This is a genomic window from Ensifer sp. ENS07, assembly GCF_014852185.1.
GTDB lineage: Bacteria > Pseudomonadota > Alphaproteobacteria > Rhizobiales > Rhizobiaceae > Ensifer > Ensifer adhaerens.
Window position 1 is genome coordinate 1,284,824 of sequence record NZ_JACVBE010000001.1, and the last position, 105,548, is coordinate 1,390,371.

At 61.7% G+C, this 105,548-nt stretch carries 115 protein-coding genes and 3 tRNA genes (1 of these 118 cut by a window edge); 76 read left to right on the top strand and 42 right to left on the bottom strand.

Annotated elements, in window-relative coordinates; all coding sequences use genetic code 11:
• The 6 genes in view from IB277_RS06465 to IB277_RS06490 are tightly spaced (at most 19 nt apart) and all read right to left on the bottom strand, a layout consistent with a single transcriptional unit that may run on beyond the window.
• Position 1 carries a 1-nt sliver of a hypothetical protein gene (locus tag IB277_RS06465; protein ID WP_192370813.1) on the bottom strand. It extends 212 nt beyond the left edge of the window, so a 1-nt sliver of its 213-nt coding sequence is all that appears in the window; only part of the start codon is in view: it crosses the left edge, with 1 base visible at position 1; its stop codon lies beyond the left edge, outside the window.
• Positions 2–20: 19 nt separating this feature from the next.
• Positions 21–272: a hypothetical protein gene (locus IB277_RS06470; RefSeq protein ID WP_192370814.1), complete on the bottom strand. Its 252-nt coding sequence runs from the start codon at positions 270–272 to the stop codon at positions 21–23.
• Positions 269–520, bottom strand: coding sequence for a hypothetical protein (locus IB277_RS06475; RefSeq protein WP_192370815.1), 252 nt, complete (start codon positions 518–520; stop codon positions 269–271). The genes IB277_RS06470 and IB277_RS06475 overlap by 4 nt, the downstream gene beginning before the upstream one ends.
• Positions 520–693, bottom strand: a complete 174-nt coding sequence (locus IB277_RS06480) for a hypothetical protein (protein WP_192370816.1) — start codon at positions 691–693, stop codon at positions 520–522. The genes IB277_RS06475 and IB277_RS06480 overlap by 1 nt, the downstream gene beginning before the upstream one ends.
• The gene (locus tag IB277_RS06485) at positions 690–830 is read right to left on the bottom strand and encodes a hypothetical protein (RefSeq protein ID WP_192370817.1); all 141 of its coding nucleotides are present in this window, start codon (positions 828–830) and stop codon (positions 690–692) included. The genes IB277_RS06480 and IB277_RS06485 overlap by 4 nt, the downstream gene beginning before the upstream one ends.
• A 6-nt stretch (positions 831–836) precedes the next feature.
• Positions 837–1,019 (bottom strand): hypothetical protein, encoded by a 183-nt coding sequence (locus IB277_RS06490; RefSeq protein ID WP_192370818.1) that lies wholly within the window; start codon positions 1,017–1,019, stop codon positions 837–839.
• Between the two features lie 197 nt (positions 1,020–1,216).
• On the opposite strand from IB277_RS06490, the gene IB277_RS06495 reads away from it, so the two are divergent.
• A complete protein-coding gene (locus tag IB277_RS06495; RefSeq protein ID WP_371813563.1) occupies positions 1,217–1,621 on the top strand; it encodes a thermonuclease family protein in 405 nt (134 codons plus the stop codon).
• A gap of 1 nt (position 1,622) precedes the next feature.
• On the opposite strand, the gene IB277_RS06500 is transcribed toward IB277_RS06495, so the two are convergent.
• The 3 genes from IB277_RS06500 to IB277_RS06510 are packed head-to-tail and all read right to left on the bottom strand — an operon-like array spanning position 1,623 to position 2,959.
• Positions 1,623–1,910 (bottom strand): DUF3862 domain-containing protein, encoded by a 288-nt coding sequence (locus tag IB277_RS06500; protein WP_192370819.1) that lies wholly within the window; start codon positions 1,908–1,910, stop codon positions 1,623–1,625.
• Positions 1,911–1,924: 14 nt separating this feature from the next.
• Positions 1,925–2,164 carry a hypothetical protein gene (locus tag IB277_RS06505; protein ID WP_192370820.1) on the bottom strand — a complete coding sequence of 80 codons (240 nt, stop codon included), beginning with the start codon at positions 2,162–2,164 and terminating at the stop codon, positions 1,925–1,927.
• Positions 2,165–2,167: 3 nt separating this feature from the next.
• Positions 2,168–2,959 carry a LexA family transcriptional regulator gene (locus tag IB277_RS06510; protein ID WP_192370821.1) on the bottom strand — a complete coding sequence of 264 codons (792 nt, stop codon included), beginning with the start codon at positions 2,957–2,959 and terminating at the stop codon, positions 2,168–2,170.
• Positions 2,960–3,537: 578 nt separating this feature from the next.
• Between IB277_RS06510 and IB277_RS06515 the strand changes: the two genes are divergently transcribed.
• The 30 genes from IB277_RS06515 (at position 3,538) to IB277_RS06660 (ending at position 26,086) form a co-directional block, all read left to right on the top strand.
• Entirely contained in the window at positions 3,538–4,032 is a 495-nt protein-coding gene (locus IB277_RS06515) for a phage regulatory CII family protein (protein WP_192370822.1), read from the top strand.
• Entirely contained in the window at positions 4,032–4,184 is a 153-nt protein-coding gene (locus IB277_RS06520) for a hypothetical protein (RefSeq protein ID WP_210339578.1), read from the top strand. Before IB277_RS06515 ends, IB277_RS06520 begins: the two co-directional genes overlap by 1 nt.
• Positions 4,181–4,996 (top strand): DUF6551 family protein, encoded by an 816-nt coding sequence (locus IB277_RS06525; protein ID WP_371813564.1) that lies wholly within the window; start codon positions 4,181–4,183, stop codon positions 4,994–4,996. The genes IB277_RS06520 and IB277_RS06525 overlap by 4 nt, the downstream gene beginning before the upstream one ends.
• Positions 4,989–5,345 (top strand): helix-turn-helix domain-containing protein, encoded by a 357-nt coding sequence (locus IB277_RS06530; RefSeq protein WP_192370823.1) that lies wholly within the window; start codon positions 4,989–4,991, stop codon positions 5,343–5,345. Before IB277_RS06525 ends, IB277_RS06530 begins: the two co-directional genes overlap by 8 nt.
• A complete protein-coding gene (locus IB277_RS06535; protein ID WP_192370824.1) occupies positions 5,345–7,009 on the top strand; it encodes a hypothetical protein in 1,665 nt (554 codons plus the stop codon). Before IB277_RS06530 ends, IB277_RS06535 begins: the two co-directional genes overlap by 1 nt.
• Positions 7,006–7,308: a hypothetical protein gene (locus IB277_RS06540; protein ID WP_192370825.1), complete on the top strand. Its 303-nt coding sequence runs from the start codon at positions 7,006–7,008 to the stop codon at positions 7,306–7,308. Before IB277_RS06535 ends, IB277_RS06540 begins: the two co-directional genes overlap by 4 nt.
• Complete coding sequence (locus IB277_RS06545) at positions 7,308–7,580, top strand: hypothetical protein (protein WP_192370826.1); 273 nt, start codon at positions 7,308–7,310, stop codon at positions 7,578–7,580. Before IB277_RS06540 ends, IB277_RS06545 begins: the two co-directional genes overlap by 1 nt.
• Positions 7,577–8,224 carry a hypothetical protein gene (locus IB277_RS06550; protein WP_192370827.1) on the top strand — a complete coding sequence of 216 codons (648 nt, stop codon included), beginning with the start codon at positions 7,577–7,579 and terminating at the stop codon, positions 8,222–8,224. The genes IB277_RS06545 and IB277_RS06550 overlap by 4 nt, the downstream gene beginning before the upstream one ends.
• Before the next feature lie 232 nt (positions 8,225–8,456).
• The gene (locus IB277_RS06555; protein WP_192370828.1) at positions 8,457–9,302 is read left to right on the top strand and encodes a DNA adenine methylase; all 846 of its coding nucleotides are present in this window, start codon (positions 8,457–8,459) and stop codon (positions 9,300–9,302) included.
• The gene (locus IB277_RS06560; RefSeq protein WP_371813565.1) at positions 9,299–10,600 is read left to right on the top strand and encodes a helix-turn-helix domain-containing protein; all 1,302 of its coding nucleotides are present in this window, start codon (positions 9,299–9,301) and stop codon (positions 10,598–10,600) included. The genes IB277_RS06555 and IB277_RS06560 overlap by 4 nt, the downstream gene beginning before the upstream one ends.
• Positions 10,584–11,243, top strand: coding sequence for a transcription termination/antitermination protein NusG (locus IB277_RS06565; protein ID WP_192370829.1), 660 nt, complete (start codon positions 10,584–10,586; stop codon positions 11,241–11,243). The genes IB277_RS06560 and IB277_RS06565 overlap by 17 nt, the downstream gene beginning before the upstream one ends.
• Before the next feature lie 770 nt (positions 11,244–12,013).
• Complete coding sequence (locus IB277_RS06570; protein ID WP_192370830.1) at positions 12,014–12,649, top strand: P27 family phage terminase small subunit; 636 nt, start codon at positions 12,014–12,016, stop codon at positions 12,647–12,649.
• A gap of 9 nt (positions 12,650–12,658) precedes the next feature.
• Positions 12,659–14,407: a terminase large subunit gene (locus tag IB277_RS06575; protein ID WP_192370831.1), complete on the top strand. Its 1,749-nt coding sequence runs from the start codon at positions 12,659–12,661 to the stop codon at positions 14,405–14,407.
• Between the two features lie 8 nt (positions 14,408–14,415).
• Positions 14,416–15,675, top strand: a complete 1,260-nt coding sequence (locus tag IB277_RS06580; protein ID WP_192370832.1) for a phage portal protein — start codon at positions 14,416–14,418, stop codon at positions 15,673–15,675.
• A complete protein-coding gene (locus IB277_RS06585; protein ID WP_192370833.1) occupies positions 15,653–16,495 on the top strand; it encodes a head maturation protease, ClpP-related in 843 nt (280 codons plus the stop codon). Before IB277_RS06580 ends, IB277_RS06585 begins: the two co-directional genes overlap by 23 nt.
• Positions 16,496–16,506: 11 nt before the next feature.
• Complete coding sequence (locus IB277_RS06590; protein ID WP_246812700.1) at positions 16,507–17,928, top strand: phage major capsid protein; 1,422 nt, start codon at positions 16,507–16,509, stop codon at positions 17,926–17,928.
• A gap of 85 nt (positions 17,929–18,013) precedes the next feature.
• Positions 18,014–18,475 carry a hypothetical protein gene (locus IB277_RS06595; RefSeq protein ID WP_192370834.1) on the top strand — a complete coding sequence of 154 codons (462 nt, stop codon included), beginning with the start codon at positions 18,014–18,016 and terminating at the stop codon, positions 18,473–18,475.
• A 42-nt stretch (positions 18,476–18,517) separates the two neighbouring features.
• Positions 18,518–18,808, top strand: coding sequence for a hypothetical protein (locus IB277_RS06600; protein WP_192370835.1), 291 nt, complete (start codon positions 18,518–18,520; stop codon positions 18,806–18,808).
• A gap of 47 nt (positions 18,809–18,855) precedes the next feature.
• On the top strand, positions 18,856–19,419 hold the full coding sequence (locus IB277_RS06605) for a head-tail connector protein (protein WP_192370836.1): 564 nt from the start codon (positions 18,856–18,858) through the stop codon (positions 19,417–19,419).
• The gene (locus IB277_RS06610; protein WP_371813566.1) at positions 19,370–19,762 is read left to right on the top strand and encodes a phage head closure protein; all 393 of its coding nucleotides are present in this window, start codon (positions 19,370–19,372) and stop codon (positions 19,760–19,762) included. The genes IB277_RS06605 and IB277_RS06610 overlap by 50 nt, the downstream gene beginning before the upstream one ends.
• The gene (locus IB277_RS06615) at positions 19,762–19,944 is read left to right on the top strand and encodes a hypothetical protein (RefSeq protein WP_192370837.1); all 183 of its coding nucleotides are present in this window, start codon (positions 19,762–19,764) and stop codon (positions 19,942–19,944) included. The genes IB277_RS06610 and IB277_RS06615 overlap by 1 nt, the downstream gene beginning before the upstream one ends.
• Positions 19,944–20,387 carry an HK97-gp10 family putative phage morphogenesis protein gene (locus IB277_RS06620; RefSeq protein WP_192370838.1) on the top strand — a complete coding sequence of 148 codons (444 nt, stop codon included), beginning with the start codon at positions 19,944–19,946 and terminating at the stop codon, positions 20,385–20,387. Before IB277_RS06615 ends, IB277_RS06620 begins: the two co-directional genes overlap by 1 nt.
• 18 nt (positions 20,388–20,405) lie before the next feature.
• A complete protein-coding gene (locus IB277_RS06625) occupies positions 20,406–20,777 on the top strand; it encodes a hypothetical protein (protein WP_246812712.1) in 372 nt (123 codons plus the stop codon).
• Positions 20,778–20,786: 9 nt separating this feature from the next.
• The gene (locus IB277_RS06630) at positions 20,787–21,482 is read left to right on the top strand and encodes a phage tail tube protein (protein WP_192370840.1); all 696 of its coding nucleotides are present in this window, start codon (positions 20,787–20,789) and stop codon (positions 21,480–21,482) included.
• A 9-nt stretch (positions 21,483–21,491) separates the two neighbouring features.
• A complete protein-coding gene (locus IB277_RS06635) occupies positions 21,492–21,842 on the top strand; it encodes a GTA-gp10 family protein (RefSeq protein WP_192370841.1) in 351 nt (116 codons plus the stop codon).
• A 14-nt stretch (positions 21,843–21,856) separates the two neighbouring features.
• Positions 21,857–22,138 carry a hypothetical protein gene (locus tag IB277_RS06640; RefSeq protein ID WP_192370842.1) on the top strand — a complete coding sequence of 94 codons (282 nt, stop codon included), beginning with the start codon at positions 21,857–21,859 and terminating at the stop codon, positions 22,136–22,138.
• A gap of 1 nt (position 22,139) precedes the next feature.
• Entirely contained in the window at positions 22,140–24,407 is a 2,268-nt protein-coding gene (locus tag IB277_RS06645; protein ID WP_192370843.1) for a phage tail tape measure protein, read from the top strand.
• Entirely contained in the window at positions 24,400–25,116 is a 717-nt protein-coding gene (locus IB277_RS06650) for a hypothetical protein (RefSeq protein ID WP_192370844.1), read from the top strand. The genes IB277_RS06645 and IB277_RS06650 overlap by 8 nt, the downstream gene beginning before the upstream one ends.
• Positions 25,113–25,679 carry a hypothetical protein gene (locus IB277_RS06655; protein WP_192370845.1) on the top strand — a complete coding sequence of 189 codons (567 nt, stop codon included), beginning with the start codon at positions 25,113–25,115 and terminating at the stop codon, positions 25,677–25,679. The genes IB277_RS06650 and IB277_RS06655 overlap by 4 nt, the downstream gene beginning before the upstream one ends.
• Positions 25,664–26,086 carry a hypothetical protein gene (locus tag IB277_RS06660; RefSeq protein ID WP_371813567.1) on the top strand — a complete coding sequence of 141 codons (423 nt, stop codon included), beginning with the start codon at positions 25,664–25,666 and terminating at the stop codon, positions 26,084–26,086. The genes IB277_RS06655 and IB277_RS06660 overlap by 16 nt, the downstream gene beginning before the upstream one ends.
• A 1-nt stretch (position 26,087) precedes the next feature.
• On the opposite strand, the gene IB277_RS06665 is transcribed toward IB277_RS06660, so the two are convergent.
• Positions 26,088–26,480, bottom strand: coding sequence for a hypothetical protein (locus IB277_RS06665; protein ID WP_210339579.1), 393 nt, complete (start codon positions 26,478–26,480; stop codon positions 26,088–26,090).
• Between the two features lie 57 nt (positions 26,481–26,537).
• Between IB277_RS06665 and IB277_RS06670 the strand changes: the two genes are divergently transcribed.
• The 8 genes from IB277_RS06670 to IB277_RS06700 all read left to right on the top strand — a co-directional run bounded on the left by IB277_RS06670 (position 26,538) and on the right by IB277_RS06700 (position 34,829).
• Positions 26,538–29,000: a hypothetical protein gene (locus IB277_RS06670; RefSeq protein WP_192370847.1), complete on the top strand. Its 2,463-nt coding sequence runs from the start codon at positions 26,538–26,540 to the stop codon at positions 28,998–29,000.
• A 67-nt stretch (positions 29,001–29,067) separates the two neighbouring features.
• Positions 29,068–31,281 carry a hypothetical protein gene (locus IB277_RS06675; protein ID WP_192370848.1) on the top strand — a complete coding sequence of 738 codons (2,214 nt, stop codon included), beginning with the start codon at positions 29,068–29,070 and terminating at the stop codon, positions 31,279–31,281.
• Positions 31,282–31,292: 11 nt separating this feature from the next.
• Positions 31,293–32,075 (top strand): hypothetical protein, encoded by a 783-nt coding sequence (locus tag IB277_RS06680; protein WP_192370849.1) that lies wholly within the window; start codon positions 31,293–31,295, stop codon positions 32,073–32,075.
• 101 nt (positions 32,076–32,176) lie between these two features.
• On the top strand, positions 32,177–33,151 hold the full coding sequence (locus IB277_RS06685; RefSeq protein WP_192370850.1) for a peptidoglycan-binding protein: 975 nt from the start codon (positions 32,177–32,179) through the stop codon (positions 33,149–33,151).
• A gap of 2 nt (positions 33,152–33,153) precedes the next feature.
• Entirely contained in the window at positions 33,154–33,390 is a 237-nt protein-coding gene (locus IB277_RS06690; RefSeq protein ID WP_192370851.1) for a hypothetical protein, read from the top strand.
• Positions 33,275–33,514 (top strand): hypothetical protein, encoded by a 240-nt coding sequence (locus IB277_RS37990; protein ID WP_246812701.1) that lies wholly within the window; start codon positions 33,275–33,277, stop codon positions 33,512–33,514. Before IB277_RS06690 ends, IB277_RS37990 begins: the two co-directional genes overlap by 116 nt.
• Positions 33,514–33,885 carry a DUF1515 family protein gene (locus tag IB277_RS06695; protein ID WP_112834152.1) on the top strand — a complete coding sequence of 124 codons (372 nt, stop codon included), beginning with the start codon at positions 33,514–33,516 and terminating at the stop codon, positions 33,883–33,885. The genes IB277_RS37990 and IB277_RS06695 overlap by 1 nt, the downstream gene beginning before the upstream one ends.
• Before the next feature lie 86 nt (positions 33,886–33,971).
• Complete coding sequence (locus IB277_RS06700; RefSeq protein WP_192370852.1) at positions 33,972–34,829, top strand: hypothetical protein; 858 nt, start codon at positions 33,972–33,974, stop codon at positions 34,827–34,829.
• Positions 34,830–34,970: 141 nt separating this feature from the next.
• On the opposite strand, the gene IB277_RS06705 is transcribed toward IB277_RS06700, so the two are convergent.
• Both IB277_RS06705 and IB277_RS06710 read right to left on the bottom strand, forming a co-directional pair.
• On the bottom strand, positions 34,971–36,329 hold the full coding sequence (locus tag IB277_RS06705) for a site-specific integrase (protein WP_192370853.1): 1,359 nt from the start codon (positions 36,327–36,329) through the stop codon (positions 34,971–34,973).
• Positions 36,330–36,498: 169 nt separating this feature from the next.
• A tRNA-Asn gene (locus IB277_RS06710) sits at positions 36,499–36,573 on the bottom strand.
• A gap of 159 nt (positions 36,574–36,732) precedes the next feature.
• Here IB277_RS06710 and IB277_RS06715 point away from each other — a divergent pair.
• The 4 genes from IB277_RS06715 (at position 36,733) to IB277_RS06730 (ending at position 38,748) form a co-directional block, all read left to right on the top strand.
• Positions 36,733–37,026, top strand: coding sequence for a hypothetical protein (locus IB277_RS06715; protein ID WP_090295787.1), 294 nt, complete (start codon positions 36,733–36,735; stop codon positions 37,024–37,026).
• A 222-nt stretch (positions 37,027–37,248) separates the two neighbouring features.
• A complete protein-coding gene (locus IB277_RS06720; protein ID WP_090295536.1) occupies positions 37,249–37,983 on the top strand; it encodes a thermonuclease family protein in 735 nt (244 codons plus the stop codon).
• A 152-nt stretch (positions 37,984–38,135) separates the two neighbouring features.
• A tRNA-Cys gene (locus tag IB277_RS06725) sits at positions 38,136–38,209 on the top strand.
• Positions 38,210–38,406: 197 nt separating this feature from the next.
• Positions 38,407–38,748, top strand: coding sequence for a hypothetical protein (locus tag IB277_RS06730; protein ID WP_034791197.1), 342 nt, complete (start codon positions 38,407–38,409; stop codon positions 38,746–38,748).
• Between the two features lie 88 nt (positions 38,749–38,836).
• Here the strand turns inward: IB277_RS06730 and lexA are convergent, their stop codons facing one another.
• Together lexA and IB277_RS06740 are read right to left on the bottom strand one after the other, a co-directional pair.
• Positions 38,837–39,559 (bottom strand): transcriptional repressor LexA, encoded by a 723-nt coding sequence (gene lexA, locus IB277_RS06735; RefSeq protein WP_034791199.1) that lies wholly within the window; start codon positions 39,557–39,559, stop codon positions 38,837–38,839.
• A gap of 235 nt (positions 39,560–39,794) precedes the next feature.
• Positions 39,795–40,091 (bottom strand): hypothetical protein, encoded by a 297-nt coding sequence (locus IB277_RS06740; protein ID WP_034791202.1) that lies wholly within the window; start codon positions 40,089–40,091, stop codon positions 39,795–39,797.
• A gap of 323 nt (positions 40,092–40,414) precedes the next feature.
• Between IB277_RS06740 and IB277_RS06745 the strand changes: the two genes are divergently transcribed.
• From IB277_RS06745 to IB277_RS06805, 13 genes are all read left to right on the top strand, one after another.
• On the top strand, positions 40,415–41,047 hold the full coding sequence (locus IB277_RS06745; protein WP_143556418.1) for a hypothetical protein: 633 nt from the start codon (positions 40,415–40,417) through the stop codon (positions 41,045–41,047).
• Between the two features lie 126 nt (positions 41,048–41,173).
• Entirely contained in the window at positions 41,174–41,767 is a 594-nt protein-coding gene (locus IB277_RS06750) for a hypothetical protein (protein ID WP_060582150.1), read from the top strand.
• Positions 41,768–42,071: 304 nt separating this feature from the next.
• Positions 42,072–43,325, top strand: coding sequence for a site-specific integrase (locus IB277_RS06755; protein WP_192370854.1), 1,254 nt, complete (start codon positions 42,072–42,074; stop codon positions 43,323–43,325).
• Positions 43,326–43,519: 194 nt separating this feature from the next.
• Positions 43,520–43,780, top strand: coding sequence for a hypothetical protein (locus IB277_RS06760; protein ID WP_192370855.1), 261 nt, complete (start codon positions 43,520–43,522; stop codon positions 43,778–43,780).
• A gap of 161 nt (positions 43,781–43,941) precedes the next feature.
• Positions 43,942–44,145: a hypothetical protein gene (locus IB277_RS06765; protein WP_192370856.1), complete on the top strand. Its 204-nt coding sequence runs from the start codon at positions 43,942–43,944 to the stop codon at positions 44,143–44,145.
• Positions 44,142–44,453: a hypothetical protein gene (locus tag IB277_RS06770; protein ID WP_192370857.1), complete on the top strand. Its 312-nt coding sequence runs from the start codon at positions 44,142–44,144 to the stop codon at positions 44,451–44,453. Before IB277_RS06765 ends, IB277_RS06770 begins: the two co-directional genes overlap by 4 nt.
• On the top strand, positions 44,450–45,331 hold the full coding sequence (locus IB277_RS06775) for a bifunctional DNA primase/polymerase (protein WP_192370858.1): 882 nt from the start codon (positions 44,450–44,452) through the stop codon (positions 45,329–45,331). Before IB277_RS06770 ends, IB277_RS06775 begins: the two co-directional genes overlap by 4 nt.
• A complete protein-coding gene (locus IB277_RS06780; protein ID WP_192370859.1) occupies positions 45,328–46,668 on the top strand; it encodes an AAA family ATPase in 1,341 nt (446 codons plus the stop codon). The genes IB277_RS06775 and IB277_RS06780 overlap by 4 nt, the downstream gene beginning before the upstream one ends.
• Before the next feature lie 311 nt (positions 46,669–46,979).
• Complete coding sequence (locus tag IB277_RS38590; RefSeq protein ID WP_192370860.1) at positions 46,980–47,453, top strand: P27 family phage terminase small subunit; 474 nt, start codon at positions 46,980–46,982, stop codon at positions 47,451–47,453.
• Positions 47,454–47,663: 210 nt separating this feature from the next.
• Positions 47,664–48,704 carry a phage major capsid protein gene (locus tag IB277_RS06790; RefSeq protein WP_192370861.1) on the top strand — a complete coding sequence of 347 codons (1,041 nt, stop codon included), beginning with the start codon at positions 47,664–47,666 and terminating at the stop codon, positions 48,702–48,704.
• A 9-nt stretch (positions 48,705–48,713) separates the two neighbouring features.
• Positions 48,714–49,169 carry a hypothetical protein gene (locus IB277_RS06795; protein ID WP_192370862.1) on the top strand — a complete coding sequence of 152 codons (456 nt, stop codon included), beginning with the start codon at positions 48,714–48,716 and terminating at the stop codon, positions 49,167–49,169.
• The gene (locus IB277_RS06800; RefSeq protein WP_192370863.1) at positions 49,166–49,411 is read left to right on the top strand and encodes a hypothetical protein; all 246 of its coding nucleotides are present in this window, start codon (positions 49,166–49,168) and stop codon (positions 49,409–49,411) included. Before IB277_RS06795 ends, IB277_RS06800 begins: the two co-directional genes overlap by 4 nt.
• 87 nt (positions 49,412–49,498) lie before the next feature.
• Positions 49,499–51,601, top strand: a complete 2,103-nt coding sequence (locus IB277_RS06805; protein WP_192370864.1) for a D-alanyl-D-alanine carboxypeptidase family protein — start codon at positions 49,499–49,501, stop codon at positions 51,599–51,601.
• Between the two features lie 134 nt (positions 51,602–51,735).
• Here the strand turns inward: IB277_RS06805 and IB277_RS06810 are convergent, their stop codons facing one another.
• The 3 genes from IB277_RS06810 to IB277_RS06820 all read right to left on the bottom strand — a co-directional run bounded on the left by IB277_RS06810 (position 51,736) and on the right by IB277_RS06820 (position 52,427).
• Positions 51,736–51,966, bottom strand: a complete 231-nt coding sequence (locus IB277_RS06810; protein ID WP_192370865.1) for a hypothetical protein — start codon at positions 51,964–51,966, stop codon at positions 51,736–51,738.
• Positions 51,963–52,169, bottom strand: a complete 207-nt coding sequence (locus IB277_RS06815) for a helix-turn-helix transcriptional regulator (RefSeq protein ID WP_192370866.1) — start codon at positions 52,167–52,169, stop codon at positions 51,963–51,965. The genes IB277_RS06810 and IB277_RS06815 overlap by 4 nt, the downstream gene beginning before the upstream one ends.
• A gap of 182 nt (positions 52,170–52,351) precedes the next feature.
• Positions 52,352–52,427, bottom strand: a tRNA-Ala gene (locus IB277_RS06820).
• Between the two features lie 377 nt (positions 52,428–52,804).
• Between IB277_RS06820 and adhP the strand changes: the two genes are divergently transcribed.
• A complete protein-coding gene (gene adhP, locus IB277_RS06825) occupies positions 52,805–53,830 on the top strand; it encodes an alcohol dehydrogenase AdhP (protein WP_034791206.1) in 1,026 nt (341 codons plus the stop codon).
• A 161-nt stretch (positions 53,831–53,991) separates the two neighbouring features.
• Positions 53,992–56,340, top strand: a complete 2,349-nt coding sequence (locus IB277_RS06830; RefSeq protein WP_110819789.1) for an ethanolamine ammonia-lyase — start codon at positions 53,992–53,994, stop codon at positions 56,338–56,340.
• A gap of 137 nt (positions 56,341–56,477) precedes the next feature.
• Here the strand turns inward: IB277_RS06830 and IB277_RS06835 are convergent, their stop codons facing one another.
• From IB277_RS06835 to uvrA, 5 genes are all read right to left on the bottom strand, one after another.
• Positions 56,478–56,906 (bottom strand): N-acetyltransferase, encoded by a 429-nt coding sequence (locus IB277_RS06835; RefSeq protein ID WP_060517123.1) that lies wholly within the window; start codon positions 56,904–56,906, stop codon positions 56,478–56,480.
• 130 nt (positions 56,907–57,036) lie between these two features.
• Positions 57,037–60,834 carry a vitamin B12-dependent ribonucleotide reductase gene (locus IB277_RS06840; RefSeq protein ID WP_089045908.1) on the bottom strand — a complete coding sequence of 1,266 codons (3,798 nt, stop codon included), beginning with the start codon at positions 60,832–60,834 and terminating at the stop codon, positions 57,037–57,039.
• A gap of 786 nt (positions 60,835–61,620) precedes the next feature.
• Positions 61,621–62,424 carry a DUF72 domain-containing protein gene (locus IB277_RS06845; RefSeq protein WP_034791394.1) on the bottom strand — a complete coding sequence of 268 codons (804 nt, stop codon included), beginning with the start codon at positions 62,422–62,424 and terminating at the stop codon, positions 61,621–61,623.
• 42 nt (positions 62,425–62,466) lie between these two features.
• Positions 62,467–62,919: an N-acetyltransferase gene (locus IB277_RS06850; RefSeq protein WP_060606523.1), complete on the bottom strand. Its 453-nt coding sequence runs from the start codon at positions 62,917–62,919 to the stop codon at positions 62,467–62,469.
• A 44-nt stretch (positions 62,920–62,963) separates the two neighbouring features.
• Positions 62,964–65,885: an excinuclease ABC subunit UvrA gene (gene uvrA / locus IB277_RS06855; RefSeq protein ID WP_034791261.1), complete on the bottom strand. Its 2,922-nt coding sequence runs from the start codon at positions 65,883–65,885 to the stop codon at positions 62,964–62,966.
• Between the two features lie 279 nt (positions 65,886–66,164).
• Here uvrA and IB277_RS06860 point away from each other — a divergent pair, with 279 nt between their 5' ends.
• Entirely contained in the window at positions 66,165–66,725 is a 561-nt protein-coding gene (locus tag IB277_RS06860; RefSeq protein WP_034791264.1) for a single-stranded DNA-binding protein, read from the top strand.
• A 112-nt stretch (positions 66,726–66,837) separates the two neighbouring features.
• Here IB277_RS06860 and IB277_RS06865 read toward each other — a convergent pair whose 3' ends face one another.
• On the bottom strand, positions 66,838–67,467 hold the full coding sequence (locus IB277_RS06865) for a MarC family protein (protein ID WP_090295526.1): 630 nt from the start codon (positions 67,465–67,467) through the stop codon (positions 66,838–66,840).
• A 422-nt stretch (positions 67,468–67,889) separates the two neighbouring features.
• Here IB277_RS06865 and gyrA point away from each other — a divergent pair, with 422 nt between their 5' ends.
• Positions 67,890–70,670 (top strand): DNA gyrase subunit A, encoded by a 2,781-nt coding sequence (gyrA, locus tag IB277_RS06870; protein WP_034791267.1) that lies wholly within the window; start codon positions 67,890–67,892, stop codon positions 70,668–70,670.
• 101 nt (positions 70,671–70,771) lie between these two features.
• Here the strand turns inward: gyrA and IB277_RS06875 are convergent, their stop codons facing one another.
• Complete coding sequence (locus IB277_RS06875) at positions 70,772–71,686, bottom strand: LysR family transcriptional regulator (RefSeq protein ID WP_371589848.1); 915 nt, start codon at positions 71,684–71,686, stop codon at positions 70,772–70,774.
• 101 nt (positions 71,687–71,787) lie between these two features.
• On the opposite strand from IB277_RS06875, the gene IB277_RS06880 reads away from it, so the two are divergent.
• The gene (locus IB277_RS06880; RefSeq protein ID WP_090295520.1) at positions 71,788–72,795 is read left to right on the top strand and encodes an NAD-dependent epimerase/dehydratase family protein; all 1,008 of its coding nucleotides are present in this window, start codon (positions 71,788–71,790) and stop codon (positions 72,793–72,795) included.
• Positions 72,796–72,835: 40 nt separating this feature from the next.
• Here IB277_RS06880 and IB277_RS06885 read toward each other — a convergent pair whose 3' ends face one another.
• The gene (locus IB277_RS06885) at positions 72,836–73,708 is read right to left on the bottom strand and encodes a lytic transglycosylase domain-containing protein (protein WP_090295517.1); all 873 of its coding nucleotides are present in this window, start codon (positions 73,706–73,708) and stop codon (positions 72,836–72,838) included.
• 178 nt (positions 73,709–73,886) lie between these two features.
• A complete protein-coding gene (locus tag IB277_RS06890) occupies positions 73,887–74,396 on the bottom strand; it encodes a GNAT family N-acetyltransferase (protein ID WP_090295516.1) in 510 nt (169 codons plus the stop codon).
• Between the two features lie 37 nt (positions 74,397–74,433).
• Between IB277_RS06890 and IB277_RS06895 the strand changes: the two genes are divergently transcribed.
• Positions 74,434–75,003: an XRE family transcriptional regulator gene (locus tag IB277_RS06895; protein WP_090295785.1), complete on the top strand. Its 570-nt coding sequence runs from the start codon at positions 74,434–74,436 to the stop codon at positions 75,001–75,003.
• 2 nt (positions 75,004–75,005) lie between these two features.
• On the opposite strand, the gene IB277_RS06900 is transcribed toward IB277_RS06895, so the two are convergent.
• From IB277_RS06900 to trxB, 5 genes are all read right to left on the bottom strand, one after another.
• Positions 75,006–75,809: an aminoglycoside phosphotransferase family protein gene (locus IB277_RS06900; protein WP_090295782.1), complete on the bottom strand. Its 804-nt coding sequence runs from the start codon at positions 75,807–75,809 to the stop codon at positions 75,006–75,008.
• A gap of 63 nt (positions 75,810–75,872) precedes the next feature.
• On the bottom strand, positions 75,873–76,994 hold the full coding sequence (locus IB277_RS06905) for an alkene reductase (protein ID WP_090295514.1): 1,122 nt from the start codon (positions 76,992–76,994) through the stop codon (positions 75,873–75,875).
• Between the two features lie 42 nt (positions 76,995–77,036).
• A complete protein-coding gene (locus IB277_RS06910; protein WP_090295510.1) occupies positions 77,037–77,327 on the bottom strand; it encodes a helix-turn-helix transcriptional regulator in 291 nt (96 codons plus the stop codon).
• A 614-nt stretch (positions 77,328–77,941) separates the two neighbouring features.
• Complete coding sequence (locus IB277_RS06915) at positions 77,942–78,838, bottom strand: LysR family transcriptional regulator VtlR (RefSeq protein WP_034791460.1); 897 nt, start codon at positions 78,836–78,838, stop codon at positions 77,942–77,944.
• 116 nt (positions 78,839–78,954) lie between these two features.
• Positions 78,955–79,929 carry a thioredoxin-disulfide reductase gene (trxB, locus tag IB277_RS06920; protein WP_034791290.1) on the bottom strand — a complete coding sequence of 325 codons (975 nt, stop codon included), beginning with the start codon at positions 79,927–79,929 and terminating at the stop codon, positions 78,955–78,957.
• A 624-nt stretch (positions 79,930–80,553) separates the two neighbouring features.
• Between trxB and IB277_RS06925 the strand changes: the two genes are divergently transcribed.
• From IB277_RS06925 to IB277_RS06935, 3 genes are read left to right on the top strand one after another with little or no spacing between them, the layout of a single operon-like run.
• Complete coding sequence (locus tag IB277_RS06925; RefSeq protein WP_034791292.1) at positions 80,554–81,024, top strand: Lrp/AsnC family transcriptional regulator; 471 nt, start codon at positions 80,554–80,556, stop codon at positions 81,022–81,024.
• Positions 81,025–81,033: 9 nt separating this feature from the next.
• Complete coding sequence (locus tag IB277_RS06930) at positions 81,034–81,855, top strand: glycosyltransferase family 2 protein (protein WP_034791294.1); 822 nt, start codon at positions 81,034–81,036, stop codon at positions 81,853–81,855.
• A 7-nt stretch (positions 81,856–81,862) separates the two neighbouring features.
• On the top strand, positions 81,863–82,885 hold the full coding sequence (locus IB277_RS06935) for a glycosyltransferase (RefSeq protein WP_060517419.1): 1,023 nt from the start codon (positions 81,863–81,865) through the stop codon (positions 82,883–82,885).
• A gap of 38 nt (positions 82,886–82,923) precedes the next feature.
• On the opposite strand, the gene IB277_RS06940 is transcribed toward IB277_RS06935, so the two are convergent.
• Both IB277_RS06940 and greA read right to left on the bottom strand, forming a co-directional pair.
• The gene (locus IB277_RS06940) at positions 82,924–83,982 is read right to left on the bottom strand and encodes a glycosyltransferase family 4 protein (protein ID WP_090295508.1); all 1,059 of its coding nucleotides are present in this window, start codon (positions 83,980–83,982) and stop codon (positions 82,924–82,926) included.
• Between the two features lie 87 nt (positions 83,983–84,069).
• Positions 84,070–84,546, bottom strand: coding sequence for a transcription elongation factor GreA (gene greA / locus IB277_RS06945; protein ID WP_034791305.1), 477 nt, complete (start codon positions 84,544–84,546; stop codon positions 84,070–84,072).
• A gap of 293 nt (positions 84,547–84,839) precedes the next feature.
• Here greA and IB277_RS06950 point away from each other — a divergent pair, with 293 nt between their 5' ends.
• Positions 84,840–86,333, top strand: coding sequence for an MFS transporter (locus IB277_RS06950; protein WP_090295505.1), 1,494 nt, complete (start codon positions 84,840–84,842; stop codon positions 86,331–86,333).
• A gap of 53 nt (positions 86,334–86,386) precedes the next feature.
• Here the strand turns inward: IB277_RS06950 and IB277_RS06955 are convergent, their stop codons facing one another.
• From IB277_RS06955 to IB277_RS06965, 3 genes are all read right to left on the bottom strand, one after another.
• Complete coding sequence (locus tag IB277_RS06955) at positions 86,387–86,722, bottom strand: hypothetical protein (RefSeq protein ID WP_060606488.1); 336 nt, start codon at positions 86,720–86,722, stop codon at positions 86,387–86,389.
• A gap of 134 nt (positions 86,723–86,856) precedes the next feature.
• The gene (gene carB, locus IB277_RS06960) at positions 86,857–90,348 is read right to left on the bottom strand and encodes a carbamoyl-phosphate synthase large subunit (RefSeq protein ID WP_034791307.1); all 3,492 of its coding nucleotides are present in this window, start codon (positions 90,346–90,348) and stop codon (positions 86,857–86,859) included.
• A 218-nt stretch (positions 90,349–90,566) separates the two neighbouring features.
• A complete protein-coding gene (locus IB277_RS06965) occupies positions 90,567–91,595 on the bottom strand; it encodes a zinc-dependent alcohol dehydrogenase family protein (RefSeq protein ID WP_090295503.1) in 1,029 nt (342 codons plus the stop codon).
• 263 nt (positions 91,596–91,858) lie between these two features.
• On the opposite strand from IB277_RS06965, the gene IB277_RS06970 reads away from it, so the two are divergent.
• Positions 91,859–92,797: a neutral zinc metallopeptidase gene (locus IB277_RS06970; RefSeq protein ID WP_034791344.1), complete on the top strand. Its 939-nt coding sequence runs from the start codon at positions 91,859–91,861 to the stop codon at positions 92,795–92,797.
• 61 nt (positions 92,798–92,858) lie between these two features.
• On the opposite strand, the gene IB277_RS06975 is transcribed toward IB277_RS06970, so the two are convergent.
• Positions 92,859–93,851, bottom strand: coding sequence for an aldo/keto reductase (locus IB277_RS06975; RefSeq protein WP_090295500.1), 993 nt, complete (start codon positions 93,849–93,851; stop codon positions 92,859–92,861).
• Between the two features lie 121 nt (positions 93,852–93,972).
• On the opposite strand from IB277_RS06975, the gene IB277_RS06980 reads away from it, so the two are divergent.
• The 3 genes from IB277_RS06980 (at position 93,973) to IB277_RS06990 (ending at position 97,913) form a co-directional block, all read left to right on the top strand.
• Entirely contained in the window at positions 93,973–94,881 is a 909-nt protein-coding gene (locus tag IB277_RS06980; protein ID WP_090295498.1) for a LysR family transcriptional regulator, read from the top strand.
• 166 nt (positions 94,882–95,047) lie between these two features.
• On the top strand, positions 95,048–96,361 hold the full coding sequence (locus IB277_RS06985; protein ID WP_090295496.1) for a TCR/Tet family MFS transporter: 1,314 nt from the start codon (positions 95,048–95,050) through the stop codon (positions 96,359–96,361).
• 142 nt (positions 96,362–96,503) lie between these two features.
• Positions 96,504–97,913, top strand: coding sequence for an MATE family efflux transporter (locus IB277_RS06990; protein ID WP_110819786.1), 1,410 nt, complete (start codon positions 96,504–96,506; stop codon positions 97,911–97,913).
• A 133-nt stretch (positions 97,914–98,046) separates the two neighbouring features.
• On the opposite strand, the gene IB277_RS38595 is transcribed toward IB277_RS06990, so the two are convergent.
• Both IB277_RS38595 and IB277_RS38600 read right to left on the bottom strand, forming a co-directional pair.
• A complete protein-coding gene (locus IB277_RS38595) occupies positions 98,047–98,175 on the bottom strand; it encodes a hypothetical protein (RefSeq protein WP_255380878.1) in 129 nt (42 codons plus the stop codon).
• 11 nt (positions 98,176–98,186) lie between these two features.
• On the bottom strand, positions 98,187–98,309 hold the full coding sequence (locus IB277_RS38600; protein WP_255380879.1) for a hypothetical protein: 123 nt from the start codon (positions 98,307–98,309) through the stop codon (positions 98,187–98,189).
• A gap of 226 nt (positions 98,310–98,535) precedes the next feature.
• Between IB277_RS38600 and coaD the strand changes: the two genes are divergently transcribed.
• The 5 genes from coaD to tgt all read left to right on the top strand — a co-directional run bounded on the left by coaD (position 98,536) and on the right by tgt (position 102,457).
• The gene (gene coaD, locus IB277_RS06995; RefSeq protein WP_060517145.1) at positions 98,536–99,030 is read left to right on the top strand and encodes a pantetheine-phosphate adenylyltransferase; all 495 of its coding nucleotides are present in this window, start codon (positions 98,536–98,538) and stop codon (positions 99,028–99,030) included.
• Between the two features lie 35 nt (positions 99,031–99,065).
• Entirely contained in the window at positions 99,066–99,638 is a 573-nt protein-coding gene (locus tag IB277_RS07000; RefSeq protein ID WP_034791360.1) for a peptidylprolyl isomerase, read from the top strand.
• A 22-nt stretch (positions 99,639–99,660) separates the two neighbouring features.
• A complete protein-coding gene (locus IB277_RS07005; RefSeq protein ID WP_034791362.1) occupies positions 99,661–100,170 on the top strand; it encodes a peptidylprolyl isomerase in 510 nt (169 codons plus the stop codon).
• Positions 100,171–100,243: 73 nt separating this feature from the next.
• A complete protein-coding gene (gene queA / locus IB277_RS07010) occupies positions 100,244–101,326 on the top strand; it encodes a tRNA preQ1(34) S-adenosylmethionine ribosyltransferase-isomerase QueA (RefSeq protein WP_090295490.1) in 1,083 nt (360 codons plus the stop codon).
• Positions 101,327–102,457 carry a tRNA guanosine(34) transglycosylase Tgt gene (tgt, locus tag IB277_RS07015; protein WP_034791366.1) on the top strand — a complete coding sequence of 377 codons (1,131 nt, stop codon included), beginning with the start codon at positions 101,327–101,329 and terminating at the stop codon, positions 102,455–102,457. It begins immediately after the preceding gene.
• A gap of 22 nt (positions 102,458–102,479) precedes the next feature.
• On the opposite strand, the gene IB277_RS07020 is transcribed toward tgt, so the two are convergent.
• The 3 genes from IB277_RS07020 to IB277_RS07030 all read right to left on the bottom strand — a co-directional run bounded on the left by IB277_RS07020 (position 102,480) and on the right by IB277_RS07030 (position 104,563).
• On the bottom strand, positions 102,480–102,902 hold the full coding sequence (locus IB277_RS07020; protein ID WP_090295488.1) for a DUF4864 domain-containing protein: 423 nt from the start codon (positions 102,900–102,902) through the stop codon (positions 102,480–102,482).
• A gap of 231 nt (positions 102,903–103,133) precedes the next feature.
• Complete coding sequence (locus IB277_RS07025; RefSeq protein ID WP_090295485.1) at positions 103,134–103,931, bottom strand: SRPBCC domain-containing protein; 798 nt, start codon at positions 103,929–103,931, stop codon at positions 103,134–103,136.
• An 11-nt stretch (positions 103,932–103,942) separates the two neighbouring features.
• Positions 103,943–104,563: a helix-turn-helix domain-containing protein gene (locus IB277_RS07030; RefSeq protein ID WP_090295482.1), complete on the bottom strand. Its 621-nt coding sequence runs from the start codon at positions 104,561–104,563 to the stop codon at positions 103,943–103,945.
• A gap of 285 nt (positions 104,564–104,848) precedes the next feature.
• On the opposite strand from IB277_RS07030, the gene IB277_RS07035 reads away from it, so the two are divergent.
• Positions 104,849–105,325 carry a hypothetical protein gene (locus tag IB277_RS07035; RefSeq protein ID WP_244546734.1) on the top strand — a complete coding sequence of 159 codons (477 nt, stop codon included), beginning with the start codon at positions 104,849–104,851 and terminating at the stop codon, positions 105,323–105,325.
• The last annotated feature ends 223 nt before the right edge of the window (positions 105,326–105,548 follow it).

Sequence of the window (105,548 nt, forward strand, 5' to 3'; positions counted from 1 at the left end):
TGGTTCCTCCTGTCGCCGCCTTAGTGGCGGGGGTTGATGAAGAGATCGAAGAAGAGGTCCTGCAGCTGCTCACGGGTGAGGCCGTTCGCCTCCGCCGTCTCGCGAAACTCGCGCGTCGGGTGGACAAGGCACTCGATCAGCGCCTTGCGCTGCGCGTCGGTGACGTCAGCTTCGGCGAGCTGGCTGAGGACGAAGTGGGCGCTGCGGCCGGGTGTGGCGCTCGGCGGGGCGGGCTCCACCTTCGGGACGAGGGTGAGGACGGGCGCGGTCATCGGCGCACCTTCGCTGCGCGCATGTGAAGATAGGCGCCGGCCTCCAGCAATTCGCGGTGCTCGACCCTGAAGCCGTAGGCGGCGGCCTCGGCGGCTTGATGGAAGCAACTGGCTGCCGCCGAGAGATAGGCGAGGCGGCGCTGAACGCGCACGCGCCTCGTCGGGAAGAGGCTCGCCGGATAAACCTCAGACAGCAAGTTGAGCAGGGCGTGGCGGCGCGTTTCGGGTGCGAGGAGATACTTGCGCATCAGATCCTAGCCTCCGACTTGAACTGCCATTCCTTGCGCAGCACCGTGTTGGTGGCGAGGCCGGCGGAAAGCAGCATGGACATCAGCAGCGCCAGGATGGCGCAGGCGACAAAGAAGCGCGTAGGGCAGGCTTCCAGCCGTGCCTTGTGATAGCCGGTAAAGCGATCGTTCATGACCAGAAGCTCCAGAGAATGACGAAGTGTAAGGGGAGGGTTGCGGCGATGCCGGCGAGCACGCCGCGCACGATCCAGACAGGCAAGTCGATTACAGGGGACAGCTGCGGATCGTGGCGGCGGGCTCTCCTCGCCATGGCGCTTTACGCCGCTTGGGCCATGGCGGTGGCAAGCTCGGTGGCGCGTGCGCCAAAGACCTCGATCTGCTCGGTGCGGAAGCCCTTGAGGCGCAGATCATCGGCCGTGCAGCCGTCGCCGACTTCGATCATGGCCTGCGCCATGCGGTTGATGGTGTTTCGGGTGTTCAGTCCGCCGTTCGGTTGCATGGCGATTTTCTCCGCTTGGGGTTGGTGAAACCTCCCGGGCGGCGCGGAGATGCTCAACCTGTTCCGCGCCGCCCTTTCAACGAGGAGGCATGCGGACAGTAATGCGGACAAATAACCGCTGTCAATCAGAAAATGAGGACAAACGACCGCGTTGCGGTTATCGTGCGGTCGACCGCAGTTTCGATCAGAGGTGAAAAGTGATTCGTTTAATCGGTGTTTGCACCGCCATTTTCCTTAGCGCGCAAAGCGTCGCGGCCGGCGCCATGGATCTGTGTGGATCTGGGAAGCGGATCAACTGCGTAGTGGATGGAGATACCTTCTGGCTGCGTGGGGAAAAGGTCCGCATTGCGGACGTCGATACGCCTGAGATTAGTCAACCTTCATGCGAATCAGAGTTGCAGCGTGGCGTGGCGGCCCGTGATCGGTTGCTGGCCCTTCTGAATGAAGGTCCGTTTCAGCTGGTGGTTTCCGGTCGTGCGGTCGACCGCAATGGTCGTCAGCTTCGGATCGTTGTTCGTAACGGACGCTCCCTCGGCGACCAACTCGTCGCGGAGGGCTTGGCGCGAACTTGGGATGGAAAACGTAGGCCCTGGTGCGACTAGGCTACTTGAGGCCGAACTGGGCTTTGGAGACGAGCTTATCGTCTTGGAACATGGCGTTCATGTTTCCGCCCATGCTGTTCCCGGTCCACATGAGCATCACCGTTTTGATCCCGCCAATGTCGGTGTTGCTCATCTCCTCGCCCTCGCAACCAAGCACGCTCACGGCCTGGTCGTAGGTCATCCCGGATGCGAGGGCTTCGTAGTGGGCCTTCGTCACCTTGCAATCTGATGCAAACACGGGCGCGGCCGCCACTGACATCAGGGCGGCCATAATGATACTCACTCTCATGAAACGTCGTGCTCCTACTCTAGATCCGGGATCTTGCCGTGCTTGAAAAGTTCCACGGGAGGGCCGTACTCACCAACGGCTGGATCGGCATCTCTGGCCCACGCGATCACGCCGGTGTGTCGCGCGGCAAGGGCGCGGGCTTCGCGCACGGCTCGATCTTCAGTCTCGACCTGCTTCGGCTCGATTGCGGGAATTAGCTCGCCGTCGTCATTTTCGTCGAACGCCATCAGTACGATCAATTTGCTCGCGCTCATTGGCTACCTCACCGTTCCGAACTTTCTAAGCACCCGCCCGACAATGAAGAGATCCTCGGAATTCCATTCCTTGGTTGCGTGACGCGGGTTATCGGACATCACCGATACAATCTGCTGTTCGGCGCCGGGTTTGCTTGAAACCTCCAGGCGCTTCACGACGACGCCTCCGATCTCGTCGAGCACGGCGTACAAACCCGGGGGTGAGGGCCATCGGTGGCGCGTATCAATGAACACGACATCGCCCTCGTCGAGGGTTGGCTGCATCGAATCGCCTTGAACGGGGATGATTGCCACGTCCTGCGCAGCAAGGCCGAGCGCGATCAATATAGCGGGTGGTAGGCGCCAGTAGTCGCGAACGTGTTCCGCCGCAAAGGTCATGCCATGACGACCCGGAACCCCTTCTGAAACGATACTCAACCCGCCGCCGCCCATGCCGCCCGTGACGTCTATCTGCGCGGAAGCGCCGGCAGGGACGCCCTGCAGTCCAGTTTCGGAGCCCATGGTCATCGGCGTTTCGTGGGGAACGTCGTGGTCGTGAGCATCGGGGTCGAAGCTTGATACAATCCGTGGCTTCGTTGCGTGTCGCGGCTTTTCAGCTGGCAGAAGCTCGGTAACCCCTACACCTAGGCCGGCAGCAATTTTCTGCAGGGTATCGCCGCGTGGTGAGTTTCCGCCGCGTTCGAATAGCTTGCGGAAATAGCTTCGCTCCAACCCGGCAGCCTTCGCCGCGGCCTCATAGGTGAGGCCCTTCTCATCGATGATTTCTTTGATGCGTTCTATCACTGGCGTGCTCATGCGCGGATTATCGTCCGCATTGGGGTTTTGTGAATGCGGTCTTTTGGCCCTTGACAAATGCGGTTAAATAGCCGCATTTCTGACCGCATGGTTTTGAGAGAGCAAATCGTTGCCGTTGCCGATGTCTTTGCCGATGCCCGTGGCATAGGGCGAAAGCGCGTTTCCACGCTCGTGTTGAACCGGGGCTCCAAACTCGATGATATCGCGTCGGGCGGAGATCTCGCGACCGGCACTTTTGAACGGGCGATGCTTTGGTTTTCCGAGAATTGGCCCGAGGGTGCCGAGTGGCCCGCCGGCGTGCCGCGTCCACGCGTAATGGCGGAGGCGGCCGAATGACGATGTTTCCCAGGCAAGGCGTGAAAAGCATGGAGCTCCTCCCTCCCGTGTGCCTTGCTGCCTGGCAGGGGCGCGACTCCTCCTCCCGTCGCGCTCCTGCCTCTTCTTTTCTGACTGCCTACGCATGCGGGCCTCCCTGATCTGATGGGTTGAATTTCTCACTACCGAACCATTCCCACCACGGGAAAACCCGGCCGGATTTCCCGGCGCGGGAAACGCTTTTTCTTTGTCTGGAGACGACCATGTCAGACGCATTTCTCTACCGGGTGAAAGCAGCGCAGCGCGATCTCATCGAGCGTTGCGCCGGCATTGAGCGCGCCGTTGCCATCACGGGCTTTTCCAAGAGCCAGGTGGGCCGGTGGAATAACCCGAACGACCCCGACCTGATGCCGATCGGCGCCGTTCGCGCGCTGGAGGCGGATTGCTGCCAGCCGCTGATTACCGCTGTCATGGCGGAAGCGGCCGGACGCAGGCTGACCGACCCGGAAGCCGAGCGGCAGAACGACGTCAACGTGCTCTCTGCGCATGCAGAGGTGATGCGGCTTTCCGGCGAGCTGGCGAACTCCGTCGCCGTCGCGATTGCCGACGGGCACTTCTCGCCCACCGAGGCAACCGCCGTCGACCGCGTCGCAGCCAACCTGGAAAGGGCGATGTCGGATCTGCGCGCCATGGCTGCGGTGGTTAAGGCACGCGGCGGCGCGAGCGCAAACCTTCGCGTCGTGACCGGAGCGGAATGATGCCGGCGCTGCCTCGCCAGATCCTGATCGAGCGCGTGCTGCAGCTCTGGCACGGCGGCCAACACGACACATTCGCTATCGCCGCCGAGTTGCGGATCGAGGAGCGCGAAGTCTGCCAGATCATCGAACAATCGGAAGGACGAATGCTGTGAGAGCAATCGAAGCACTGGAATTTCCTGATGTCTCTCCCGCCGACGTGCGCACCGCGCCGCCGGCGGTTCGCATGGTGCGGCCCGGCGAGCTGTGGGTGGATGAAGCCTATCAGCGCGGACTTTCCGAACGCTCGGTGCGCCTGATCCGCAAGATCGTCAGCGAATGGGACTGGACGGCATTCAAGCCACCCGTTGTCGTCGAAGTGGATGGTCGGCTTCAGGTGATCGACGGCCAGCACACCGCGATCGGCGCGGTCACCCATGGCGGCATCGAAGAATTTCCGGTTCTCGTCGTCCATGCCGAAAAGCAGGAGCTGCGCGCCAGCGCTTTCGTGCGCCACAACCGCGACCGGATCTCGGTGACCCCGACGCAATTGCATACCGCCATGGTCGCAGCGGGTGACGAGGACGCGCTTACGATCAAGCAAGTTTGCGAGCGTGCCGGCATCGTCATCCTGAAAAATCCGCCGCCGTTTGCCCGCTTCAAGGTCGGGGAGACGTTGGCGATCAGCACGATCGCCTCCCTCGTCAGCCGCCGCCATGCCGCTGGTGCCCGCAAGGTTCTTGAAGTTTGCGTCAAGGGGGGGGCGGCACCCGTTTCGGCAGGGCTGATAAAGGCCGTCGAGCATCTGCTGAACGCAAAGGAGTACGCCGGGGAGATCGAAGCGGAGCGGATCTCGGCGCTGATTTCGGTGCGCCTGCCCGACCTGGAGAAGGAAGCGAAGCGCTTTGCCGCCGAACGCAAGGTGCCTATGTGGCGCGCGCTCGCCTCGGTCATCTATATGAACCGGCGGAAGGTGCGTCATGGATGATTTGATCCTGGCGCAACAGGGCGAGATCGAGATGCTGCGCGAGCGCATTCGCCAGCTCGAAGAGGCTCTGGCGCCGTCCTCTGTTTCCATTCCGGTCGAGTATCGTCTCACCGGTCGCGAGGCGTGCGTGTTCGCGCACCTGGTCAGCAGGGATGTCGCGACGAAGGAGTCCATCATGCTGGCGCTCTACAGCGGCCGGCCGGACGAAGAGCCCGAAATCAAGATCGTCGATGTCTTCGTTTGCAAGATGCGCAAGAAGCTCTCCGCCTATGGCGTGAACATCCGGACGATCTGGGGACAGGGGTATAGCCTGGAGAACCGGGCGCAGTTTGCTGGAGGGCGCGCCTGATGCTCGAAGGCCTTCCCAAACTAGGCTCGCGCGCCAGCAAGATCATGCAGGAAGCTTTGCAGGCCGGTCGCTTCCGCTGCGAGATCACTTCCGAGATCATCTCTTGTCAGAACCTCAATGGCCGGCAGCTCCTGAGGCGCGACGACAAGGATGGGATGCTTTGGTATCCGACCGAGCGGGCACTCAAGTTTGCGGCCTCGGCTCCCGCTGTCATCGCCGACCCGCAGGCGCTGCCTGTGGCCGTTGGCGAGCCGGCGTCTGAACTGGTCGCCTCGATCGAGACGGCGCGTGCGCTGCTGAGTGCGGGCGACGTGCGGGCGGCGTTGCTGCTCTCGACCGGCGCCTACGAGCAGGCGAAGGCGGCGGTGAACTATGCCGAGAAGGTGAAGGCCTCACGCGAGCTGATCGACAAGGCGCGCCGCATGCAGGCGGAAGCGCTGAAAATCGAAAGCATGTGCTACGTCGCCATGGCTGACACGATCGATGAGGCGCAGTCGAGCGGCCGCATCGCCCGGAAGGGACGACCGAAAAATGTTTCCGACGAAAACATTTTTACGATGGAAGAAGTCGGCATCGACCGGGTGCAACTGCACCAGGCGCGGAAGCTCCGCAACGTCGTGCGAGAGCAGCCCGATTTCGTCGAGCGCGTCATCGAAGCGCGGCTAGAGGCGGGGTTAGATCCGAGCCGGCGCAGCATTTCGCACGCGATCGGCACCCGCTCGGCATCGTCGGAAGAGAAGGGCGACCAGCTTTACCAGACGCCGATCGAGGCCATGCGCACTCTGCTGGCGCTCGAAAGCTTCTCGGCGACGGTGAAAGAGCCGGCGGTTGGCAAGGGCGCGATCATGCGTCCGCTGGAGGATGCCGGTTACGAGGTGATGATCTCTGACCTCGTCGATCGCGGCGTCTCTACGCGTCACGGCGAATTGCAACAGGTCGGCGATTTCCTGCTTTCCCTCGCCGGTGCTTCAGTCGGCGTCGATATCGTCACCAATCCGCCCTATGCGGAATTGGCGAACTCTTTCCCGGCTCATGCGCTGCGCGAGCACAAGCCGCGCAAGATGGCGCTGCTGCTCAACTGGAATTTCGCTGCCGGGTTTGAGGATCCGAACCGGATCTTCGTCATGGACGAAAACCCGCCGTCTCGCGTCTACCTCTTCACCCGCCGCCTGCCGATGATGCACCGGGACGGCTGGGATGGGCCTGAGGCGAGCAGCCAGATGAACACGGCGTGGTTCGTCTGGGAGCGCAACGTCGACGGCAGCTATGGCGACGGCTTCCCGCGCATCATCCGCGTGGACTGGAAGGCGTATGAGAACGCCGCGCCGCTGCTGCCGGGTGCGGGCGGAAACGTCGCGCCGATGACCTTCAAGCCGCAGCCTGATGAATTCGCCCGCGAAACGCCGCGCAAGACACTCGACGAGCGCATCGACGAGGAGCGCGCGCGTGCGCTCGTCTGGATGCTGGAGCGCGACGTGTTCGATCTAGTGACGCTGCGGCAGGGTATTGCGGTTCGTTCGTCGGTTGCGGAAGCCCTGATTGCAGGGTTGGCAGCAGAAGGATTGATCGAGCCACGGGACGGGGAGTTCTGGGCACTTTCGGAGGCCGGTTCGCTGGCGCTCCAAGCGACGGCGGGTGCTTTGTTGTTGGGGGCGGCGGAATGACGGCGCTTCTCCCGATCATCGAAGAGCTTGCCGACGCGGCCGACCACCAGGCGCGAGCGCAATGGCTGCTCGCGGTGCCACTCGCGGTCATCGTCCGCGACCACCTGACAATTCGCCGGCTGCTTACTGCGGCCGGTTTTCACGAGGGGACTGCCTACCTCGAAGCCGAAATCGCGGCGCTTTCCGCCGTTCGTGGCCGCGATGGGCTGGCCGCCTTCACCGTTCGCAACACGCGGGAGTTTGCCCGCATCGGAATTCAGGTCATTGCGCGCGGCGGCGCGCTAGAGGGGAAAGATTGATGGGTGCTCCTATTCAGTTCGAAGGCGCGAACATGCTTTTGCGAGCGCCGGAAGGTTCGGAGAACGTCTCCGACATGCATACCTTCACCAACGGCATGTGCTCGGTCTCCTGTTGGGAGCTATCGGTCGACGAGCTCGCTGAGATCAACCGAACTGGCCGCATCTACCTTTCGGTGTTTTCGGGCCGGTCGCAGCCGCCCGTTTATGTGGGTGATGAAGAATCCACGCGCTCGGTTGTCGTCGATTTCGGCGGCGTCTGGAGGCGGGGATGAGAGTCCTGGTCGGCTGCGAGACCTCTGGCGTGGTTCGACGTGCATTCGATGCCCTCGGGCACGATGTCTGGTCGTGCGACCTGTTGCCGGCCGACGATGGCAGCAATAGGCACATTGTCGGCGATGTTCGCGACCTGCTCGGCGATGGCTGGGATTTGCTGGCGGTAATGCATCCGCCATGCACACGCCTCTGCAATTCTGGTGTCCGCTGGCTCAAGGTTCCTCCTCCGGGGCGCACGCTTGAAGATATGTGGGCCGAACTCGATACCGGCGCGGCGCTCTTTTCGGATTGCTGGAATGCGCCGATCGAGCGCGTCGCTGTCGAAAATCCGGTCATGCATCGCTACGCGAAAGAGCGAATCCGCAACTATCAGCAGCCGGCGCAGACGGTGCAGCCGTGGTGGTTCGGCGATCCTGCCTTCAAGGCGACATCCTTTTACCTACGCGGGCTTCCAAAGCTCGCGGCGACACACCGCCTGACGCCACCGTCGTCTGGCACGGAAGAGCACAAGCGGTGGTCAAGGGTACACCGCGCCCCGCCGCGTGCTGATCGCTGGAAAGTGAGATCCGTCACCTATCCGGGCATTGCTGCGGCGATGGCTTCGCAATGGGGCGGACACGCGATGCAGGAGGCCGCCGAGTGAACTGGTCTGACGAAGGTTACAGGGTCGTGTTGATGTGCGGTCGCGTGGATGTCGGAGCGGTCTATCCGCCGATGCGACGGGCCAAGGTTTGGCGGTGGCGCGTGTGGGTGACCGAGAGCGGTCATCCCGCTCACGGTTCGGCGCCGAACCGGGGCGGGGCGATCGCGCAAGTTGAGGGACGATTCAGACAATTCCTCAGGGCCGCCGAGCTGGTCTCCGAAGGTGGTGGCCTATGACTGCACCTGATCGCCCAATCCTGCGCTGGCACGGCAGCAAGTGGCGGATTGCCCCTTGGGTGATCGGCCATTTCCCGCCGCACCGCGTCTATGTCGAGCCGTTTGGGGGGGGCGCCGGCGTCATGCTTAGGAAGCCCCGCGCCACGTCGGAAATCTACAACGATCTCGATCGGGACCTGGTGCGCATGTTCCGCGTCATCCGCGAGCAGCCGGAGCAGCTTGCGTTTGCCCTGGAGCTGACGCCGTTCGCCCGCGACGAGTATCAGGCGCTCTATGAGCCCGCCGAATGCGATGTCGAGGCAACGCGACGTTTCATTGCCCGGTCGTTCATGGGCATGAATTCAAAGGGTGCGCTGGCTCGATCGGGCTTTGATGCTCGCGTCAATCCAGATGGGTTCGCGGGGCGTCTCCGCTCGCTCGTCGAGGTGCCGGAGCAGGTGATCGCGGTTGCAGAGCGCTTCCGCCACGTCATCATCGAGAACGCCGACGCGCTCCAGCTCGTGCGCCGTTTCAGCCGGAGCGATGCGCTGCTCTATGTCGATCCGCCCTATGTCGCGGAAGCGCGCAGCGGCCGGCTCTATGCACACGAAATGAACGACGCGCAGCACGCGGAGCTGCTGGAGGCGCTTCTGGCGTCTAAGGCGCTCGTCGTGCTCTCCGGCTATGCCTCGGCGCTCTATGACAACGCCCTGGCCGGCTGGCTGCGTGTCGAAGCCCCTTCCTACACCGACGGCGGCCATGCCCGCACTGAAGTTCTCTGGATCAATCCTCGTGCGGCGGCGCTGATCGGCGACCGTCGTGCCTATCAGCAAATCGTATTGGAATTGGAGGCGGCGGAGTGAGCATCGCCATCATGTCACAGCTATTCAAGGCGCATCTCGGCTCGACTGGACGCAAGATGCTTGCCGTTCGCCTGGCGGACTTCGCCGACGACGACGGCAAGGGCATCTGGCCGACAGTGGGCCGGCTCGCCCGCGAGACCGAGCTTTCCGAGCGCACGGTGCAGCGGACCCTTGCCGAGTTCGTCGACGAGGGCCTTTTGATCGTCGTGAAGAAGGGCGGCAGCCGTCCGGGCGAGGGCACTCGCTACGACTTCAACATGGCAGTTCTGGCGCGCCTTCCATCATCAAAATCGGTCGCCGACGGGTGTCATGGTGTCACCCATGACACAGTGTCACCCGTGACACAGACGACAGCTACGGGTGACACTGACGACGCCTACGGGTGTCACGGTGACACCCAAACCGTAATAGAACCACCAATAGAACCATCAGAGAGAGAGGGTGCGCGCGAAGCTGATTTGAAGGATGGAGATGATCCGTCGAAGTTCGGCAAGCGGGTGAAGGCCCTTGAGATGGGAACGGCGAACAATCCGTGGCCGGGTGCGATCGCCTCGTCGACTGCATGGGCTCTCCAGCAGTTCGAAAAGCTGACGGCGGAAGAGCGTCGCATGGCCGAGGATCGTCGGGACGCTTACCTTGCCGAGTGCAAGGCGCAGAAGGTCAAGAACGTCGCTCTAGGGGTCTACCTGCGGGACAAGAAGTTCATCGATGTTGCACCAGTGGCTGCGAAGGCTGCTGCGGCGAGCGCGAAGATCTCTGTTCCTGCCTTCGGCCCGGTCTGGGCTGGGATACGGGCTCTGGCGCTGCTGGCAGGACCTGAGCATGTGGACGTGCCGCTCGACGTGCGCGATCGCATCAAGCAGAGCTTCGAGGCGCTGAGGCGCGGCAGCGAAGCGCGTGCCATGGCCTATCTCGCTGGCAAGCGCATCGCTCTCGATCAGGGCGGAGAGCTGATCTTCCCCGAAGGCTTTGAGGTGGCAGAACGGGGCCGGCGCGAGTTCGAAAGCGGTTATCCCGCGGTCAATCGCCTTCATCAGATGGCAAGCAACTTCGAGCGCGGATCGGAAGAAGGTCGCTATCAGGCGCTCGCCGATCTCTGCGAGGCGGTGCCAGTGGGCTCGGAAGTGTTCGAGCTGTGGCGCGATCATCACGCTCGCATGAACTGGCCCTTCGTGCCGGATGCCGGCTCGATGCGTGTCGTCTACTTCCCCAAAGGCGGGCCGGCAGGCCTGGCGCAATTCGAAATCGCCGCTCGCGCAGCTATAGCAGAGGATCGGAGCCATGATGATGCAGCATAGGGAACTGGTGGGCAGCCCGATCGCCAACGATGGCAAGGATGGCTTTCGTGAACGCATGCGGAGAATCACCGATGGCATGCTCGACGAGGGCGCACTGGTGACGTTGAATTGCCGAATCAACGGCGGAAAGGCGCCGTGGTTCGCTCTGAGGGTATGGACTGGCCGTGAGAAGGCTGTGGAAAAGACACTCGAAGACATGGGCATCCGGTCGCTTGTACCCATGCGAAAGGGACCTGATTACCGTCGTCGCGGTCGTATCATCAAGGGTCAGATGGTGCCCGTCATTCATGGCTACGTGCTCGTGCAGCTGTTGCCGAGGCCCGAGTACCTTGCCGGATTGCAGGGCGTTGAGCATGCGATCGACGTGCTCGGAGGCTGTGAGCAACCGAGGCGCTTGAGTGATGCAGAAGTCAACAGATTCAATACGCTTGCGCGCGGTGGTGAATATGATTTCGAGCGCCCTGCGGAGATCGTTGTTGAGGCCGGAAATCGTGTTCTGATCACAGATGGACCATTCGCTAAGCTGACGGCTCAAGTCGTCACGCCGAACAGGAACAGACGCGGCGACGTGGTCGTCTCGGTCAGCATCATGGGTGGTGAGGTTCCGGTCACAGTCCCTCTTGCATTGCTCCAAATGTTGTGAGAGTCATTTCGTCATTGGACAAGCTGATGATCCCGTAGTGAGCCTCTGAGAACGCACGAGAGTGCGGGGCGGAAAGCCCGAGGTTGGTACACCGGTCAGCCCCAGCCCTGACGGTCTCCCAAGCGAGACGCTTCGATTCAGGGCCAGTGCGAAAGCTATGATCAGACGACAGGCGGCCGAGAGGTCGCCTTTTTCGTTTAAAGGATATGAAGCGCGCTAAGCAGTTTCGACCAGCCGGTGCGCCGACCAGGCAAGAGCAGAAGCGGCAGGCCGATCGGTGGCGAGGGAGCGCAAGCGAGCGCGGCTATAATCACCGATGGTCCAAAGCCAGCAAGACGCACCTTGCTCGAAGCCCGCTGTGCATCGGCTGTGAGGCCATGGGCCACGTAGAGCCAGCAACACTGGTCGACCACGTCGACCCGCACCATGGTGATCCCGATAAGTTCTGGGATACCTCGATGTGGCAGTCGGCATGCAAGTGGCACCACGACAGCGTGAAGCAGAGACTCGAGCAGCTCTATGCGCATGGTCGCATCGGTCTCGATGACCTTTGGCTCAATAGCGAGGTTGCAATCCGGATCGCGCACGGCTTGCGATGCGACGAGGTCGGCCCATAGCCAGCATGGGGAGGGGGGAGGGCAAAAGTCTCCGCCCCCTCCCTTCCTGACCGGCGGCCTAACACGCAAAAAAGCGGCGCGATATTTTTGGCGATAACTTTTTTTTCGGGACCGGGCGGGGCGGTTGGCCGACGAGCGGATGACTGATCGACCATGGGACGGCGCAAGGATGACCCGTTGTTGCAGGCTGCGAAGGGCTATCCCGGTCGCCGTCGTGGCAAGGTCGAAAAGGAAATCGAGGCGGCGGCCGAGGCGGCTGCCGCGCAACCGGCAACAGCCGCAGATCCGTTTCCGATTCCGGATGAGTTCCTGAAGGCGCCGGCCTATTGGGCGATGGCGATCAAGATCTGGAAGGAACAATCAGAGGTTCTGCGGACGGCAGGTCGCCGTCGACCAGGTTACCGTCGAGCGCTGGCCCGTTACTGCATGTGGTCGCAGTTCTTCATCGCCGCCGGCGAGCAGCTGCGCAAGGATCTGCCGAAGGGCGGCGCCTCGATCAAGGTCAAGAAGGGTGACGGCGAGTGGGTCATCCGCACGCACCCGAACATCGACTTCATGGCGAAGGCCGAAACGGCGCTGCGCCTGCTCGATGCGGAATTCGGCTTCACGCCGGTGCGCGACCAGGACCTGGTGCGCGTCGAATCCTTCAACGCCGGTCAAGGCAAGCTGCCGCTCGGCGGCTCCCATCCATCCCAGCCGGCGCGACCGGCGGCGACCGGTCCAATCTCCGACCCGATGGACCTGATGAACGGGAGCGACAGCCTGCCGCCTGGAATGCGCACCCAGTAAGGAGCCGACATGGCCGCGCCTTATCCGCTGACCATGCCCTATCCCGACTGGCTGGCCGAGGTCGCCGACGATCCCGCCTACAAATGGGCGATCTCGGGTTGGGACCGGGCCGCCGCGGTGCCCGGTGCGTGGTTCGATCATGCCAAGGCCGATAAGGTCGTCGAGCGCTGGCCTGAAATCTTCCGGCTGACGAATGACCGCTTCAAGGGCGTGCCGTTTCGCCTGGTGAAGTGGCAGGCGATCGGGGTTCGATTGCTGGTCGGCTGGAAAAAGCCGATCGAGGTCATCGATCCGGCGACGCATCTGCCGGCTGTCGAGCATGTCCGCGTGTTCAAGCGGCTGGATCTCTGGATCCCGCGCAAGAACGGCAAGTCGGAATTCCTGGCTGCGCTCGCCGTGCTCTTCTTCGTCCTGGAGAAGGTCAACGGCGCCGAGGCTTACGTCTTCGGGCGCAACGAAGATCAGGGCCGCGTCCCGTTCGGGAAAATGCAGGACATCATCCGCGAGGCTGATGGCCTGATGGAGGATGTTCACGGCAACGAGCGCATTTCGTTGCACGACAAGAGCATCTTCCTGCGCGAAACGACGTCGCTTTGCCAGTTGCTCACGGGCACGCCGGACGGAAAGCATGGCCGCTCGCCGACGGTCATCGTCGGTGACGAGATCCACGAATGGAAATCGCGCGATCTCGCCGACAACCTGCGGCAGGGCACCGGCGCCCGGCTCCAGCCGATCGAGCTCTATGCCTCGACGGCAGGGCGAAAGCAGAACCTGACGGGCTTTGAGTGGTTCGAAGAGTCGATGGCCATCATGCGTGGCGACATCGACGATCCGACAACGCTGGTCGTGTTCTTCGGCATCGACGAGGATGACGACTGGAACGACGAGGCGACCTGGCGGAAAGCAAACCCGAGCCTCGGTTTGACGCCGACGCTCGACTATTTGCGGACGGAATACAAAAAAGCCAAAGGCCGGCCGGCACTGGAGGCAATCTTCCAGTGCTACCACCTCAACCGGTGGGTCGATCAACTCTCTGGCTGGATCCCGCGCACCAAATGGGCGTCTTGCTGCGGCGACCCGACAAAGCGCTTGTGGCGCGATCTTTGGGATCAGCACAAGGGACGGAAGGCATACGTTGCCTGTGACGTCTCGTCGACGCAGGACTTGACCGCGCTTGTTGTCGTCATTCCGCCCGATGACGAGCACGAAAAGTGGGTGATCATCCCGCTGTTCTGGGTGCCCGAGGCGACGCTCGACGAGCGGGCGCAACAGGACAAGCGGGTAAACTGGAAGCAATGGCTCGCCGACGGCGCGCTCCGGACCACGCCCGGTGATTCCGTCGATCAGAACTTTGTAAAACGGGCGATCCATGAGGCTTTCCAGCATTTCGATGTCCTGGCGCTAGGCCTTGACCCTTGGAACGCTCAGAAGCTGAAGAGTGACCTGCAGCTCGACGGCCTGGACGCCGAGTTGCAGGTCGACATGCGCCAAGGTCATCAGACCTTGGGTGGCCCTACCAAGGAATTCGAGCGGCTGGTGTTCGCTGGCAAGGTCGAACATGGCGGCCATCCGGTTCTTGCCTGGATGGCCGGCCACTGCACGGTGCGGTTCGACGAGAACCTCAACTACGTGCCGAGCAAGAAAAAGTCGTTGGACAAGATCGACGGCATCGTCGCCACCGTCATGGGGGTCGGCCTGGCGATGGACGTCGAGGATACATCGTCAGTCTACGAGAAGCGCGGCGCGCTCGTCCTTTAGGAGACACCATGGCATTCTGGGATCGTTGGTTCCGAACTTCGGAAGCCGCCACACCGATGGCAGCCGCGCCCGATGGCGGCGTGACGGTCACAACGCTCGCCGAGCTTCAGGACATGCTCACAGGTAGCGCGAATTCTCTCAGCGGTGAGCGCGTGACTCCAAACTCGGCGATGAAGATCGCTGCGGTTTATGCCTGCGTTCGCATCATCAGTGGTGCGCTCGCCACCATGCCGCTCGATATCAAGCGGCGCGTGGGTGACAAGCGGTTGGATGCGTCCGATACGGAGCTGTGGAAGGTCCTTCGACGCCGCCCGAACAAATGGCAGAAGCCGCATCAGTTCAAGCGGATGATGCAGGCGCATGTCCTGTTGCGCGGGAATGCCTATGCCATGATCGTCCGCACGGCGGTCAGCAAGGAAGTCCAGGCGCTCATTCCTCTGCACCCGGATCGGGTTGAAGCGCGACAGCGCGACGACCACTCGATGGAGTATATCTACACGCGTCCGGACGGCGGTCGCGTGACGCTCAGGCAGGACCAGGTCTTTCACCTCTTCTGCCTGACGCTTGATGGTGTGACGGGCGTGACGCCGATCACCTATGCTCGCGAGACGCTAGGCAGCGCGCTTGCGATGGAACGATATGGAGCCAAGACCTTCAAAAACGGCGCCATCGTCGGCCAGGTCCTGAAGCATCCCGGGAAGCTCGGAGTCGAAGGGCAGAACAATCTCCGGTCCAGTCTTGAAGCTTATCGCTCCGGCGGTGAGAACGAGGGCAAAGACCTGATCCTCGAGGAGGGGATGGAGGTCTCGCGCATGGCGCTCACAGCGCAGGACGCGCAGTGGATTGAGAGCCGCAAGTTCACGCGAACCGACATCTTTATGTTTTTCGGCCTGCCGCCACACATGGCCGGCGATACGGAAAAGTCGACCAGCTGGGGTACCGGCCTGGAGGCGCAGAGACAAGGCTTCCTGGACTTCACGCAGGAAGACTACCTCGTGATGTGGGAGGAAGGTGTTACCACCGATCTCACTCCAGAGGGCGGCGACCTCTACGCCAAGTTCAACCGCTCCGCCTACGTGCGGGCCGACATGAAGACCCGGTGGGAATCTTACAGCAAGGGCCGGCAGATGAAGGTCCTCTCCGCCAACGACGTCAGGCGCTACGAAGATCTCGACCCGATCGAAGGCGGCGATGTCTACGAAAACCCACTGATCACGGTTGATAGCCCTCAAGAGGAGCCCGGCAATGAGCCTTCGAACGCTGCCTAAGGCGCGGACATTCGAGCGTCCGCAGAACTTCCAGTGGGACGCGCCTTCCGACGTCCTGGCGCGTTGGGCGGAAAACCCGCTTGCCGCAGCAGACGACAACGCCAACACAATCTCGATCTTTGACGTCATCGGCGAGGATTGGTGGACTGGCGGCGGTTTCACGGCGAAGCGGTGCGCGGCTGCGCTGCGGGTGATCGGCAACAACGACGTGACGGTGCAGATCAACTCGCCGGGTGGCGACATGTTTGAAGGCATCGCGATCTACAACATGCTGCGCGATCACCCGGCGAAGGTCACCGTACAGATCATGGGTTGGGCGGCTTCTGCTGCATCGATCATCGCGATGGCCGCCGATGAGATCGTGATGGGGCTTGGAACCTTTGTCATGGTTCACAATGCCTGGGGCGTCGTTGTCGGCAACCGCCACGACATGCGCGAGAGCGCGACGATCTTCGACGGCTTCGACAGCGCCATCGCTGATATTTACGAGGCCCGGACAGGCATGGAGCGCAAGGCCATCGAAAAGCTGATGGATGCTGAGACGTTCATGGGTCCGAGCGAAGCGGTCAAGAACGGTTTCGCCGATCGCGTCGACGACGGTCTCAAGGCGGAGCCATCGAACAGCTCGCATTCCGAAATCAACGCCAGGCGGCGTCTCGATGCCTGCCTGGCACGAACCGGCGTCCCGCGTTCCGAGCGGCGCCGGATGCTTCAGCAGGCTGCCGGCACGCACGACGCTGCCGGCGAAACTACAACGGTCACGCAGGACGCTGGCCTCATCGCTGCCGCAAAGCAGCTCATCGAATCCATTCGAACCTAAGGGAAACTCCCATGAAAATTGGACATCTTCTCGCGACATTCGCTGTCGCCGCGATCGTCTGCGCCGTTGTCGCTGCTTCCGCCTTCGGCCCCCTCGATCTTCACGCCATGGCCTCCAGCTCCGACCTCGTCGGGACTTCACTCGCTATGACCATGGTGCCTGGCTTCAATCTGCGCGCACGCGGCATCACCGGCGTCCGGGCCGATGGCAACAATGCCACGCAGATCCTCAATGAACTGAAGACGACCTTCGAGCAGTTCAAGGCCGCGCGTGAGGAGGAAATCAAGGGCATTAACGCCAAGTTTGCGGATGTCGTCACCACGGAAAAGGTCGACCGCATCAACAACGAAATCACCGCGCTCAACAAGGCGCTGAATGAGGCCAACCAGCTGATTGCGGCTGCGGCACTCGGAAACACCGGCGGCACGAAGCACGATCCCGACGTCGAGGAGCATTCGCAGGCGTTCAACAAGTTCTTCCGCAAGGGTGTCGACAATGGCCTGCGCGACCTCGAAGTCAAGGCGAAGCTGACGACCCAGTCCGATCCGGACGGCGGCTACCTCGTGCCGGAGGAAACCGAGAACACGATCGACCGCGTTCTCGGTGTCGTCTCGGCCATCCGCAGCCTGGCTCGCGTCATCCGTATCTCGGGCAGCGAGTACAAAAAGCTCGTCAACATCGGTGGTACGACCTCGGGCTGGGTCGGCGAAGAAGACGAGCGCCCCGCTACTGGCACGCCGACGCTTCGCGAAATCGTGCTGGCCTGCGGTGAGATCTATGCACAGCCGGGCGCGACCCAGACGACCTTGGACGATGCTCGTATCGACATCGCATCCTGGCTGGGGGACGAAGTCTCGATCGAGTTTTCCGAGCAGGAAGGTAAGGCCTTTGCGTCCGGAAATGGCAAAAAGAAGCCGCGTGGGTTCCTCACCTATGACAACGTGGCCGATGCCAATTGGGCTTGGGGCAAGATCGGCTATGTTGCATCCGGTGATGCCTCTGGCTTCGCTGGTGCCAGCGCTACCGTCAGCCCGGCCGATGCGCTCATCGACCTCTACTATGCCCTCAAGGCTGGATACCGGCAGGGCGCTTCCTTCTTGATGTCCGACAAGGTCATGGGCACCGTCCGCAAGTTCAAGGATGCGGATGGTAATTTCATCTGGAATGCGCCCTCCGCAGTTGGTGAAGTAGCGACGATTCTGCAGAAGCCGGTCTATACCGACGACAACATGCCGGCCGTCGGAGCCAATGCGTTCCCGATCGCATTCGGTGACTTCCGGCGCGCCTATACCATCGCAGATCGCACCGGCATTCGTGTACTGCGCGACCCCTTCACCTCGAAGCCGAACGTCCTGTTCTACACCACCAAGCGCGTCGGGGGCGGTGTAACGAACTTCGAAGCCCTGAAGCTGATGAAGATCGCGACGAGCTAAGGCGCATCGACGGTTGCGCCTGCGAGGTGGCCAAGGTTGCTGCCTCGCCTTCACCTCCATTTTCTCATCGAAAAGGATTGGTCCGATGAAAGACCTGCATTCCGATATTACTGTCACGACGATCGTCATGGCAGCGCTCGCCGCCGACAACACTCCGGCTGCACTCGACCTCAAGGGTTACAACGCAGCCGAGATCCTGCTTGGCGTCGGCATTGGCGGCATCACTTTTGATGCGACCAACAAGATCGAGTTCAGGCTCACGCACGCCGATGACAAGGCCGATGGTTCCGCCCCTGATCCGGGTGACTATACCGCCGTCGACATCGACGACGTGCTCGGCGTCTCCTCCGTCGGAACCGGCGGCATCATCAAGGCGCTAACCGCCGCTCATGCTGCCGCCGCTGCCTACCGTGTCGGCTACAAGGGCGGAAAGCGCTGGCTCAAGCTCCTGGCCGATTTCAGCGGCACGCACGGTGCAGGAACGCCGCTCGGTCTGTTCCTGATCAAGGGACACGGCGCGGACAACCCGCAGGCCAATCAGATCTGAAGCCGCTGGCGGAACACCGCCGGATAACCGGAGACTTGAACCATGCTTGCAAAAGTGAAAACGCCGTTTCGCGGCGTTCCGGATGGCCTCATTCATCCTCGGGATTTTGCGGCAGGCGACATCGTCGAGGGTGACCTCGCCGCGGTTGCTGTCGCTGAGGGCTGGGCCGCAACCGAAGAGAGTGACGGCGCCGGCGGCGTTGCTCTCGACAAGATGAAGGTCGAGGAGCTGAAGGCGCACGCAACGTCCTTGAGCATCGACCTCGGCGCCGCAAAGACGAAGGCGGAAATCATCGCCGTCATCGTCGCGGCCACCTCTGGCGCAACCGAGTAAGATTCATGCACCGTCCCGTTCTTGTTACGCCACCGGCGGATCTTGCCGTGTCGATCGAGGAAGCGATGCGGCAGTGCCGTATCAGTGCCGACGATTATGACCCGGCAGGATTGACGGAGATCCAGCAGCTGCTCGGCGCCTACATCCTTGCCGCGACCGAGCTTCTCGACGGCTGGACCGGCATTCTGGGGCGGTGCCTGAAAACTCAGGTCTGGCGGCAGGATTTCGACGGGTTCGCCCGTTGCCTGCCGCTCGGCCTCGGGCCGGTCAGCGCGGTCGGCTCTGTGACCTGGCGCGACAGTGCCGGGCAGGTATCAACGGTTGCCCCGAGCGATTACACGCTCAATACGGATGGCGGCGGCCGGAGTGCCGTCCGCTTCCGTAATGCCTGGTCGATGCCGGGCGACCTTGATGAAAGCGCCGCAGTTTCGGTCACCTATTCTGCTGGCAGTAGCAGCGTACCGGTTCCCATCCAGCAGGCGATCCTGCTTTCCGTCGGAGCCTGGTACGAGAACCGGGAGGAAGTCGTGGTGGGTGCGACGGTATCCAGCTTGCCGGCCAGTGTCGCTGTCGATCGCTTGCTGGCGCCTTATCGAAGGGTGGGGCTTTGAGATGCGTATCGGAGAATTGGACCGTCGCATCACGATCGAGCGGATGGCAGTGACCGCTGACGAATTCAACTCTCCGGTGGAAACCTGGAGTCCTTTCATCACGGTCTGGGCGCGGCGAAAGGATAGTTCTGATCGGCTCAGAACGGAAGTGCTTGGCGCTGAGCAGGTAGGGTCGTTTCTGCTGTCGCATTTTGTGATCAGGTATTCGCCGAAGGCCAGGACGGTCAGCCCGATCGACCGGATCAATTACGACGGGCGCATCTGGAACATCAAGGCGACGAAAGAGACCTCGGAGGGGCGCAATCGCTTCATCGAGATCTCTGCCGTTCGGGAGAACAACTGATGGCCACGGCTGTGCTGAAAGTCCGCATTCGGTTTCGTTGGTGGGTGAAGCCTCTGGTCTATGCAGCCGTCGTGCCTGCGGTGCTGATCGAGGTCTGTCTGGGCAGCGCTCGGTGCGAAGTGTTCCTTGCAGCCGTCGGAGGTTTCGTGGCGGAGCATGGCGCTTTGTTTGAGGACGACTGATGGCCAAGGGGATCACGGTCAAGGTCGAGGGGCTCAAGGACCTTGAGAACGCTCTGAAGCAGCTGCCGCAGGCTAATGCGAAGGCGGTGCTGCGGCGGACCCTTAAGGAAGCGGGTGAGCCGATCGCGAGGGCCGCCCGGGCGAAAGCGCCGAAGTTCGAGATGCATCTCTCCGAGAGCATCGACGTCGGAACGAAACTGTCACGCCGTCAGGCCGGGCTCCACAAGAAGCAATCGCCCGTCGAGATGTTCGTCGGACCTGGTCCGGATCCTGCCGCGCACCTTGATGAGTTCGGCAGCGTCCACGGTCCCGCTCAACCTTTCATGCGTCCGGCGTGGGATGAGAACAAGAGCAAGGCGCTCGACACGATCGCGAACCTGACTTGGGTCGAGATCGAGAAGACTGCCGCGCGCCTGGCGAAGAAAGCCGCGAAAGGCAAATAGCCGATGGAAGAAGCTTTGATGAGCCTGCTGCTGGGAGCGGCCGGGCTGACGGCGCATGTTGGTACCAGGGTAAACTGGACGGTCAAGCCGCAGTCGATCGAGGGGCGGCCATACATCGTCTTGCAGCGGATCGACGGCGCGCGCGACTATCATATGCGCGGCGCCTCCGGATACGTGACGAGCCGCGTGCAGGCAGACGTCTACGCCGAAACCTACACCGCCTCGAAGAAGGCCGCGCGCGCCTTGATCGCGGTCGTGTCCGGATATCGGGGCGGTATCTTCCAGGGCATTTTCATCGATTCGGAACGTGATCTCCCGGCGGCGGACGCGGGAGAGGTGACGCAGCTTTTCCGAACGTCCGTCGACCTGATCATTCATCACACCAACTAGGAGAGTAAGATGCCTGAAACCTTGGCCTCGATCGGCTATGGCTCATTCTTCCATGTCAGCCAGGACGATGGCGCGACATGGATCGAGCTTGCCGAAGTATTCGACATCACGCCGCCGAGCGACACGGTCGATGTCGTCGATGCGACGCACATGCAGTCGCCGAACCGGACCCGCGAATTCATCTCCGGTCTTTCCGATCCCGGCGAGGCATCCTTCGAAATGAACTTCGTGCCGGGCTCGGCCTCGGACGCGAAGATCCGTGAAATCCGCACCTCCGGTGCGCGCGTCAAATGCCGCATCACTTTCCCGAACTCGGTCGCATGGATCTTCTCCGGCCTGGTCACCGGTTATGAACCGGCGGTTCCGACCGACGACAAGATGACGGCGACCGTCACCTTCAAGGTCACCGGTTCCTACGTATCGACGCCGGCCGCAGCACCCGTCAATTCCGTGCTTCCCGCGATCAGCGGCGTAGCGCAGGTCGGGCAGGTTCTCACGGCCTTCCCGGGTGTCTGGAGCGCTGCGCCTTCCTTCGCCTACCAGTGGAAGAAGGGCGGCGTGAACATCGCCGGCGCCGTCAACCCGACCTATACGCCAGTTGGCGGCGACGTCGGCGCGGCGATCACTGTGGCTGTCACCGCGACGAACACGGCAGGCTCGGCGACCGCGACCAGCGCGGCGACGCCGAACGTCATCGCGGCTTAAGGAGCTGATATGGCAAACCCGCTTCGCGGCTCGGTCCCCCTTCAGGTGGGGGACCGTTCCTTTACCCTGTCATTCTCGATCAACGCGCTCTGCGAGCTTGAGACCGAACTCGACCAGCCGGTCGCAGTGATCGTCAAAACCATCCAGAACCCGGAGGCCTTGCGCCTCAGCACCGTGCGCTCGCTCGTATGGGCCGGCCTTCAGGATCATCATGCCGGGCTCACCCTTGCGGAAGTCGGCATGCTGATTTCGGAAGCGGGCTTGCAGCCGACGATCACCAAGGTCGGCGAAGCGTTCCGATTGGCATTCCCTCAGCCTGAAAAGGCGAAGCCCGGAAACCCTCGGAAAGCGAAGGCCTAGACCCACTCAGGCTGTTGCGGTCATGGGTCGCGGCCGGACAGGATCCTTCGCATTTCTGGCGGCTCACGCCTCGTGAAATCGGCGTCGTTCTCGACGGCGCCGTCGACCGGATGAAAGGGGAGCATAACGATCGCGCCTGGCTCGCCTGGCACATCGAGGCTCTCGCCCGCCACAAGAAACTCCCCCGCCTGAAAGAACTGACGCACGACGCGCCGAAAGGACCGCGCCGGCGTCAGACGATGGAAGAGCAGATCGCCATCGCTGAGGCGTGGACGGCAGCACTGACAAGGAGATGACATGGCTTCTGCCGTTATCGGTTCGCTCCGGGTCGTCCTCGGCATCGATACCGCCGCATTCGACAAGGGGCTTGGCGACGCCATGAAGACCCTTAAGGGCGTCGGCAACTCCATGCAGTCGCTCGGCAAGACAATGTCGCTGTCACTGACGGCGCCGATCGTCGGCTTCGGGGCCATGACTGTGAAGACGGCCGGTGACTTCGAGGCGGCGATGAACCGTGTCGGCGCCGCGTCCGATGCCAGCACGGGTCAGCTGGAGGCCATGCGCAAGATGGCGCTCGAGCTCGGCTCGGATACCTCGAAATCAGCCTCTGAAGCCGCCGATGCTATGGAGATGCTGGCGAAGAATGGCCTCAGCGCAGAGGACATCATCGGTGGCGCGGCGGCAGCGTCCATCAAGCTGTCCGAGGCTACTGGCGGCGACCTGTCTACGGCTGCGGACGTGGCCACGAATGTCATGGCGCAGTTCAAGGTAGAGGTAAAAGACCTCGGCCGCGTCGTGGACGGTATCACTGGCGTGACCCTGGCTTCGCAGTTCGGGTTTCAAGACTACAAGGACGCGCTTGCGCAGGCCGGCGGTGTAGCCGGTTCTCTCGGCGTCAGTATCGAGGAATTCAATTCGGCCATTGCGGCGACATCCTCGGTTTTTAATAGCGGCTCCGACGCAGGAACATCTTTCAAGACATTCCTGACGCGCCTTGTTCCGCAGAGCAAACAAGCGGCCGCCGCGATGGATGAACTGGGCATCAAGTTCTTCAACGCTGACGGCTCGATGAAGTCGATGTCTCAGATTGCCGAGGTGCTGAAGACGAGTCTCGCCGGCCTGAGCGATGAGGCGAGAAACGAGGCCCTTTCGGATATTTTCGGGGTTGACGCCATGCGGACGGCCATCGCCCTGGCCGATCAGGGCGCCGCCGGGATCGACAAGATGACGGCATCCGTTTCGCGGGCTGGTTCTGCGGATGAGCAGGCGGCGGCGAGAATGAAAGGCTTCAACGGCGAACTGGAGAAGCTCGGCGGCGCCTTCGAGACCTTGCAGATCGCCATTGCCGATAGTGGGCTCCTGGCGATGGTCACCAGCTTCGTTTCGATGCTGGCCGGATGGATCGATTCGCTTGCCAGCACCAGCCCGGCGCTCTTGCAATGGGGCACCATCCTCGCCGGTCTGGCTGCCGTTCTCGGTCCGCTGCTGATCACCCTTGGGGCGATCGCGTCGGCCATCGCGGCGGTCGGCCTTCCGATAGCTGGCGTCGTGGCCGGGCTTGGATTGTTGACCACCGCCGTCATCGCGTTCTGGCCGGAAATTCAGGCGGCGTGGGAGTGGGTGAAAAAGCTAGTCGATATCTTCATCCAGCTTCACACAGAGGCGCTGGTCGCCGTCATCGCTAAGTTTGAGGAGTTGCGGACGGCGATCATTGCATCGCTTGCAGGCCTCGGCGAGCAGATCCTCGCGACCTTCAGGGCTCTGCCCAGTCAGATGATGCAGATCGGCGCCGACATCATCAACGGGCTCTGGCAGGGTATTCAGAACAAGTGGGAAGAGCTGAAGGGTGGTGTCGCCGACATCGCTTCGGGGATCAAGGACACCTTCACCGGCTTCTTCGACATCAATTCGCCGTCGCGCGTCATGGCCGAGATTGGCCAGTTCATCATGCAGGGCCTCGGCAACGGCATGGAGAGCATGCGTGGCCAGGTCGTCGGCGTCGCCGGTGGGGTCGCATCCGACGTCAAGGGATCGTTCGGCGAAATCGAGAACGCAGGAGAATCTCTCGGCCAGAGTTTCGCAAGCGCATTCCAGGGTGTGATCGACGGCTCGAAGAGCGTCAAGGAAGCGCTCGCCGATCTGCTCGGGTCTCTTTCCGAAACATGGATGAACCAGGCGTTTCAGGCGCTGCTCGGCGGCGGTGTCGCCGGCAACAGCGGCGGCCTTCTCGGCTCGCTCTTTGGTGGCTTGGGCTCATTGATCGGCTTTGCTAATGGCGGTTCGTTTGAGGTGGGCGGCGCCGGCGGCATCGATAGCCAGCTGGTCGCATTCCGTGCGAGCCCGAATGAAACGGTCTCGATCACCAAGCCCGGGCAGGAGCGGGGCTCAGGAGGCCAGCCCTATGTCATCCGATCTGACGTCAACGTGACTGTCGACGGTGAGGGGCGTGTCAAGGCCTACGTCGAGCGATCGAAGGCGGAGGCCGTAGCGACGTCGGCCCGAAATGTCGTTCCAGTGATGGCGAGCTATCAGACCAACAAGGTGGGCGGAGACTATCGTGGCTGACATCCTTCACTGGCCTGCTGATCTCCTGCCAGCAAGGGAAATCGCCGCCAATCCGGTACCGTTCTCTCGCACTGGTGGCCGCACGATCAATGGTCTTGAGCGGACCATTCGGACGGATCGCGGGTTTTGGAGCATCGCGCTTAACGGCGTGTTGCTGCATACCGTGGCGCAACGGCGGGCATGGAACGCGCTTCGCACCGGGCTCGGCGGTCGCTCAGGCCTCATCGCAATTCCCGCATGGAGCTGGGACACGGCGCCCTATGCATCGGGATCGATCGAGCAAGATCTGATGACGACACATTCGGACGGCACGCCGTTTTCGGACGGCACGCTCTATTCACAAGGCTCGATCGCCGTGCGATGTGCGGTGACGGCGGAGATCGGTGCGTCGACGGTGAAACTGAGCCCTTTGTCCGCGGAGCCCGATCTCGCAGGGGTGCGCTTCAGTTACAATCACGCTCTTTATGAGACCGGGCCGGCAATCGACACCTCCGGTTCGGTCTGGACTGTGCCGGTATTCCCGGCCATCCGGGCGACCATACCGGCAACTGCTGATCTGGAATTCAATCGGCCAACCTGCCTTGTCCACCTTCAGGACGATCGCGGTATGGATGTTTCGATGAACCCGAGCAAGATCAGTGAGCACAGCGTGAACTTCGTCGAGGCCGTCGACTATTGGTCTGATCTTGCGGCGGGGCTGCTGGCATGATCGATTTCGTTCGCATTCTGTGCGTGATGACGTTTCCGAGCGCGACCGTGCGCTTTTGGGATGGTTCCGGCCCGTTCCTTGACGAGGAGGGGATTCTTTGGCGGCAGGCTAACCTTGTCGAGGGTGGGCTCGATGCTATCGAGATGGCGATCAACGGCGAGGCCTTTACGCTGACGCTCGGGATTTCCGGGCTCGATCGGCTCAGCGCCGATCTCGCCTGGGGAGATTACCAGAATGGCGAGATCATTGGGGCCAAGGTGCAAATCCTGACGCAAGATTGCGACCGATGGGGGCAGGCGCTCGGTGCTCCTGACGTACGCTTTACCGGGTTGATCGACGACATCACCTTCGAGAAGGTCGCCGACAGCAGTCAGGTCACGACCTCGGTCCGCGTGGATATCGTCAACCGCTTTACGCTGAGGACGCTGGCGAATGGAGGTGTGTACTCCGATATCGACCAGAAGGCACGGTCGGCAGTTCTAAACCCTTCTGCGCCTCCCGACCGCTTTTGCGAGCGCATTCCGCTGATGATCGACAAAACTATCAGGTGGCCGAACTGGTGATGTCGATGGAGCGGACGCTGGCGGAATTCCTGCGCGCATATGGAGAGAAGCCATGGCGACCGGGACAAGTGGACTGCTGCATGTTCCTCGCCGCTTGGGCGATCTGGCTGGGGCATACTGATCCGGCGGCGCATCTGCGCGGCAGTTATGACTGCGAGGAAGGATTTCGGTCGATTGTCGATAAGTCCGGCAGCATGACGGTGCTCGTAGGCTCCTGCGCCTCGCTGATCCGAGGCCGGAGGCTTCAACGACCGGTTTGCGGAGCCATAGGTGTCATTGGGAGCGCGATCAATGTTCATCGCCAATTCGGCGCTATCCACGACGGCGAGCGCTGGCAGGTTCTGCTCAAGCAGGGGATTGGGCCGATGACGGCCCAATCCTTGGCAATCTGGTCAATCGAGGTGTGACTTAACCGCCGCCGTCCACGCCGGCGCACTCGTACGTGAACTCGTACTGTGGCTCCAGCACCAGATGGCCGCCGGTTATTCTGCAATTCGCCCTGCCAGACTGTGCAAGATACTGCTGTGCGGCGGCTCTGTGACGTTGTTCAGGCGACATTGAGGCGGTTGATGCCAGCCCGAGAGTTGCGCCCTTTGCGACGCCAATCGCTGTTGATTTGCCGATGCTTGGTGCTGTCATCAAGGTCTTGTCCGTACGGTGTTCGAACACCCTGTAGGTATCATCCGACATCGCGACGGTCGTGTAGCTGGCGGGGTAGGACATTGCCCTTCCCACCCCGGATGTCGAAGTGCAGGCAGCCAGCGGGGCTACCGCGAGAATTACAATCAGAGATTTCCGCATCATCCTCTCCTTTTACGCGAGCGGACGATATCTCACCTCTCGGAAACATAGAAGCCTATGCCTCAAGTGATCAGTTTCGCGGCTCTGGTCGTGTCCTCTCTGGCGACGACGGTGGCCGGTGCCAACCTCTTGTATCTCGGCACATTGGCAGCTGGATACGGCGCCCTTGCTTATGGTGCCGCGCTGCTGCAGGGCCTCTTCGTGGAGAAGCCGAAGGTTCCGAAACCCGAGGACGGTAGCTATAACCTTAAGCAATCCGTACCTAGTATGGCGATCGTTCTCGGGCGCCGGAAGAAAGGAGCGGACTATGCGGCGATCGAGGAGAAAAACGGCACAGCGTATCACTTGCTGATTACCGCCGGGCATCGCATCCATGGCTACGTACAGCACTATCTGCATGACGATGCTGTGATGCTCTCCGACAGCGTCGTCGTCTCGCCGGCGAACTACTTCCATGAGTCAGATCCGTATGTTCGGATCAATGCGCGCCTCGGGCTCGACGCGGAGACGGTCTACTCCGACCTGGTTGTGGCTTTCCCGGGGGTCTTCACCGCGGACCATCGCGGCGATGGGCTGGCGTCTGTCCTGCTGGCATGCGCTTCGGCGAGCGCGGATGACTACTTGTCGGTCTACCCAAACCAAATGCCGCAGCATTCGAGCGTCATTGACGGGGCGCTCGTCTTCGATCCGCGCAACCCGGCGCACGATCCGGAGAGCAAGGATACATTCAGCTTCGTGCAGAACCTCGCGCTCTTGCGCGCCCATCAGCTGACGAACCCCTGGGGCGGAAAACAGAACCTTGCTGACCTCTACATGCCGGAATGGGCGCATGCAGCTGATGTTTGCGACCAGTCCGTGACGAACCGAGACGGCGAAAGTGAGCCGCGTTATCACGGCGGTATTTGGTTTCGCGCCAACAACAATCAGGTCGAGGTCGGACGGTTCCTTGATCAGGCCGCGGAACTCGTCGTCTACGAGCGGCCGGACGGCCTGATTGGCGTGCATGCGGGGGAGTTTGTCGAGCCGGATATCAGGTTGACGGAAGATGATATCCATCGTCTGACCTTCAAAGCGAACCGCAGCGAGGCGGCGACAGTGCTCGCGGTACGCGGCCGCTTCGTCGACCCTGCGAGCCGCTACAATACGGTTGATGCGGCAATCTGGGGCGATCCCTATATCGGTGAGGATACGGAGCGCACGCGTACACTCGACAATCAGGTGATTGAGCGGCACAACCATGCACAGCGGCTGCAGAAGATCACCATGATCCGCGCCAATGCGCCGCGCGTTTCAATCCTTGCGACGTACCAGGCTGCAAAGAACATTGGCTATCGGCGTTTCGTCCGCGTGCATGCTCCTCCGCAGCTTAACGAGGCGATCGTCGAGATCACGTCGACGCCCACTTTCTCATTTCGCAATCTGACTGTGGAGTTTGCCGGCATTGTCGTGCCGGCTGACCTCTATGATTTCGATGCTGCTACGGAAGAAGGGGGGCCGCCAACGGTGCCCGAGGTGGTGGTTTCCTCCGGGGTGCCTGTTCCAACTGGTTACTCGGTCGAGATCAAGCGGCAAGTGGTTTCGGGTGGTGAGGAAGCAACCTATGCGGTCGCGACCTGGACGCATGTCTCCGATGCGCTGCTCTACGAATTCGAATGGCAACCGACGGAAGGGCCGAACCAAACGGCGCTTTCGACTATGTCGAAGCGCGGAGAAAGCGAGGCGCGGTCAGGATACCTTGCTGATGGCGTCGAGCACCGCTTCCGGCTGCGCGCCTGGTCGAACGGTTCCAAGTCCAACTGGACCGATTATGTGATGCTGACGCCGGTTGCCAATGCCGCCCCGCCGGTCGCTCTCTCGGCATTCGCACTCTCTGGCGCCTCGCCGCAGCTCGGCCGAGCGACGTTTTCGTTCGCTACGGCCAATGACCTCAATCTGAAGCGCATTGCTCTCTATCGTGCGCCGGCCGGCGTGCCGCTTGATAAGAACGTGCATTCGAAAATCGTAATCGGCGCTGCACCAGGCACGACCTTCTCCTATGTCGACGGCGATGCGACGCGAACAAACATGATCGTCAACGGGGTCTTTTCGGCAGACACCGATTGGTCGAAAGGCACCGGATGGACGATCAGCGGCGGCAAGGCCAACAAGGCGGCAGGCGCAACCTCTAGCCTCACACAGGCACAGACCTTGGCCACAGGGACAACATATCGCGTGGCGTCGAGCCTTTCCGGCTACGGAGGCGGTTCGGCACGGGTCCGCTTTACCGGTGGGACGACCGTCAATGGTGTACTGAGAACCTCCGACGGCAGCTTCCTCGAAAAGCTGACTGCGGCAACTGGGAACAATGCCTTCGTCGTCATCGCTGACACCGCCTTCGCCGGTTCATACGACGACATCATCATGTTTGCCGAGACGCCAGCCAGCGCGCCCCAGGGCGTGTGGGATTATTACGCGATTCCGCTAAACGGCTCCGGCGTCGAGGGGCCGCAGGCGGGGCCTGTCTCGGTGAATATCGTCTGATCAATTTGAAAAACGTCAACCGCGTGATCTTGGCCGCGAGCCAGGTCGATCTACTATGGGGTGATTTATGGCGAACGATATTCGCGACGCTTGGCGCCGCGCTTGGCGCAAATATGTCGTCGATGGCGTTCCGTCGTCGGGAGAGAACGACCCTGTCAAGGAAGAGATTTTGCCGGTCGGCGAGCTTGTGCAGCAGCAGTTGGATCAGGCAATAGCGCTTGCTGCGGTTTCCACTCAGTGGAAATCACCTGTACTCGCGGCGTCGACGGCAAACATTGATATCTCTTCCGCGCTGGAGAATGGGGATGTTATCGACGGCGTGACGCTGGCAGCCGACGACCGTGTCTTGCTCAAAAACCAGACTGTGGCCAACCAGAACGGAATCTATGTTGTTCCCGCTTCTGGTTCTGCCTCACGCGCGACAGATGCGAACGAAGAAACTGAAATCGTGGGAATGGCGGTCTTCGTGCGCGCAGGCGTCGCCAACGGTGGCAAGCAGTTCATCTGCACGACGCCGGCGCCTATCGTGACGGGCACCACGTCGCTGACGTTTCAGGAGATTTCCGATCAATCAGACCTGAACGCCACATTGGCGGAAAAGGCCGATGAGGTTCCGTTTGCTGACCTTCTTCGTCAGAGCAGGGAGAACCTCCTTCCTGCCGCTACAAGCGAAGGGATGATTGACGACTATTGGCAAACCGTCTTGCTCGGAGCCGCGGACGGCAGTGTCACGGCAGGCATTGACCGGGACGGCGTTCTGCGCGTCGCAGCAATGCTGGAAACGACCGGCGTCCCGGCCCTTCTCGATGACTATCTCTGGTCTGTCGTTACTGAGAACGGCGACCTCGTTTTCGGCTATCACTTCGACTTGGGGTGGGTCGATTCCTCTGGGGCTGTCGACGTCCAGCTCTTTGATCGGCTGGTTGCTGCTACTTCTCGCGTGTATTCGCTTTCGAATGGCACTGACATCACGCCGATCACCTTTGGCGAAAACAACGCGTCGGCGGTTGCCGTTGTCGGAACCGAGGCCCGCTACGTTGAAGATATCGCTGGCGTTCTGACGGCGAAAACAGAGGATGTTCTGGCTGGCACATCGCTGCTCTCCAGTGTAACGGCGTTGATTTATCATGCGCTCTACGGTCAGTCGCTCAGCGACGGATCGTCATCGACGCCGCCGGTGTCGACGACGGCGGTGCGCTCGGGCCGTGCCGTGATGTTCAATGTCGGCCCGGCCGTGCGCGGCACGCTGAACGCTGACCAGCCGACGCCGGTAGAAAACCGGCTCTCGCTTGTCGATCTGCTGGAAAGCAGCCGTGAGACCCCGGCCTCCCAGATCGGATACGAGTTGACGAAGGCGGGGGGTATTGCGGCCAACGAGGCTGCGCTCGTAGTCGCGCATGGGCGCGGTGGAACGCCTTACTCCGGGCTGAAGAAAGGAACGCAGCCCTATGCCAACATCATCACGTCGATCCGCCGGGGGCGGATCATGGCCGGGCTGAATGGGCTCGACTTCGCCGCCTCGACGGTTTCGTTCATCCACGGCGAAAACAACCTTTCGGACAGTCTCGCCACCTATCAGGGCTATCTGGAGGAACTGCAGACAGACCTGACCGCCGACATCTCCGTCTACACCGGAGTTGCCGGTGACGTGCTGCTGTTTGTCGACCAGATCAGCAACTGGACGGCATACGGCTCGATGCCAACGGTCAGCGACGTGCCGCTGGCGCAGCTGCAGACGGCGCTCGCCAACCCCGGCATCATCCTGTGCGTCTGCCCGAAATACTTCCTCCAGACGGTTGCGGATGGCGTGCATCTGACCGCCGCATCATCGGCCCGGCTCGGCGCGTATCATGGCCGTGCCGTCAGGCAAACCCTCGGAGGTGCGGCGTGGGAGCCGTTGCACATCGCCAGCGCTGTGAGGACGGGAGCCAACATCGTGCTGACCTATGCCGGTGGCGATGAAACGACGGACGTGTCGCTCGACACGACGCTGGTAAGTAATCCCGGCAACTATGGCTTCGAGTGGTTCCAGACCGGAGGTACGCCGCGGACGATCGCGAGTGTCACCAAGACGGGCTCCCGCCAGATCACCGTTGCGCTCTCCGGTGACCCTGGAAGTCCAAGCTCTCAGCAGCTCGGCTATGCCCGCACCGGGACGTCAGGCGCCAATGGCGGCCCGACTACAGGCGCGCGCGGCAACATCCGCGACAATTCGACTGATACCACCGCTTATGGCGAGCCGATGCACAACTGGGCCTGCCATCAGCTCGTAACCCTCTAAGGAGACTTCATATGGGACGTATGAGCATCATTCCGGGCACGGCAGCAATCAGCATTCCTGGTGCACCGAAAATCACGATGAGCGATTGGGAGCGGCAGATCGCCAGCATCGCCGGCCTGCGCCACGTGATCGACCCTGCCAAACTCGATGCTGACGGCAATGGGCGCGACCGGTTTTCGGGGGCGACCATTACGTCGAAGAATGCGGCGGCGGCCACGAAGATCGAGACGGATGCCGGGTTCAACAACCTTCCGGTCATTCAGCTGACGGAAAATACCGGCGGGCTGCATCTTGCCCCCGGCACGGTAACGGCAAGCTGCAGTTTTATTTGCGTCGCGTCGATTACCGCAGCAGCCAGAGCGACGACGACATCCAAGAACCTGCTCGCGGCTTTCGACGGGGCGGGTGTGTTTCAACAGTCGTTCCGATCGGCGAGCGCTGGATCTCTGTTTTTCTTTGGCAAGAACGGGGATTCTGTATCGAACGGCATCAACGCAGCGAACTCGCCAGCGGCCGATGTGGCGGCAGTCTACGGATTTTCGTTTGATGCGGAGACGAAACAATCGGCCGTGCTGTGGCAGAATGCGGAAGTCCTTAACCTGGTCACGCACACCTTGGCGCCGGATATCACCGCCGATTTGCGTTGGACGTATGGCGGCAGCGCCAGCTCGTTCGGCTGGATTGGCAAGCTCGGTATGGCGCTGATTTTTGACAGGGCCATGCATCTGCCGACAATGTTGCCGTCCTTCCAGAGCGCAGTCTCTCTCCTTAAGCAGCACTATGCATTGAGCTGATGCCGCAGGCAGTCCCTATGTGGGGGCTTATGCGCCAGCGTTAAGAGATCGGCAGCCAGCTGATCTTTTGAACTATCCCCAATAACAATCAGGAGTAACCGATGAGCGCCATCACCGCTCAGCAGGTTCGCGATGCCTCGAAGGGCAAAGTGAACGAGAGCAACCTCGCGTCCGTGCTTGTGGCTCTGGACAAATACGGCAGCAAGTTCGGCATGGATCGGCCGCACCGGCTCGCCCAGTACTTCGCGCAGCTGATGCATGAGAGCGGCGATTTCAGGTCCGACCGCGAGATCTGGGGCCCGACGTCGGCGCAGCAGCGCTACGATACCAGGACCGATCTCGGCAACACGCCGGAGAAGGATGGCGACGGCTACCTTTACCGCGGCCGCACCGGCATGCAGTTGACCGGCAAGGACAACTATCGCCAGTTCCGCGATTGGGGCCGCACCGCCGGCTTGGCCTGCCCGGACATCGTCAAGGATCCGGATGCGGTCAACACGGACCCTTGGGAAGGTCTCGTGCCCTTGTTCTACTGGGACACCCGCGGGCTTAACCGCTGGGCCGACGAGGGCGACGCCGAGACTATCACGAAGAAGGTCAACGGCGGCAAGAACGGTCTGGCCGATCGCTTCGACCGCTTGGCGCGGATCTCGCTCGTCCTTCTCGGCTATCGCGCCGACAACGTTCGTCAGTTCCAGGCTGATCAGCGTCTCGAGGTCGACGGCGACGTCGGCCCGAAGACGCGCTCGGCCATGCACAAGGCGCTGGTGGCGCTCACCCCGGGTGAGGCGGCCCGTCCGGAGGTGAAGGTCGCCCCGGTGACCGAAGAGAAGCCGGTACCGGTCCCTGTCCCGGTAACGCCGCCGAGCCTCGATGCGCCGTGGTGGAAGTCGAAAGAGGTTCTCGTCCCCGTGGCAGGTGGCGGCGGTGCGTCGATCCTCACCGCGATCGGCGGCATTCCCTGGCAGAACCTACTGATCCTTCTCTTCGCGCTCGGCAGCATCGCCGGCTTCCTCTACTGGCGGAAGAACGCCGACCGAAAGGCGGTGGCGAAGCAGGTCGAGAGGATGGCGTAAAAATGCTCTCCACTTCCCGAATTATTGCGGCTGCGGCCGTGCTCACGATCGTCGCCAGCTTCCTGCTCTGGATCTACTGGCGGGGCGGCGACGACGTCAGGACCTCCATCGAAAGGCAGAACAATGAAGCTGGCCGCACTGCGGACGATGTCCGCTCTCGCTATGACCTTTGCCCTCCAGGGATGTGGGACTTCGGCGCCGGCAAGTGTCGACGGCCTGCGGCGGGTGGTCGGTACTGATCTCATCGGCGCGCGAGGGGCGACGCCGGAAGATCAACGGAAGATAGACCGGACCGTCGTGGGCATCTGTGCCGCGGTGGTCTGGACGAAGGCGGAATGTGAGAGGCACGGGGAACGGGGCTGATGGCGCCATCTGAAGATGCGGCAGTACATCGCCAGCTCGGGGAGCTGGTCGCGGGAATGAGGAGCCTGCAGGAATCTATTCGGCGGCTGGAAGAAGGATCGATGCGGGCGGAAGACAAGGCGGCTACGAGCCGCGCCGCCGTGCACCAACGCATGGATCAGCTCGTTGACCGGGTCGGGCACGTTGAGGCGTCCGTGGCAACGATCGGCGAAGACGTCGCCGAGATGAAGCCGGTGACCGACGATGTCCGGAGATGGAAGCTGATGGGCATAGGCGCCCTCGGCGTCACTGGCATCGCCGCGATGGCGCTCGGTGTGAGCTTCGCCGAGGCGATCAGGCGGGTCGTGTTTGTGATTATTGGGAAGGGGTAAAATCGCATTTAGCGGATTGGGTCAGTATTGTGTTTCGTTTCGCCATTTGATCTCTTCTGCGAAGGATTAAAACATTAGGGGCAGTAATGTCTGGCGATTCTAACCGAAAGAGTGTTGATTGGTCCGCACGGCACGTGCGGCTTCGTTTTGAACTTATCCTGACGGCATCATTGATTGCAGTATACTCTTTCTATGATGCGCAACTGAAAACTTCAGCTCTCCTGCCTATCGACTTTTCAAAAGTGCCAATAACGATACAGATGGGTGCGCTATACGCATTCTATTTTTACACGCTGCTGCATTTCTTCATCAGGACTGAGACCGAGCGTAGAGACATATCCAGCAGCTTGGCACGCGTAGACGAAACAATATCTAGAATATCGTCGACCAGAGAAGAGCTCCAGCGGAAAATCAGCCCGTATCGAGAGCCTGGGCTCTCGGAGAAATTGGAGCACTGGGCCGCTAAATTAGGAGACTTTCGAGAGCAGTCATCGGCATACCGATCCGACCTTGAGAAGATCGAGAAGGCCCTGCAACGGTGGAAGGGGTTCTTAGATAAACTTCCGGACGGTGCTGGGAAAGATGTGCTCAGCCCAGATCGGGAATCCTTCAAGAAGTTTATCTATGAAACTGTCTCTGTGAATGAAAGTGTGCTTGCCGCCACATTGATCAACAACGACAAGGGCGATGATTTGCTGAAGCAGATCTGCGGCATATTGAAAGAAATCAGATCCTTTACCAATGACAGTTTAGGTGCTGCAATCGATGAGGCGAACGCATCGCTCATTAGCGAAGTTGCGATGCTCAAGAAAGTTAATAGAGATTTCCTTCTCGGGCGAACAGCTTTCGCTTGGGAGCGAATGTGGGCTTCTTGCTGGATCCCTGCCTTGGTGAGTTTTCTTCTCGTCTCTTCGTCCATACTACGTTCAGTTTGGTGGCAATAGCGCTCAAATGGGCGCGCCTTCGTTGCTCATCTTACTCATCTATCAAAGTCGCTGACAGTGAGACACCGGCGCCAAAATACATAACGAAACGACGTTCTGCCGTTGTGTCCCGCAAAACGGCAAGCGATTGATTTTGGCCGCTTACCTTGCTTCGGCATGGGGCACCATTTCGCTATGCCGCTGCGGCCAGGCGAACATGATGCCTTGCAGGAACGCCTGCCGGCGCTTCATCTCCGCACCGTCACCATAGCGCGGCCGCCCGAACTCGTGCCCCATCAGGTCGGCCTGCATGCGATCGGAGCAGTTCGCGTTTTCGATTCGGTCCTGGAAGCTGTGGCGTAGCGAGTAGACTGAATGGTCATCGCTCGGCATCAGGCCGTTGTTTCGCAGGACCTTGTTGATCAGCGCCGAAGCCGAGTCGGCCTTGTCATGATACTTCCCGAAGCCCTGCGGCCGCTGGCGCATAGCCCACAGCGAAACCCCGACGAGCGGCACGCGTCTAATCGAATAGTCGCTCTTTTGCCGCCGATCATCGCGCTCCGCCACTTCGATGTGTGGCACCTCATCGTCGAGGCGGATATCCTGCGGCCTCAGATTGCAGATCTCGCCAAGGCGAGCGCCTGTCTCCACCATCACGTAGACGACCAGCCGCGCATTTTCGTCCAGCATATCCATGGCGCCCGGCACAAGGATCTTCTCGGCGATCCATTCGCTGGAGAAGGGCGGCCTGCTGCGTCCCTTGGTGGCGTTCGTCTCCTTGATGCGGGCTTTCTCCCACACCGCGTGGAAGTTGGTGTGTAGGGCCGCGTCTATGGGCGTGAGCATGCCCATGATGTCGCTGAACGAGCGGTTGGCCGTGTCGGCCTTCAGGCCCTCGTCGATGATCTTGTCAGTCCACCACTGGCGAAATTTCAGCACGTCGGGGCGAACGATAGCGGCCAGCTCAAAATCACCCATGACGTCGATCGCATAAGTGATCGCCCGTTCACGCGACACCTTGTGCTTCCGAAGCTGATTCTTCGACATGCCGGTCAGGCCTGCGGCGTTGTGCTTCTCGTAGAGAGACCAGATGTTGCTGAGGCGCGGCGCTGGCTCGTCGACTGTTCCTGCGACCGCGTCGACGATCATTTGCGATCTATCGAGGTTTTCTCCCACGACAGCCAGCCTCCGCTCGATTTCTTCGAGTGGGAGCGTCGCGATCTCGTTGATGGGGCGATAGGTAAAGCCGAGCGACTGTGCGAGCTTCACAGCGGCCTCGTAGCGCGCAAAAGCCGTTTCGTTGTCATTGCCAGCCAGCAGGGCTCGCCAAAGGCTCTCAGCGGCCTCGTGCACCGATTGGGCCTTCTCCAGCGCCTCCTTCAAATTCTTCGTTTTTAGGGACTGCTTAACGTGGGATCGCTGGTCGAGGTGAGCGACTTCCGTCGGGACACGGCGATAATAGCGGTAAATTCCACTGGCTGGATGCTTCACGACGTAGCGGGAGAGATCATCAGATCCCATGAATGAGCACCTTTCAGAGCCTTTTGTGGTCCGAAAAGTACCCAAAATGTAACCAAAAAAGCAAGGTGCAGCGGGGAGGTTTGATCGCTGGCGCTTTCAAGATTGCAGCTAAGCTATTGAAAAGCCTAAATGAAAAGGCCCGCACCGTGAGGTGCAGGCCTTTAGAAAGTGGCTCCCCGGGCCGGATTCGAACCGGCGACCTGTCGATTAACAGTCGAATGCTCTACCGCTGAGCTACCAGGGATCATCCGCGCCGCTGTTGTGCTGTGCGCTTCAGAAGTGAGGCTGCTAATACGCATGCTTTTCTGATTTGCCAAGCGCTTTTTTCAAAAAAAATGACAAGTTCCGTTGCGAGGCTGTGGAGAAGTCCCCAATTGTGGGAAAACACGCCGGATAGGGAATGATGAATAAAAACAGGAAGCAGACGCATTTCGGCATTGATCCGCAAACACGACAAGTCGTGCTGGGAAAATGGCGTATCGCGTTGCCCGACTCGCCCCTGCTGCGGATCCTGCTGGGTTCGCTGCTGGTGTTTTGTGGTTTTCTCGGTTTCTTGCCCGTGCTGGGCTTCTGGATGATACCGTTGGGCCTGATCGTGCTTTCCCACGACATTCCCTCGGTTCGCCGCCGCCGTCGTCGTCTGGCCGTCTGGTGGGCGCGCTGGCGCGGGAAGGCCAACTCCTCGAACGGCTCCTGAGGCGGACGCCGATTTAACGATCTTGTTGTCGAGGGCAGGGCGGTCGGCAGTTTTCGGTTCCTCGCGGCCGTCCCGTAGCAATTCCGAATCTCTCAACAAGGGCCGTGGCCGCGCAGGCGAATGACCGGTTCCTCGCGGTCTTCCCCTCTGTTGGGGTGCCCTCGAAAACTTTTCGGCAACCCATCAAACGCATAATGCGGTCTCGAATCAGGATGGGGACCGATGGCCAAAGCCACTACGAAACGTCGACGCCGCAGTTCGGGCCGAAGCACCAGCAAACAGGGCGGCATGGCGCCGTGGTATCTGGCCGCAGCGCTCACCCTTGGCGGCGTCATGGCCCACGACCATCGCGCCGAGTTGCGGCACTGGCCGGTGGTTTCCGATGTCATGGCCTTTGCATCGCGATCGGAAACGAAGCCGAAGCCTCAGCGCGCGGTTCCTGAAGCGCAGGAGCGCGTTGCGCAGCAGGCGGATAGGCACAAACCAAATCCGAAGCCCAACCCGGCGACGAAGGTTGTCCTGGCCGCCCCGGTGCCGTCGGTGAATGTCGGCGTCACGCCGCCAACCCCTCTCGTGCGGCCGAATGAAGAGGTGAAGACGGCATCCATCCGTACCGATCAGTTCTATTTTTGCGGCATTCGCAACGACAACTGCGTGATCGATGGCGCGACCTTCGTCTTCCATGGCGAGACGATCCGCGTCGCCGATGTCGATGCACCGCGAATCCGCCAGGCAAGCTGCGACAAGGAGCGTTCGCGCGGCTTCTACGCCAAGCAGCGCCTGCGCGAATTGCTGAATGCAGGCGACTTCAGGCTGATCTCGGCGGGAGGGCGATCAGATGCCAAGGCCGGCGAGAAACTGCGCCTGGTCACCCGCGGTGACCAATCTCTTGGACGTGTACTCGTTTCCGAGGGGCTCGTGCGGCCGTGGGAAGGGCGCCCGACGCCCTGGTGCTGAGATCAGCTGGGAGACGATCGGCGGACATCGTCGATCGTTCTGTGGAAAGTATCCGTCCTGCAATTCGACGGCGCGTTTTTCAGAAAATGCCTCTTGCGGTTTTTCTGCAATCATTCTAAATCCGCGCCAACGCTTGGTTATCCGAGCTGTGAGGCCTCGTGGCGGAGTGGTGACGCAGAGGACTGCAAATCCTTGTACCCCGGTTCAATTCCGGGCGAGGCCTCCAAAAATCTCACCTCGTTAAATTTGGTTTGGCGTTCTGCCTTAGGGCAGCGCGGTAAAATTCGCGACACGTCCGCGCAAGCCACGTCTCCTATGCCTCCGTCGGATCTTATCGCTTCGGTGAATTCGGTAGAGGGGGAACGATGACTCCGCTGAGATCAACCGCATCGGTAGCGTCCGTCAACATTAAGAACGGAGGCAATGGCATCAATGAAAAAGAGACTGATCCTGACGGCGTTGGCGTGTTTTGCGGCGACCGCTATGGAGGCGCGCGCGGACGACCTGGTTTTCCAGCTGAAGAACAACACCGGCGCGGTACTGACGAATTTCTATACGTCGCCGGTCGGCGTCAATGAATGGGAAGACGATGTTTTCGGTCGGCAGGTCCTGAACCCCGGCGAGAGCATGGAGATCACCATTGCCGACGGGCGGGACGTCTGCAAATACGACATGCGATTCGAATTCGAGGAAGGCTCGGCCCTCGATACGACCGAGGACACGCAGGATCTCTGCGAACTCGGCGAATACACGATCCACGAATAAGCGATCTGGATTTCAGGTCGCCTTAAATGGAAAGAGCCTCGCCACTTTCAGTGGCGAGGCTCTTTTGATTCGGCGTTCTGCCTGGAATTCAATGGTAGCGGCGGATCAGCCCGACGAGCTTGCCCTGGATTTTCACGCGATCCGGTCCGAAAATGCGCGTCTCGTAGGCGGGGTTGGCCGCTTCGAGCGCAATCGACGCGCCCTTGCGACGGAAGCGCTTCAGCGTCGCTTCCTCGTCGTCCACGAGCGCCACGATGATGTCGCCGGGATTGGCCGAGTTGCCGTTGCGGATGATCACCGTGTCGCCATCGAAGATGCCGGCCTCGATCATCGAATCGCCCTTTACTTCGAGGGCGTAATGCTCGCCGCTGCCGATCATGTCGAGCGGAACGGTAATGTCATGGGTGTTGTTCTGGATCGCCGAGATCGGCACGCCGGCAGCGATGCGGCCCATCACCGGGACGGAAACAGACGTGCTTTCGGCGACCGGCGCCGGCTTCGGCGTGGCAGGAGCGGCGGCCGGCGGCTTTCCGAGGCTGCCCTCGATCACGCTCGGCGAGAAGCCTCTGCGCGGCTGTTGCTGGCCGGCGGCGTAGGCTTCCGGAAGCTTGATGACTTCGAGCGCGCGCGCCCGGTTCGGCAACCGGCGAATGAACCCGCGCTCTTCGAGCGCCGTGATCAAACGGTGAATGCCGGACTTCGACGCCAGGTCGAGCGCATCCTTCATTTCATCGAAAGACGGCGGTACGCCCGACTCCTTCATGCGTTCGTGGATGAACAGAAGCAATTCCTGTTGCTTGCGGGTCAGCATGGCACGTCGCTCCAGAGGCGTGAAACAAATCAAGAACAGACACTATCTGTTCCATATGTGTTCCGCAAGTGCCTAAAATTCCGTGAATTCAGGCAATTGGCTGCTTCTGTGGGGGCGATTGGTCACTTTTGCGGGAGCGGGGCGGTTTTCGGCGACGGTTGCGTCCCAAAACAGCGCCGGGCAGGCCGGTCGCGCGCGTGATTCGAACGAATCGCGGCTCTCTTCGCGGAGAGACTTAAGTCGCTTGCGAGGCCGAGCAGGCGTCTTCGAACTCCTTCACCGTTTCGGCGCTGTTGTCTTCCGGAAGCACTGCGTCGGCCGCATCGGTCGCAACGGGCGTATCGCCGTCATAAACGAAGGACTGGATGTAGAACGCGAGCGCGCCCTTCCAAACATTGCGTCCATCGATCTGATGGCACGGCACGGCCCGTTCGAAATCGGTCTGGAGTTCATCCACCGTCGCGGCACTGAGCTTGACGTCAGGCATATTGGGCGATGCGACTATCGAAGCGAGAAGCAGGGCGGCAAGCACGGTGATCGTCCACTTGATGAAGGGGTGGGACTACGGGTTGGTAAACGATGTGAACCGCGCTTTCGTTCCGAAGTCCAGCAAGCATGGCGATCACTCTGCCATGTTCAACAGCTCTTTGCCCGCAGGCTGTGGCTGATTTGCGCCAGCCGCTCCATCTCAACCTCGTCTCGGCCGTTCTTCATGGACCGGCGCGGAGAATGCATCGGAGCTGCCAGCTTTCGCATCGGGCCTGGGGCGCGCAAAAATCCCTGCGGGGAAGGGCCTTCACCGTCTCGACAGGCCTCTAAAAAAAGATAACTTTGCGTGGAAAGTGGGGTGGTTGCATGCATAGATTGTCGTTGGTGGTGCTCGGCCTGTTGCTCACGGCTGGAGCGGCGTCTGCCGAAGAAGGGCGTTCGAATATCTGGAAACGGATCAACGCCTGGACGGTGGGATCCGATCCTTCCCTGGGAGGCTCGTGTTACGCGGCGACGAGCTATGACGCCGGCGCTATCCTTCGTATCGGCTTTTATCCGCGGGGATCGACGAACCTGGCGTTTCTTTCGATCGGCAATGCCGAATGGAAATCCATCGAGCCGCAGCGGGAATACGATGTTGCCTTGCAGCTCGACCGTGGTCGTCAGTGGCCGGCCGTTGCGTTCGGTGTTGATCTGACCGGCGCCAAGGCCCTTGTCGTCAACTTTTCCAACACCGACTTCTTTACCGAGTTCGTTCGCAAGAACACCTTGGCGCTGGCCTTCGAGGGGCGCGTCGTCGCGAGCCTCAGCCTGCGTGATTCGATGAAGGCGGTAAGCGAGATGTTCAAGTGCCAGGAGGCGGTGAGCGCCTTGATCCCGAATGGCGATCAGGGAGCGGCGAACGATCCCTTTGCGGGCGCCGGTGGCAATGCGCCGAACAACGATCCCTTTGCCGGCGGCGGCCAGACCAAGTCATCGAAAGATCCTTTCGCCATGTGATGGGCAGTCCGCTTGCCGCGGAGAGGTGAATATTCCTAAAATATTGCCTGGGATCGGCTAGGCACCCTCGACAGCGATGCGGGGACCTATCAAAATGCGGGCAAACGGGGGTTTTGCATGCGTAGATTGCTGGTCGGATTGGTAAGCTGTCTGATCGCCGCGGGATCGGCCGCGGCTGAGGAGTCCGAAATCATCAAGTGGAAGGATGTCGACGGCTGGACCGTTGCTTCCGACACCTCGATGGAGGGCTCCTGCTTCATCTCGTCGGTATTCGACGGCGGGGTCACCTTGCGCCTTGGGTTCTATCCCAAGGGCTCCGAGTCGCCGCTCTATATGAGCTTCGCCAGCGACGACTGGAGGTCGCTCGAGGTCGGCAAAGAGTACGACCTGACCTTCCGCTTCGACAAGACCGATCCCTGGAGCGCTTCGGCGACCGCTGCCGGTGATGCGAGCGGAAAGTTTCTGTTCGTGAACGTCACCGACGCCGAGTTCCTGACGGGCTTCGTGCGCAAGCGGGCCTTGGCCATCGCGTTTGAAGATCGCGTCATCGCGAATCTCAGCCTGCGCGGCACCGGCCCGGCGGCCGACGAGCTGATGAAATGCCAGCGGGCGGTCGACGAGATTATCGCCGACGAGGGCCGCAAGTCCAAGGAGAAGAAAGCCGACCCGTTCAGTGCACCGAGCGAGAAGCGATCGGCGCGGGATCCGTTCAGCCTCTGAAAACAGGTGGCCACGGGATCGGGCAGCGTTTCGCGAAGGCCGGACGGTGGCTTAGCATGGTGGTGTCCCCAGAGAGACTCGAACTGGCGATCTGCTGATGACAAATCAGCCGCTGTTCCGATACCTCGGCAACCGGGCACCTACTGATCGTTTTGGTGGAGCCGAAGAACGCTAAAGCCTTGTTTCTAATAATCTTTTTCCGTGTCTTTTCAGGTAATTAATTTTGAGTAGCTGTTGCTAATAATGCCCTTTTGTGCCTAATTGTCCCTAGTTGTGAATATGGCAATGAATAGGGCACGAGATTATGCAACAGAAAGCTGTGAACGCTAATCGCGCAACCAATAAAAACATAATATCAGGCATTGCTAATATAGAAGCGGGTTCGATTTCGGCCAAATCAGCGAAAAGGGGAGTCGAACCCTCGGCCACCAAGAACCGCAAGATTGCACCTCTCACGTGGCATCGGCAAGACCGCTCTGGCCCCGGTTCCTATGTCCTCATCAAACAGGGCAAGCACGGGCCAACGGGCGAATACTGGATAGGCTCGGCGGCGATGATATCCGAGGCGGCGGCAATCGAGATAGCGGCCGGATTGCGCGACAGGATAATGAAAGGCGAAGATGTGTTTCAGGAGAAGCGCGACCGCAAGAAAATGACCGTCACCCTCGGTTGGTGCTGCGATGAGTTTTGGAAGGTTCATGAGCCGACACTGAAAAACGACAAGCACAAAAGCCAGTGGGTCCACGGGCTCACCGTTAAATGGAAGGCGCTTCGCGACAAGCCGATTTCCAAGGTGACGATTGACGACGTGACCCGCGTCATCAGACCCGTATGGGAAGCCACCCCCGAGACCGGCGAAAAAAACATCGAGCAGCTATCCAAGGTGTTCAAATGGGCGATGGCTTACGGCTATTGCAAGGAAAACCCGGCGGATAAGTCCATTCTGAAAAACCGGCTCGGCACCCCGCGCAAGAAAGTCGAGCATCTCGCCGCCCTGCCGTGGCGCGACATGCCGGCATTTATGCCGCGCCTTCGCGAATCCGTTGGCCTCGGTGCTCGGGCGCTTGAACTGGCGATTCTCACGGCATGCCGCACAACGGAAGTCCGGGCCGCGCGCATCGAGGAATTCGACCTCAAACAAAAGCTATGGACAATCCCCGATACCCGCATGAAGGGGAACAAGATTCATGTTGTCACCCTCACCGAATCGGCGATTGACCTGATTGCCTCATTGATAGGGGACAATAAGACCGGGTTGCTGTTTCCGGGTCTCAAGGACACGGCCAAGCCGATTTCCGACATGACAATGAATGCCGTGCTTAAGCGGCTGAAAGTCGATTGCACCGTGCACGGCTTCCGCTCCTCTTTCCGCGATTGGGCCGGGGCAAATGACCAACCCCGCGAGATTGCCGAGGAATGTTTGAGCCATGAAGTCGGCAACGCCGTCGAGAGGGCTTACCGGCGCGAGGCCCTGTTGCGGCAACGTAGAGACGTGCTTGAGGCGTGGGCGAAGTACCTTGAGCCCAAGGCGTCCAATGTCGTGACACTAAATTTTTAAATTTTGTGCCGGGAAAGGCGCACTATTTCCGAGAGGTGAGGGCCGGTTTTTCCGGCCTTTTTCTTGGCGAAAACGTTGCACAAATGGAAACGAAATGCTGTTTCCGCCGGTTTTCGCCGAAACATTCTTGCTGACAGATAGATAAACTTGGACATTATTAGTGCTCACCAAACCCAACGAGGGACAAGTGAGCCATGAACACCCACGACGATTACCAGCCGCTTGAAAGCGCCCTTGCCCGTATCGGCATGGGCCGTAAATGGTACTACAACCATCGTCACCACCCCGGCTTTCCGGCTGGCAAGAACGTGCATGGCCGCATTTACGTGAAGGTCTCGGCGCTCTTTGCCTATATCGACAGTTGCCCCGATAACGTGCCCGAACCGCTCCCGCCGGTAACGGGAAAGCGCCGCCCCGGCAGGCCGCGTAAAATCCCAATCGAAGCCGCCGAATAAAGAAAGCCGGCTCGCCTTTGGGGGAAGGCGAAACCGGCATCCTTGGAGTCTGGCTATTCAGGCCGCTCCAAAATAGCCCCGTGAAGGCTACTCGCCAAGTGTTGTGTGAGGCAAAGCGCAACAGCCCGGTCGCAAATGACCGGGCAACCTTGGAGCATGTCATGCGCGAATGGCAGGAGACGATTGAATTTGCAAACGGCCGGCTTCACGCCGCCGCCACCCGCGATGAAGCCTTTGACGACCCCGATGGTTCATGGGGCACGAGGGCCGCACCACCACCCGGCGAGGGCTGGCGTGTCTGGTATTGGTGGAATGACAAGCACACGGTTTTTGGCCGCATCGAGGTTGACGAGGTGGCGCCGTGACCGTGCCGCAAGTCCTCGACCAGCCGACCACCTTCCCCGTCATTTGCCTTTCATTCGTCCCCGTCGATGGTAACGGCGGCTTACGCGGCTTTGCCGATTTTCAGGTGCCCCGGTGGCGCTTGCGGCTCATCGGTTGCGCCGCCTTCCATAACGCCAACGGCTCATCCATTGCGTTGCCGGGGCGGCCCAAGGGTGACGGCTTTGCGCCTACCGTTGCCTTTGACGACCCGAGGACGCACGCGGGTTTCGTTCGGGCCGCCATCGCGGCGCTTGATGCCTACCGCCCGGATTGGAGGGGCCGGCCATGAGCCCTTTCGACAATCCGTTGATGACCCCGCTTGAGGCGGCGCTTGAACATGCCAGACGCGGTTTCTTTGTTTTCCCGGTCGGCCCCGACAAACACCCCTATGTCAAGGATTGGGGCAACGTTGCCACGCGTGACGAGCGCCAGATTGCCGATTGGTGGCGGCGGTGGCCCGAGGCCATGATTGCATTGCCGACCGGCCTGTTAAACGGCCTTGTGGTTATCGATATTGACGTTAAGCCGCCCATCGATGGCGAGGGCTCGTTTAACGACCTGTTGGTGCGGTGCGGGGTCGGCGAGCCGGAAACATTCATGGTCGGCACCCCGAGCGGCGGGCGGCATCTATGGTTCGCCTATCCCGACATAGGCGGCCAAATACGCAACTCGGCCAGCCGGCTCGGCCTCGGTATCGACGTGCGAGGCGAAGGCGGCAACATCACCGCACCGGGAAGCCGGAACCATCGCGGCCTTTATGAACTCATCCACGACCGCCCTATCGCCCCTTGCCCCGAATGGCTCGCCACCCTTTGCCGGTTCGCGCCCGACCTCAAGCCACCGCCCGAGCCTGCCACGGAACCGACCACCAATCACGGCGGCCGAGGGGATGGCCGACAATGGCGGCTCGCCGGCCTCGTGGATGAATGCGCCGGGGTTCGCGATGCTCCCCAAGGCACCGCCCATTCAACCCTTGTCTCGGCCGCCTATCGTATCGGGCAACTCATCCACGACCACGAGCTACCAGAGAGCGAGGCGGGCGAGCGCCTATGGCATGCCGCCATAAGCCGGAAGATACCGCGCAAGGAAGCGAGTGACGCCATTGTGAGCGGGTTTGCCCTCGGCAGGCGCAACACGAGGAACCCGCCAGAAAGGACCGGCCAATGAATGACGGTGGCGTCAACGGTCGTTTCGAACTGGGCGAGGCAATCGCGCGGGTGATGAGCAAGCCCGAATTCTTCGCCATGTGCGGCAAGGTGAAGGCCATGCAAGCGGCTGGCGTGCCGCTCGATATGGACGAACGGTTGCGAGCGGCGGGCGAGCGGGTCGGGTTGCCACCTCATTTCATCGCTTCCGCCATCAACAAGGGCGGCGACCCGCGCCAACGAGACGAACCGCCAAAGCCGGAACCCAATGGGCGAGACCCCGAGGCGGTTGAATTGTTGCCAACCGTGCGGGCCTCATCCTTTGCCAGCCGCAAGCCGCCGCCGCGTGAATTCTTGGATGAGCGCCAATTCTTCCCAATGCGGCACGTCACGCTTTTGACCGGTGACGGCGGCATAGGCAAATCCCTGTTGGCGCTGCAATCATCCATGGCGGTCGCCCTCGAAAACGGCGAATGGCTCGGCCGCTCAATCCGCCACGGCGCGGCGCTCTATGTCTGTTGTGAGGATGAGCTTGAAGAGATGCACCGCCGCGTTGACGAAATCGCGGTGGCCGATGGCCTTGACCTCGGCGGCCTTCAGGAACTCCACCTGGTAAGCCTCGCCGGGAAGACGAATGTTGAGATTGCGGTCGAGGAAAAGGGCCTGATTAAGCCGATGCCGATGTTTGAGCGCTTGCGGGCGACCGTCGCCAGCATTCCCAACCTTCGCCAATTGGTTCTCGACAATCTCGCCGATTTATACGCCGGCAATGAATCCGCTCGCCACCTTGCGCGGCAATATGTCGGCCTGTTGCGCAGCATCGCCATTGAGGCCGATTGCTCGGTCCTGTTGCTCGCCCATCCATCGCTTAGCGGCATGAACTCGGGCACGGGCACCTCGGGTTCTACGGCGTGGAACAATAGTGTTCGGTCGCGTCTCTATTTGCGGCGGCCGGATAGCGAGGACGGCGAGAAGCAAAACCCCAATGCCCGCGTTCTTGAGCGGATGAAAGCCAACTATGCGCCCACGGGCGACCTCGTGAACCTGCAATGGGATATGGGCCGGCTTACTTGTATCGATAAGCCAGAGCGTGCCGGAAGCGACATAGGCAGGGCCGACAAGGCCGAACGCGTCTTTCTACTCTTACTCAGGATGAACACCGAACGCGGGGTGAACGTCTCGGCCAACCCCAAGGCTAACAACTATGCGCCACGGGTGTTCATGACGAACGATGAGCGCGACGGCTTGAGCCCCAAGGCCCTCGCTTCCGCGATGAATTCGCTATTCAACAAGGGCGCTATCAGGGCCGCGCAATATGGCTCACCATCGGGTCGGATGTATAGATTGGAGGTTGTTTAATGCAACTTCTAGAGCCTCTCCGCGCAGCGCAAAATTGGCCTCTCCGCGCATGCGGGGTTTCGCAATGTTTTCAAGTAGATAGGCACCTCTCCGCGCAGCGCATATATACTACGTATATAACCATGGCGGCTCATGTGAGCCCGCCACCATGGTTTTCTTGGCTCGAAAGCTCGGGGCGATGGGCCGGGGGGGCGAGTCGAATCGCCAGAACGATGAGGCGGGACCGAGCGGTGGCATCGAACGCGTTAAATTGTTCGTTTTCGAACTTTTGGGGGTATGATTTCGGCCCCGCAAAGTGGAGTTGTCCTGCCGTGACCCGCATCAAACCGCCCGCCGACCTTGCCGCGAACCTTCATGGCGAATTTCATCGTTTGGTTCTCCAATTGGGTGCCTTGGCCTCGGCGGTGGACCCGGCGATGCTTGGCCGCTTGGTGAAGGCGCGAGCCGAGGAAACGGCGATATCGGCGCGCATTGACCGTGAGGGGCAAACCATCATGGGCGTTCGGGGGCTCACCAAGCATCCGCTTTTGCCGCAATTGTCGCGGGTGCGGCAACAGATAACCAAGCTTGAGAGTGCAACCGGCATCGATTTGAACAGCCGGCGCCGGATAACCGGCAAGGTCATTCGCCCGGATGGCGAAGGAAGCGAGAGCGACCAAGATTTCCTCATGCGCCTGTTGATGGCGGGCCGAGAGCCCGACGCCGAGGACATGGCCCGCCTTGAGGCCATCGCGGCGGCGAAACGCAAGAGCAAACCGGCCAGACGGCCCCGGACCCGCCACTAGCTCGGCCACGGGCGCGTTTCCTCACCTTTCCCGGCCCAAGATGCATATTTGCACTTGGTCGCGCTCCACGGCCCGCTGTGGCGATTTCTCGCCTATATTCATTTCGGAACCGAAACTTTGGTGCTATGCTCGGGCATCGCTGTGTATCCGGGTCGGCGCCCACTTCGAAGATGTTCGAACCTCGCCAACCCACGTTGACGGGGTGTTTTTATGGCCAGTCTAGAGCAACAGGTCCTCGACCTTCGCAGTCAGGTAACGGGCATTGAGCGCTCCATGCGGCGCAACCGCCGAGACGAGCGCGACGAGCCGGATTTGGGTGGGCCATTCATCGCGCAAGCCGCCGCTTCAATCATGAATCACCTCAAGCGCCACGACCTCGCCGAGCAATGGCTAAGGCGGGCGGTCGCCAACCCGGCGCAAACGACGGTCCCCGGCTGGGCGAGCGAGTTGGCGCAAAGCGTCACCGCCAATTTCATCTTGTCGCTTTCGAGCGGTTCGAAGGCGGCCCCGGCCGTGTTCGCGCGGGCTCACGCCATCCAGCTTTCGGCGCTCACGCGGGCGGTTTCCGTTGATGCGACCGCCGTCGCGCTTTTCGTAAGCGAAGGCAATGCCATCGGCGTAAGCCAAGCCACCCTTTCCAGCGCCTCGGTCCTTCCGCACGCGGTGAAATGCTTGGTGACCTACACCGACGAACTGGCCGACCACTCGGCCCCCACGATTGAAACCATCCTTCGCCAAATCATGAATGAGGCAGTGGCCGAGGCGGTCGAGGCCGGCTTTTTCTCGGATGACGCGGCCAGCAGCGCGAACCCGGCGGGCGTGCTTCTCGGCGCGACGACGGTCGCACCCGGCGCGACGTTTGCCGCCGACGTGCAAGGGCTCGTCGCGGCGATTGCCCCGGCGACCGACCCGTTGTTCGTCGTCTCGCCAGCAAGACGGGCGGCGATTGCGGCGGCCGGCGGCCTCGTGTCGTTCGACTATCCGCTTTTGGCGAGTAGCGCGGTCGGCGATGACACCTTGATTGCCATCGATGCGGCAAAGCTCATGGTCGGTTTCGGGGGCGCGCCGGGCTTTAAGTCGAGCAGCGAAGCCGCCTTGGTCGAAGACACCGCACCGCCCAACGATTTGATGACGGGAAGCCCGGTTCGCAGCTTGTGGCAAACCAATTCCAGCAGCCTGAAATGCACGCTTCCGGTTTCGTGGGCCACCAAGGGCGCGACGGTTGCGGTCGTCACCGGCATTACGTGGTAGGGGGCGGCCATGGTGACGGTCTACGGAAAAACCGCCGAGCAACGCGAGCGGCAAGAAATGCGCCGCCGGCATATCGAGGCCGCCGAGGCCGCCGCCGCACGGGATGACGCCGAGATGGGGCTTTCGCCGGCACCGGCAAGGCAAGCGAGCAACCTGCCCGAACTCATCCGGGGCGCCCTTGAGGCTTTCGGCCGGCCGCTCGCCAAGCGGCTCGACCGGATGGATGCGAGCATTGATGAGGTTCGGGGCGAAATCCGCCGCGAACTCTTCAAGCTTTCCACGGCAAACCCCGGCGACCGCGACCGGGCCGCTCGGCGAGCCGCCGAGGAAGCGGTGGGTCGGGCCGCAATGGCCCTTCGTGACGAGCTACGCCGCGATATCGTGCGGTTGACGACCGAGCTTGAGGCCGCCCGCCGGGAAATCGAGGCACTGAAACAGGAACGCGGCTTGAGGGCGGTAAAATGAGCGAGGCCAAGCCGATGATTGAGGCCGAGGGCGAAACACTGCCCGATGCATACGCCCGCGCGCTCGGCGGTGGCGGCGGTGGCAGCTTCGCCGTTCTCATCGTCCTGCCCGATGGCAGCGCCTTCAAGGTAACGCCGCACGACGACGGCGAGACGGCCGATTCCGAGCGGCTTAACTCGGCCGAGGCATTGGCCGAGGTCATGAGCATTTACGGAGTCGCGGCGCTGAAACGAATTCACTAATCGTGCCGGCGAGTGGCACGACGGCGCCGGGGCGGCCTTTGAGCTTGGGGCCGCCCCGGCAACACTGCAACTTTTAGGGGGCCAATTATGGCGACCGACCTTGAAAGCCTTGTTCTCAGCATCTCGGCCGACACGACACAGTTGAAGCGGGCGTTGCAGCGCACGCAACAGGACGCCAAGGGCACCGCCGATTCAATCAATCGCTCGTTTCAGAGCATCGACCCGTTGGGTCGCGCGGCGGCCAATTTCAACCGCTCATCCCGCGCCATCGCCGCCGACGCGCAAAACATCAAATTTCAGCTTGGCGACATCGCAAGCCAAATCGGCTCGGGCACCTCGGCGCTACAGGCATTCGCCCAACAGAGCGGCCAACTCGGGCAAGCCATCTCATCCGGCGGCATTGCGGCGGTAGGGGTTGCCCTGAAAGGCATGCTCAATCCGCTTTTCCTCATCCCGGCGGCCATCGGGCTTGCGATGCCGGCGATTCAATCGTTTTTCGCCGAGAGCGAGGACGGCGGCAAGGATGCGGCCAAGGCGCTTGAGGCCCAACGCGACCTCATCCGGCAAGTGGCGAAAGAATGGGGCGCGGCCCTTCCGGCGCTCGCCGCCTACAATGCGCAGCTTGAGGCGCAAGAGGCCATCGCCAAGCAAATCGCCGCCAACCAGGCGGGAAGACAAAAGACGCAAGCCGACGCTACAAGCGCCATTGAGGCGACAAGCGCGGCGCTCGCCAAAATCCTGCCCCTCTTCGAACGCTTCCCCAAGCTCGCCGGCCAAGTCGGCGAATTGCGGTCGTCATGGGAGCAACTGCAAAAGAACATCGAGAACGGCACGGCCACGCTTGCCGAGGTGGAAGCCTTGCAAGCGAAATTCAACGGCACCTTGGCAAAGCTTCCGGTGCAATCGGCCCGCAAGCTCGCCGAGGAAGTCCGTAGCAACGTCATTCCGGCCCTTCGCGAGGCCATCGGCACCATGGAGCGGCTACGCACCGAGGCGGCGCAACTCGCCAGCCGACAGGAAAACCAGCGGATACAGGGGCGCATGAACCTTGCCCCGTTCAATCAAGAGCTATCGACGGTCCCGGCCGAACTTGCCGGCAAGGATGCGGCCGGGGCGTTCGTCCAAGGTGCATCGGAACGGCTCAAAGAGCTTGAGCCCGAGTTTGCCAGCACCTTGCAGGCTTTCATGGATGCGGCACCCGGCAAAATCAGCATCAACAGCGGGCGGCGCTCGACCGAGCGACAGGCCGAGCTATGGCGGGAAGCGCTCGCCAAATACGGCTCGGCCGATGCCGCCCGGAAATGGGTGGCACCGCCGGGGCACTCGATGCACGAGCGGGGCGGCGCGGCCGACCTCGGCTATGAAAGCGAGGCGGTGAAAAGGTGGGCGCATGAGAATGCGGCGGCTTATGGCCTCGTGTTCCGGCTGAAAAATGAAGATTGGCACATTGAGCTTGCGCGGGCCGAGGCAACCAAGGCCACAGCATCGGCGCAGCGTGACCAGACGGCGGCGGCGGGCGGTCTTTACGGCGGCACGGTCCAGTTAACCGAGGCGCAGCGCCGCCAGCTTGAGGCGCAGGACGAGACCCGGCGCAACGCCGAGGCATTGGCCGCCCAATGGAGCGGCACGCTCAAGAACGCTTTGGGCGGGTTCGTTGGCGATTTGCGCCAAGGGGTGGAAGCCGGGGACGCCTTCAAGAACATGTTGAACCGGGTGATTGACGGCCTCGTCAACACGGCCTTGGAAGCGATGTTTGCCCAAGACGCCCTCGGCGGCGTCATCAAGCAATTTTTCGGCCTCGGCGGTGGCGGCTCTGGCATCATTTCCGGCTTGCCGTTCCCGAGCGCGCCCACGTGGCATACAGGCGGCAAGGTCGGCGGCTCGCAACGTTCCATGCGCTCGGGCGTCAACCCGGCGATGTTTGCCGGCGCCCCCCGGCTTCACAACGGGCTCGCATCCGATGAATTCCCGGCGATTTTGCAAAAGGGCGAGGTCGTTATTCCCAAGAACTTGGCACGGCAACCGGCTTCCAACTCGGGCAACGTCTATTTCGGCGATGTGACCGTGAACGCCAATGGCGGGGTCGTCGCCAGCACGGCCCAAGGCAAGGCGTTGGGCGAATTCCTCGAAAAGGCGATGAGCCAGTTTGTGGTCCGTGAGCGGAAACCGGGCGGCTTACTTCGCTCGTGAGCGTGGCTTGTCTTTCGGCAGTTTCTTGGCATCGGCCGCGCCGAGCGGTTTTGGCCCGCGTGGCGGCTCGGCGCCAATCGTTTCCGGTTCCGGTGGTGGTTTCTTGGGCTTGGGCCGAACCGGCCAAGGGTTTCTCATCGGCCGTAACGCGGCGCGCATCGCTCGTGATGCGGCGAGGCCATCGCGGCGGGTGGCAACACCCCGGCGGCGAACTCTTCGAGCGTGTCGCGCTCGGCGGCCGTCAATGAGGCATTGCCCTCGATGAGGCGGGAAACTTTCGAACGGCTAAAGCCGCATTTCCTCTCAATCGCCCGAGGCGTCAGGCCGGCCCGCACGAGGCGTTGCACCAAGAGGACCGGGCTCATCGGCGCTTGTCCCGATAGAGCCGCTCGACCGCGTGGCCGACCGCATAGCTCACCTTCCGGGCCTCGCCGTTTTCGAGCCGCCACAACGTTTGACGGCTCACGCCCGTTTCCCGTGATATTTCGGCGGGCGTCATGCCGTGTTCGGTCCTCAATGCTTCGAGCATCGATTGGAATTGTTCGGCCTCGGTTGGTTCTCGGCGCATGACGGGCTCACGGTTCGCAAAAGGCGACGGGCGTTGTATCTCCAACAACGCCCAAGCCGCCCCGGCCCCGAGGGGCGGTATCAGTATAGAGAACCGAACCGGACCCGCCAATATGGCAATGCATACGGCAGAGTTTTAATTATTTTCTAGTACGTTGATTTTATTGCGTAATTTCATTGATTTGGTGGAGCCGAAGGGAGTCGAACCCTCGACCTCCGCAGTGCGATTGCGGCGCTCTCCCAACTGAGCTACGGCCCCGTAGCATTCAGTCAACACGACCGGCGCCGATCCTGTCAATACGCGCGCCAGCGCGCCCGCTCGAACGCCGTTGCACGATATGCGTTGTTCGATCCGGCCGGGCGCCGAAGGCGGTCGGTCTCTGAACCGCTTCTGCACTCCACCCATTGTCGAACTCTGCCGGCGGGTTTACGCTGCAACCTGACGATGGCGCTACGTGAACCGCGTTGAAGTGTTGGCGGTATACGCCAAGCAGGAAATGACGTCCGGGCACTGGCTGTGAGCGCCATGATGCTCGAGCCAATTACACGATTTTCGTATGTGAGATAGGCCCCTGCCGGCCCACTGTTCCCATAAGAAACCTCTCCGTGGCCCGGCGATTGGAGGAGGATTGGCAAATGGCTCAGGCGATGAAGGCAGCCGTCGTTCGGCAATTCGGCGCGCCCCTGACGATCGAGGAAGTGGCAGTGCCCACGCCGCAGCCGGGACAGATCCTGGTGAAATACGAAGCAACGGGCGTTTGCCATACCGATCTCCATGCTGCAAATGGCGACTGGCCGGTGAAGCCCAGCCCACCGTTCATTCCCGGGCACGAGGGGGTCGGCTATGTCTCGGCGGTCGGCGCCGGTGTCAAAAGAGTGAAAGAGGGCGACAGGGTCGGCGTTCCCTGGCTTCACAGCGCCTGCGGCTACTGTCCGCATTGCCGCACCGGTTGGGAGACGCTGTGTGCGGCCCAGTCGAACACGGGATACTCGGTCAACGGGACGTTCGCCGAATATGGCCTGGCGGATCCTGATTTCGTCGGCAGCCTGCCCAATGGGCTGGAGTTCGGTCCTGCCGCGCCGGTTCTGTGTGCCGGGGTCACCGTTTACAAGGGGTTGAAGGAAACGGAAGTCCGTCCCGGTGAATGGGTTGCCATCTCCGGCATCGGGGGGCTTGGCCACATGGCCGTGCAGTACGCAAAGGCGATGGGCATGCATGTCGTCGCGGCGGACATCTTCGACGACAAGCTGGCACTTGCAAAGCAATTGGGCGCCGACCTGACAGTCAACGGCAAGGCCAAGGATGCGGTCGAGCAGGTGATCAAGGCCACCGGCGGCGTGCATGGAGCGCTTGTGACTGCAGTCTCGCCCGCTGCGATGGAACAGGCGTTCGGTTTCCTGCGTTCGCGCGGCACCATGGCGCTCGTCGGCCTGCCCCCAGGTATGATCTCGGTGCCGGTCTTTGAGACTGTTCTTAAGCGCATCACCGTGCGTGGATCGATCGTCGGCACCCGCCAGGACCTGGAAGAGTCGCTCCAGTTCGCCGCTGAAGGCAAAGTCGCGCCGCATTTCTCGTGGGATAGCCTCGAGAATATCAACGAGATCTTCCGCCGCATGGAAGCCGGGAAGATCGACGGTCGCATCGTGATGAGCCTGCAGTAGTCGACTTTGACAGGCCCGGCTGGTCGAGGCTCGCCGGGTCCGTGTCGATGCCTAAGGGACACGTGTCGAGCATTTACTCTTATGCGCCTTCCTTAGATCGCCGGTCACCAGAGGGCCGTCGGGCGAGATGCCGATAGACCTTTTGCAGAAAGGAAATGGCAATGAGCAAAGGCATGTTCTCAGACCAGCATGCACTGTCCAGGCGCGATCTCCTGCTAGTGGCGGGAACTGCGGCGGCCACGCTAACAGCCTACAGTCATGCTGCCCGTGCTGCGCCAGGCCCAAGCAACCTCGTGATCGACGACGTGAAGCAGGATGAGGACGTCTTTGCCTATATCAGCAGGATCAAGGGCGGCTTTGACGAGACGACCTATCGGCAGGTTCTGGGATGCGCGAATGCGTTCAAGGAAGGAGACCAGACGATCGCCGTGGCTGCGGAAAATGATACGTCCCGAACGAACGCCCGAGCCCTCCTGGCAAGAACGAAGATCGCAGACCTCGATCAGCACCCGCTGTTTGAGGACGATCTGCAACGACTGATTTGGCAGACCACCGACAGGGCTCAACAAGAAAAGCTGAAAGATTGGACGATGGGCCAGCTGAAGGAATTTCTTCTGACCAAATCGGAAGATGAGATCAAAGGCGTCATGCATGGCCTGACCAGCGATACCATCGGCTGCGTGCCGAAGCTGATGAGCAATGAAGAGTTGATCGCCGTCAGCCAGAAGATTTTCAATGTCATGCCCGGCACCAAGTTGGGCGCCAAGGGATACATGGGCGCACGTATCCAGCCGAATTCGCCGACCGACCACCCCGACGACATCATGTGGCAGGTCTTCGATGCGTTTTCCTATGCGACCGGCGACATCGTCATCGGCACCAACCCGGTGGACAGCACCGTCGACAGCGTCGTCACGGTGGAGCGGGCGCTCAAGGACATCGTGGATACGTTCAAGCTGGTCGACGTCATTCCGTGGTGCGTGCTCGCTCACATCGACGTCCAAGGTGAGGTAAGCGAAGACTTCCCCGGCACAGTTTCCACCGTGTTCCAGAGCCTTGCCGGTACGGATGATTGCAACAAGATCTTCGACATCACCAATGAGAAGATCCTGAAATATGCGCGCGCCAAGGCAGGGGAGCGGTACGGCCTTTACTTCGAAACCGGACAGGGCTCGGAATTCACCAACGGCGCGGCAAACGGCGTCGACATGATGGTGCTTGAGTCCCGGAAGTACGGGTTCAGCCGGGCTGTCGGCATGGAGCTTGCGAAAGTGCAGCCGAAAGGCGCATGGCTGCATGTCAACGATGTTGCCGGCTTCATTGGGCCGGAGGTCTTCAAGAGCCGAGAACAACTCGTTCGGTGCTGCCTCGAGGACATGGTCATGGGCAAGCTCCATGGGCTGACCATCGGTCTCGATATATGCACGACCCTGCACATGACCGTCAGCCTGGACGATCTGGATTGGTGCCAGGATCAGATCATGCCGGCCAATCCGGCCTATCTGATTGCTCTGCCGACCAAGAACGACCCGATGTTGAGCTATCTCACGACCGCATTTCAGGACCACGTACGCGTGAGGGATAAGTTCGGCTTCAAGGTCAACGATGCGATGTGGGATTTCTACAAACGCCTTGGAATTATCGGCAAGGACAACAGCTACACGTCAAAATACGGCGATCCTCTTTGGGTCTATTATCAGTACCGCCTCGCCAAGGGGGACAAGCGCTCCAAGGACTCCGTTTACGCCGAGGGCAGGCGGATGATGACGGAGGTCGAGGCAAGAGGCGTCGACCTGGCCACGGGCCACGGTGAGAAGATATGGGATCTCAACCCGACGCTCGCGACGAAAGTGAGGGGTCTTTATGACGACGCCAAACTCTCTCTTTGGGCCGAGCTTACGCCGGAGTTCATAGCGGCAGTGCCCAGCGTCGTTCCGGTTCGCACCCTGTCCAAGGACCGGAACGACTACATCGCGCATCCGACGACCGGTGAAACGCTGAGCCCGGACTCAATCAGGGCGATTGACGCGATCAGGACGTCCTGGAAAGGCGATATGCCCAAGGGCCAGATTGTCATCTCAGATGGTCTGAACGCCAAGGCCATCATGGATGACGGCCATCTTTCGCCCTACCTGGAGGAGATGCGCAGGCTGCTCGGCGATGCCGGCGTGTCGGTGAGCGACAAGAATATCCTGGTCACCAGCGGCAGAGTGCGGGCCGGCTACCGGATTGGCGAGATGCTGTTTGCCGACGCCGATCCCAACACGTTTCGCGGAATTCTCCACATCATCGGCGAGCGGCCCGGAACCATGCACCACGCCTACTCGGTCTACATCACGGTTGCGAAGGGCAAGCGTTGGGCTGAGAAGGATATCGATCACGATATGACGAAGCTGGTCAGCAACGTCGCCGATACCGCACTCGCACCCAGGGAGGCGGCGAAGGAAACCCTGACCATTATCCGGGAGATCATCGGCAAGGACGTAAACGGCAGCCGGCGATTCGGGTGACCACAAACGCGCTACAGGGCAACAAGGGCGTCCGTCCGGAATAGGCGTCGGGCCGTGTATACCGTTGGGGCAGCCGCATACTCTCGCTTTCGGGCCCCCAAAGCGCGGTTGCTTCTTCGGATCGTGGCTTTCCGGCGTCAGAATCGCTTCTTTAGAAAGTAGCGCGCAATCGCCCCATCACCACCTTCAAGCTCGCCGAAAACTTCGAAGCCGAGTTTTTCATAAAAGGGCCTGGCCTGGAATTCGAAGGTGTCGAGCCAAAGGCCGACATAGCCGCGCTGGCGCGCGATCTTCTCCGCTTCTTCGACAAGGCGCCGGCCAAGGCCCTGGCCGCGGTACTCATCAGGGACGGCGAGGTAACGGATAAAGGCCCAGCCATAGCCATCCGTCGCATAGAGCCCGCCCGTCGCGACTTTCGTCTCCGGATCGCGAAGCACGATTGCAAAACCGGGCAGATCGACCATGCCGCTATGGGCATCGTTATAGGCATCCAGCGGCGCAACGATGCCGCTGAGGTCATTCTGACTGGGGTCTTCGAGAAGGATGTCTATGATCGGGGTGAGCATGATGGGAACTTGGTCGAATGGTGGTTCGGTCTATAAATTCTCGTTTTGTTCTCTAGAGAAATCCAACCCGAGGAAAACCTCGGGTTGGCAATGATGGTGGTCGTCGTCGTCATCAACGACGACGGGCCGCTTAGCTGCAGCCGCTCGTCGCGCCGCAGGTGTCGCACTTCTCGCAGGTACCGTTGCGCACCATCGTGAAGTTTTGGCATTCGGTGCACATGTTGCCGGTGTAGCCCTGCATGATCGAGCGGGCGCGGCGCTCAGCTTCCACCTTCTTGGCGTCCGACTTGGCCGATGCCGCTTCGGCGGCCGCCTTGTCGGAGAAGAGGGCGGTTACTTCCTGCTCGACTTCGTCGGCGATCTCTTCTGCCAGTTCCGCAGCGCGCTCTTCATAGTCGCGCTTGAAGGCGACGATTTCGGACGTTGCGATCGCCGTCGTCGTCTCGATCTTGCGCACCGTGTTTCCGGCGATCGCCGTCACGGTTGCGCCAGAGGAGGCGCGGGCAGGGGCTGCCGTCGACGAGCCCTTCGGCTCGCTGGAGGCCCGGTCACCGGTGCCACCGACGATCGTCGGCTTGTAGCCGCGGGTCCAGCCGGTCGAGATCAGGTTGGTCTTGCCTTCCTGAATGCCCTTGCCGAGCGCGGTATTGCCGAAGTCTGACGTGTCGACATGGGCGAGGTCGTGACGGCCGAGATAGGAAACCGCCAGTTCGCGGAAGACGTAGTCGAGGATCGACGTCGCGTTCTTGATCGCGTCGTTGCCCTGGACCATGCCGGCCGGCTCGAACTTGGTGAAGGTGAAGGCCTCCACATATTCTTCGAGCGGCACGCCGTACTGCAGGCCGAGCGAGATGGCGATGGCAAAGTTGTTCATCATCGCACGGAAGGCGGCCCCTTCCTTGTGCATGTCGATGAAGATCTCGCCGAGGCGGCCGTCACCGAATTCGCCGGTGCGCAGATACACCTTGTGACCACCGACGACGGCCTTCTGGGTGTAGCCCTGGCGGCGGTTCGGCAGCTTTTCGCGGGCGCGGATCACCTTCTCGATGACGCGCTCGACGATCTTCTCGGTGATGGTGACGGCCTGGGCGGCGGCGGGCGCCTGGATCAGATCCTCCAGCGCATCCTCGTCCTTGTCGTCCTCGATCAGCGAGGCGTTCAGCGGCTGCGACAGCTTGGAGCCGTCACGGTAGAGCGCGTTTGCCTTCAGCGCCAGCTTCCACGAAAGCATGTAGGCGTTCTTGCAGTCCTCGACGGTCGCCTCGTTCGGCATGTTGATCGTCTTGGAGATCGCGCCCGAGATGAACGGCTGGGCGGCCGCCATCATGCGGATGTGGCTTTCGACCGAGAGATAACGCTTGCCGATCTTGCCGCAGGGGTTGGCGCAATCGAAGACGGGCAGGTGCTCGTTCTTCAGGAACGGTGCACCTTCGAGTGTCATCGCGCCGCAGACGTGAATGTTCGCCGCTTCGATGTCCTTCTTGGAGAAGCCCATGTGGTCGAGCAGGTTGAAGTCCATCGCAGCGAGCTGTTCGTCGGAGACCTTCAGCGTGCCCTTGAGGAAGTCGGCGCCGAGCGTCCACTGGTTGAAGACGAACTTGATGTCGAAAGCGGACTTCAGGGCGGCGTTGACGGCTTCCACCTTCTCGTCGGTGAAGCCCTTGGCCTTCAGTGTCGACGGGTTGATCGCCGGAGCCTGGTTCAGGTTGCCGTGACCGACTGCGTAAGCTTCGATTTCGGCGATCTGGCTTTCGCTGTAGCCGAGAGAGCGCAGCGCTTCCGGAACGGCGCGGTTGATGATCTTGAAGTAGCCGCCGCCGGCGAGCTTCTTGAACTTGACCAGCGCGAAGTCAGGTTCGATGCCGGTCGTGTCGCAGTCCATGACGAGGCCGATCGTGCCGGTCGGCGCGATAACCGTTGCCTGGGCGTTGCGATAGCCGTGCTTTTCGCCGAGTTCCAGTGCCTTGTCCCAGGCGCTCATGGCGTGGATGACGAGGTCCTGGTCCGGATTGTCGGCATGGATGAGCGCGACCGGGTTGACCGAAAGCGCTTCGTAACCGGTCGTCTCGCCATAGGCGGCGCGGCGATGGTTGCGGATGACGCGCAGCATGTTGTCGCGGTTTGGCGCAAAGCCCGGGAACGGACCGAGCTTTTCGGCCATCTCGGCCGAGGTGGCATAGGAGACACCGGTCATGATCGCCGTCAGCGCACCGGCGATGGCGCGGCCTTCGGTCGAGTCATAGGGAATGCCCGAGGACATCAAGAGGCCGCCGATGTTGGCGTAGCCAAGGCCGAGCGTGCGGTATTCGTAGGAAAGCTCGGCAATCTCGCGGGACGGGAACTGCGCCATCATGACCGAGACTTCGAGAACGATCGTCCACAGGCGGACGGCGTGCTCGTAGTCTGCGATGTTGATGCGCTTGGTCGCCGCATCCTTGAACATCATCAGGTTCAGGGAGGCGAGGTTGCAGGCGGTGTCGTCGAGGAACATGTACTCCGAGCACGGGTTCGATGCGCGGATCGGGCCGGCAGCGGGGCTCGTGTGCCAGTCGTTCATCGTCGTGTTGAAGTGCAGGCCCGGATCGGCCGACGCCCAGGCGGCGTAGGAGATCGATTCCCAGAGGTCGCGTGCCTTCAGCGTCTTCATGACGCGGCCGTCCTTGCGGGCGGTCAGGTGCCAGTCGCCATCGGCTTCGACGGCGCGCAGGAAGTCGTCCTTGATCGAGACCGAGTTGTTGGAGTTCTGTCCCGAAACCGTGAGGTAGGCTTCCGAATCCCAGTCGGTGTCGTAGGTCTTGAACTCAAGGTCCTTGTAGCCTTGCTTCGCGAACTGGATAACGCGCTGGACGTAGTTTTCCGGAACCAGCGCCTGCTTGGCGGCGCGGATTTCGCGCTTCAGCGCCGGGTTCTGCTTCGGGTCATAGCAGGCGTCGTCGGTGCCTTCGCAGTTGACGCAGGCCTTCATGATCGCCTTCAGATGCTTGGCGACGACCTTGGAACCGGTGACGAGGGCGGCAACCTTCTGCTCTTCCTTGACCTTCCAGTTGATGTATTCCTCGATATCCGGATGGTCGATGTCGACGACGACCATCTTCGCAGCGCGGCGGGTGGTGCCGCCCGACTTGATGGCACCGGCAGCACGGTCGCCGATCTTCAGGAACGACATCAGGCCGGAGGACTTGCCGCCGCCCGAGAGCTTTTCGCCTTCGCTGCGCAGATAAGAGAAGTTGGAGCCGGTACCAGAACCGTACTTGAACAGGCGCGCTTCACGCACCCACAGATCCATGATGCCGCCTTCGTTGACGAGATCGTCACCGACCGACTGGATGAAGCAGGCATGCGGCTGCGGATGCTCATAGGCCGACTTGGACTTGGTCAGCTTGCCGGTAAACGGGTCGACATAGAAGTGGCCTTGGCCGGGGCCGTCGATGCCGTAGGCCCAGTGCAGGCCGGTGTTGAACCATTGCGGCGAGTTCGGCGCGACGCGCTGGGTGGCGAGCATGTAGGCAAGTTCGTCCTGGAAGGCCGAAGCGTCTTCCTCGGTGTCGAAGTAGCCGCCCTTCCAGCCCCAATAGGCCCAGGTGCCGGCCAGGCGATCGAAGACCTGACGGGCATCGGTTTCGGAACCGTACTGCTCATCCTTCGGCAGCGCCTTCAGCGCATCCGTGTCGGGAACCGCGCGCCAGAGGAAGGAGGGGACATCGTTCTCCTCGACGCGCTTCATCTTGGCGGGAACGCCGGCCTTGCGGAAATACTTCTGGGCGAGAATGTCGGCGGCAACCTGGCTGAACTGAGCCGGCACGTCGATATCGGCAAGGCGGAAAACGATCGAACCATCGGGGTTCTTGATTTCACTCGTAGCCTTGCGGAATTCGATCTCCGCATAGGCGGATTGCCCGGCTTTTGTGAAACGACGTTCGATCTTCATTGTCCCTGGTCCTTCGTGTTGCCTAGCGCCCGCCACAGGCGCAATTGTCCCCGCCCGGCCGCGAGGGCATCCCGCAGCCAGTCTCAGCTTCCGTCCTTGGAGAGAAACCCATAATTGGGTGACCCTGTATCTTGTGAGATAGGCTGTCTGCAAATACTAAATATAGTATCAACAACTTCTTGATGCCAGCCAAATATTGCCCCGGTGGACCCGAAAAATCGCACAGAAATCCTCAGGGCGACCCCATGGTGAAATCCATGACTGCCGCCTTTCAGAACCGCCGATTTGGGGAGAGGAACCGGGACTTGAACAATCCGGTCCGCCGCCGTTGCAACGTGAAATCCATTAACCGTGAATCGTCCGGAGGCGTCAAGGGGTGGTTTGTGACGGAAGTTTGAGCCCTAGATGTTGTGTGGACCGGCTGTGGAAAACGGGGACATCGGTCAACGCCATGAAAATCAGGCACTTCCGGAGGTTGCCTGTGAGACTGACGCAACGGTCGGCACGCAATCGAAATTTTGACGGGTAAAAACCCGCATAAAAAGTGTCCCTTACAGCAGGCTCGGTTGCATCGGTGAAAGCGATATGGGGTGGGGCAGTGATTCGTTTTTTGGCGGGCCCGTAAGCACCGGCATTTGGTTCGCAGCCGACGTCGGCGCGGCCTCAGCACGCCTGAACATCAACGCCTTGCGACAGGCCCGAAACTCCAAGCGTGGTGGGGCTCTCGGGCGCGGATGCGCCCTAGGCGGGCCAGACGCGTCTGCGCGCGGTCTGGCCCTGCTGATCTCAATCGACGCGCTTTTGCAGCTCGCGTGCGCCGTTCGGCGCATTCACCTTGCCCTCGGTGATGAAGTAGGCAAACACGTCACGCGGCTCCTTCTTGGCCGTGCGATCAGGCGCACTTTTTTCAAGCCCACTCGGCTCGTCGCCCGCCGCAAACGCCTTGGCACGCTCGGCCCAGAGGTCGAGCTTGTCGGCAGCATAGCAAGTCTTGATGTCGTCGCTGCCCTTTTGCAGGCGCAGATAGACAAAATCGGCAGTGACATCGGCGATCATCGGATAGTCCGCATGCTCGGCGAGCACCACGGCGACGCCGTATTTCTCCAACAGGGAGACAAAATCCGGAGACTGAAAGGTCGGGTTGCGGACCTCGACCACATGGCGCAGCGGCAAGCCGTCCTGCTTATCCGGCAGAAGCTTCAAAAAGCCTTCGAAATCGTCGGGCTCGAACTTCTTCGTCGGCGCAAACTGCCAGAGGATGGGGCCGAGATGAGGCCCAAGCTCGGTCAGTCCCTGCGTCAGGAATCGCTCCATGGATTCACCGGCTTCCGAGAGAACCTTGCGGTTGGTGACGAAGCGGCTCGCCTTCAGGGAGAAGATGAAATCATCAGGCACTTCCGACGCCCACTTGGCGAAGGTCTCCGGCTTCTGCGACGAATAGTAGGTGCCGTTCACCTCGATTGCCCGCAACTGCTTGCCGGCATATTCGAGCTGCCGCTTCTTTGCCAGCGTGTCGGGATAGAAGGTGCCTTCCCAGGGCTCGAAGGTCCAGCCGCCGATACCAACGCGGATCTTTCCGGATTTTGCCATGCCATCCTCCTCAACAACGGCCATCGCTTGACCGCGTGCTTTTCAGTCTTTGATCGATTTCGTCATGTCCACGAGTGCCCACCCTGGACGATAGGGATTGGGTCGGCGACCCGTTTCTTGAAATCCATAGGCGCGATAGAGCGCGATGTTTCGCTCCATGCGTGAATTGGTGTAGAGCCGCACCTCCGGCAAGCCCCACTCGGCCGCTTTGGCATCCACGAAGCGCAGCAATTCGATGCCGAACCCCTGGCGCTGATAGGCCGGGGCAACCGCAAGGCTGAAGATCATAAGGTGATCGGCGTGCCGTTCGAAAACGGCAAGCGCCGAGACAACCTCATCTCGCTCCCGAAGCCAGACCTCGTCGCGAAGGATGCGAGGCGCGTAGTCCTCGGTGACCGGGAGCGGCGGCCCACCAAAGAGCGCCCGATAGGGCTCATAGGCCGCCTCCGTCACGCTTTGCACGGCGGCCAGATCTTCCAGACGAGCAGGCCGCATCATGCCGTGATCACTCCTAAAGCGCGCCGACCAGATCGGCAGACTTACTCTGCTGCTTCGACCTTCTTCATCGGCCGGCGCTCCAGCAGCTCCTTCAGGAACTGGCCGGTATACGACCGCTTTTCCTTGACCACGTCTTCCGGCGTGCCCTTGGCGATGACTTCGCCGCCGCCGTCGCCGCCTTCAGGGCCGAAGTCGATCACCCAGTCGGCAGTCTTGATGACTTCGAGATTGTGCTCGATGACGACGACCGAATTGCCCTGGTTGACGAGCTCATGCAGAACTTCAAGAAGCTTTGCGACATCGTGGAAATGCAGGCCGGTGGTCGGCTCGTCGAGAATGTAGAGCGTGCGACCGGTCGAGCGCTTCGACAGTTCCTTGGCGAGCTTGACGCGCTGGGCCTCACCGCCCGAGAGCGTGTTGGCCTGCTGGCCGACCTTGATATAGCCGAGGCCGACCTGGTTGAGCGTGACGAGCTTGTCGCGCACCGAGGGAACGGCGGCGAAAAAGTCGACGCCTTCCTCGACGGTCATGTCGAGCACGTCGGCGATCGACTTGCCCTTGAAATGCACGTCGAGCGTTTCGCGGTTGTAGCGCTTGCCGTGGCAAACGTCGCAGGTGACGTAGACATCCGGCAGGAAGTGCATCTCGATCTTGATGACGCCGTCGCCTTGGCAGGCCTCGCAGCGGCCGCCCTTGACGTTGAAGGAGAACCGGCCCGGCTGATATCCGCGTGCCTTGGCTTCCGGCAGGCCGGCGAACCAGTCACGGATCGGCGTGAAGGCGCCGGTATAGGTTGCCGGGTTCGAGCGCGGGGTACGACCGATCGGCGACTGGTCGATGTCGATCACCTTGTCGATATGCTCGAAGCCATCGATGCGGTCGTGCTCGGCCGGGTTTTCGCGCGCGCCCATGATGCGGCGGGCGGCGGCCTTGTAGAGCGTCTCGATCAGGAAGGTCGACTTGCCGCCGCCGGAGACACCGGTAACGGCGGTGAAGACGCCGAGCGGGATCGAGGCGGTGACGTTCTTCAGGTTGTTGGCGCGGGCGCCGACGACGGTGATTTCCTTTTTCTTCTTCGGCTTGCGGCGTTCGGAGGGAACGGCAACCGAAAGCTCGCCGGACAGATACTTGCCGGTCAGCGATTTCGGATTGGCCATGATGTCCGACGGCGACCCTTGCGCGATGACTTCGCCGCCATGGATGCCGGCAGCCGGGCCGATATCGACGACATAGTCGGACGTCAGGATCGCGTCTTCGTCATGTTCGACGACGATCACCGTGTTGCCGATGTCGCGCAGATGCCGAAGCGTGTCCAGCAGGCGGGCGTTGTCGCGCTGGTGCAAGCCGATCGACGGCTCGTCGAGCACGTAGAGAACGCCGGTGAGGCCGGAGCCGATCTGCGAAGCCAGCCGAATGCGCTGGCTTTCACCGCCTGAGAGCGTTCCGGAATTGCGCGACAGGCTCAGATATTCGAGACCGACGTCGTTGAGGAAGCGCAGTCGGTCACGGATTTCCTTCAGGATGCGGACGGCGATTTCGTTCTGCTTGGCATTCAGATGCTCCGGCAGGACCTCGAACCAGTCGCGTGCAACGCGGATCGACATTTCGGTCACCTGACCGATATGCAGCTTGTCGATCTTGACCGCCAGCGCCTCCGGCTTCAGGCGGAAACCGGCGCAAGCCGGGCAGGGCGCAGCCGACATGTAGCGCTCGATCTCCTCGCGCGCCCAGGCGCTGTCGGTTTCCTTCCAGCGGCGTTCGAGATTGGGCACGATGCCCTCGAAGTTCTTGGTGGTGTTGTAGGAGCGGGCACCGTCCTCGTAATGGAAGACGATCTTCTCTTCCGTTCCGTGCAGGATCGCGTTCTGCGCCGCAGTCGACAGCTCGTTCCAGCGGCTGCCGAGTTTGAAGCCGAAGACCTTGCCGAGCGCTTCCAGCGTCTGGTTGTAGTAGGGAGAGGAGGATTTCGCCCAGGGCGCAATTGCGCCGTCGCGCAGCGTCCGGTGCTCTTCCGGCACGATCAGCGCCGTGTCGATCTTCTGCTGGCTGCCGAGACCGTCGCAGGTCGGGCACGCGCCGAAGGGGTTGTTGAACGAGAACAGCCGCGGCTCGATCTCGGAAATGGTGAAGCCGGAAACCGGGCAGGCGAACTTTTCCGAAAACAGCACGCGCTCGTGGGTTTCGTTCAGCGACTTGTTGGCCGAGCCGCCGGCAGCGGTCTCCTCGGGTGGCAGCGGCTTGTCGGCGAATTCGGCGACTGCGAGGCCATCGGCGAGCGTCAGGCAGGTCTCAAGGCTGTCGGCAAGGCGCGAGGCGAGGTCGGGCCGCACGACCACGCGGTCGACCACGACGTCGATGTCATGCTTGTACTTCTTGTCGAGTGCGGGCACCTCGGCGATCTCGTAGAAGGTGCCGTCGACCTTGACGCGCTGAAAGCCCTTCTTCATCAGTTCGGCGAGTTCTTTCTTGTACTCGCCCTTGCGGCCGCGCACGAGCGGCGCAAGAATATAGAGGCGCGTGCCTTCACCGAATTCGAGCACCCGGTCGACCATCTGGCTCACCGTCTGGCTTTCGATCGGCAGACCCGTCGCCGGCGAATAGGGGACCCCGACGCGCGCAAAGAGCAGGCGCATATAGTCGTAGATTTCGGTGACGGTACCGACCGTCGAGCGCGGATTGCGCGACGTCGTCTTCTGCTCGATCGAGATCGCCGGAGACAGGCCGTCGATCTGGTCGACGTCCGGCTTCTGCATCATTTCGAGGAACTGGCGCGCATAGGCCGAAAGGCTTTCGACATAGCGGCGCTGGCCTTCGGCATAGATCGTATCGAAAGCAAGCGAGGACTTGCCCGAGCCGGAAAGGCCGGTCATCACGATCAGCTTGTTGCGCGGCAGATCGAGGTCGATGCCTTTCAGATTGTGCTCGCGCGCACCACGAATGGAGATGGTCTTGAGTTCACTCATCGGAAGCCAGCTTTTGCATGTCGGTTGAAAGCCCCCTATGTAATGACGCCAACGCCCATGTCGAGGCGCAATCGGCAAAACAGGCGGCCAATTCGAGTCGGTTGACAGGATCATAGCCAAATACTAGAACAAATAAAGAACAAATCGCCCATAAAACGACCAAAACTGTTGTGGATTATGTGCGAGGCGGGGCGTATCGGCGGCATCAGGCCGCTAAGATGCGCGCTCTTGAAATTCCAAGCCGGGTCCATGGCCCGGTGAAACCACGGGAAAAGCAACATGGCTGGAAGCGTCAACAAGGTGATCTTGATCGGAAATGTCGGGGCAGACCCGGAAATCCGGCGCACGCAGGACGGCCGGCCGATCGCCAACCTGCGCATTGCAACGTCGGAGACCTGGCGCGACCGCAACAGCGGTGAGCGCAAGGAAAAGACCGAATGGCACACGGTCGTGGTCTTCAACGAAGGCCTCTGCAAGGTTGTCGAGCAATATGTGAAGAAGGGCGCCAAGCTCTACATCGAGGGCGCGCTGCAGACCCGCAAGTGGCAGGACCAGAACGGCAACGACCGTTACTCGACCGAAGTCGTGCTGCAGGGCTTCAACTCGACGCTGACCATGCTTGACGGCCGCGGCGAAGGCGGCGGCTCCGGTGTCAGCCGTGGCGGCGGCGGTGGAGCGGGTGACTTCGGCGGCGGCGGCAACTATGGCGGCGGCGGTTACGACGATTACGACCAGCCGCGCCAGTCCTCTGGCGGCGGTCGCTCGGGCGGTGGCCAGGGCGGTCAAGGCGGCCAGGGCGGCGGCTTCTCGCGCGACATGGACGACGATATCCCGTTCTGATCGCAAGCGGATCCTGTTACAGAAAAAAACGCCACGTCCTCGGGACGTGGCGTTTTTCGTTTCCGGTCTTCTTCGACTGCATCGGGCGAAGGATGCGCCCAGCCATCCGACCTCAGGTCGCCATCGCGGATTTGACGCCGTCGACGACGAACTGCACCGCGAGTGCTGCCAGGATCACGCCGAGCAGGCGGGTGAGGATGGCGCGGCCGGTGACGCCGAGAAAGCGATCGACGCGTTCAGCGATGACCAGCGCCAGAAACAGGCTGAGCATCGACAGCGCGATGACGATCAGGAGCTGAGTGCGCTCGACAGCGGTCGGGAACGAGCCGGCAAGCAGGATCGTTGCCGAAATCGCGCCCGGCCCGGCAATGAGCGGCAGGGCCAGCGGGAAGACCGCGATGTTGTGAATGTGGTCCTTGACCGTCGCATTCTCGCCGGTCTTTTCCTTGCGCTCCTGGCGCTTCTCGAAAATCATCTCGAAGGCGATCCAGAAGAGCAGCAGGCCGCCGGCGATGCGGAAGGCGCCGATCGAGATGCCGAGCAGGCCGAGGATGCTGTTTCCGAAGAGCGCAAAGGCCGCCAGGATGAAGAAGGCGATCAGCGAGCCACGGGTGGCCACCTGAAAGCGCTCCTGCCGGCTGAGGCCGACCGTGAGGCTCAGGAAGATCGGCGCGAGGCCAGGCGGATCGAGCGTGACGAGAAGCGTCGTCAGCGCATTGACCAGGAGGTCGACATTGAACATCCGTTTCCCCTTCCGGATTTTTGCCCCGGGTTTTCCCGGTGGCATGCCTACATTGTTAGGCAAGCGGCCGGGCATTGGGAAGGGGCAGACAAACAAAGTCTCAGCAATGACTTAATCAGCAATCGCTGCGAGCGTAGAGGCCGGAAATCCGCGGCGAGTCGGGCTTTGACGGACAGGCTCTTCCGATTTCCGGCGCGATGCCCTAGAAAAGCCTGCTCCGGCGGCAAAAGACTGTTCACAACTGCTGTGCGGCTCACCGGTCCCGATTGGGATAACTGGGTGAATCGTACAGCGAATCAAGGCATTACAAGGACATCTTCACAGTCCGGCGGGCAAGTGGCGCCAAAGGCCGCAAATTGGCGCTTCCGATGGCAATCCGCTATAAATATCCGACTGATTCTGAACAAAGATCGTGATCACCATTGACTGAGCAAAGCACCCCCGGCGGCGGAAAAACTCCGCCAGGCATCGAGCCGATTTCCATCATCGAGGAAATGCAGCGGTCCTATCTCGATTACGCGATGAGCGTTATCGTCAGCCGCGCGCTTCCCGACGTGCGTGACGGTCTGAAACCCGTGCACCGCCGCATCCTCTACGGGATGAGCGAGCTCGGCATCGACTGGAACAAGAAATACGTCAAATGCGCCCGTGTGACCGGGGACGTGATGGGTAAGTACCACCCGCACGGCAACGCCGCGATCTACGACGCGCTGGCACGCATGGCGCAGGACTGGTCGCTCCGCCTGCCGCTGATCGACGGCCAGGGCAACTTCGGTTCGGTCGACGGCGACCCGCCCGCGGCCGAGCGCTACACCGAATGCCGCCTGCAGAAGGCCGCGCATTCGCTGCTCGACGATCTCGACAAGGAAACGGTCGACTTCCGCGACAACTATGACGGCACCCTGCAGGAGCCGGCGGTCGTTCCCGCGAAGTTCCCGAACCTGCTCGTCAACGGCGCCGGCGGTATTGCCGTCGGCATGGCGACGAACATTCCGCCGCACAACCTGGTCGAAGTCATCAACGGCTGCATGGCGCTGATCGACAATCCGGCGATCGAACTGCCGGAACTGATGGAAATCATCCCCGGCCCGGATTTCCCGACTGGCGCGCTGATCCTTGGCCGCTCGGGCATCCGCTCGGCCTATGAGACCGGCCGCGGCTCCGTCATCATGCGCGGCCGTGCGCATATCGAACCGATGCGCGGCGACCGCGAGCAGATCATCATCACCGAGATCCCGTTCCAGGTGAACAAGGCGACGATGATCGAGAAGATGGCCGAGCTGGTCCGCGAGAAGCGTATCGAAGGCATCTCGGACCTGCGTGACGAATCGGACCGCCAGGGCTACCGCGTCGTCATCGAACTGAAGCGCGATGCCAATGCCGATGTCATCCTGAACCAGCTTTACCGCTACACGCCGCTGCAGACCTCGTTTGGCTGCAACATGGTGGCACTGAACGGCGGCAAGCCCGAGCACATGACGCTGCTCGACATGCTGCGTGCCTTTGTCTCGTTCCGCGAGGAAGTTGTTAGCCGGCGTACGAAATACCTGCTGCGCAAGGCGCGTGACCGTGCCCATGTGCTCGTCGGTCTTGCCATCGCGGTTGCCAACATCGACGAAATCATCAAGCTCATCCGCCATGCGCCCGACCCGCAGACGGCGCGCGAGCAGTTGATGGAGCGCCGCTGGCCGGCCCATGACGTCGAGAGCCTCATCCGCCTCATCGACGACCCGCGCCACCGCATCAACGAGGACGGCACCTACAACCTCTCGGAAGAGCAGGCCCGCGCCATCCTCGACCTGCGCCTGCAGCGCCTGACAGCGCTCGGCCGCGACGAAATCGGCGACGAACTCAACAAGATCGGCGAGGAAATCAAGGATTACCTCGACATCCTGTCGTCGCGCCTGCGTATCATGAGCATCGTCAAGGACGAACTCGTCGCCATCCGCGACGAGTTCGGCACCCCGCGCCGGTCCGAGATCATGGAAGGCGGCCCCGACATGGACGATGAGGATCTCATCGCCCGTGAAGACATGGTCGTGACCGTCTCGCATCTCGGCTACATCAAACGCGTGCCGCTGACGACCTACCGCGCGCAGCGCCGTGGCGGCAAGGGCCGTTCGGGCATGGCGACCCGGGACGAGGATTTCGTTACCCGGCTATTCGTTGCCAATACCCATACGCCGGTTCTGTTCTTCTCCTCGCGTGGCATCGTCTACAAGGAGAAGGTCTGGCGCCTGCCGATCGGCACGCCGCAATCGCGCGGCAAGGCGCTGATCAACATGCTGCCGCTGGAACCCGGCGAACGCATCACCACGATCATGCCGCTGCCCGAGGATGAGGCAACCTGGGAAAACCTCGACGTCATGTTCTCGACGACCCGCGGCACGGTTCGCCGCAACAAGCTGTCGGACTTCGTCCAGGTCAACCGCAACGGCAAGATCGCGATGAAGCTCGAGGAAGAGGGCGACGAGATTCTCTCCGTCGACACCTGTACGGAGCATGACGACGTCATGCTGACGACAGCGCTCGGCCAGTGCATCCGCTTCCCGGTCGACGACGTGCGCGTCTTTGCCGGCCGCAACTCGATCGGCGTTCGTGGCATCAATCTCGGCGACGGCGACCGCATCATCTCGATGGCGATCCTTGGCCATGTCGAGGCCGAACCGTGGGAGCGTGCCGCCTATCTCAAGCGCGCTGCGGCGGAACGTCGGGCGACGAACGGCGACGAGGAAGAAATCGCTCTGGTCGGCGAGGAAGTCGCTGACGGCGGAGAACTGTCGAACGAACGCTTCGAGGAACTGAAGGCACGCGAACAGTTCGTGCTGACGGTCTCGGAGAAGGGCTTCGGCAAGCGCTCGTCGTCCTACGATTTCCGGACTTCGGGCCGTGGCGGCAAGGGCATCCGCGCCACCGACACCTCGAAGACGACGGAAATTGGCGTGCTCGTCGCGGCCTTCCCGATCGAAGACAACGACCAGATCATGCTTGTATCCGACGGCGGCCAATTGATCCGCGTGCCGATCAATGGCGTCCGGCTTGCGAGCCGCGCGACCAAGGGCGTTACCATCTTCTCGACCGCCAAGGACGAGAAGGTCGTTTCGGTCGAGCGCATCAGCGAACCGGAAAGCGACGAAGAGGAAGGCGAAGAGGCGGCCGTCGAGAACGGCGCAGCGGAAACGCCAGCCGAATCCGAAGATTAAGCGCTCGACTTGAAGTGCCAAGGAAACTGAAAGCCCGCCATTTTGGCGGGCTTTTTTGTGCGTAGGACTAGTATTGAGCAGCAGCGGGAGGTGTCTGAAAGTCAGATTTCGGTATTCGCGTCTGCAAGCGCAGTGCCACGAATATAGGCCCGCAGTCCCGCGGCAAGTGCGTCGAACGTGACGCGACAGCGGGGAGCCGTCTTCAGGTTCTCATGCATCACCAGCCAGGTATCGAGCTTCATCTCGAACAGGCCGGGCAGCACTGGGCGGAGGTCGGGATCGCGTGCCGCAAGTCCGTTCTGGCAGATGCCGACGCCGAAGCCGGCGCGGATTGCGGCCAATTGGGCAAGATTGCTGTCGGCCCTCAGCGCAAAGCGTGTAGCCGGCAGTTCGGGCGAGCGGGCGATGATCGCCCGGATCGCAGCAGTCTCTCGGTCGTAACCGATCAGGCTGTGATTGCTAAGGTCTGCCAGTGTCTGCGGCATGCCGCGTCGCTCGATGTAGCGGCGATGGGCGTGAAAGCCTAAGGGAACCGCGCCGAGATGGCGGGCGATCAGCGCATCCTGTGCGGGCGCCACCATGCGCACCGCGATATCGGCCTCCTGGCGCAAGAGGTCCTCGACCGTGTCCGAGGCGGAGAGCTCGATCGTCAATGCAGGATAGGCGGCGTGCAGTTCTGAAAGGATCGGCGGCAGGACCTCGATGCCGATGACTTCGCTGGCGCTGATGCGCACAGTGCCGCTGACCGTATCGCGCTGGCCCGACGCGGCGCGCAAGAGCGCAGCCGACGTCGCGGCGAGCGTCTCGGCATAGGGCTTGAGTGCCAACGCGGCGTCGGTCGGCAACAGACCGTGCGGGGAGCGCACGAACAGCGGATAGCCGAGTGTCGCTTCCATGGCGTCCACGTGCCGGCCAACGGTCGGTTGCGTCAGGCCAAGCTCGCGGGCGGCGGCTGACAACGATCCCTCCTTAAGCACGGCGAGGAATGTTCGGTAGAAATCCCAGCTCAAATCCATCTTGCTCATGGATTTCAGTATAGCCGCGCAAGGTTTTTCGGCAATTCCGTTTAGCTCGTGAATGCGTGATCCTGCCTTCATCGAAGCGGATGGAGTGTGACATGACCGAGATGCAGCAGAGAACAAGACGTGTGCTGGTGCTCGGCGCGACGGGCGGTATCGGCAGCGCCGTCGCCCGTGGGCTCCTCAGGCGCGGCTGGCAGGTGCATGCCTTGAACCGAAACGCCGCGACGGCGGCGCAGGCCGAGCCGGCGTTCGACTGGCGGCAAGGCGATGCCATGAACGCGGACGACGTTCGCACTGCTGCCGAAGGGGTGGATCTGATCGTGCACGCGGTCAATCCGCCGGGTTACCGCAATTGGGGCACCTTGGTGCTGCCGATGCTGGACAATACGATCGCCGCCGCCAAGGCCACCGGTGCACGCATCCTTTTACCGGGAACGATCTACAATTTCGGCCGCGACGCCTTTCCCGTCCTGACGGAGGACGCGCCGCAGAACCCGGATACCGACAAGGGTCTGATCCGCAGGGAGATGGAGCGCCGTCTGAAGGACGCCTCGGAGGCAGGTGTCGGCGTCATCATCGTGAGGGCAGGCGACTTCTTCGGTCCCGGTGCGGCCAATAACTGGTTTTCGCAAGGGCTGATAAAGCCGGGCAGAGCGTTGGGCGCGATTTCCTACCCGGGCCGCGAGGGGATCGGCCACCAATGGGCCTATCTGCCCGATGTCGCCGAAACCATGATCCGCCTCGTCGAGCGCGCCGAGGACCTGCCGCCTTTCGCCGTTTACCACATGCGCGGCTTCCTCGACCGCAATGGAACCGAGATGATCGCGGCGATCCGCCGGGTTGTCGGCAAGCCGGCGCTTCCCGTCCGGGCCTTCCCGTGGTGGCTGATCGACTTGGCTTCGCCCTTCGTTCCGCTCTTCAGGGAGTTGCGCAAGATGCGCTATCTCTGGCGCGAACCGTTGAGAATGCCAAACGAGCGGCTGCTTGCCGTGCTCGGCGAAGAGCCGCACACGCCGATCGACGAGGCGGTTGCAACGACGCTCGTCGGACTTGGCTGCCTGAACGCCCCGCGGGCGCTTCCGCAAGGGATTGCCGCAGGCTAGCGCGCGCTCATGTCCAGGATCGGACAGGCCTCGATAGCTGTCAGTTCCGGAAGACGAGGCAAGCGCCGCCACTCTTGCGGATGGTGGCGCAAAGCTTGTTCGCGTCCGCCTGGGTCTCGCGGCCGATGCGTGCGGCGTAGCGGATTCGCAGGCCGAAGCTGGCATTGCGCTCGCGCAGCAGAAGCGCCTTCTCGCTGCGGATCGGCTCCGGCAGGCGCTTGACGGCGCTGACGAACAGTCGCTGCGCCACTGATTTCTGGAAATGCGCGGCAAGCTGTACGCCCCAGGGCGCCCATTCGGCTTCGTCGATCACCTCGATGTCGCGGAGGTTGCGGGTGCTGGCGAGCGCCACACAGCCGTCGATGAAGCTCTTGTTCTTGTCGAGCGTCAGGTCGAGGATCTTCGGCGGATTGTCGCGCCAGTCCTCGACGCTGTAGGCGGTGATCGCGAGCACGTAGTTGCGCGTTTCCGCCGGCAGCCAATCGACCTCGAGAAAACGCTCCAGCCCGTTCTCGCCGGCATTGTAGGCGGCAGCCGCATAGCCGAGATTGCCGTAGCGCGACTTGAGTTCGTTCAGATACTCTGCCGACTTGCCAAGCGCCTCGACGACATCGAAGCTGTTGTTGAGCCCTCGCATCTTCGCCGTTCCAGGCATGAATTGCGCGATGCCTTCGGCACCCTTGGGGCTGACGGCATTGGGCCGGAACAGGCTTTCGCGCCAGATGAGCCGGGCGAAGAAGGCCGCGGGCAGGTCGTTGACCGTCGCATAGTGGTCGATCACGCCGCAGATATCGCGGGCGAAGTTTTCCTTGCTGATGCAGAGCGACTTGGCGGAGTCGGTGGCCGACGGGCCGGAATAGACGCACTTGGGCTGCGCGGCGAAGTCGTCGATACGAGCCTCTGCCTCGCTCATGTTTAATGCAGGAATGCTGACAGCCAACGCCAGTGCCGCTCTCGCGATACGCGCCCAGGCGCCCGATCTGACCTTCCGCCGAAGACCCACGTCAAAACATTTCCAGAAACAGTCCTTGAAGGTTCATAGCATCTCCCGCCGCCTAGACAAACGGCCATTGTCGAGGCGCCGCCGCGGGTTAGCGCGGCGAGCCCGTCGGAAGCACCAGTTGCATGAATGTCAGATCAAGCCAGCGGCCGAACTTCGTGCCGACCTCACGCTGCCGGCCGGTATCCTCGAAACCCAGTTGGGCATGAAGGCGGATCGAGGCTGCGTTCTCCGATTCGATGCCGGCGATCATCACATGTTTGCCAAGCCGTTCGGCCTCGGCGATCAACGCGACCATGAGTTTCCGGCCGATGCCGCCACCGCGCCGATCCTTGTGAACATAGACGGAGTGCTCGACCGTATGGCGATAGCCATCGAAGGCGCGCCAATCGCCGAAGGATGCATAGCCGATGACATCGCCTTCCTCGGAGACCGCCACCAGTACAGGATAACCCACGTCCGTGCGCGCCTTCAACCAGGCCACGCGATTGGCGACATCGACCAGGGTCTCGTTCCAGATCGCCGTCGTGTTCGCCACGGCGTCGTTGTAGATCTCGCAGATGACTGGCATATCGTCTTGGATGGCCGCCCGGATCAGCATGCTTGCTCCTCGCATTCGTTCACTATATGACTACGATATGAATACTAAAGTAGACAGTCTGGATCAACGGCTCAGTGAACGAATTCGTCTGGAAAGAGAGGGGCGCGGCTGGTCGCTGAGCGAGCTTTCGGAGCGATCGGGCGTCTCGCGCGCGATGATCCACAAGGTAGAGCGGGGCGATAGCAGCCCGACGGCGACGCTGCTGGCAAAGCTCGCCGGCGCGTTCGGGCTCACCATGTCCAGCCTGATCGCGCGTGCGGAGATTAGCCAGGGCAGGCTGTCGCGGCGCCAGGATCAGGCGGTGTGGCGCGATCCGCAGACCGGATATCTTCGGCGCCACGTCTCGCCGATGTCGGACCTGCCGCTGGAGCTCGTCGAGGTCGAGCTTCCGGCCGGCGCCGAGGTGCCGATCCCGGCATCCGCCTATGCGCTCCATCGCCGGTGGATATGGGTGACTGCGGGGCGCCTGACCTTCGTGGAAGGACTGGAGACCCATACGCTTGGCATCGGGGATTGCCTGGAGCTCGGCCCGCCGCAGGATTGCGTCTTCCGCAATGTCGGCGGAGAGACCTGTATCTACGCCGTCGTCCTGTTGCGGACGGGTTGAGCCTAGCTGCCGAGCTCGGCGATTGCGATCCGCGCCATCGTAAGGTCGTTCTCGACGCCGAAATCGTCATGGTCTTCCAGGAACCAGGCTGCGGAAAGCCCGGCATAGGCAAGCACCCAGTTGAGAATGCGGTGCGGGTGAAGGCCGGTCTCCTTCGCGACAATCGGCAGATGCCGCTGCAGCCGGCCCGGAGCGGTGACCAGGGGCAGTTCCGGATTGCAGAACAGGTTGGCGTAGTCGTATCCGCGATCGCCGAGGACGCGTTTCGGATCGATCGCCAGCCAGCCGCGGTCGCCAAAATCGAGGATGTTGGCGTGGTGGACGTCGGCATGCAGCACGACCGGCGGTTCGGGATCTGCAAAAAGGCTTTTCGCCGCCTCGAGCGCGCGGGCAAAGAGACCGCCTTGAGCGGGAGCAGCCGTCTCCAGGGAAGCGAACCATTTGTCGAGTGGAACGAGACCGCCGGGAACCGGTGTTGAGCGCGGCGCATGGAGCTCGGCGACGGTGCGGCAGATGATGCGCGTCACTTCCTCGTCGCTTCCGGTCATCGCCATGTGGAAAAGGTTGCGCTGGCTGTCCGTGCGCTCCATCAGCACCGCGTCGCCATCGGCTTCATAGACCTTTGCAGCGCCATGCCCGTTCCAGTAGAGCAGGGGCAGGCGACCATACTTCTCTTCCGGGTCCTCGGCGACCTTGAGCATCGCCTGCTGGCCGCGATAGCGGACGGGGTAAAGACGGCTGGAGGGGGTTACGATGACGTCGCCGTCAGGATGCAATGACCATTTTTCTGAATATAGCGAAAACATAAGCTCTTCATTCCCAAAGACAAATGCCCCGCCGAAGAGGCGGAGCATTGCCATGTGGGAGTGTCAGGCGACCTGTTCAAGGGCTGGATAGTCGGTATAGCCCTTGGCGCCACCGCCGTAGAAGGTTGCCTGATCCGGCGCGTTGAGCGGCGCATCGCGCTTCAACCGTTCGACGAGATCCGGGTTGGCGATGAACGGCTTGCCGAAAGCGACAAGGTCGGCTTCGCCGTCCTTGACCGTCTTTACCGCGAGTGCCCTGTCATAGCCATTATTGGTCATCCAGGCAGCCTTGCCGCCGGCAGCGACATAGGTCGAACGCAGGGCGTCGTAGTCGAATGGCTGGTCGCCCTGCTGGTGGTCGCGCGGGCCGCCGGTCGCGCCTTCGATGATGTGGACATAGGCGAGGGGGTAGCGAGCGAGGTTCTTGACCACATGGCCGAACACCTCCTGCGGTTGCGGATCAAAGGCATCGTTGGCGGGAGTGACGGGCGAAAGGCGGATACCGACCCGGCCGGCGCCGATTTCATTCGTCACGACATCCATGACCTCGAACAAAAAGCGGGCGCGGTTTTCGATCGAACCGCCGTAGGTATCCGTGCGGTGGTTCGAACCCGAACGCAGGAACTGGTCAATGAGATAGCCGTTGGCCGCATGGATCTCGATGCCATCGAAGCCGGCGTCGATCGCGGCGCGCGCAGCCTTGCGATAGTCCTCGACGATCGCTTCGATCTCGGTGGTCTCCAGTGCATGCGGCTCGGAGGTTTCGGCAAAGGAGCCAGTACCGTCCGAATTGACCAGATAGGTCTTCGACTTGGCGCGAACGGCCGACGGCGCAACAGGCTTGCCGCCACCCGGCTGCAGAGAATCATGCGAAATGCGACCGACATGCCACATCTGGACGACGATCCGGCCGCCCTTGGCGTGCACCGCGTCCGTCACCTTGCGCCAGCCTTCAAGCGCTTCCGGCGTATAGAGGCCCGGAACGTCGGCATAGCCCTGGCCCTGCTGGGTGATCGCCGTTCCCTCCGAGATCAGCAGGCCTGCCGTCGCGCGCTGCTCGTAGTAGGTCACATTCAGGGTGTTCGGAACGGCGCCCGGGGATCGGTTGCGGGTGAGCGGCGCCATCACGATGCGGTTTTTCAGCGCGATGTCACCAATGGTGATGGGGTCGAAAAGCGAGGCCATGGGAGGTCCTTTCAGGGGGCTGCTTGGGAGAAGGTGGTTGATTCAGAGATCGCCGATGCTCTCGAGGAAGGCGGCGATCGTCTCTTCATCGCGGCGGTAGAAGATCCATTGGCCAACCTTGCGGGTTGTCACGAGGCCGGCGCGCTGAAGCACAGCGAGATGCGAGGAAACGGTCGACTGCGACAGGCCGCAGCGTTCGAACTGGCCGGCACATACGCCGAGATCGAGCGGATGCTCCTGGGTCGGAAAATGGCGCTGCGGCTCCTTCAGCCAGGCGAGGATGTTCACCCGCAAGGGATGGGCAAGCGCCTTGAGGATTTCGTCTCGGTCCATGGTATATCGCCATATCGTGTTTTAACGATAAATGTATCGCTAAAACACGATATTCAAATCACAAGACCGTGAGCGTGCTGCAGGCAAAAAAAGAGGGCCTCAAGAAAACTTGGGCCCTTGTAGTTGTGAAGGTAATAAGAACCTCCAGAGGGGAACAGCTAATGCGGTGGCGGGGAGGAGAAGCCACCAAGAATGCATCAGCTGCATTTTAATATGGGAAGCGAAGTATCGGCTTTCAATAGCCGGCTGTGATTTTCGTCACGTTTCGCCTGTATCTAACAGTAGACAAAAAAAGAGGGCCACAAGATGACTTGGGCCCTTATAAGTTGTGAAGGTAATTAAACCTCCAGAGGGGAACAGCTGCTGCGGTGGCACTGGGAGGAGAAGCCACCAAAGATGCATCAGCTGAGTTTGGTATGCTGCTTTTTTGGGCGCGCAACAATCATTTTCTGTGCATGACAGCCATGTCATGCGCGCATCCCTGCCTATTTCTGCGGCGAACAATAAAAATGCGCCGCACAATATAGACGGCGCATCCGTAATATCGATGTAAAAACAGATGGTTGACGGCCTCTTGGGGAAATGCTCGGAAAATGAGCATTCGCCGAAGCGTCTTAAAAGTTCCAGTTGCGGGCCTTGGCGACGATGTAGTCGCGGAAGACCTTGAGCTTCGCGGCGTTCTTCATCTCGTCCGGATAGCAGAAATAGGTATCGAAGGACGGGATGTCGGCGCTGATCGGCAGCTGGATGAGGCCAGGATCGCGGCCGACGATATAGTCGGGCAGCATGGCGACGCCGATGCCGAGCAGGCAGGCGCGCTTGATCGAGGTCTGGCTGTTGATCTGCAGGTGCGACACGCGTGGATTGTCGGAATCGCGGCCGGCGATCTCGAGCCAGTTCACGTCGAGCAGATAGTTCGGCGCCGGCTCGCCGAATGTGATGATGCGGTGGTTGTCGAGGTCCTCGACCGACTGCGGCTCGCCATACTTGTTGATGTAGGAGGGGGCGGCGTAAACGTGCATGTGCACGGTGAAGAGCTTGCGCTGGATGAGGTCCGACTGCTGCGGCTGACGCAGGCGGATGGCACAGTCCGCGTGGCGCATGTTCACGTCCAGCTCCTCATTGTCGAGGATGAGCTGAACCTGCACGTCCGGGTGCAGCGACATGAACTCCTGGATCTTGTCGGTGAGCCAGCCCTGGCCGAGCCCGACCGTGGTGGTGATGCGCAGCTTGCCGCTCGGCTTGTCCGTGGTTTCGCTCAGTTGGACCTTGACACTCTCGAGCTTCATCAGCACTTCATGCGCGGTGCGATAGAGGATCTCGCCCTGTTCCGTGAGGATCAGGCCGCGCGCATGGCGGTGGAACAGCTTGATGCCGACATCCTGCTCCAGCGAACTCACCTGCCGGCTGATCGCGGACTGCGAAAGATGAAGCTTGTCTGCCGCATGGGTGAACGACCCAGCCTCGGCCGCCGCGTGAAAAATGCGCAGTTTGTCCCAGTCCAGCGACATGTAGTCCCCCATAAGAAACCACTCCGGAAGACGGGGTCCTGTCTTCCGGGCGTGGCTGATGCATCTGTTCCCACACGGGCGAGGTGCCTCAGCGGCACCACCCCGATTCGCAGCTTCTATTCGGCTGCAATTGCGACGGGCATATGACCCGCCAGGTATTTCTCGGCCTCAAGCGCTGCCATGCAGCCCATGCCGGCCGCCGTAACCGCTTGACGGTAAATGTCGTCCGTCACGTCGCCTGCGGCAAAAACGCCGGGCACGTCGGTCGCCGTCGAATCGGCCGCGGTCCAAAGATAGCCGTTGGACTTCTGCCGAAGCTTGCCTTTGAAAAGTTCGACTGCCGGCGCGTGGCCGATCGCGACGAACACGCCGTCGGTGACCATGTCGGAGGTTTCGCCGGTCTTGGTGTTGCGCAGCTTCACGCCGTTGACGGAAGCGGGCATCGGCGGCTTGGCCGGCGCACCCAGGTATTCCGTGACCTCGTGATCCCAGATCACCTTGACGTTCGGCTTGGCGAACAGGCGCTCTTGCAGGATCTTCTCGGCGCGGAAGCTATCACGGCGGTGAACGACAGTGACCGTCTTGGCGAGGTTCGAGAGATAGAGCGCTTCCTCAACGGCCGAGTTGCCGCCGCCGACGACGATCACGTCCTTGTTGCGATAGAAGAAGCCGTCACAGGTGGCGCAGGCCGAGACGCCGAAGCCCATGAAGGTCGGTTCGGTCTCGATGCCGAGCCACTTGGCCTTGGCGCCGGTTGCGATGATCAGCGCGTCCGCCGTCCAGTCGTTACCGCTGTCGGTCTTGATGCGGAACGGGCGCACCGACAGATCGACATCGGTCACGAGATCGTTGACGATCTCGGCGCCGACATGGGTCGCCTGCTTCAGCATCTGTTCCATCATCCACGGGCCTTGGACCGGATCGGCATAGCCCGGGTAGTTTTCGACGTCAGTCGTGATCATCAACTGGCCGCCCTGTTCCATACCGGCGATCAGTACGGGCTCGAGCATGGCGCGCGCCGTATAGATGGCGGCGGTATAGCCAGCCGGGCCGGAGCCGATGATCAGCACTTTCACGTGACGGGCAGTCATAATCTTGTCCTTCGCTCATCGGAGAGGATTGCCTCCACATCCGATTCCATTGCGTCAATGGGAAATCGTCCCATACTTTAGGTATTCCCCACCATGACTTTCAAGAGTGCGCAGCCTGATACACACAAGTGCTTGAGCCTCAAGCCCGCTTTTGCCACCAGATGACGCGCTTAGGGCACAGGCGTCGGCCCGGCATCGATCCGCGCCTCGCGCCGACAATGGAGCGCTCTTCGCGTCGCTCCTGAAGATGTCCACCTCTATTTGCGCATCTACCGGCATCGCCAACGCCATTTTCCCGCGAATAGTCGGCCGGGCTGCTTGTTGTCCAGCGGGTTTGACGATATTTCACGCGGATTCACTTTGCTGGAGAAGCATATGGGGTTGAATGCCGGCCGTGCATGGTTGCACTGCGAAAGCGCTGCGCTCGGCCACGCACCGACTCGAGACGACCTTGCCCTTGACGAGCGCGCCTTGCTGAAAATCTCGACCGAGATGATCGCGGCAGCGCCGGGATAGGCAGACATCAGTCGACGTCGCCCGCCATCGGGGCAACCTCACCATCGGCAGACACAAGTTTTCGACTTTGCCTCGCGCTCAAAGTCACCACGAAAAGGACGAACGTTCATGACGAAACAAGTCGAGCTCGACGCTATCGATCTCAAGATCCTTCGCGAGCTCCAGCGTGATGGCCGGATGACCAATGTCGATCTCGCGCAAAGGGTCGGCATCTCCGCGCCGCCCTGCCTCCGGCGCGTGCGCAAGCTCGAAGAGACCGGCGTCATCAAGGGCTATCACGCACTGCTGAACGCACCGGCGCTCGGCTTCGATCTCGTCGCTTTCTGCATGGTCGGCCTGAAGCGTCAGTCGGAGGCCGACCTCAAGGCGTTCTCGGCCGCTACTGCAGAATGGCAGATCGTCCGGCAGGCCTGGACGGTTTCCGGCGAAAGCGACTTCCTGCTGCATTGTGTTGCCGAAAACCTCACGACTTTCCAGGATTTCGTCATCGAAGTGCTGACGGCCAATGAACGGGTCGACACGGTGCGCACGATGCTGACCATTCGCCAGGTCAAGGATATCGGCCTCGTCCAGATCTAAGGCCCGCCCATGAACAAGCTTCCGCTGTCCGCCTTCATCATCTGCCAGAACGAAGAAGCCTATCTCGGCAATTGCATCGAGAGCCTCGAGCAATGCTCAGAAATCGTCATCGTCGATTCCGGCTCGACCGACGGAACGGCAGCACTCGTGCAGTCCTACATCGACAAGGGTTGGCCGATCCGTTTCCTGCATGAGCCGTGGCGGGGCTATGCCGGCCAGAAGCAGTTCGCGCTCGACCAATGCACGCAGCCCTGGTGCTTCAACATCGATTCCGACGAACGCCTGGACGAACCGCTGAAGGCACTGCTGCCCTCGCTGCTCGATGCGCCGCCGGAGACGGTCGGCTGGCGCGTCGCGCGCAGGCCCTACCTCATCGGCTACGGCTACACGCCGGAGCGGGCGCACGAGCGGCGAAACCTGCGTCTGATCCGCCAGGGCAGGGGACGATACGATCTCAATCAGAAAGTCCACGAGGGGATCGTGCCGGATGGCGCGGTCGGCGCCGCTGCCAAGGGCAGCCTGCTGCACTATCGGCCGCTGATCATCGACGAGCAGATCCTCAAGGAAAACAAGTATTCGACGCTGAAGGCCGATCAGCAGTTCGCCGCCGGTAAGTCGGCGCGCCCTTACAAAATGCTGTTCAGCCCGCCACTCTATTTCCTTAGGCTTTATTTCCGCAACGGCCTGTGGCGCTGCGGTTTTCCAGGCTTCATTGAGGCGATGACGGGAGCGGTGTACGCTTTCCTGACCGCCGCCAAGATCTATCAGAGGCACGCGCTCAAGCGGCATCCGAACCATGACGACATGGATCGGCGCGCCAGCAAGCGGTGAGGTTTTCATGAAAGTCATGCATTTTCACTTCGGCAAGGATGGCGGCGCTGAGCGTTTCTTCGTCCACCTGGTCAACGCGCTCGCCGAGCGTGGCGTCGAGCAGACCTCGGTCATCCGCCATGGTCGTATCTGGAAGAAGGACATCGAGGGTGCGACGCGCATCATCGAAAGCAACTTCCGCAACCTGTCGCTCGACCGGATCCTCCTGCCGATGAAGGTCAGCAGCATGGCACGCCGCGAAAAGCCGGATGCGCTGTTTGCCTGGATGCCGCGCGCCAGCCGCCTGATGCCCAACTACAAGGGCTGCATCAAGATCTCGCGTCTCGGCGACTATCCGCTGCGGCTCGACTATTTCCGCAACACCGATTGCCTCGTCTGCAACACGCCGGGCATTGCCGAGCATGTGCGCAAGATCGGCTGGAAGCGCGACGTCGAAGTCATCTCCAACTTCACCGGAACCGAGCGGGTCGCGCCCATCAGCCGCGCCACGCTCGACACGCCTGAGAACGTGCCTGTGGTCATGTCGATGGGGCGCTTCGTTCCGCGCAAGGGCTTCCACACGCTGATCCAGGCGATCGCCAAGGTGCCGGACGCCTATCTGTGGCTCGTCGGCGATGGCGAAGAACGTGCAAATTTGGAGAAACTGGCCGCCGACCTCGGCGTAGCAAAGCGCGTGCGTTTCGCCGGCTGGCAGAAGGACACGCGGCCTTTCCTTGCCGCTTCCGACATCTTCGTGATGGCGTCGAGCCACGAGCCGCTCGGCAACGTAATCCTCGAATCCTGGGCGCAAGGGACACCGGTTGTTTCCAGCCGTTCGGAAGGGCCGCAATGGTTCATGCGCGATGGCGAAAACGGCTTGATGGTCGATATCGGTGACGCCGACGGCTTTGCCCAGGCAATCGACCGCATCGCGGGCGATACGTCGCTCGGTGAACGGCTTGCCGAACGTGGGCACGAGACCCTGATGAACCAGTTCTCGAAGCAGGCGATTACCGACGCCTATCTGAAGCTCTTCGCTTCGAAGCGCTGAGAGAGTCTAGTGCGAGGCTGCCACGCGGTGGCAGCCTGTCAGGGACGCATCAGGCGTTCATAGACCGCGTTGATCGCGCGGGCCTCGCCCTCTATCGCAAAGGATGCGCGGGTCAGCCCCAGACCGTTCGCGCCAGCCAAGGTCCGGCGATGATCATCGTCCATGAAGCCAGCCGTTGCCTCGACCATGGCCTGTAGATCGTTGGCGGCGATCACGGCGCCGGTTTCCTGCTCTCCGACGACGACCAGTTCCGAAAACGCGCCGACGTCGGTTGCGATAACGGGCACGCCTGTCGCCATCGCTTCGAGCGGCGTCAGCCCGAAACCTTCCCAGCGCTGCGGCGCGATGAAGAGATCGAGCCCACGATACCAGTCCGGAATGTTGGTGTGTTCGCCAACGAAACGGATGCGGTCGGTGAGCCCGGCCTTTGCGACCCGCTCTTTCAATTCGTTCTCGAAGGCGACGTGCGGGCCGGTGGCGCGACCGGCGACGATGGCACTCCAGCCAGGCCGGCACGGCAGAAGCCCAACCATGCTGTCGACGAAGAGATCCGTGCCCTTCTGCTTACGCACCCGCCCGAAGCAGCCGACATATTTTTGGTTGGGGTCGAGCCCGAGCGCAGCTTTGGCTGCCGCTGTGTCAACCGGCGGCTGGAAGCGCTTGGTATCTATGCCGTGCAGGATCACCGTGTTCGGCACTTGCAGATAGGCGGCGGTCTTGCCGCTGGTCGCGATTACCGCGTCCATTCGCGAAATCAGAAACTTGCTCCAGCCGGTGTGGCGGCGCTGCGACGCAGAGGTGAAGACGATCCTCAGCTTCATGCCGAGAAGGTCGCGCAGCACGATCGCCGGCAGCATTTCGACATTGCGGCGGGCATGCCAGACCCGGCAGGGCCGTCCGTCCGGTGCGCTCCACAGGCGCAGGAGATCGCGGAAGCGGATCGAGGGCAGGGTGTCAGGCAAACCCGGGCCAAGCACGGCGATCTTTTCGCCGAGCGCGCGCTGGATCGGAATTAACTGGATGATGGTGGACGTCACGCCCGAGAGGCGGCGCTTGAAATTGGGAGCGATGACCTCGACGTTCCGGATATCGGCCACGAAAGCGCACTCCTTGCGCGAGCAACGATCGTCTTTTGAAAAGGAGAAACGGGGCGAAGGCAGGCTTCGCCCCTTGGCTAGGGCTGATCAGCCCCAGTTGACGGCGAGAATTTCGTAGGCCTTGGAACCGCCAGGCGCGTTCACTTCGATGGAATCGCCGACTTCCTTGCCGATGAGCGCGCGCGCGATCGGCGACGAGATCGAAATGCGGCCAGCCTTCACGTCGGCTTCCTGGTCGCCAACGATCTGGTAGGTCTTTTCTTCTTCAGTGTCTTCGTCGACGAGTTTGACCTTGGCGCCGAACTTGATCTTGGAACCGGACATCTTCGAGAGATCAATGACTTCCGCGCGGGCGATCAAGTCTTCGAGCTCGGTGATCCGGCCCTCGTTGTGGCTCTGCGCTTCCTTGGCAGCGTGGTACTCGGCATTTTCCGACAGGTCGCCATGTGCACGGGCTTCGGCAATCGCCTCGATGATTCGCGGTCGTTCTTCCTGCTGGCGCCAGCGCAGCTCCTCCTGCAGGTTGACGAATCCGCCCTGTGTCATCGGCACTTTTTCGACCATTTCAATGTCCTTCATCAAGCACGAGGCGCCGCCCTTAGGGCGGCGCCAACGCAAAAGAAAACGGTCTCCGGCGCGTAAACGCCGGAACCGTCCGAAACTTCGAACCTTGGTTATAGCAGAAACGGAAGCGCGAAAGCCAGATATTTCGCCATCATCCACCGAACCCTGAAAGGCGACTGCAACTTGTGGGGGAAGCGATGGGGTGGCAAGCTACGCAGAAAGCGCTTTACCTCAACCGCGGTTGAGGTCGTAACAAAGGTGTTCCGAAGAGATAGCAGCGAGGAACGTTGGGCATGGTTCTGGCGAGGGACGAAACCAAGGCAGGCGGGGGCAATACCGCACTTCAGGAGGACGGCCGCTGGAGCGAACTGTTGCGGCCGGACTATCTGGCGACGACGGCTGCCCTTTGCCTCGGGGTCGCGTTGTTCGCATTCAACGAGTTTTTCGTAGCGACCGCGCTGCCCACAGCCGTCGAAGAGATCGGCGGCGCTACGCTGTTGTCCTGGGCCGTCACGCTCTATCTCGTCTTTGCCATTCTCGGCGGCGCTGTTGCCGCCACGCTCAAGTCAAGGTTCGGCGCACGCGGGACGCTGATTACGGCCGCGCTCATCTTTGTCGTCGGCACCCTCATCGCGACCGCCGCCGGCAGCATGCCGCAGGTCCTCGCCGGTCGCGTGTTTCAGGGATTCGGCGAGGGGATCATTGCTGCGGTCTGCTACGCGCTGATTCCCGAACTCTTCCCGCCGCGCCTGGTCCCAAAGGTATTCGGAGCCGAGGCCATCGTCTGGGCAACGGCGGCCTTTGGCGGGCCACTCGTGTCCGGATTCCTGACGGAACACTGGTCATGGCGGGTGGCTTTCGCCGTCAACGTTCCCGCAACCGTCATCTTCGTTGCGCTCGTTCTGCTGATCGTACCGGCACGCAAGGTGCCATCGACCGACACGCCTCGTCCAATCCCGCTGCTGCGGCTGACCGTCGTCGGTTCCGGCATATTGCTGATATCGGTCTCAAATACGGCGAGCAGCGTCCCATTGATGGCGGCGGCGCTGGCGACGGCGCTGACCATCCTCTGGGCGGCCGTCGCAACCGACCGTCGGGCGGAGCATCCGATCCTGCCCGCGGGCGCCTTTCAGCTCACAAAACCGCTCGGCACCGGACTTTGGGTCGTGCTGCTGATGCCGCTCGCTCAGGCGTCCGGCTCGGTGTACCTCATTTATGGCCTGCAACATGTCTGGAATTTCAGCCCCACGGCCGCCGGTTTTTCCGCGGCATTGATGGCGATCTCCTGGAGTGTGACCGCTATCGCCGTCGCAAGCCTGCACTCGCACGCTCTGCGCGTGAAGCTCATCCCTGCGGGACCTGCGCTTCTCAGCCTCGGGCTCGCTGGTCTGATGATCGCCTTCGCGATCGACGATTACCGGCTGATCTTCCCGAGCCAGATCGCGGTCGGGGCCGGGTTCGGCATGTCGTGGGGCACGCTCAGCCAGCTGATGATGGACGTCTCCTTGCGAGGAGAGCGGGACAAGACCTCAGCGTTTCTGCCGACGTTGCAGTCGGCCGGTTATGCGATCGGCGCGGCGATCTGCGGGCTGACGGCCAATCTTCGCGGTTTCGACGAGAAGGCGAACGTTGCCACGATGCACGCCGCCTTGTTCACGGTTTTCGTCGTCGCGTTCCTGATCTCCACGGCTTCTCTCTATCTGGGCGTCAGAACCGTGCGGCTCGCAGCGAGCCACGCGCGTCGTGATCGGGCCAGAACTGCTGCCGAGGCCCTGGCGGCAGACTAACAGTGTGATCAAGCGCAGGATGGATGTTCCTGCGCTTTGCTCGTGGCGCTGCTTCAGGCTGCAGCGTAGAGAGAGGCGCCGACGTGGCGGCGGGCAAGCAGAGCCCGCTGTTCGGCGCCGCGGCCGATGGAGGGCACGATTGTTGCCAGCAGCCTGCGGTTGCTGGAACGGACCTGAACCTTCAGCGAACCATAATCGGCATCGCGGCCGATCTTGTCTGCGATCCGCTGGCCGTAATAGAGGGCCGATCCCTCGTCGAAATGGCTGATACCGTCTTCATCGACGAAGTGCTCGTCGCCCCACAGCAAATCAAAGAAATAGAGTTGCACGATCTTGCCCCATGTCGCGCCCACCGGCGAAGCCGCCGATCTCTCAGTGCGCAGGGTCATAGAAACATGTGCCGGGGGAATGCAGGCTGAACCGGTCGTTCATGCGGCGTTCAGCGGAGGGGCGGGCTGTTGAAGCGCATCACACCCTCGGGGATGGCGGCGGCGCGCGACGGTTTCGCGCGCCGCGGTCTTTCTTAGGCCTTGAAGTAGCTCTGCAGCGGGCGCACTTCGAGGCTGCCTGCCTTCAGAGCCTTGATTGCGTGCGCAGCCGCTTCAGCACCGGACATGGTGGTGTAGTAGGGCACCTTTTGCATCAGCGTGGCGCGGCGCAGCGACTTGGAGTCCGAGATCGCCTTGTTGCCGTCCGTCGTGTTGATGACGAGCTGAACGTGACGGTTGCGGATCGCATCCTCGACGTGCGGACGACCTTCCTGAACCTTGTTGATCTTGGTGGCGGCAATGCCGTGTTCACCGAGGAATCGAGCCGTGCCGCTGGTCGCCATCACCTTGAAGCCGATGTCGACGAGGATGCGGATTGCCGGCAACACCCGGGTCTTGTCCTCGTCGCGCACCGAAACGAACACTGTTCCATCGCGCGGCAGGTCGACGCCGGCGCCGAGCTGCGACTTGGCAAAGGCCAGTGCATAGTCGGTGTCGAGACCGATGACTTCGCCGGTCGAGCGCATTTCCGGGCCAAGCAGCGTATCGACGCCGGGGAAACGTGCGAACGGGAAGACTGCTTCCTTGACCGCGATGTGCTTGAGGTTGCGCGGATCCGGCTTTTCGCCATAGGCGGCGATCGCGACATCGAGCGCTTCGCCGGTCATGACGCGGGCCGCGATCTTCGCGATCGGTGCACCGATCGTCTTGGCGACGAAGGGTACGGTACGCGAAGCGCGCGGGTTGACTTCGAGCACGTAGATCGTGCCGTCCTTGATCGCGAACTGCACGTTCATCAGGCCGCCGACATTGAGCGCCTTGGCAAGGGCTGCCGTCTGGCGCTCGAGTTCGTCGACCATGTCCTTGTCGAGCGTGTGTACCGGCAGCGAGCAGGCGCTGTCGCCCGAGTGGATGCCGGCTTCCTCGATATGCTCCATAATGCCCGAGACGAAGACATCCTTGCCGTCGCACAGGCAGTCCACGTCGACCTCCGTGGCGTTGGTCAGGTAGCTGTCGAACAGCAGCGGGTTCTTGCCGAGCAGCGTGTTGATCTGGCCGGTCTTGTCGTTCGGATAGCGCTGCTTGATGTCCTCAGGAACGAGGCCCGGCACCGTGTCGAGCAGGTAGCTCTGCAGCATGCTTTCCGAATGGATGATCTGCATGGCGCGGCCGCCGAGAACGTAGGACGGGCGCACGACCAGCGGGAAGCCGATCTCGGCAGCGACAAGGCGGGCCTGCTCGACCGAGTAGGCAATGCCATTGTTCGGCTGGTTGAGGTCGAGCTTCATCAGAAGCTTCTGGAAGCGGTCGCGGTCTTCGGCCAGGTCGATCGCGTCGGGTGCCGTGCCGAGGATCGGGATGCCGTTCTTTTCCAGCGCTTCGGCAAGCTTCAGCGGCGTCTGGCCGCCGAACTGGACGATGACGCCGACCAGTTCGCCCTTTTCCTGTTCGGCGCGCATGATCTCGATCACGTCCTCGGCCGTGAGCGGCTCGAAGTAGAGGCGGTCGGAGGTGTCGTAGTCGGTCGAGACCGTTTCCGGGTTGCAGTTGATCATGATCGCTTCGTAGCCGGCATCCTTCAGCGCGAAGGCGGCGTGGCAGCAGCAATAGTCGAACTCGATGCCCTGACCGATGCGGTTCGGACCGCCGCCGAGAATGACGACCTTCTTGCGATCGGAGACTTCTGCTTCCGAGCGGGCGGCACCGACGAAGGGGGTCTCGTAGGTCGAGTACATGTAGGCGGTCGGCGAGGCGAATTCGGCAGCGCAGGTGTCGATGCGCTTGTAGACCGGGCGGACATTAAGCGCATTGCGCAGTTCCGCGACTTCCTTCGGGCGCTTGCCGCCGAGCGTTGCGAGGCGGGCGTCGGAGAAGCCCATGGCCTTCAGCATGCGCAGGTTCTCGGCATCGGCAGGCAGGCCGTGCTCGCGGATGCGTGCTTCCATGTCGACGATCGCCTTGAACTGGGCGATGAACCACGGGTCGATCTTGCTCGCCTCGTGAACCTCGGCTTCGCTCATGCCAAAGCGCAGCGCCTGCGCAACCATGCGCAGTCGGTCCGGCGTCGGCGTGCCGATCGCCGCACGAATGGCGTTACGGCCATCGCCGTTCTCGTCCATGTCGGGGATTTCGATTTCGTCGAGGCCGGTAAGGCCGGTCTCGAGGCCGCGCAGCGCCTTCTGCAGCGATTCGGCAAAGGTACGGCCGATCGCCATGACTTCGCCGACCGACTTCATGGCGGTGGTCAGAACCGGCGAGGCGCCCGGGAACTTTTCAAAGGCGAAGCGCGGGATCTTGGTGACGACGTAGTCGATCGACGGTTCGAACGAGGCCGGGGTTGCGCCGCCGGTGATGTCGTTGTCGAGTTCGTCGAGCGTGTAACCGATCGCGAGCTTCGCCGCGATCTTGGCGATCGGGAAGCCGGTCGCCTTGGAGGCGAGGGCCGACGAGCGCGACACGCGCGGGTTCATTTCGATGACGACGAGACGGCCATCCTTCGGATTGACGGCGAACTGCACGTTCGAGCCGCCGGTCTCAACGCCGATCTCGCGCAGAACCGCGATCGAGGCGTTGCGCATGATCTGATATTCTTTATCGGTCAGCGTCAGCGCCGGCGCAACGGTGATCGAATCACCGGTGTGCACGCCCATGGGGTCGATGTTTTCGATCGAGCAGATGATGATGCAGTTGTCCGCCGTGTCGCGGACCACTTCCATCTCGTACTCCTTCCAGCCGAGCACCGATTCTTCGATCAGCACTTCGGTGGTCGGCGACGCATCGAGACCGCTGCCGACGATGTCGAAGAATTCCGTGCGGTTATAAGCAATGCCGCCGCCGGTACCGCCGAGCGTGAAGGACGGACGGATGATGGCGGGCAGGCCAACATCGTCAAGCGCCTGCGCGGCAATCGCCATCGCGTGGTTCATGTAGCGCTGCTTGCGGTCGCCTTCGCCAAGGTTCCACTGGTTCTCGAGGTCATCGAGCGCCTTGTCGAGCTCGGCGCCGGAAAGCCGGCTCTTCAGTTCGGCGCGCTCGGCCTCGTGCGTCTTGCGGTCATGGTCCTTGATGTCGGTGGCATTCGCCAGCCGCGACTTCGGCGTTTCGAGGCCGATCTTCGCCATGGCTTCGCGGAAGAGGGCGCGGTCTTCGGCCTTGTCGATGGCGTCCGGCTTGGCGCCGATCATCTCGACATTGTAGCGGTCGAGAACGCCCATGCGGCGCAGCGAGAGCGCCGTGTTGAGCGCGGTCTGGCCGCCCATGGTCGGCAGCAGCGCGTCCGGGCGCTCCTTGGCGATGATCTTGGCGACGACTTCCGGGGTGATCGGCTCGACATAGGTTGCGTCCGCCAGACCCGGGTCGGTCATGATCGTCGCCGGGTTGGAGTTGACGAGGATGACGCGGTAGCCTTCCTCCTTCAGCGCCTTACAGGCCTGGGTGCCGGAATAGTCGAATTCGCAAGCCTGACCGATGACGATCGGCCCCGCGCCGATGATAAGAATGGACTTGATATCTTGGCGCTTCGGCATGGTCGATCATCCGTTTCTAGCTGCGCGAAAAACCGGCCGAGGTGGGGGGTCACCGGCCGGGCACGCATTGATGGGTCTTTTCAGGCTAGAAGCGGCTTATAGGCAAATGTTTCTGCAAGCGAAACCCCGAAAATTCCGGAATCGACAGGAACCAGCCATATTTGCGCACCTCCGGCCATGCAGCGCGCTTCGCGCGCGGCGAAACAACGCCGGGAATGTCAGGGGCGGCCGGGGATGACGAGAACTTTGACCTCTCCGGCCGCCGGCGGATGCGCAATGACGTCGGCTGCTTCGCCGAGCGTCACTTGCCGCGAGATCAACTTGTCGATCTCGATGGCGCCTGAGGCGACGAGGTCTGCTGCACGGCGGTGGACGAAGGGGTTTATGAAGGATCCGAGCACCCGCAGTTCGCGAAAGAGAATGTCGAACGGTTCGATTTCCACGGTCTCGCCCTTCGGCATGACGCCGAGGATCACGACGGTGCCACCGGACCTGGCAAGGCGAGTCGACTGCATGACGGTTTCGGCAACGCCGGCGCATTCGATGACGACATCGACCCCGCTGGGAACGAGCCCGGTGTCACCGGCGATCTGTTCGATGATATCGGTAGAGGAAGGATCGACCGTCGCCGTTGCGCCGACCTCTTCGGCAAGACGGCGCTTTGCCGCCTGTCGTGTGGAAAGAATGACCGTCGTTGCGCCGGCGAGGCGGACGAGCTGCACGACCAGTAGGCCGATCACACCGCCGCCAAGGACGACGACGGAGGAGCCGGCGCGGATGCCCGCCATATCCACGCCATGCAGGCAGCAGGCGAGCGGCTCGCAGAAGGCGCCATGAACGGGGTCGAGGCTCAGTGGTATGTCATGGGCCTGCTTGCGGGGCATAACCACGTACTCGGCAAAACCACCATCACGATGGATGCCGATCGCCCGGAGATTGCGGCAGAGATTGATGCGCCCCGCGGTACATTGCGGACAGATACCGCAAGCGATGTTGGGGTCGCCGGTGATTCTCGCGCCGATTGCGATATCGGAGACCCTGCTTCCGACCGCCTCGACGATGCCGCAGAATTCGTGGCCGAGCGTCACCGGCGGGCTGGAGGGGAATTCGCCGTGCAGCAGATGCCGGTCCGTGCCGCAGATGCCGCAGGCTTCGACCCGCACCAGCAGATCGTCCGGGCCGGGCAGGGGCTTTGGCACTTCTGCGACCCGCAGCTGACCGATACCTTCGAGCCGCAATGCCTTCATCGCCCTGCCTCCTCGTCCTGTCCGCATGGGCATAGGAGCCGCAAAGCAGGTTTGCGTCAAGGCGAGCGCGGCTGTTCAAGAGAGGGCGGCCGGTCGGGCCGGCGGCCCGGCTGCCGGCAGCGCCTTGGCGAAGTGTCCGCCTTGTCAAAAAGATTGGTGAGATCGCGAACTTACGGGGCGCGATTGCGTTTTACAACGACGTTAGGGCCGTCTTATAAAAGAGCAGACCGACAACGCCTTTCAGAGGCCGGGGAGGACAGATCATGGAATGGAAGGGCCGCCGCCAATCCGACAATATCGAAGACCAGCGCGGCGCGAGCCCCGGTGGCGGCAACCCGTTTGGGCGGGGGGGCGGTTTCCGCATGCCAGGCGGTGGCGGCGGCATGCGGCGCGCCGGAGGCGGTATGAGCTTCGGTACGATTATCTTCCTCGTCGTGCTCTATTTCATCCTCAAGGCCATGGGCATCGACATGCTGCAGGTGCTGGAAGGCGGCGGCGGCCAGGTGCAGATGCCGGGCTTCGAGCAGAGCGATGGTTCGCCGGCACCGCGCGGATCCGCTCAGGAAGAGGAAATGAAGCAGTTCATGGCGACGGTGCTCGCCGAGACTGAAGACACCTGGAACGGCATCTTCCAGGCAAACGGCCAGCAGTATGAAGAGCCGAAGATGGTGCTTTTCCGTGGCCAGGTGCGTTCTGCCTGCGGCTTTGCTTCGGCTGCCTCCGGGCCGTTCTATTGCCCGGGCGACCGCAAGGTCTATCTCGACATGAGCTTCTTCGACGAACTCGCGCAGAAGTTCGATGCGGCCGGCGATTTCGCCCAGGCCTATGTCGTCGCGCATGAGGTCGGCCATCATGTCCAGAACCTGATCGGCGTTCTGCCGAAGTTCAACCAGATGCGCCAGTCGATGAGCGAGACCGAAGCCAACCAGATGTCGGTGCGCGTCGAACTGCAGGCCGATTGCTTCGCCGGTGTCTGGGGCAAGTACACCCAGCAGAAGGGCCTGCTCGAACAGGGCGACCTTGAAGAGGCGCTGAACGCGGCCACCCAGATCGGCGATGATACGCTGCAGAAGCGCATGCAGGGCTATGTCGTTCCCGAGAGCTTCAATCACGGGACCTCCGAGCAGCGCATGCGCTGGTTCAAGCGCGGCTTCGACAGCGGCAAGATGACGGCCTGTGATACTTTCTCGGGCGCAGCCTGATTTCTTTGAACCAGAATCATTCGAAAGGGCCGGCTTGTCTGCCGGCCCTTTCGTTTGTGGCTTAGCGCTCGCTGTCCATGTGGGCGAGCTGGGCTTCTGGATACCGCGCGCCGGCTGCCGCATTCTTCGGCACTGCCTGTTCGATCACCGTCAGATCGTCTGCGCTGAGATGGACGTCGCGCGACGACAGGGCCTCTGCCAGTCGATCACGCCGCCGCGCGCCGACGAGCGGCACGATGTCCTTGCCCTTGGCCGCAACCCAGGCGATCGCGGTCTGAGCCACCGACACGCCCTTGCCTTCGGCGATTCGTCTCAAAGCCTCGACGAGGGCGAGGTTTCGATCGATGTTGCCTTCCTGAAACCGCGGGCTCATGGCGCGGAAATCGCCCTTGCCGGCCGCGCCTTTCTGCCAATGGCCGCTGATCAGCCCGCGTGAAAGGACGCCGTAGGCGGTGATGCCGATACCGAGTTCGCGGCAGGTCGGCAGGATCTCATCCTCGATGCCGCGCGAAATCAGCGAATACTCGATCTGCAGGTCGACGATCGGATACACGGCCGCCGCACGCCGGATGGTTTCTGATCCGACTTCCGAGAGGCCGACATGCCTGACGTAACCCGCCTTCACCAGATCGGCGATTGCGCCAATGGTGTCCTCGATCGGCACATCCGGGTCGAGCCGGGCGGGACGATAGATGTCGATATGGTCGACGCCGAGCCTCTGCAGCGTGTAGGCGAGAAAATTGCGAACGGCCTTGGGCCGGCAATCGTAGCCCAACCAGTTGCCGGCGGCATCGCGCAGGGCGCCGAACTTCACGCTCAGCAGCGCCCTGTCGCGCCTTCCGCCCTTCAACGCTTCGCCGATCAGCATCTCGTTGTGACCCATGCCGTAGAAATCGCCGGTGTCGAGCAGCGTGATGCCGGCTTCCAGCGCTGCATGGATCGTGGCGATGCTTTCGGCCCGGTCCGCAGGGCCGTACATGCCGGACATGCCCATGCAACCGAGGCCGAGCGCCGAAACCGAGAGACCGGTCTTTCCGAGTGAAACGTAATCCATCTTCGTTCTCCTTCGACAAGGCCGAAAACCAGCCGGCCGTTTGCTCGGTCTCCTGTTTACTTCGTCCGATGCCGTGCGATAATCCGATCTCAATCGAACGACTTGTACGAAATTCCGCACAATGGACGACTTGCCGCTTGCCGATCTCGATGCCTTCACCGCAGTGGCCGCGGCGCGGAGCTTCCGCGCGGCTGCGAAGAAGCGCGGCGTTTCCGCGTCGGCGCTGAGCGAGGCGCTCCGCCGCCTTGAAGCGAAGCTGCAGGTGCGCCTGCTCAACCGCACGACCCGCAGCGTCACCGTGACGGAGGCGGGCACGCGGCTGCTCGATCGGCTGACGCCGGCCCTTGGCGAGATCGCCGGTGCGCTCGATCAGGTCAACGAGATGCGCGACAGTCCGGCGGGAACGCTAAAACTGAACGTTCCGACCATCGTCGCGCGCGAAATTCTACCACCGATCATCGGCCGGTTCTTGCGCGAGCACCCGGCAATTTCCCTGGAGGTGACGGCGGAGGACGGTTTCGTCGATGTCCTCGCTGCCGGTTTCGATGCGGGCGTCCGCTACGAGGAACGCGTCGAGCGCGACATGATCGCGATCCCGATCGGGCCGAGCCGCCAGCGTTATGTCACCGCCGCAGCGCCGGATTATCTCGCAAGGCGCGGCGTGCCCGGCCATCCGCGCGACCTGCTTGAACACGCCTGCATTCGCCACCGCTTCGCCAGCGGCTTCTCGCTTCCCTGGGAGTTCGGCGAGGGCGAGGCGGCGCTGACGATCGCGCCGCCAGCCGTCGTCACCGCCAACACGATCGATCTCGAACTCGGGGCGGCCATCGACGGCCTTGGCGTGATCCGGACGTTCGAGGAATTCATCGCGCCCGCGGTGGCCGCAGGGCGCCTGATGCTCATCCTTGAGGCGTGGACGACGAGCTTCTCCGGTCCGCTTCTCTATTATGCAAGCCGCAAGCATATGCCGGCGGCGTTGCGTGCCTTCGTGGACTTCCTGAAGCGCGAACAGCGGCGGGATCATCGCTGAGGCATAGGCTGTAGATCGCTCGACCTATCAACCATTGCGATAGTCCCATCAGAAAATTTGAGACGTTCACGGATTGTTTCGTGCGAAATGATCCGTTACACCTAAATTGGTAGCGTTGTTCACGTTCTGTCTCTTTTCCCGGGGCAGGCCGCCGGGGAGGGATCGCATGCGCGACGAGAAATTTGTGCGACGCGGCCTGTTCCTCGTCTTCCTCATCCTGTTTCTCGATATCATTGGCATCGCAATCATCGTGCCGGTGCTGCCGGCCTATCTTAAGGAATTGACCGGCGCCAATGTCAGCGAGGCGGCGATCGATGGTGGATGGCTGCTGCTCGTCTATGCGGCGATGCAGTTTCTCTTTGCGCCGCTGATCGGCAATCTCAGCGATCGATTCGGCCGCCGCCCGGTGCTGCTCGCATCCGTCTTCACTTTCGCGCTCGACAACCTGATCTGCGCGCTCGCCACCAGCTACTGGATGCTGTTCATCGGTCGTGTACTCGCCGGCGTCAGCGGCGCCAGCTTCGGCACGGCATCGGCCTACATCGCCGACATCAGTCATGACGGGAACCGAGCCAAGAATTTCGGGCTGATCGGCATTGCCTTTGGTACCGGCTTCGCGCTCGGGCCGGTGCTTGGCGGTCTGCTTGGCGAACTCGGCCCGCGGGTCCCGTTCTACGGCGCGGCAGCGCTGTCCTTCGTCAACTTTATCCTTGGCGTATTCCTGCTGCCCGAGACGCTCGACAGCGCCAACCGCCGCCGCTTCGAGTGGAAACGCGCCAACCCGCTCGGCGCCCTCAAGCAGATGCGCAATTACCCCGGCATCGGCTGGGTGGGGCTGGTGTTCTTTCTCTTTTGGCTTGCCCATTCGGTCTATCCGGCCGTCTGGTCCTTCGTTTCCAGCTACCGCTACGGCTGGAGCGAGGGGCAGATCGGACTTTCGCTCGGGATCTTCGGTATCGGCGGTGCCTTCGTCATGGCCGTCATCCTGCCGCGCGTGGTGCCGCGGCTTGGGGAGTGGCGCACGGCCGTGCTCGGCCTGACCTTCACCACGCTCGGAGCCATCGGCTATGCCGGCGCCTGGCAGGGGTGGATGATCTATGCGGTGATCATCGCGACCGCGCTCGAAAGCCTCGCTGATCCGCCGCTGCGCAGTATCGCCGCGGCCCACGTGCCGTCGTCGGCACAAGGCGAGCTTCAGGGCGCGCTGACCAGCATCGGCAGCATCACCACGATCATCGGTCCGTTGATCTTCACCCAGGCCTTCGGTTATTTCACCAGCCCTGCCGCGCCCGTCGCCTTTGCCGGCGCGCCCTATGCGCTCGCCAGTTGCTTCCTCGTCGGCGCGCTTATCGTGTTCTTCCTGAAGATACCGAGAAGCAGGGCGGTCGGACCGCAAGGCGCAGAGAATGTCGGGCCGGCCGACGCCGTAGCGCCGGACGAGCCAGAGGCGATGGAGCGGCCACGATTGCACGGAAATTGATCAATTTTCGTGATCTATCGATGAAACTTTGAGCAACCTCGCCCTTGCGGCTGGCTCTTTGCCCGACGGTATTCTATTTCCGGATTCCTCCCCCCGATCTTCGGTTGCGGCCCGGAGCCGCATTGACTGCCAGGAATCTGCCATGCTGACCGCGAATGCGAGCCCGATACCGTTGACGACCGACAATTCCTGGCGGACGCACTATCGCGCGAGCTTCTGTCTGGGCGTGCCGTTCATCGGTGCGCAGCTTGCGCAGCTCGCGATCAACACGACGGACGTCCTGATGGTCGGTAAGCTCGGCGCCACCGAGCTCGCGGCGATCATCCTCGCGACCCAGATGTATTTCACCGTCTATGTTTTCGGCAACGGATTTGCCAATGCGGTGGTGCCGATGGCAGCACAGGCCGTCGGCCGTGGCGACAAGGTTTCGGTGCGCCGCTCGGTGCGCATGGGCATGTGGGTGGTGATGCTCTACGGCCTGTTGACCGCGCCGATCCTCTGGATGGCCGAGCCGATCCTGCTATTTGCCGGCCAGCAGCCCAAGGTCGCAGCCCTTGCAGGAGAATATGTCCGCATCGCGCAATGGGCGATCTTCCCCGGCCTCATCTTCATGGTGCTGAGGGCCTTCCTGAGCGGCCTGGAGAGGGCAGGGATCATTCTCTATGTCACGCTGGCGACGCTCGTGCTCAATGCCGCGCTCTGCTACGTGCTGATCTTCGGCCACTTCGGCTTCCCGAAACTCGGCATCTTCGGTGCGGCGGTCGCAGCGCTTGGCGTTGCCGTGCTCGGCGCTGCGCTGACGATCGGCTATATCAAGACCAAGCCGGAACTCAACCAGTACGAACTCTTCGTCCGCTTCTGGCGGCCCGACTGGGTCGCCTTCCGCGAAGTCGTTTTTCTCGGAATTCCGATTTCGCTGACGATCCTTGCCGAGGTCAGCCTGTTCACCGTCGCCTCGCTGCTGATGGGCACGATCGGCACGGTCGAGCTTGCGGCGCACGGCATCGCGCTGCAATTCGCCTCGATGGCCTTCATGATCCCGCTCGGGCTTGCGCAGGCCGCCACGGTGCGGGTCGGGCTTGCCTATGGCCGCGGTGACCTCCTGGGCGTTCGGCGCGCGGCGATCGCTTCGCTGGTGCTCGGCGCCGGCTTTGCCATTGTCGGCAGCGCCATCTTCGCATTCTTCCCCAGCCAACTGGCTGCCCTTTATCTCGACACAGCCCGTCCGGACGCTGCGGCGGTGCTTGCCTTCGCGGCTCCGCTCATTGTCATTGCCGGTGCGTTTCAGCTCGTCGATGGCATGCAGGCGATCGCCGCCGGCATGCTGCGCGGCCTGAAGGACACAAAGGTGCCGATGCTGCTGGCGATGGTTTCTTATTGGCCGATCGGCTTCGTCTGCGCCTGGCTCTTTGCCTTTCCCTTCAATTTCGGCGGGATCGGCGTGTGGTTCGGCTTCGTCCTCGGGCTTGCAGCCGCCGCGGTGCTGTTGAACTGGCGCTTCTTCCGGATGCTCGGCGAGATCACGGCGAAGGCTGCCGCTAAGGGCGCCTGACTTGGGGCGAAGAAGAGAAAAGAAAAAGCCGGACGGGCAGGGGATGCCGTCCGGCTTACAATGGCGGTCGCCTCAGGGGAAGGGAACGACGGCCGCTTACTACCACGCTTCGTTTTACGAAGCTTTGGAACTGCTAGACGTTGAAGCCGTCGAGCCGTTCCGAACCCTGGCGATCGCGCTGGAGGTCGCGTATCGTCCGGGCAAAGTCGATCAAGAATACGAGACTAATGACCGCTGCCGCGATCATGAATAGGGTGGCCATAGTGCCCTCCATCAACGGAAGATTTTCTGGGTCGCGTAGCGCTCGCGCCGGTCACGGGACTCGTTGCGCAGTCCATGTATCGTCGCAAAGATCATCGCGAAAAACATCGCCATCGAAAACAGAGCAAGTCCCATAGCCGTAATCCTTTCGCATCCTAAACGGCAGTACGTTCAAAAAAGTTCCGTTGTTACTGGCACTACACTTAACGTCTTTGCTGTGAAGCACCGTTGAACATGGCATTCATCTAGCATTCATTCTTTCTGTCCCGCTGTTTCCCAGGGAACAGGGTCAACCGCCGTACAACTCTTGCGATCTGTCGCCGTCCGTGACAAAAGGCTTCACCAAACGGAAACAGGTGCGATGACCACGGCATTTTATCCCGGCTCCTTCGATCCGATGACGAACGGGCATCTCGATGTGCTCGTGCAGGCGCTGAACGTGGCGGCGAAAGTCATCGTCGCGATCGGCATCCACCCCGGCAAAGCACCACTCTTCTCCTTCGACGAACGCGCCGAGCTCATCCGCCGCTCGCTCCAGGAATTTCTGCCGGACAGGGCAGGCGACATCGATGTCGTTTCCTTCGACAATCTGGTCGTCGACGCGGCGCGAGAGCGCGGCGCAAAGCTGCTTGTGCGCGGCCTTCGCGATGGCACCGACCTCGACTACGAGATGCAGATGGCCGGGATGAACCGGCAGATGGCGCCGGATATCCAGACCTTGTTCTTGCCGGCGGGCACGGCATCACGGCCCATTACGGCCACATTGGTCCGCCAGATCGCGGCCATGGGCGGCGACGTCAGTGCCTTCGTGCCCAAGTCCGTCTACGAAGCACTGCAGGCCAAACGCCGTACCTGACGGGCGGCCCCAAATTCACCACGCAGGGAGAAACCATGAAAATCCTCCACCTCGCATTTGCCGGCGCCATCGCGCTTGCCTCCTTCACGGGCACGGCGCTTGCGCAAGCGGCCGACAACTTCATCACCATCACGCTCAAGGATGGTCCGGTCGTCGTCGAACTCAGGCCTGACATCGCGCCGAAGCATGTCGAGCAGATCAAGGCGCTGGCCGCGGCCGGTGAATACGACAACGTCGCTTTCCACCGCGTGATCAAGGGCTTCATGGCCCAGACCGGCGACGTGCAGTATGGCGACATGGAAAACGGCTACCAGCCGCAGGCTGCCGGCACCGGCGGTTCGTCGCGTCCGGACGTCCCGGCAGAGTTCTCCGACGTCCCGTTTGAACGCGGCACGGTCGGCATGGCTCGCTCGCAGGACCCGAACAGCGCGAATTCGCAGTTCTTCATCATGTTCGCCCCGGGCGACTTCCTCAACGGCCAGTACACGGTCGTCGGCAAGGTCGTCTCCGGCATGGAGAATGTCGACAAGATCAAGCTCGGCGACGACGCCAACAACGGCTCCGTCACCGATCCCGACCGCATGATCAGCGTCAAGGTCGGCAAGTAAAATCAACAGAAGGAGAAAACCCATGGCCGAGATCAAGGATCCGGAAAACACGATCATCCTGGAGACCACCAAGGGCAAAGTCGTCATCGAGCTTCTGCCCGACGTCGCTCCGGGGCATGTCGCCCGCATCAAGGAACTGGCCCGCGAAGGCGCCTATGACGGCGTGGTATTCCACCGCGTGATCGAGGACTTCATGGCCCAGACCGGCGACGTGCAGTACGGCAAGACCGGCGGCGAGCACTTCAACCCGGCCCGCGCCGGCATGGGCGGCTCCTCAAAGCCGGACCTGAAGGCCGAATTCTCGAACGTCAGCCACGTTCGCGGCACGTGCTCGATGGCCCGTAGCCAGATGCCGAACTCGGCCAACTCGCAGTTCTTCATCTGCTTCACCGACGCGCCGTGGCTCAACAAGCAGTACTCTGTCTGGGGCCAGGTCATCGAAGGCATGGACAACATCGACAAGATCAAGCGCGGCGAGCCGGTGCGCGATCCCGATACGATCGTCACGATGCGGGTTGCCGCAGACGCCTGATTTGCGCTAATGCACGAACCCGCCCCGGTCGCCAACTGCGCCGGGGCGGGTTTGCTTTTGTCTGAAGATAACAATGCGCGTAGACCTGTTCGACTTCGACCTCCCGGAAACTTCGATTGCGCTTCGGCCCGCAAGCCCGCGCGACAGCGCCCGTATGCTCGTGGTGCGCCCCGATGGCGCCGACGTTCTTGCGGACAAGGGCGTGCTCGACCTGCCGTCGTTCCTGAGGGAAGGCGACGCGCTTGTCTTCAACGACACCAAGGTGATCCCGGCGCAGCTCGAAGGCATCCGCCGCCGCGGCGAGGAGATCGCGACGCAAGTTTCGCTGACGCTGCATATGCGGGTCGCACCCGACCGCTGGAAGGCTTTCGCCCGCCCGGCACGACGCCTCAAGGTCGACGACCGCATTGCCTTCGGCCACGGTGGCTCAAGCTGCTTTCTCGGAACGCTCGACGCGACCGTCGAGGAAAAGGGCGATGCCGGCGAAGTGACGCTGCGCTTTGATCTCTCGGGTCCCTCGCTTGACGAGGCGATCATGGCGGTCGGCCACATTCCCTTGCCGCCTTACATCGCTTCCAAGCGCGCCGAGGATGCGCAGGACCGCGCCGACTACCAGACCATGTATGCCCGAGAGGAGGGCGCCGTTGCGGCGCCGACCGCCGGTCTGCATTTCACCGACCGTCTTTTCGCCAAGCTCGACGAGGCCGGCATCGAGCGCCACTTCGTGACGCTGCATGTGGGCGCGGGTACGTTCCTGCCGGTCAAGGCTGATGATACCGACGACCACGTGATGCACCAGGAGATCGGCCACGTCGATGCCCGGACCGCCGAGAGGCTGAACGCCGTCAAGGCGAGGGGCGGGCGCATCGTCTGCGTCGGCACTACCTCGCTGCGGTTGATCGAAAGCGCCACCTCGGAAGACGGCACGGTCAAGTCCTGGTCCGGTCCGACGGGTATCTTCATCACGCCCGGCTACCGCTTCCGCGCGGTGGACATGCTGATGACCAATTTCCATCTGCCGAAATCAACGCTGTTCATGCTGGTTTCGGCCTTTAGCGGCCTGGACACGATGCGCGCGGCCTACGCGCACGCGATCGAAACCGGCTACCGCTTCTATTCCTATGGCGACGCCAGCCTGCTTTTCCGGAAAGACTAAATGACCGAGACCTTCCAGTTCAAGCTACACAAGACCGACGGCAAGGCCCGTCGCGGCGAAGTGTCCATGCCGCGCGGCACGATCCGCACACCGGCCTTCATGCCCGTCGGTACCGTCGGCACGGTCAAGGCGATGTATCTCGACCAGGTGAAGGATCTTGGCGCCGACATCATTCTCGGCAATACCTACCACCTGATGCTGCGCCCAGGCGCCGAACGCGTCGCGCGGCTCGGCGGTCTGCATGGCCTGATCCGCTGGCAGGGCCCGATCCTCACGGATTCGGGCGGCTTCCAGGTCATGTCGCTGGCGGGCCTTCGCAAGCTCGACGAGCAGGGCGTCACCTTCAAGAGCCACGTCGATGGCGCGCTCTTCCATATGTCGCCGGAGCGCTCGATCGAGATTCAAGGCTTGCTCGACAGCGACATCCAGATGCAGCTCGACGAATGCGTGGCGCTGCCGGCCGAGCCAAAGGAAATCGAGCGCGCGATGGAAATGTCGCTGCGTTGGGCCGAGCGCTGCAAGGTCGCCTTCGGCGACCAGCCGGGCAAGGCGATGTTCGGCATCGTGCAGGGCGGCGATATCCCGAAGCTGCGCGAACGCTCGGCTGAAGCGCTGAAGGGCCTCGATCTCAAGGGCTATGCGGTGGGCGGTCTCGCCGTCGGCGAGCCGCAGGAGGTGATGCTGCGCATGCTCGACATTACCTGCCCGATCATGCCGGTGGACAAGCCCCGTTACCTGATGGGCGTCGGCACGCCAGACGACATCCTGCGGTCGGTCGCCGAGGGCATCGACATGTTCGACTGCGTGATGCCGACCCGCTCGGGACGCCACGGCCTCGCGTTCACGCGCCACGGCCGCATCAACCTGCGCAATGCCCGCCACGCCGAAGACATGCGCCCGCTCGACGAGCAATCCTCTTGCCCTGCGACGCGCGACTATTCGCGTGCCTATCTGCACCATCTGATCCGCTCGAACGAATCGCTCGGCGGAATGCTGCTCAGCTGGAACAATCTGGCCTACTATCAGGAACTGATGGCCGGAATTCGCCTGGCGATCGAAGAAGGTCGCTTCGCTGACTTCATGGCCGAAACGCAGGAAACCTGGCGGCGAGGGGACCTTCCCCCGGTTTGATGGCCGCCAGCGGACCGGTGTCTCAGATGGCCGGTCCCGACGCCGACTGCAAAATCATCACGCCGTTGATCTTGTAGCTGCCATCCGGCTGCTTCACGAGTTCGTAGACTGCGGTCCAGTCCCTGCCGTCTGGCGCCGAGATCAGAACTTCCTGCAGCACCTGGTCGCCAACCACCTTCGATCGACCAAAAGCAAAGTTACCAGGCCGGTAGACGGGCTGGTAGCCGCGCTTCACCATCTCGAAGAAGCTTTCCTTATCGGGAAACTTGCCGCGGATCGCGGGTGAAGCGAAGGAGTAGGCGGTCTCCGCATCATCCTGCAGAAAGGCAGTGATCTGTTCCCGTATGATCGTTCGCGCCGTATCGACGGGTTCCTCCGCACAAGCGGCAGTCGCGGCTGCCAGTTGTGCCACCATACCGAGGGCAATCGCAAAGCTCCTGAACATCGTCGATCTCCATAGCCGCAATGAAAGACCATAGGACAGTCGCGGCTTTTGGAAACAGGAGCTTTGGTGGCAGCTTCAGATAGTTGCTCAGATCTGTCTATGTAAATCGTGTTAATTCAATTTGTTGCCTGGCGATATGAAAGTCAGATATCAGATATCATAAGTTGGTGATGTCCGCGTAATGGCGTGCGCAGGCTGGCGGCGGCGAGGCGCCCGCTGCCAATGGGCGATCTAGTTGAACGTTGTCGCCATCCATTCCTGCCATTTCGGCTCGCTGCCTTTCGCGCGCGACTTGGCACCGTCTCCATAGTGATAGAGCGCGATGCTGGCATTGGTGCCTTCGCCGGTCGAGTAGCTTCCGATGAGCGCGATGCCGGCGCCGGGTTCCTTCAGGCGCAGCAGCAAATAGCGTTGCTTGGTGTCCTGCTGCACCCGTTCGACGATGCCGGCAAGGCGTTCGGGCCGTGGTGGCGTGCTGCGCTCCTCGCCGACATTGGCGCCGACAAGTCCCAGCGCTTCGGTCAGGCGTTCCCAGACACTTGCCTGCGGTTCCCCGGTTGAAACCATGGCGAAGCTGCTGACCGCCTTCTCGCCGGCGAAATGTGCGAGATAGATCTTCAGGATCTCGAAGAACGCCGGCCATCCGCCCTCGAAGCCTTCCAACTGGTCGTCCCAGTCGTCGTTCGCTGTGAACAGCGAATGCACCATGCGCAGCACGCAACGATTGCCGGAACGCGCCGTGACGGTGATTTCGGTTGCGACCGGCGGCGCGCCCTCGCTCCACTCGCGTTCCACATAGGCAAAGCGGGCAGGCGGCTCCCAATGCGTCACTTCGCCGGTCGAGCTGCCGTTCGGACCGAAGTCGAAGGCGATCTTGCCCCCGACCCGCTCATCGATTTCCGTCTTGGTGAACCAGGCATTGTTGCCGCTGCCGGTTGCGATCGCCTGCCAGACCTCTTCGGGCGAGCCGGGCACGATCAGTTTCATTTCAACCCAGCGCTTTCCGCTGCCATCCTTCTTGATCGGCATGGGTTATCCTTTCAGGAGTTGGTGTCGTCGGGTTCGCCCTTGGCTGCGCTCTCGTCGCTCGGCCCAGGGTAGGAGGCGATGATGAGCCGGTGCGGCCGGGCGTCCGGCGCGCCTTCGTCGTGGTAGCGCGCAGCGAGCGCGCTCACCGCCTGGGCGAGATCGGCGGTAAAGGTGGCGCGCTCCGCAGGCGAACGAAAGTTGATCACGGTGTCGATCGACAGCGTTGCCAGGCGCTTGTCCTGCGTGCGGGCGCTGCGCAGCAGTCCGCCGACCTCACGGACCATGCGGGCCGCCAGTGCGACCAGATAGCTCGCAGACAGGCGATCGCTGCTCCGCCCGGGGTCGGCAGCAATCGGCCCCAGCGCCGCCGGCGAAACTACATAGGACGTGGCGGTTGCGACCATCAGGCGCTCGGTCAACCCGCCCCAGCGGCGTTGCTCTGCCGGTTCTATCAGTTTGTGCTCTTCGAGCGCACGCAGATGGTAGTTGACCTTCTGGCGCGTCAGCCCCACCCGCACAGCCAGCGCGGCAGCCGATGCGGGCGCGGCAAGTTCCGCCAGCAAACGGGCCTTGATCGGCTCCAGGGCAAGTGCGGCGGCGGCCGGCGCGTCTATGACATCGAGATCGAGCATGGTGCAATCATCGCCTTGACAGATTTTTTTGTCAAGGCGATGATTGCACCTAATGCGGGTAGGGGAATGCCGAGTGCCCGCTGACATGCGCGACCTCAGCTATGCGGAGCCTTCCAACCATTCAGGCTCGCCCAATGGAGGCAGCCATGCGGAAAGGCGCTGAGCCGGGTTAGGCTCCCGGTTGAGCTTCTCCACGCGATGCGACGCTAACGTTTGCCGACCGCTTGGCAGTTCGTCGTTTTTCTCCGAATGTCACCACCCAAGGTGGCGGGAGGCAATGTATCGATGGGAGCGCCGATGAATGCCGGAACGATCGAGATTTACCGCCCACGTGATGTTTCTACCCTGGGCGACTGGAACATCGGCGGCCTCAAAGCCTATGGCCTTGCCGCCGATTGCAGGCGCATCGATGACGCGATGGTGACGCTGGCTCAGTCATTCGTCCGACAGGACGTCATTCCGCGCGCGGCGGCTGAGGGCGATAGCAATGGCCCCGGCTTTGTCATCGTCCATCCCGGCAGCCTCGGCATCTCCATCTCGGCTCACTGGTGGATACAAGGTTCGGTTCTGTGTCAGCGCAACTATCGGAAGCTCTATACGGCTTCTGAGCCGATGGATGCTGCAAGGAGACCGGCCATTGCCTGTGTTTGGGAATTGGCGCTGATCAACGCCGAGCAGGAAGCCTGGCGAAAGACGATGATGAAAGACGAACCTGATCCATTGGCCTACATGGAAGAGCGTGCCGCGTTTGGGACGGCTTGAGCGCCAGGGGCGTGCTGCAAGTGGCGAGGGCGCGCTTTGCGCAAACGTTGGAAAGAGGGTCGCATGTCATCCTTGAACCCGCCCGACCACATGCAATGTCAAAGCTGAATAGGGCTGCGACGTCGCCAGCCATTTAGAAATGCGACACTGCCCGCCGGCTTGCTCTGCCAGTCAGCCCCCGATCCGACCGGCTGGTCCGGGTTGAAAGGGCGGAGCGGGGGCG

Bases quoted from the DNA above. Each gene is read 5' to 3' on its own strand.
- IB277_RS06635 (WP_192370841.1), top strand. From the start codon at position 21,492: ATGGCAAACCCGCTTCGCGGCTCGGTCCCCCTTCAGGTGGGGGACCGT.
- IB277_RS06765 (WP_192370856.1), top strand. From the start codon at position 43,942: ATGCGCGAATGGCAGGAGACGATTGAATTTGCAAACGGCCGGCTTCAC.
- IB277_RS06545 (WP_192370826.1), top strand. From the start codon at position 7,308: ATGGGTGCTCCTATTCAGTTCGAAGGCGCGAACATGCTTTTGCGAGCG.
- IB277_RS06885 (WP_090295517.1), bottom strand. From the start codon at position 73,708: ATGAGCGAGGCAGAGGCTCGTATCGACGACTTCGCCGCGCAGCCCAAG.
- IB277_RS06715 (WP_090295787.1), top strand. From the start codon at position 36,733: ATGAATAAAAACAGGAAGCAGACGCATTTCGGCATTGATCCGCAAACA.
- IB277_RS06690 (WP_192370851.1), top strand. From the start codon at position 33,154: ATGCTCTCCACTTCCCGAATTATTGCGGCTGCGGCCGTGCTCACGATC.
- IB277_RS06805 (WP_192370864.1), top strand. From the start codon at position 49,499: ATGGCGACCGACCTTGAAAGCCTTGTTCTCAGCATCTCGGCCGACACG.
- IB277_RS06965 (WP_090295503.1), bottom strand. From the start codon at position 91,595: ATGAAGGCATTGCGGCTCGAAGGTATCGGTCAGCTGCGGGTCGCAGAA.
- IB277_RS06565 (WP_192370829.1), top strand. From the start codon at position 10,584: ATGATGATGCAGCATAGGGAACTGGTGGGCAGCCCGATCGCCAACGAT.
- IB277_RS06600 (WP_192370835.1), top strand. From the start codon at position 18,518: ATGCTTGCAAAAGTGAAAACGCCGTTTCGCGGCGTTCCGGATGGCCTC.
- IB277_RS07025 (WP_090295485.1), bottom strand. From the start codon at position 103,931: ATGCCGATCAAGAAGGATGGCAGCGGAAAGCGCTGGGTTGAAATGAAA.
- queA (WP_090295490.1), top strand. From the start codon at position 100,244: ATGCGCGTAGACCTGTTCGACTTCGACCTCCCGGAAACTTCGATTGCG.
- IB277_RS06575 (WP_192370831.1), top strand. From the start codon at position 12,659: ATGGCCGCGCCTTATCCGCTGACCATGCCCTATCCCGACTGGCTGGCC.
- IB277_RS06485 (WP_192370817.1), bottom strand. From the start codon at position 830: ATGGCGAGGAGAGCCCGCCGCCACGATCCGCAGCTGTCCCCTGTAATC.
- IB277_RS06475 (WP_192370815.1), bottom strand. From the start codon at position 520: ATGCGCAAGTATCTCCTCGCACCCGAAACGCGCCGCCACGCCCTGCTC.
- IB277_RS06985 (WP_090295496.1), top strand. From the start codon at position 95,048: ATGCGCGACGAGAAATTTGTGCGACGCGGCCTGTTCCTCGTCTTCCTC.
- adhP (WP_034791206.1), top strand. From the start codon at position 52,805: ATGGCTCAGGCGATGAAGGCAGCCGTCGTTCGGCAATTCGGCGCGCCC.
- IB277_RS06775 (WP_192370858.1), top strand. From the start codon at position 44,450: ATGAGCCCTTTCGACAATCCGTTGATGACCCCGCTTGAGGCGGCGCTT.
- IB277_RS06760 (WP_192370855.1), top strand. From the start codon at position 43,520: ATGAACACCCACGACGATTACCAGCCGCTTGAAAGCGCCCTTGCCCGT.
- IB277_RS06535 (WP_192370824.1), top strand. From the start codon at position 5,345: ATGCTCGAAGGCCTTCCCAAACTAGGCTCGCGCGCCAGCAAGATCATG.
- IB277_RS06840 (WP_089045908.1), bottom strand. From the start codon at position 60,834: ATGAAGATCGAACGTCGTTTCACAAAAGCCGGGCAATCCGCCTATGCG.
- IB277_RS06480 (WP_192370816.1), bottom strand. From the start codon at position 693: ATGAACGATCGCTTTACCGGCTATCACAAGGCACGGCTGGAAGCCTGC.
- IB277_RS06930 (WP_034791294.1), top strand. From the start codon at position 81,034: ATGAACAAGCTTCCGCTGTCCGCCTTCATCATCTGCCAGAACGAAGAA.
- IB277_RS06665 (WP_210339579.1), bottom strand. From the start codon at position 26,480: ATGCGGAAATCTCTGATTGTAATTCTCGCGGTAGCCCCGCTGGCTGCC.
- IB277_RS06515 (WP_192370822.1), top strand. From the start codon at position 3,538: ATGTCAGACGCATTTCTCTACCGGGTGAAAGCAGCGCAGCGCGATCTC.
- IB277_RS06510 (WP_192370821.1), bottom strand. From the start codon at position 2,959: ATGAGCACGCCAGTGATAGAACGCATCAAAGAAATCATCGATGAGAAG.
- IB277_RS06595 (WP_192370834.1), top strand. From the start codon at position 18,014: ATGAAAGACCTGCATTCCGATATTACTGTCACGACGATCGTCATGGCA.
- IB277_RS06845 (WP_034791394.1), bottom strand. From the start codon at position 62,424: ATGGCAAAATCCGGAAAGATCCGCGTTGGTATCGGCGGCTGGACCTTC.
- IB277_RS06620 (WP_192370838.1), top strand. From the start codon at position 19,944: ATGGCCAAGGGGATCACGGTCAAGGTCGAGGGGCTCAAGGACCTTGAG.
- IB277_RS06550 (WP_192370827.1), top strand. From the start codon at position 7,577: ATGAGAGTCCTGGTCGGCTGCGAGACCTCTGGCGTGGTTCGACGTGCA.
- IB277_RS06680 (WP_192370849.1), top strand. From the start codon at position 31,293: ATGGGACGTATGAGCATCATTCCGGGCACGGCAGCAATCAGCATTCCT.
- IB277_RS06675 (WP_192370848.1), top strand. From the start codon at position 29,068: ATGGCGAACGATATTCGCGACGCTTGGCGCCGCGCTTGGCGCAAATAT.
- IB277_RS06890 (WP_090295516.1), bottom strand. From the start codon at position 74,396: ATGCTGATCCGGGCGGCCATCCAAGACGATATGCCAGTCATCTGCGAG.
- IB277_RS06745 (WP_143556418.1), top strand. From the start codon at position 40,415: ATGCATAGATTGTCGTTGGTGGTGCTCGGCCTGTTGCTCACGGCTGGA.
- IB277_RS06950 (WP_090295505.1), top strand. From the start codon at position 84,840: ATGGTTCTGGCGAGGGACGAAACCAAGGCAGGCGGGGGCAATACCGCA.
- IB277_RS06670 (WP_192370847.1), top strand. From the start codon at position 26,538: ATGCCTCAAGTGATCAGTTTCGCGGCTCTGGTCGTGTCCTCTCTGGCG.
- IB277_RS06915 (WP_034791460.1), bottom strand. From the start codon at position 78,838: ATGTCGCTGGACTGGGACAAACTGCGCATTTTTCACGCGGCGGCCGAG.
- IB277_RS06685 (WP_192370850.1), top strand. From the start codon at position 32,177: ATGAGCGCCATCACCGCTCAGCAGGTTCGCGATGCCTCGAAGGGCAAA.
- IB277_RS06895 (WP_090295785.1), top strand. From the start codon at position 74,434: ATGAATACTAAAGTAGACAGTCTGGATCAACGGCTCAGTGAACGAATT.
- IB277_RS06720 (WP_090295536.1), top strand. From the start codon at position 37,249: ATGGCCAAAGCCACTACGAAACGTCGACGCCGCAGTTCGGGCCGAAGC.
- IB277_RS06925 (WP_034791292.1), top strand. From the start codon at position 80,554: ATGACGAAACAAGTCGAGCTCGACGCTATCGATCTCAAGATCCTTCGC.
- IB277_RS06850 (WP_060606523.1), bottom strand. From the start codon at position 62,919: ATGCGGCCTGCTCGTCTGGAAGATCTGGCCGCCGTGCAAAGCGTGACG.
- lexA (WP_034791199.1), bottom strand. From the start codon at position 39,559: ATGCTGACCCGCAAGCAACAGGAATTGCTTCTGTTCATCCACGAACGC.
- IB277_RS07030 (WP_090295482.1), bottom strand. From the start codon at position 104,563: ATGCTCGATCTCGATGTCATAGACGCGCCGGCCGCCGCCGCACTTGCC.
- uvrA (WP_034791261.1), bottom strand. From the start codon at position 65,885: ATGAGTGAACTCAAGACCATCTCCATTCGTGGTGCGCGCGAGCACAAT.
- IB277_RS06520 (WP_210339578.1), top strand. From the start codon at position 4,032: ATGCCGGCGCTGCCTCGCCAGATCCTGATCGAGCGCGTGCTGCAGCTC.
- IB277_RS07035 (WP_244546734.1), top strand. From the start codon at position 104,849: ATGGGAGCGCCGATGAATGCCGGAACGATCGAGATTTACCGCCCACGT.
- IB277_RS06875 (WP_371589848.1), bottom strand. From the start codon at position 71,686: ATGGATTTGAGCTGGGATTTCTACCGAACATTCCTCGCCGTGCTTAAG.
- IB277_RS38595 (WP_255380878.1), bottom strand. From the start codon at position 98,175: ATGGCCACCCTATTCATGATCGCGGCAGCGGTCATTAGTCTCGTATTC.
- IB277_RS06835 (WP_060517123.1), bottom strand. From the start codon at position 56,906: ATGCTCACCCCGATCATAGACATCCTTCTCGAAGACCCCAGTCAGAAT.
- IB277_RS06990 (WP_110819786.1), top strand. From the start codon at position 96,504: ATGCTGACCGCGAATGCGAGCCCGATACCGTTGACGACCGACAATTCC.
- IB277_RS06540 (WP_192370825.1), top strand. From the start codon at position 7,006: ATGACGGCGCTTCTCCCGATCATCGAAGAGCTTGCCGACGCGGCCGAC.
- IB277_RS06970 (WP_034791344.1), top strand. From the start codon at position 91,859: ATGGAATGGAAGGGCCGCCGCCAATCCGACAATATCGAAGACCAGCGC.
- IB277_RS06645 (WP_192370843.1), top strand. From the start codon at position 22,140: ATGGCTTCTGCCGTTATCGGTTCGCTCCGGGTCGTCCTCGGCATCGAT.
- IB277_RS07000 (WP_034791360.1), top strand. From the start codon at position 99,066: ATGAAAATCCTCCACCTCGCATTTGCCGGCGCCATCGCGCTTGCCTCC.
- IB277_RS06490 (WP_192370818.1), bottom strand. From the start codon at position 1,019: ATGCAACCGAACGGCGGACTGAACACCCGAAACACCATCAACCGCATG.
- IB277_RS06570 (WP_192370830.1), top strand. From the start codon at position 12,014: ATGGGACGGCGCAAGGATGACCCGTTGTTGCAGGCTGCGAAGGGCTAT.
- greA (WP_034791305.1), bottom strand. From the start codon at position 84,546: ATGGTCGAAAAAGTGCCGATGACACAGGGCGGATTCGTCAACCTGCAG.
- IB277_RS06555 (WP_192370828.1), top strand. From the start codon at position 8,457: ATGACTGCACCTGATCGCCCAATCCTGCGCTGGCACGGCAGCAAGTGG.
- carB (WP_034791307.1), bottom strand. From the start codon at position 90,348: ATGCCGAAGCGCCAAGATATCAAGTCCATTCTTATCATCGGCGCGGGG.
- IB277_RS06695 (WP_112834152.1), top strand. From the start codon at position 33,514: ATGGCGCCATCTGAAGATGCGGCAGTACATCGCCAGCTCGGGGAGCTG.
- IB277_RS06755 (WP_192370854.1), top strand. From the start codon at position 42,072: ATGCAACAGAAAGCTGTGAACGCTAATCGCGCAACCAATAAAAACATA.
- IB277_RS06700 (WP_192370852.1), top strand. From the start codon at position 33,972: ATGTCTGGCGATTCTAACCGAAAGAGTGTTGATTGGTCCGCACGGCAC.
- coaD (WP_060517145.1), top strand. From the start codon at position 98,536: ATGACCACGGCATTTTATCCCGGCTCCTTCGATCCGATGACGAACGGG.
- IB277_RS07005 (WP_034791362.1), top strand. From the start codon at position 99,661: ATGGCCGAGATCAAGGATCCGGAAAACACGATCATCCTGGAGACCACC.
- IB277_RS06810 (WP_192370865.1), bottom strand. From the start codon at position 51,966: ATGAGCCCGGTCCTCTTGGTGCAACGCCTCGTGCGGGCCGGCCTGACG.
- IB277_RS06615 (WP_192370837.1), top strand. From the start codon at position 19,762: ATGGCCACGGCTGTGCTGAAAGTCCGCATTCGGTTTCGTTGGTGGGTG.
- IB277_RS06470 (WP_192370814.1), bottom strand. From the start codon at position 272: ATGACCGCGCCCGTCCTCACCCTCGTCCCGAAGGTGGAGCCCGCCCCG.
- IB277_RS06705 (WP_192370853.1), bottom strand. From the start codon at position 36,329: ATGGGATCTGATGATCTCTCCCGCTACGTCGTGAAGCATCCAGCCAGT.
- IB277_RS06815 (WP_192370866.1), bottom strand. From the start codon at position 52,169: ATGCGCCGAGAACCAACCGAGGCCGAACAATTCCAATCGATGCTCGAA.
- IB277_RS06830 (WP_110819789.1), top strand. From the start codon at position 53,992: ATGAGCAAAGGCATGTTCTCAGACCAGCATGCACTGTCCAGGCGCGAT.
- IB277_RS06880 (WP_090295520.1), top strand. From the start codon at position 71,788: ATGACCGAGATGCAGCAGAGAACAAGACGTGTGCTGGTGCTCGGCGCG.
- trxB (WP_034791290.1), bottom strand. From the start codon at position 79,929: ATGACTGCCCGTCACGTGAAAGTGCTGATCATCGGCTCCGGCCCGGCT.
- IB277_RS06780 (WP_192370859.1), top strand. From the start codon at position 45,328: ATGAATGACGGTGGCGTCAACGGTCGTTTCGAACTGGGCGAGGCAATC.
- IB277_RS06790 (WP_192370861.1), top strand. From the start codon at position 47,664: ATGGCCAGTCTAGAGCAACAGGTCCTCGACCTTCGCAGTCAGGTAACG.
- IB277_RS06865 (WP_090295526.1), bottom strand. From the start codon at position 67,467: ATGTTCAATGTCGACCTCCTGGTCAATGCGCTGACGACGCTTCTCGTC.
- IB277_RS06590 (WP_246812700.1), top strand. From the start codon at position 16,507: ATGAAAATTGGACATCTTCTCGCGACATTCGCTGTCGCCGCGATCGTC.
- IB277_RS06580 (WP_192370832.1), top strand. From the start codon at position 14,416: ATGGCATTCTGGGATCGTTGGTTCCGAACTTCGGAAGCCGCCACACCG.
- IB277_RS38600 (WP_255380879.1), bottom strand. From the start codon at position 98,309: ATGGGACTTGCTCTGTTTTCGATGGCGATGTTTTTCGCGATGATCTTT.
- IB277_RS06905 (WP_090295514.1), bottom strand. From the start codon at position 76,994: ATGGCCTCGCTTTTCGACCCCATCACCATTGGTGACATCGCGCTGAAA.
- tgt (WP_034791366.1), top strand. From the start codon at position 101,327: ATGACCGAGACCTTCCAGTTCAAGCTACACAAGACCGACGGCAAGGCC.
- IB277_RS06655 (WP_192370845.1), top strand. From the start codon at position 25,113: ATGATCGATTTCGTTCGCATTCTGTGCGTGATGACGTTTCCGAGCGCG.
- IB277_RS06625 (WP_246812712.1), top strand. From the start codon at position 20,406: ATGAGCCTGCTGCTGGGAGCGGCCGGGCTGACGGCGCATGTTGGTACC.
- IB277_RS06730 (WP_034791197.1), top strand. From the start codon at position 38,407: ATGGCATCAATGAAAAAGAGACTGATCCTGACGGCGTTGGCGTGTTTT.
- IB277_RS06860 (WP_034791264.1), top strand. From the start codon at position 66,165: ATGGCTGGAAGCGTCAACAAGGTGATCTTGATCGGAAATGTCGGGGCA.
- IB277_RS06935 (WP_060517419.1), top strand. From the start codon at position 81,863: ATGAAAGTCATGCATTTTCACTTCGGCAAGGATGGCGGCGCTGAGCGT.
- IB277_RS07020 (WP_090295488.1), bottom strand. From the start codon at position 102,902: ATGTTCAGGAGCTTTGCGATTGCCCTCGGTATGGTGGCACAACTGGCA.
- IB277_RS37990 (WP_246812701.1), top strand. From the start codon at position 33,275: ATGAAGCTGGCCGCACTGCGGACGATGTCCGCTCTCGCTATGACCTTT.
- IB277_RS06505 (WP_192370820.1), bottom strand. From the start codon at position 2,164: ATGAGCGCGAGCAAATTGATCGTACTGATGGCGTTCGACGAAAATGAC.
- IB277_RS06530 (WP_192370823.1), top strand. From the start codon at position 4,989: ATGGATGATTTGATCCTGGCGCAACAGGGCGAGATCGAGATGCTGCGC.
- IB277_RS06975 (WP_090295500.1), bottom strand. From the start codon at position 93,851: ATGGATTACGTTTCACTCGGAAAGACCGGTCTCTCGGTTTCGGCGCTC.
- IB277_RS06795 (WP_192370862.1), top strand. From the start codon at position 48,714: ATGGTGACGGTCTACGGAAAAACCGCCGAGCAACGCGAGCGGCAAGAA.
- IB277_RS06910 (WP_090295510.1), bottom strand. From the start codon at position 77,327: ATGGACCGAGACGAAATCCTCAAGGCGCTTGCCCATCCCTTGCGGGTG.
- IB277_RS06955 (WP_060606488.1), bottom strand. From the start codon at position 86,722: ATGACCCTGCGCACTGAGAGATCGGCGGCTTCGCCGGTGGGCGCGACA.
- IB277_RS06630 (WP_192370840.1), top strand. From the start codon at position 20,787: ATGCCTGAAACCTTGGCCTCGATCGGCTATGGCTCATTCTTCCATGTC.
- IB277_RS06585 (WP_192370833.1), top strand. From the start codon at position 15,653: ATGAGCCTTCGAACGCTGCCTAAGGCGCGGACATTCGAGCGTCCGCAG.
- IB277_RS06900 (WP_090295782.1), bottom strand. From the start codon at position 75,809: ATGTTTTCGCTATATTCAGAAAAATGGTCATTGCATCCTGACGGCGAC.
- IB277_RS06500 (WP_192370819.1), bottom strand. From the start codon at position 1,910: ATGAGAGTGAGTATCATTATGGCCGCCCTGATGTCAGTGGCGGCCGCG.
- IB277_RS06800 (WP_192370863.1), top strand. From the start codon at position 49,166: ATGAGCGAGGCCAAGCCGATGATTGAGGCCGAGGGCGAAACACTGCCC.
- IB277_RS06980 (WP_090295498.1), top strand. From the start codon at position 93,973: ATGGACGACTTGCCGCTTGCCGATCTCGATGCCTTCACCGCAGTGGCC.